This is a genomic window from Vibrio sp. Y10_XG_PY6 (genome assembly GCF_024181795.1).
In the GTDB taxonomy this organism is placed as follows: Bacteria; Pseudomonadota; Gammaproteobacteria; order Enterobacterales; family Vibrionaceae; genus Vibrio; species Vibrio diabolicus.
The window spans coordinates 1,813,218-1,895,784 of sequence record NZ_JAMZAQ010000001.1; the positions used below are offsets into that span (position 1 = coordinate 1,813,218).

Sequence of the window (82,567 nt, forward strand, 5' to 3'; positions counted from 1 at the left end):
TTATTGCCTCAGTCATACATTGACGAACTGCCATATTTCGCCAAACAAGAAGTGTTAGCCAGCCAAGTCATGAGCGAAGAAGAGCAAGATTCAACTTTTGTTCAAAAAGCACAGCTCATCATTGATGCAATGGGCGTTCCTGTCATCGAGAAAGACGAAGACCGAGCTTATTACAGCGTCAAAGAAGACCATATCGTCATTCCGCCAAGAGACAAGTTCAAAAGCGATAAGGCGAGATTTGCGGTCATTCTTCACGAACTGAGCCACAGCACTGGTCATCCAACCAGATTGGACAGAAAGTTAGACAACCCATTTGGCTCTCAAGCCTATGCCAAAGAAGAATTGATCGCTGAAACAGCCACGTTATTTATGTGTCTTGACCAAGGATTAGAAACATTTAATTCACATGCTGCTTATCTTGAAAGCTGGACACAGCAGTTTGCGGATCAAAAGAAAGCGTTGTTATCTGTGTGCAAACAAGCCAAAGAAGCGCAGAACTACATCACTGAACAAGTGCGACTTTACACGCTAAAATTAGAGCAAGAGACACTAAGAATTGATTTAACAGATCAATCTCAATACTCCCTTCAATGCTACATTGCCGAGGAAGCTGAGTTTGATAATCAATTTACACCACTTATTGGAAAGCATATCACTGGTATGCGTGAGATAGAGAACGGTCTGGAACTCGGCACCAATGAAAACTTGCGTTATAAGCTCGACAGCACCGCTTCTAAGCCACTTTCTCGCAAGGTAGATGAATTGATACAGGCAGACAAAAAGAATATCGAAATGGAGCGTTTAAAGACGGAACAGCCAAAGAGACGATTGACGATATAACAAAAAGACCGCATCAAGCGGTCTTTTATGGGCGTAAGTAACTGATAAGATACATATTAATACCTCTATCTTTAAACTCTAATTAAGGCAGCAGTCCATTCAATCCGTCAGTAAGAATACTATTAGCCAAAGATGAGTAGTTCTTGTTCATGACAAATTGCTCTAAATCTTGATATTCATACAGTTCGACATAAAGATAAGAGTCTGGAAGCTGATCTAACGGTCGTAATTTTTTTGCAATATCATCAAACGTCAATCGACTAAGTTCCAGATCAATAAGATTATCCAACGGTGCTAAATAATCATCATCACCTGTCTGTAACCAACTTGTATAAGCATCGCTCCACCCAAGTGCATACCTTCTCATTAATGTTTTTAGGTCGAGCTGCATACAAGCAACAACATTCTGAAAATCTGTCAGATCAGCATCAATACAATAGGTTTGACCATCATCAGCTTTAACCGTATAAACCACCTCATTGTACCAATTCTCAACGAGATCGATAACGACAGGACGTAAACCATCTTCCTTATGTATTTCTACATAGACTTTTTGATCGTGCATGACAAAATCATCAGCATAACCATCCACTCTTTCAAAAAGATTGACCATTTTTTCACAGTCAAAGTTAAATGTTGGTAAGTGGCATAAAGTTACTGACAGCTCTTCTACTGAAATAACCTCAACCTCACCATAATGTTCCAACATTTCAGCATCACCCGATAAGATGTAGATAGGCTGATCCGCTGCATAGCCTATGCACTCATCTGCAATTTGTTCAAACTGTGACTCAACGATATATAGGTTCATTTCGCCCCCTTACAACAAGAGCTGAGAGAAGCCATTACATCACGGTGATAGGTACACAAATCCATGTCATCAACTTCACAGCCATCACTGGTGTTTTGTAACTCATGCTCAACCATTCTTATATGATCAAAAGTTAAAGCGTCATGGAATATCAAACTCTCAATCACCTTCACTCTTGTGTATTTTGGTAGCATAGAGAGCATCAGCGTTTTATGCGTGACACTTAAATCGTTAGCGACACGCTCAACCACCCACGTATCACATTGGCTATGCTCTTCGATTTTGCTCAAATACTTCTTCTCAATAATCGCTTCAGCTTTTTGCTCAATACTTGTCATTAATTCCATACCATCCTCCTATTGTTGTGGAACATAAACTTGTTTAATTTCATAGACTAACTGCCATGTTGAGTAACAGTCATTACACTCAACATCTTGGTTTAGATAATCGCCATGACACTCTGTTTCACCAGCACTGTAATCACTTGAACCGCAGCGCCAGCGACTTGGCTCACTTGTTACATCGACTAACTCATCGAAAGGTAATTTGTTGTAATTACACATCTCTCACCCTCCTATTGGTTTGTTTGTTGTTGGGTAACATAGCCATAAGTCGTTTCAAAAAGCGGCAGATACGCTGCTTCTGAGATCACGCCATTTACCTTTGGCTTGATGAACAGCTCACAAAGTCTGATTAACTGAGATTTATTTTTAAAACCTTGGCGTATCAGGTAAGAGATCAGATTCAACATAGCGTTTGACGCAATATCTGCATCGATAATGTTATCAACATTGATTGCGATTGCTTTCTGAGGGAAACCTACATTCACATTGATATTGTTGTCTTCAAACCCATCAGCTCGCTCCCTTGCATACAGAAGGTTTACCCCTTCAAAATCACACTGCTTGAACGTTGCGGAGTACATAAACGTCTCAACGAACAACGCACCGATAAAATCGCAGTCTTTGATTTCCGTATACTCAAAACTGGCGTTAGACAAATCAGCACCACTAAAATCACAATTCTTAATCACTGAACCGCAGAAGTTCACGCCACGCAGATCTAAATCAGCTAAATCCAAGCGCTCTAAACGCAAACATTCAAAATCTGTTACATTCAGCAAAATCATCGCTACTACGACAGAGCGAGTCACTGGTTTATCGGTCTTGAAGAACAGAGCCGTTTGCTCAAACAGATACTGTGAATCTTCTCTCTTCAATGCCTCTAACTCATGATCTGCCATTGTTGAAATATCAATATTTTCTTTTTTCATAATCAGTCCTCTCGTTATTTATTAGATTAATTTAGGGTGCAAAAAGCCCCACCCAGTGGGCGTAAATATTAAGTTTGTTCTTTATGTTATGGTGAAAACCGACTATCACTGCCAACAAAAGCACAGCGATACTGGTTATCAGCAAGCAATAAGAGGACGGTATGACAACAACTAAGACGTAGTTCCTATTCAGCAGATAGATCTATCCCTGCAATTTGAATGAACAAAGCGAACGATGATCCTTGCGGAAAGAGTGCTTTTTAGATTGTTGAACATGAATCTGCACATTGCAGATAAGCCGTTCTTGCTTAATATTTTGGAGGTAGAAGTGGCGCACCACGACTATCAATTTTGAGAGGAAGAAAAAGTGATTAGCTCTTTCAACGGTGAGAATAGTAACATTAATCAGAATGAAATGTCAATATTTATTTTTAGCAAATGTCAAGGTTTATTTTTGCATTTTTAAAAACAATTTCATAATTTCCTTTTATATCAAATAGATAAAAAGGATTGACGGAGTATTGCTCCAACAATCCCTTTACTTCACGCAGTTAAAATTTTACTCGTAAATCTCTTGCGACTGGTCGATTTGGTGTTTTAGTTTCAGATATTTAGCTGGGTTTTCTTGGTAGTACTTCGCCATTCCATCTAAATGTGGATACTTACCGCTTTCAAGCCCCTCAAGGTAGTCTGTTGGTAAGATAACCGTTTCAGAGAAATCAACTGAGTCTACTTTGACAGCATCCTGATAAGGCAAAATGTTATGTATTTTGTCAGTCATTTTTTCATGAGCAGGGATAAGTCGGTGAACACCGTCTAAAAACTGAATTGAAATCATATGATAACCAAAAGGATTATCTTCAGTATCTCGATACAGCACAGTCATGCTCTTGACTACTTTCTTCAATTCAACATTGAAGCGTTGTCTAATCTCATCATCAGCGTTTTCATCAAGAGTCAAGTCGATCAGCTCTTGCAGCGAATTATCACCATCTGACATAGCGATTTGCTGTTGAAGTTTCATGATTGATGTTTCAATTAGATCAATTTCCTGAACAACTTTTTTCAATTCATTTTCTTTTGCCAGATAATCATCTTGAATTTTTTCAAGTAAAGACGGTATTTTTATACTACTGATGTTCTTAACAATCTGCTCAATATCATCTTCAAGTTCAGATTTTCTAACTTTTAAAGGTATCATTTTTTGTTCAAGCTCTTTAAGTGAACTATCAAGAACTTGATCACTTGCTTGGTTTGAAATGATTTTGTTGATGTTTAAACCTTTGCAGAATTGAAGCAGGTTATGCTCAAACACATCATGCTTAATCACTTTTGCGTTACACAAGCCTTCTCGTGCTAAGTTACAGCGCAAGTATACGTTTCGCCTATCTTTGCTCTTAATGTATGTACTATTGCAATAAGGACAACGTAGAATGCCCTGTGCAAGATTCTTAATGCTTTTATTCGGTTTTGTACCAGAAGTGCGTCTTTCATCCATCATTTTACGAATGTATGCCGCTTGGCTTTCTGTCATTAACGCTGGATAGTAATTCTTTAAAACAGCGACTTCTTTTCTTACACGTTTACCCAAATGCTTTTCTGGATACTTGCCTTGTTCCACATCATCTTCAGTCGGATAGTAAGATTCTGTTAAGAGATAATCACCTTTAACAGTTGAGATCACCGAGTTAAACAAACCGCTATAAGCAGCAGCTCTAAAATGTCGAGTTTTTCGGTTTGCCTTTTTCAACTTAGGCTTTAGATTGCCATTGTCTATCTCATCGTTGAGAAGACGTACAGCCCTTGTCATTCCGTTACCGTCTAACAGCTTTTCAATCAGAAAATCCATCACTTTCTTGTTTTCAGGAATGAAATCGTAACCGCGACCGTCTTTCTTCGCGGTTAGCCAGAACGGACACATAGCAGTAGCATTTTTTGGTCGTTCAAGGCCTTCCCTTTCGTCTTCTGGTAAGGTGAAGTAGTTAAGCAAATCTTCACGCTTCTTTTCCCATGACTTTCTCGAACGGTATTCTTTCATCAGTGATTCAGTGTGCGAACGCTGCAAGCTGATCAAAGCCATGAAGAGATCCATCATCCCATGCGTGGAGTCTATAGATTTTTTAGAATAGATTTTCTTTTCACCGTCAGCCAAAACTACGATGTTTGTATATTCGAGCAATTCAGTGAAAATTTGGGTAGATTTGAAGGGGCCAGTTCGAGTAATCCGATCTAAACTTTCGACAATCAGATAAGTGTTAATTTCACCATCTTCGTTAAACCTTTTCTTGATCTCACCAGACTTAAATTTCTTGATAGTTTGGCTGAACGAGCCAAGTGTTAGGTTTAAGCCACGATATGCGCTTACACCTAAGTCTTTTAACGATATAACTTCATTTAAGTCAACACCATGCTCTTCACAAAACTTCTCTACGAACTTCCTATTGATTTCACTTTGTCGAAATTCTGATAGACCATCAGCTTGCTGTTTGCTCGAATATCGCAGATAAGTAATGATTGTTGGCTTCATAAAATGATTCGCTAACTCGCTGTATTTACATCATTTTACCTTACTGTACAAATAGTTCAACCATCTCCATTGGGCTTGGTGCCGTTGCACCGCCATTGCCATCCATCACTACGGAGTGACCCGACTGAGATTGCCCAAGGAATTTAAAATCTTCTACCCATTTAACTTCTGCTTGCATGATTTACCTCATTTAGCATCGCTCGTTGAAGACATCGTTGCCCTATCAAGCGGTGTATTTCGTGTCAATACTTTAGCTTTCTCGCATAAAAGGGCAACGGAATTTTCAACATTGCTGTAATTTTTTCGCTCGGTTGCCTTTCTCTATACGTAACACTTTTTATTTCAATAACACTTTCTACGAAAAACAACGTTGAGGTAGCTATGAAGAATATATCTAAGTTATTGGTCGGATTCTCTTTCGCACTTCCTGTCTTGTTTCTACTTTTGAGTAAAACAGGCACCGCCGATACGATGGATAAGATGAAGGCTTCAGAGAATGCAGAAATCGCCACACTAGCTGGCGGCTGTTTCTGGTGTACAGAATCGGATTTGGAACAGTTGACTGGCGTAGTCGATGTCGTATCAGGCTATTCTGGTGGTCATGTTGAAAACCCAACTTATCGCCAAGTTTCATCAGGTAAATCCGGTCACATAGAAGTGATCGAAGTTAAGTACGATCCTAAAGTGGTTAGTTACGAGCAAGTGTTGGACTACTTTTTCCGTCATATCGATCCTACTGACGATAAAGGCTCTTTTGTCGACCGTGGCCCACAGTATCGCCCTGCTATTTTCTATCATAACGCTGAGCAAAAGCAGATCGCAGAACAGTTTATAATGGAAATCGACAAGGCGATGATCTATCCAAAACCGTTGAAAACAGAATTGATCGAGTTTGAAAAGTTTTATCCCGCAGAAGAGTATCACCAAGACTACTACAAAAAGAGCAGCTTAAAGTATAAGTATTACCGCTATGCGTCTGGTCGAGATAAATACTTGGATGAAGTATTTGGTGATGATCGTAAAGAGACCCCAAAAACGCTTCGTCAGTTGATCGAAGAAAAAAAGTTGCTATCAAAAGTGAAAGAGTACAGTAAGCCTGCTAAGTCCGAGATCAAATCAAACTTAACGGAGTTGCAATACTACGTAACACAAGAAGAAGGCACCGAACGTCCGTTCGACAACGAATATTGGGACAACAAAGAAGCGGGGATTTACGTTGATATTGTAACTGGTGAGCCGTTGTTTTCTTCTACCGATAAATACAAATCGGGGACGGGTTGGCCAAGTTTCACTAAGCCAATCAACCCAGGTTACATCGTTGAAAAAACCGATTACAAGCTGATTTATCCAAGAACGGAAGTTCGCAGTAAGTTTGGTGATTCTCACCTTGGTCATGTTTTTAAAGACGGTCCGAAGCCAACAGGATTACGCTACTGCATGAACTCTGCGGCAATGAAATTTGTACCTGTAAGTGAAATGAAAACGCAGGGGTATGAAGAGTATCTGTATCTCTTTGATAAATAGTTCGTACTCATTCAACTTCAAGGGCATACGATGGCGAATGCGGAGTACCAGATGAAAGGTTTTAAAACACAATTACCAACCAAAATCTGCTCTGTTTGCCATCGCCCATTTTCTTGGAGAAAGAAATGGGCAAGAAATTGGGACGAAGTCGTTTACTGTTCTGAGCGCTGCCGAAGAAACAAATCAGTCAAAAGTTAGAACCACAAAAACTTTATGTCGCACTGCTAGCCTTATTTTCCAAGGTAACGTGGCTCAGACCAAGCAGCGCTTCACCAAGGTAACAAGGCACCATCATAAGCCCAAAATGCCCCGCTATCCTGCGGGGTTGCTTTGTCAATCAATCCCCATAAGTCTCGCGCGACACGCTCTGGGCTAAACAGCTTTCCTTCAGGTACATTCGCTTGAAAAGGTGCCGACAAAGCCGTATCTGTTGTGCCTGGGTGAAGAGCGAGTACAGTCCCGTGTTTGACCATTCTCCGCCATTCAATCGACATGGTTTTGAGGAACATATTTAACGCGGCTTTCGATGCACGATAGCTGTACCAACCGCCTAAGTGATTATCACTAATACTGCCAACTTTGGCCGAAATGGTCGCAAACTTAGGGTTGGCACTGCGTTTTAACTTGGGCGTGAAGTATTTCGCCAACAGTAAACTCGGCAAAGTATTAACCAAGATGGTTTGCTGAAAAAAGTCTGCGTCGAGCGAGCTAAGATTCTTCTCAGGACCTTTATCTTGGGTGTGCAACATACCAACGCAGTTCACCAACCAATCAACATGTTCAATCTGCTCACTGAGTGCTTTCACCTGCTCGTCCTGCGATACATCCACTTGATGCCAAAATACATTTGGGTGTTGCCAATCTGGTTGGTGATTACGATAAGTGGCATGCACGCGAGCTTGGGGAAAGCGAACTAGCGCTTGTTGAACCATCGCCAATCCAATGCCGCCATTTCCACCAACGATCAGTATGTCCATTACAAGCTCTCCAAGTTTTCCATATAGTGCTCTGCGGTATCTAATATCGCTTGGCGTTGCTGCTCTTCCATATTGTCCCAAGATCGGAAAATCATCCCTATACGTGGATTCGTTGCTAAGCGTTTGTCGTGTTTGTTCATAAAGCGCCAATACAAGCTGTTAAACGGACACGATCCTTCCCCGCTCCTAGCCTTATTGTCGTAGTGGCAACCCTTACAGTAGTCGCTCATTTTGTTGATGTAAGAACCACTCGCCGCGTAAGGTTTGGTGCCAACAATGCCGCCATCCGCAAACAATGCCATGCCACGTGTGTTCGGCATTTCGACCCATTCAATCGCATCAACATAGATACCGAGATACCACTCATCCACTTGGTCTGGGTCGATCTCGGTTAATAAACAAAAGTTACCGGTTACCATCAAGCGCTGAATGTGGTGCGCGTAAGCGTAATCAAGAGACTGGCCAATCGCGTTGCGCATACAGGCCATTTTGGTTTCGCCGTTCCAGAAGAAGTCTGGCAGCTTTCTACTCGCTTCCAGTTCATTCTTTTTCGGGTAATGAGGCATGTTCGCCCAATAAACGCCTCTGATGTACTCTCGCCATCCCAAGATCTGACGAATAAAACCTTCTACTTGAGAAATGTCTATGTCGGCATTGGCATGAAATGCCTTAAGTGAAGCGTCAATCACCTCTCGCGGATTCAGCAGCTTGCTGTTCAGCGAGAACGAAATCCGGCTGTGATACAAGCTCCATTTAGCCTCGTGCTGACCTGTCATGGCGTCTTGAAAACGACCAAACAATGGCAAACAGACCTGACAAAAATGCGCGAGTAAAGACAAGCTTTGAGAGCGATTTACTGGCCAAAGTAAATCACCATTTAATTTACCTATGGTTTGAATGTTGTGCCGACCTAAGCGCTCGACAATATCACTGACGTCATGACTAAACATTAATGGCTTTGGCAGCTGTTCAATGTCTTTTGCTTTAAGTTTATTTCGGTTATTGGCGTCGTAGTTCCACTTTCCACCAATAGGCTTACCGTCTTGCATCAAAATGTTGAAACGCTTACGCATACGGCGATAAAAGTGCTCCATCATGATGTGTTTACCTTGGGGAAACTGCGATTCTATTTCCTCAAACGGTAACAAAAAGTGTTCCGAATCGACGCTGCGCATCACGACCCCATCAAGCTTTAGTTTGGCTAACTGCTCTAGTAAACGGTATTCGTCGGGACGTTGATATTCAAACTTACATGCACCAACTTCACTCACGTAGTGTTGTAAGACTTGCGCAAGATCCTCGAAAGATTGTGTGTCATCCAACGTAAGGTGCAAAACTTGATGCCCTTCTTCCTGCAGCTCGTTGGCAAAATTCGCCATCGCAGAGAAAAAAGCACACACCTTTTGAATGTGATGCGTAACGTAAGTATTTTCTTGTTTTAACTCAGCGACAAGGTAAAGCACCGAATCGTCTACACGTTGAAACCACGAATGCTCGCTATTAAGTTGGTCACCAAGAATGAGCCGAACCGTCTCGTAATGCATTGGTTATCTCCCGCTCTCTTTTTTTGGCGCAATCGGCCAATCCACCATATCGACACTATCAAGATGTACGCCCACGCATCTCCCCTGCCATTTGTCGATAAATGAAAAATCTGGATCATAAGTTTGTGTCTGCTTTTCTAGATTAAACTGACGTGAGCCATGTGGGTCAGCGCCAACACCAGCCAAATACTGCCAGTTGCCCCAATTAGAGCCGACATCGTAATCAATCAACTGAGTTTCAAAATAAGCAGCACCGTAGCGCCAGTCGAGTCCGAGTTCATGAACCAGACAACTCGCGACCAGTTGGCGCCCTCGGTTAGACATATAACCCGTTTTATTAAGCTGATGCATACATGCGTTAACGATTGGAAAAGGTGCCTCGCCTTTCTTCCACTGCTTAAAGCGTTGCGCATAAAAACTGGTCAGTGGTGGCTGGTTGGCGATACCGCCAAATCGAAACAACTTCTGTTGATACTTTCTCGCGTACCAATAAAAGTATTCCCGCCACAACAACTCGAAATAGATCCAATAGGTTGAATCATTTGCTCCGTTCTTCCGCTCATATTGTTTGAGCATGGCATAAATGATTGTAGGAGAGACGCAACCATGAGCTAACCAAGGTGAAAGTTTAGTTGAATACTCCACCCCATCAAGCCCATTGCGCGTCTGTTTATATTCGCTCGCTAAACTTGAAGCAAAATAGCGTCGACAATGTTCAAGACCGCTCAGTTCTCCGCCATCAAATGCTGGTTTCGTGTCAAAGTAATATGTCGTGGCGGTAGGAAAATTCATACCTGAAGGTTCTGGCGGTAAAGCATGAACGCTCTCGTAAGGTTGAGAGAGGTCTAAACCTTCGACCTGCTTTCTAAATTTCGTGAAGGTCGCAGGCAGTTGCCTTAATTCAAATGGCAACTGTTCTTCGCACAACAAAGTGCGGATCGCTTGCTGTTTGATGTTCACATGGGGAGTGCCTTCAATTGCACGCTCTAGAGCCTGTTGCTCATCCGAACCAGCAAACGCATCAGCATAAATATGAGTGATACCGAAATGACTGATGGCATATTTGATCGCTTGATAGGGCGTCAGTTCAACCGTCCATAATCGTTGCCCCAATTTAGCTAAAGATTGATTAAGTTCATTAAGCGATGCCTCGAGAAACTGCAATTTCGCACGCCCTAAAGAGGTCTCCTGCGCAAAATGCTGCAAGTAAGGTGTCACCGAGGGGCGACAATACAAACAAATTAACTCATCCATTTCTGCACAAGCGTCTATCAACAGCGGGTTGTCGTGCAAACGCAGGTCATTAGTGAACCAATACAGTCCTATTTTCTTATCCAAGTCGCACCCTCTTTTTGTAAACTCGTTTTTTGTAAACTCGGAGTCCCGCGTTCTTGTTGCAAATAGCCTAAGCGCTAAGTCTTTTATTCCACTCGTTGTTGTACGGGCAATAGAGCTTTACGATCATTAGGTTACTGACAATCTCACTAAACCAATTGGCTGGTCATCTTAGAGCCCTTAACACCAAAACATCGTTCGCGCATGTTTCATACTAAGATTTTATAAAATTAAAATTTGGCGATATTGATAACGGTCTTAATCACTCATTTTTTATATAAACCATGCAAAAATGATAAAAATTAAAGCGATATTGGTTAATATCCGTTAATCTAAGTCCAATTCCATTTTGCTAGTACCATCGCAGAAATGACCGACGAGTTTAAAAAATCGACCGCTAATTTGAAAAAAGCGGTCCCACTAATGATCAAAAATCATGTTGCTGCCACGCCAGCCAACTATGCGCTTTGGTATACCTACGTTGACAAGACCATTCCTGAACTCAACTTTGAGTTGGATACGGTGTTAGAAAACTACGGTATCTGCCCGCCTGCAACCAATAAACAGCTTTATAACAACTATGTTGCCAGTAAAGCAGAAACTAGCCTTGAAGATCTTAGAACCAATGTAGAAGTTCTGCTGCATGAAGTGTCCAGCTCGATGAGCGATACACTTTCAGATACTTCTTCCTTTTCTGAAATGGTAGACAAAAGTTTTAATAAGCTAGAAAAAGTTGAAGACAACAGCTTAAGTATTGAAGAAGTGATGGTGGTGATTCGTCAACTTGTCGCAGAGTCACACGAAATTCGTCACTCGACAAAGTTTTTGAATAGCCAATTAACTAATGCGAGTGAAGAAATTTCTCGCCTCAAAAATCAGCTGGCTGAAGTACAGCAAGACGCATTATTTGATGGTCTATCCAACCTTTACAACCGTCGAGCTTTTGATAAAGATCTGTCTTCGCTTATCGCATCAAATCAAGCAATGACCTTGATCATGCTTGATATAGACCATTTCAAGTCATTTAACGACAATTACGGCCACCTTTTCGGCGATACAGTACTAAAAGCCATTGCCCGTCGACTACAACAAAGCTGTCGAGATGGAATATGTGCGTATCGTTTTGGTGGTGAAGAGTTCGCTTTAATTGTGCCCAATAAATCTCTGCGAATTGCTCGCCAATATGCAGACACCCTACGCCGCATGATAGAAAAACTGCGCATCAGAGATAAGCGTTCTGGTACACAAGTTCACAGCATTACCGCTTCTTTTGGGGTAGCAGAATATGAGGTGGGTGATACGCCTGAAGCTCTGGTCAATAAAGCCGATAAGCAACTTTATGAGGCAAAACAACTCGGTCGTAACCGCGTGATGCCCATTTAAATCAACTTGTTATGTAAGCTTGGTTAACAGGACCGACTTTTTCGAAATAGAATAAAAACCCCGCACTATTGAGTGCGGGGTCTATTTATCTGGCGCTTCACATCTTAATCGACACTGTAGCAGTAGCTTAGAATATAGTCGTCACCGTTTTTCGCAGTGTATTCTTTATCTTCACTGCATGCCATCGGCTTACCTTTTTTGTCGCCTTTGATTAGGCTGATCCAGTGGCGCATCGCCGTCGGCGCATTGCCCGTTAGTTCAGGATTAAACGTAGTGCGTGTTTCCAGTTGAATGTCATCAATATCCATCAACTCCACACAACCAGTGCCTTTATGACAGCCAAATAGCACTTCTACGTGGTTACCTGAATCGTCTTTAAACAAGATCGATTTTGGATCTTCTTTCTCACCCGTATACGCCACAAAGTGTTTTGGGCTTTTCAGGCCGCTGTGTGTGCCGTCTTTGAAGTAAGCCAATACATGGCGGTAATCAATTACGTAACTTGATACATCTTGGTGCGACCCGTTCTCCAATGGGAACATGCGGTCTAGTAGTTGCTTCGCTTTTACTTGCTTCTCGCTCTGCTGCTCAGCACTTACCGCTTCGACGGCAAATACAGCTTCAGCGATAAATGGGCGTTGTTGTTGTTGCATCTCTTTTTTATCGAAGTTCAGCATATTCATCGTCATATCCTCGCACTTAAAAAAACTCGTCCTAGAGTAAAAACTTAATTCCTTCGTTTAAGTTTCAGGCAATTCTGTGAAGTTGATGGTTAATTTCCTTGCCTGCTTATTATGTAGACTAGCGAAATATTGACTACAATTTCACAACAAAAATTTTACAATGTGAATTTTACAAAATGTCTGTGTCAAAAAGCCTTATCCGTCAGTCCCATTTTCTAGGTACGAAAATTCGCAACCTAAGGAAAAACAACCATTTAACGATGGAGGATTTATCTGCACGCTGTGTAAGGATCAATCCTGAGTACGCACCGTCGGTATCTTACCTTTCGATGATAGAGCGCGGAAAACGCGTTCCGAGTATTGATATGCTCGAAGTAATCGCGGAAGTTTTTCAAAAAGATCCTACGTGGTTTTTAGATGATGAACCGGAATTAGAGGCCATTACCCCCAACAAAGGGAATCGTGGCGGTATCAACGGTATGGCATTGGAGCCAAGCTTTTTGTTCTCCAATGATATTCTCCAAATCGCGATTCCAGAGATGTTGTCTCAAACGGGTATTACTGGACGTCAATTCGCCCACTTGTTGATCCGTGCGCACCAAGAGAACCATCAAAACCATTTTCCTGATTTAGAACGCGCTGCCGAAGAGGTCGGCTTGAAACGCCTGAATCTATCGGTAGAAGATCTGATAGATATTGCGAAAAGCATGGGGTTGGATATTCGCTGGGTAGACCGAGCACCACAGGATGTGATTGATGAACTGGGCGTCAGCGCCAAACAGTTGATTACGTCTTTTATGGAGCCACCTGGTACCATTTATCTCAATAAACGAATGCGTGACTACCCAACCCGATTGAAATATGACTTGGCGGTATACATCGGCCATCGCGTGCTCCATAGCAGTGATGCAATGAATAACGTTTTATCTATTGGGCATCAAAACAACTGGGAGCAAATGGACAGCCCAGTTTCCAACTCTGAGCTCAACTCGCAAGATATCCTACAAGCTTGGCGCGATTTTGAGTCCAGCTTTTTTGCTGGTGCCCTGCTTTGCCCCAAAGTACCATTTCGTCAGTTGCTTGACCGTTCCGGTTACGAAATTGATGTTCACAAAAAGGCCGGCGTTTCTCCTTCCGTTGCGATGCGTCGTATGACCGTGGTTTCTCCGTACCCTCATTGGCACTACTTTGATGCCTATGGTCCGGGCAAGTTGAAAGCGGTATATCGTGGAAATGGCATCCCGCTTCCTTGGGGCAATATGCGCAAAGTGAACGATCCTTGCCAACACTGGGCCGTATTTAGACGTCTAGCCCAACCTTTGAATACCAGTTCAGCGCAAATTTCGATTTTGAATGTGGGCGACGAGCCACGTATTTACTGTTGTGAATCAGTCAACGTATTTGACCCTGCGGGGAACAACCGAGTGTTGTGCGCGGGGATAGATTTAAACCCTGCGATTTCTGCGCAAGGTGGTGATGCGGTTTCTATTGCGGAAGAGCTGAAGTCACTTTGTGTCGCTTCCGGCGGAAGTAGTGTAATTCCTCCCCACATCAAAAAAGACTTAACAACCATCGCTAAGATATTAAACATCAATTGGATAGAACGAGGTATTCAAACCCAAGCTAGGCTAATCTGCTCAAGAGGGGCCGTTTGTCCAAGGCAGCCTAGTTGTTACAGTAAGTGCGGAGAAGCCGATGAGACAGGTGACAACGTGAATATTATTGGTCTCTAGAAAGAAAAAACGCCAATCACAATAATCGTGATTGGCGGTATATACTTGTGAACAATGTGTATTCACTAACAACGTCAGTTGGCTAGGTGACCCTCGGCTTAATAAGGGTCACTCTAGATAAAGCACGATGCGTGCCAACTTTAAAAAGGCCGTTTTTTAATAGATCCAGATGCATATCGTTGCTTTATTGACCATAAATTTCGCAAACTGCATTTGCAAAATGCAACAACATGCAAATATGCCACTTCATGCACTGCTAATAATGACTCTCTCAGCAAAGAGTCTATTGACATGTAAAGTCATATATTCTTATACCCAAATGATGGTGAGATTTCGGATTCTCAACCTTACCACTGCTCCAAAGCCCTGATTGAAACTGGGCTCAGGTTCATCCGCCATGTTTTTGTTGATACATTCTCTCATCGGCTATTTTCATCATTTGCTCTGGAGATGACATGTCCGGATCAAATATCGCGTACCCAATGCTGGTTCTCAGGTAGATGAGCGCTTCATCGTAAATCACGGGCGTCGAACATAAAGCTAACCTGAGCTTTTGTAGCAGAGACTGAACATTTTCTTCCGTCCCAGGGTTATGAACGACAACTAAAAACTCATCCCCTCCCATTCGGGCCACAATATCTGATTTACGCAGAGAGCTTTTCACTCTTTCAGCCGTAGCGACTAAGACCTTGTCGCCTGCGTCATGACCATAGGTATCGTTAATATGTTTAAACCTATCCAGATCTATATTGATTAAGGCGAAGCTGTAACGCTTTTTGTAACGTTTCGCTATTTCAAACTGCTGCTTGTAAAACTTCATAAAATAGCGACGGTTTGGTAAGTGCGTCAGTTCATCATGCAGTGCTCTATCATCCGCAATGGTGTACAAGCGATAAATCGCAATAAGCGCGAGGCTCAGTGCAAAAACAATGGGATAACCGATAAGCCTTGCTAAATAAAGCTGATGCCAAGGAATTTGATGGTCGAGTTTGTCTCCGGAGAAAACCACCATACTCCATCCACCATAAGGAAAATGAACCATTTCTTTCGCGTATGGCTTTTTGGTTTCACTCAGTGCGCCAAAGAAAACGTCACCAAAAGCACCGCCACTGTCGTAACCACGAATCATCAAAGGATAGCGATAAGAGAAATCGATCACGCCAGTTTCTCGCATCAGAGCATCAAAATTAATCACCGCACTGATCACACCCCAATAATCTTGGTTCAACGGTGGATCAAGAAAAACCGGAACCCGCACGATCAAGCCTTTGCCGCCTTGAATCAAGTTGACAGGCCCTGCTATAAATATTTCTTGTATATCCTTAGCTTTTTGCACCTGTACCCACTGCTGTGGCACCGTTCGGTAATCGAGGCCGATTAAACGCTCATTACCTTGGCGTGGAAATATATGACTGATAACATCATTCTTCGCAATGCCAATGATCGTAATATGTTTGCTTTTGCTCAGGATGCGGTGAGCCGCAATGTTCAATTCGTCTTCTTGGTTTTTAGGCAGTAAAGTAATGAGTGTCGCCAAGGTACTGGCTTTATAGATATCCGCCATAAGTACCGCTTCCAAATTGGAACGGAGGGTGGAAAGTTGTTCTTTGGCCTCAACTTGAACTCGCTCTTGGTGAAGCTCTTGCTGATTTCGATGCAACAGCTCAATAACCCCAACGCATAAAGCGAAAAAACTGAGGAAGAACAATGCAAAATAGCATCGCTTTCTGGGTAAATAACGCATTTTCTCCCCACAACTCGTATATCGTTACGAGATTTTTATTTATTGTTAAAATTCTTATTATCACAAGAATAACCAATCCCAATCGGAAAGGTAACAGTGATTAAAATTTTTTATGTTTTAGGTATGAGATGATGCATCAACAAGGCGATTTATTTGGCGGTACTCAGTGGCAAGAAGTAGAAAGGGGTAAACTCTATTACGATCCTTACTTTCTTAGCCATCTAGAAGCGGATCACTACTTTGACCAACTTCTGAAAACACTGCCATGGCATCAAGAGCGCATTACCATGTTCGGCAAGTCAGTACTTCAACCTCGTTTACAAGCGTGGCATGGTGATGCAGCATATACTTACTCTGGCTTGACCATGCAGCCTCACCCTTGGACTCCTGAGTTAACTCAGCTCAAAGTGCGCTGTGAGACGATTGCGGATGTAGCCTTCAACTCTGTACTTGCCAACCTATACCGACACGGCCAAGATTCGATGGGCTGGCACCAAGACAATGAACCAGAGCTAGGTAGAAACCCGGTTATCGCCTCTTTGAATTTAGGTGAAACACGTCGATTTTTGCTCAGAAATTTACATTGTAAAACTGAGATTGAATATGAGCTTTCTCACGGCTCCTTACTGGTTATGGCTGGCGAGCTCCAACATCACTGGAAACACTGTGTACCAAAAACCGCGAAAACCAAAGGTGAACGTATCAATCTGACTTTTCGACAGATTTTTAACTATTGACTCAGCTTTTACATTCTTAATTAATATTGATGGTAGGTTTAGATTCAGGACTTCATAGGGAATGGATTTATGCGTATCAAACCTCTTAGCTTAGCGGTCTTACTATCTTGCTCACTTACCTTTGCTGTTCAGGCATCACAGGAAGAGATACCGCTCCTAAATAATGCTCAATCAGCACAGTTGATTCGTAGTACCTACGAGCAGGAACTGTTCACTTTACCTGCGTTTAAAGAGGGGCACTTTGGCTTACGCATGTACCGCCAGACGTTAGATGAGAAATATCACGCTGCCGTTTGGACCGACATGGCACAAGTAGCTAGCCGATTAAACCGATTTGCTAATGAAGTCGTTGAACCTGAAGACATTATTCTTTATTCATCACAAAGACTGACCGCGTATCAAGAGAAAGAAAGTGAGCGAGGGCAACGACGCTATACCGTCACTAAGCACCATCCTGAATATCTTTATCTTGGCGTGGATTTGCTTGGCGCAATGGCAAGAGCAAACGAATATGGTCTGAAACATAAGAAAGACAAAACGCTGAGAAAAATTATTAGGCGCTACGATTTCTCGCGTTACGTTACGGACAAAGAGATGATAGAAGCATGGGCAGCTCAGCTTGCAAACCAAGTCTACTGGCTTCGTCAGCTAGGCGAGCAAGATGTGGTTGAGGAATTCACTCAAACCTTCCGTAACACCTACCCCGACGATAAAGATAAGATGCTTTCAGCTCAGCAGTATTGGAACAAACTCTATGGGATGACGCACATCATCTTTGCCGATTCACAGTATTATCAGGAGCGAGTAAGCGAAAAGAAACACCAATGGATTTATGATTACTTTCGCAACAACATCGACACTATCCTACTGCGCGCCAAAGAAGACGTGATTGCAGAAGTCGGCATTTCGTTTTTGTTAGCAGGCTTGGATCACGATCCGGTCGTCGAGAAAACCCGCCAAGCTATTCGTCACGCAATCAACGCTGAAAAAGGGATGATTCCATCGGTCGATGGGAGTTTTGATCTCAAGTACGGCGAGCACCGTAATGTGCTAGCCATCATGCTGCTCGATTGGAAAGGGGTACATAAAGCGCCAACTTATCAAGAGCACCCTGACGCTTTTAAATCAATACCCTACGGCTTAATACCTAAGCCTTAGAAATAATAAAACCCGCCATTTAGGCGGGTTTTTTAGTGTGCATCTTCAATCTAAATTAGAGCGAGATGAAAATACCCGCTAAACACGCACTCATCAGGTTAGCGAGTGTGCCAGCAGCAACCGCTTTTAGGCCTAAACTTGCTACATCTTTGCGGCGCTCAGGTGCCATCACGCCGATAGAACCCAGCTGAATAGCAATTGAACCAATGTTTGCAAAGCCACACAACGCAAAAGTGATGATGACTTGAGTATGCTCAGACAGCGTCGCTTTGTGCTGTACAAAATCGATGAACGCAACAAACTCGTTCATCACAACTTTCTGACCAATGTATGAACCCGCAGCAAGAATTTCGTGGCTTGGCACACCAATCAACCACGCTAGAGGTGCAAACAAGTAACCAAAAATCGCTTGTAGCGTCACACCAGAGAAACCAAGTATGTCACCTAAGTTTTCTAGTCCCGTGTTCACCATCGCGATAACACTAACAAAAGCGATAAGCATAGTACCAACAGCAACGGCCACTTTCATACCGCCCATGGCACCGCTTGCTAGCGCATCAATAACGTTGCTTTCTTCTGATTTATCTAGCTCAATATCGTTGTAATCGCTTGGCGTTTGGCGTTCAGGAACAATGATTTTTGCCATCATCAAACTACCTGGAGCTGCCATAAAGCTTGCCGCAATCAAGTATTTTAGGTCGACACCTAAACCGGCATAACCACCAAGCACACTACCCGCCACTGAAGCCATACCACCAGCCATCACAGCAAACAGTTCAGAGCGAGTCATGTTCGAAAGAAATGGACGAATAAGAAGTGGGGACTCGCCTTGAGATAAGAAAATGTTACCTGTTGCAACCAGAGACTCTGCTTTACTCGTACCCAAGAACTTCTGGATAGCGCCGCCAATAAATTGAATCACTTTTTGCATGATGCCCAAGTAGTAAAGGGCGGAGATAAGAGCACTGAAGAAGATGATGATAGGAAGGACACGAATAGCGAAGATAAAGCCAGAAGAAGCGAGGTCACCAAAGAGGAATTTAATCCCCTCATCAGCAAAGCTGAGTAGCCCCGCGACACCATTACTTAAACTCGCCAGCGCCGCCTGACCTAACGGGAAATAAAGCACTAAGGCAGCAAATCCCATTTGTAGCATCAAGGCGCGAGATACGGTTTTCCAATTAATGGAAGAACGGCCCTCAGAAAGTAGGAAAGCACAACCTAGCAGTGCAACAATACCAAATAGACTAAATAGAACACTCATGAGCTGGACCTACTGAACGTTGAAAAAGAAAAAAGAGCCAAAGGAATTGGCAGAAGAAAGGGACAACGCAGCGAGTGATAACTCGCCTTCAGATCCAGAATGTAGACAGAACGAATAGTTCGACATCTTATTTTTACCTTATACAAGCAATTGAACGTAGCTGGTCCGGTCCGTGGGGTCATTCACTGCTGGCGAGCGTATTGCTTGGCCTGCTCCATGTGACGGCTTGTATGGGTAAGGGTCCTGAACAACTAAACCCTAATTCCCGCTTAAACGGGACGCAAGTATAGCCAACAAAAAGAGATATTCATCACATTTATTTACGCAAACGTTCAAGCGTTCAAAATTTAGGCAAAAACGTTCTTTTGTCGTCATACTGTTAATAAAAGTAAGGGCATAAGGACAGACTTTGATGGTAAAAAACGCAAAAGTGACCAATAAATACGCAATCAAACTCGAAAGATCCAAAATTCGTCATTTTGCTCTCGCCAACAGATGGATTTTGGTTATACAATTCGCGGTGCTTCTTTTCGAGGCCTCTGAGTATTCAGAGCATCATGATGCCGAGATGGTGAAATTGGTAGACACGCTAGCATGAGGTGCTAGTGCCTTTGGTGTGAGGGTTCGAGTCCCTCTCTCGGCACCATTATCCTTCTTCCCTAATTTTGTTCGAGTGTAATGCAAAGTTCTAAGCAGGCAAGACAGTCTACAGATGCTAACCAACTTCTGAGTGAGCTTGCGGTTCACGCTTTATTGCACCTTCACTTTAAAATTCACGCGTCCTCACATGGTCTCTCCCTTAAAGAGCGTAACGACTTACTGCAGAAATGGCTGAAGCCAAAACTGAAGAGTAATCGCTATAAGCTGATTAAAAAGCCGTTAAAGTCTTTGACTCAACAGGCAAAAGGCGAGAACGGAAATCTGGAAGCGTTACTCGAACGTTGCGTAGGTGCAGATAAACCAAGTAACCCTCAACCTGATCTAGATAGCTACTTGCTGTTGATTAACGAGATTGAGAAGAAGTTGGGGACTACCGTATTATTATCTCGACCGGAAGACGTCGACTTATCTCACGACCAACACGGCTGTTTGCTGTGTGTGCTTTCTGAGAACTTAAATCAGCACTTCGATGATAATAACGCCCTAATCGCTCCTATTTCGATGCTGTTCCGTGGACCCATGAGTCAACGCTCACTTTTCCTTGGCAGCATTTACGCCAGTGGTACATTCAATTATGAAGTGCAGTACCAGGACGATCAGTTCGTTCGCATCACATTAGAGTTGGCGTAACTGTAACGCGAAGAAACAAATCGAAAAGGCCGCGAAACTCGCGGCCTTTTGTTTTTCTATATTCAAACCTTAACTAATCGATTTCTTTAAACCGAGCAGTAAAGTGGCGCAGCACTGGTGGCTCATACTCGAAAGTGAGCCCTTTTAACTCATGTGCACGATTTTTCAGTTCGATAATCGCATCCGCAATGTAATCCATATGATCGTTTGTATAGACACGACGTGGAATGGTCAAACGCATCAACTCAAGCTCTGACGCTTTTTGTTTACCCGTTTCCGGATCTCGACCAAGCAGCAACGATCCTATCTCTACTGCTCGAATACCCGCCTCCAAGTACAAAGCATTACACAATACCTGCGCAGGGAACTGATCCGCTGGAATGTGTGGCAAAATCTTAGCGGCATCCACAAACACCGCGTGACCTCCCGTTGGGTATTGAATCGGAATACCGCCTTCACGTAAGCGTTCACCTAAGTATTGAACTTGGCTAATTCTATAGTGAAGAAAATCCTCATCCGCGGCTTCATACAAACCGCGAGCGAGCGCTTCCATATCACGCCCAGCCATACCGCCGTATGTTACAAATCCTTCCATGGGTACGCAGCGCGTCTGCACCGCCTGGAACAACTCCTTATGGTCACGAATACAACACATGCCACCAATGTTTACCATCGGGTCTTTCTTAGCTGACATGGTGAGCATATCGCCGTATTGATACATCTCGCGAATGATTTCCAGAATTGTTTTACCTTCGTACCCTTCTTCACGCTGCTTGATAAAGTAGGCGTTCTCACAGTAACGAGCCGAGTCAATCACCACCGGAATATCGTACTTGGTTGCGATTTCGTACACGCTGCGCATGTTTTCCATCGACACAGGCTGACCACCGGAGCTATTACAAGTAATCGTGGTGATAATCGCACAAATGTTATGTGAACCGTGCGCTTCAATTGTTGCCACCAGCTTATCGATATCAAAGTTGCCCTTCCAATCATAAGGCGTAGTGGTGTCGAATGCTTCTTCCGTTACCACGTTAATCGCTTTACCGCCATTGAGCTCGATGTGACCCGCGGTGGTATCAAAATGGTAGTTCGATATAAATACTGGCGTTTCACCACCACGAACCTGACGCATACGCTCAATCAAAGCTGGGAACAAAATTTGCTCGGCACCACGCCCTTGGTGCGCAGGTACGGTGAGCTTGTAACCAAAGAAGTGCTCTACTGCATCACACAGGTTGTAGTAATTTCGGCTACCCGCATAGGATTCATCCCCCATCATGATGCCAGCCCACTGATTATCACTCATGGCACCAGTGCCAGAGTCAGTCAGCAAATCGATATAAACATCATCACTACGAAGAAGAAATGGGTTATAACCCGCTTCTTTTAACGCGACTTCACGGTCTGCCAAAGTGGTCATTTTGATTGGCTCAACCATTTTGATACGGAAAGGTTCTGGAATACGTTTCATTGTTAATTTCCTTATACGCATTGCCCTACGCGCTATCACGTAAGACTAAAAAAACAAATAGATAAAATGCTTTTCAATGCGGTTGCATTGAGGAAATCAACGAGAAGAGATTTTACTAAGAAGAGACAAGCAGTAGTCTAGGTTGTACCAGAACGACAGCACCAAACGGCTATCGAGAATATCCTTTATTCTCATCGTCTTCGTCCTCCTGATAAAAATAAAAAGCCAGAAACCCCATGTTTCTGACCTTTTCAATATAGTGCAGTTTTCAATCAACTTTCAGTGAAGTCACCCTCATTTTAAGAAGGTCTCGCCCTTTTCATTCTGCGTTTGATATTACTTTCTTTGACTAAATAATCGAAAAGTGGCGCGAATAAGTTAGCAAATAGAATCGCTAACATGATGCCTTCTGGATAAGCCGGGTTCAGTACTCGGATAAAAATCGTCATCACGCCGATTAATAGTCCGTATGCCCATTTCCCGTTATTGGTAAAAGCTGCCGAGACAGGGTCTGTCGCCATGAAGAAGGTACCAAACGCAACCCCACCAATCACGAAGTGCCAGTAGAACGGCATGGAGAACATAGGGTTAGAGTCTGAACCGATCGCATTCAATAGTAATGAAGCTCCGATTAAACCGACCAACACGCCCGCAACAATTCTCCACGATGCAATCTTCATAAAGATGAGAACCAAGCCTGTTAGTGCGATCAACAACGTGGAGACTTCACCCATCGAGCCTGGTAAATTACCAACAAAAGCATCTCCCCATGAAATTGGTTGTCCTGTCATATTATTTATCAAAGCACTTTGCCCACCTTCATACCATTGGCTAAGTGGAGTAGCGCCAGAGTAACCATCAGCCGCGACCCACACAGCACCACCGGACATGTTGGCAGGATAGGCAAAGTATAAGAACGCGCGCCCTGCTAAAGCTGGATTTAGGAAGTTTCGTCCAGTACCACCGAAAATCTCCTTCGCCACAACAATACCGAAAGTGATACCTAAAGCAGCTTGCCACAGTGGAATTGTCGGAGGAAGGATCAGCGCAAAGAGTATAGAGCTGACAAAAAAACCTTCGTTCACCTCATGCTTTCGCACAATAGCAAACAGAACTTCCCAGAAACCACCAACGATAAACACCGTCGCATAAACCGGGAGAAAGTAAGTAGCACCAAGCCACATTTTACTTCCCCACCCCGCTTGTGAAACCGCATCTAACGAGCCCCATACCCAACTCAGTTGCCATGAAGAAGCCAGCGCTTGCTGAGCTGAGGCTTGATCCATTCCATACAACAAGGCATCACTCGCTTGCTGGCCTATGTTGTACATACCCCAGAACATGGCAGGGAAGACCGCCAGCCACACCATGATCATAATACGTTTTAAATCGATGCTATCTCGAACGTGAGTCATGCCTTGGTTTACGTTACCAGGCGTGTAAAAAATGGTTTCGACAGCTTCGAACAGTGGGTAGAACTTGTGATACTTCCCACCTGGACCAAACTTAGGTGTCGCTTTCTCAAAGTAATGTTTAAGGCTCATAACGCTCCTCCTTTATCTAAAAGATGGTACGCACATGTGTAAAAAGCGATCGTTTTTTAATCTCTTCGTCTTCCTTCTTCGTATTTCACCTTGTTCGCCACTCTTCTGTCTCCTCTTTAAATCCGGCGAACAGTTTTATTCAACGAAAAAGGGACCGCTCATGGACACACTCGCCATTGACCTAGCCAGATTCCAATTTGCCTTTACTGTCTCTTTCCACATTATTTTTCCAGCTTTTACGATTGGTTTGGCAAGTTATCTCGCTGTATTAGAGGGCTTGTACTTAAAAACGGGCAACAAACAGTACATGCAAATCTATAAGTACTGGCTCAAAATCTTTGCCATCAGTTTTGGTATGGGTGTGGTGAGTGGCATCGTGTTGAGCTATCAATTCGGTACTAACTGGAGCGTGTTTGCCGACAAAACAGGCCCAATCCTAGGCCCGCTAATGGGTTATGAAGTTTTTACTGCGTTTTTCCTCGAAGCGGGCTTTTTAGGCGTGATGCTTTTCGGTATGGATAAGGTAGGTAAGAAGCTTCACTTCGCCGCGACTTGTATTGTTGCATTCGGGACGTTTTTGTCTGCGTTTTGGATACTTTCGGTCAATAGTTGGATGCAAACACCAGCGGGCTATAGTATCAACGAAGCCGGACAGTTTATCCCAGAAGATTGGTGGGCGATTGTCTTCAACCCTTCCTTCCCTTATCGGCTCGTCCATATGTTGCTCGCGGCTTACCTCACTACCGCCTTTGTTGTAGCGGGCGTTGCCGCTTATCACTTACTAAAAGCAAACCATAATCCACTAGCCAGAATTATGTTCTCGATGGCAATGTGGATGGCAGCCATCGTGACGCCAATTCAAATCGTTGCTGGAGACATGCACGGCTTAAACACCCTTGAACATCAACCCGCCAAAGTTGCCGCGATGGAAGGGCACTATGAGTCTCACCAAGGCGCGCCATTGATTCTCTTCGGTATCCCTAACGATGAAGAAAAACGTATGGAATACGCACTGGAAATCCCCAAACTCGGTAGTTTGATTTTAACTCATGACCTCAACGGTGAAGTGAAGGGATTAGATGCTTTTCCAGAGGAGGAACACCCTCCTGTCTCTATCGTTTTCTGGTCTTTCCGAGTAATGGTCGCGCTTGGTTTTGGCATGCTTGTTATTGGTTTGTGGAGCCTATGGCTAAGAAAACGTCGCAAACTTTTTGATTCAAGGGCACTTCAACGTATTTGTGTCCTGTTTGCCCCAGCGGGGTTCATTGCAGTTTTAGCAGGCTGGATAACCACCGAAGTCGGTCGCCAGCCTTACACCGTGTACGGTCTTTTAACCACAGCCAATTCGGCATCGCCTATTGATGCCGCCGCGGTGAGCGTCTCCCTGACGGCGTTCATCGTGGTTTACTTTGTGGTTTTTGGAGCAGGCTTCTTCTATCTACTGCGTTTGATGCGCAAATCTCCAACTCGTTATGAAGAAGGCTTAGACAGCCGACTTCCTGATGGCACGAAAACCGATGCCATCACACATTCTAACCATCTAACCTAGGAGCTAACTCATGGATTACGCATTAATTTGGTACGCTTTGATTGGGCTCGCCGTTCTGATTTATGTCGTGTTAGATGGCTTTGATCTCGGTATTGGTATCCTATTCCTCAGCGCTAATGACGATGAAGAGCGCGACATGATGATGAACAGCATCGCTCCTGTTTGGGATGGTAATGAAACTTGGCTAGTTCTTGGCGGTGGTGGGCTTTTTGCCGTGTTCCCCCTCGCCTACGCGGTCATTATGCCAGCACTCTATGCTCCCCTGATTTTAATGCTGCTCGGGTTAATTCTGCGCGGGGTTTCTTTTGAGTATCGCTTCCGAACACAACGCGGAAAGTTTTTATGGGATAGCGCTTTTTTCATTGGTTCACTCACCGCGGCATTGATGCAAGGCATTATGCTTGGAACCCTGCTCCAAGGTATAGAAGTTAGTGAACGAGCATACGTAGGTGGATGGTTTGATTGGCTTTCGCCATTTAGCGTATTTTGTGGCTTGGCGCTTGTTTGTGCTTATATTCTGCTTGGTTCATGCTGGTTATTAATCAAGCTTCCAGAAGAGCTGATGGGGCGTTACTACGTGGTCGCGCGACGATGGGGGCTAGCAATGGTAGCCTGTATATTCATCGCCAGTTTGTGGCTGCCATTGAGCCAACATATCGTATTTGAACGTTGGTTCTCATTACCAAACTCGCTACTGTTTTTCATTTTACCAATTATTGCAGCGGCACTTATTTGGCAGCTATTCAAAGCCTTACTCGACCACAAAGCCGTCCGAGCCTACGTTCTTGCGATCGGCCTGTTTCTTGTTTCCGCGATGGGTTTCGGTGTCAGTACATTTCCTTACTTGGTTCCATTCGCACTCACTTATCAAGACGTCGCCGCGCCAGATAAAAGTTTGGCATTTTTACTTGCCGGTGCGGTGGTATTACTTCCTCTGATCATAGCCTACACGGCTTATTCGTATTGGGTTTTCCGCGGTAAGATGAAACGTGGAGAGGGATATCACTAATGAAACTAAAACCTATTTTATGGTTCATTGGCATTTGGCTGGCAAGCGTGGTCGCCTTGTTTATCGTCAGTTCGCTGATACGAGCTGCGATATTGTAGGCCAAGAGTCTACTGCACCACATCTGAAGCCATTGAGGTCTATACTCAAGCAAGAGTAAAGCAACGGAGTGTTTTTATGACCTTAAAGCAGATTCTGACAACTTTGATTCCTTTGACAGGTCTACTGTTTTCACCAAATGCATTGGCCGTAGACAAGCAGATGTCATCCGCCATGAAAAGTAAAATGCGGTCTATTTGCTCCACAACAGACGATCAGGGCCATTGGCAAGTTGCTCAAGCTACTCCTGACGCTAGACGCTCACTCAACATGGTGCTTTATCAAATGAATGCCGATGATAAGTTGAAAGCGATTCATGAAGTGAGAACGAAAATGGTCGGCGGAACCCATTATGCATTTGAGTTCGAGTTGCAAGATGGCCAAGTCTGGAATGCGATTGTTTTACACAGCGCTCGTGGCGATTACATGATCGAAAGACACGCCAAGAAAGGTGAACTTTGCCCTAAATAAGGCGAGTCATAAAACCTCGCTTCAAATATAGCAAAGGCGACAGTTACGTCGCCTTTGTTTTATACCGTTTTCGCCTCTATCTTTTCATTCACTTTATCGCAAATGTACTCCCCAATGGGCATTGCCGATGTCGCTGCGGGAGAGGGGGCGTTGCAAACATGCAAGCTTCTTGCGCTCTCTGCAAACAAGAAGTCATGAACCAAAGTGCCATCGGATAACACTGCTTGCGCACGAATACCCGCAGGATATGGTTTGAGATCTTCCACCTTGATGCTTGGGCAGTATTTGTTGACCAACTTGAGATAGCCCGGCTTCCACCAAGAGTTCTTAAACTCATCCAGTCCGGTTTTTAGATGCTTTTGTGTCACTTTCCAGAAACCGGAGAAGCTGAGCATTTGCATGGTATCTTGCAAGCTAAAGTTGACCTTATCGTACCCTTCTCGCTTCCAGCCTTGCACCGCATTTGGACCAACAGTCACACTGCCATCAATCATGCGAGTTAGGTGGACGCCCAAGAATGGCAAATCAGGGTCTGGAATTGGATAAATAAGATGATTCACCACTTGGTCGTGTTTGCTATCTAAGCGGTAGTATTCACCGCGATAAGGGATGATCTGAAAGTCAGTTGGAATACCCATCATCTTAGTCATGCGATCCGCCATCAAGCCGCTGCAAGTAACCAAGAACTTGGTATTAAGCTGCATCGTTTGACCGTCTGAAATGCAGGTCAGTTGAACTTCTTCATCCTTCTCTTCGGCAGCCACCACTTTGGTTCTCAGGCTGATTTGACCGCCGAGCTTTTTAAACTCTTCCGCCATCTGCTCTGTGACCAAACGATAATCGACAATACTGGTGGTTTTGACATAAATCGCACCCAAGCCTGTGATGTTTGGTTCAGCCAGCTTGAGTTGGACTTCATCGAGTAGCTTTACGTCGATGCCGTTGACATGGCAGCGCTCATAGAGGGCATTCATGCGTTCGACTTCTTGCTCGTTGGTCGCAACCAGTAACTTGCCACAGTTCTCCACCGGAATATCGTGCTCGGCGCAGAACGAAATGGTTCGCTCTACTCCACGCTTACAAAAATCCGCCTTTAAGCTGCCCGGTGCGTAGTACACCCCGGCATGAATCACGCCGCTATTGTGTCCGGTTTGGTGCTTGGCAAAACCGGACTCTTTCTCAACCAATAAAATGGATTTGTCTGGGTGACGTTGCTGCAGTTGCCATGCTGTCGACACACCAACGATACCGCCACCAACAATGATGTAGTCATAGACTGATTTCATACGACCTCTTATAAAACCGATAGTTGAGATTGTTGCAATTTGAACTTGCGACCACTGTAAATGAACACCGCGACAAATACCGCGCAGCTTGCCACACGAACCAACATTGGGATGTCGTGCCAAACCAGCAATGTACCCACCACTACCAACAAGAGCCGCGTCAGAATGTTTAGAGGACCTTCCAAGTAGCCTTCAATCGCACCAATCAATGCATAAGTACCGATGATGGCGAAGAAGCCCACGGTAATTACCGACGTTACATCCCAACTGACTAAGCCTGTGTAAGCAATCAACAACGGTACAAGATACAAACCTTTGGCGATTTTCCACGCCATTAAACCGGTGCGCATTGGCGGTGTTTTAGCAATGGTCGCTGCTGCAAAAGCGGTCAAACACACTGGTGGTGTTACGTTACTGTCTTGCGATAGCCAGAAGATGATGAGATGAGCAGCCAGCAGTGCTAAACCTACCGCTTCCATACCCAAACTTTGCTCTAGTAGGGTTTCCATAAAATCCGCAGGTACTAGCGCCACCATTTCTTTCGCCGTTTCCAACGCCATTGGTGCATTAAGCAGTTCCAGCTTTTCTGGCGCTGCCAACATAAAGATCGCTTTTGCTTGCTCTGGCAATTGACCTGACACCATCAATTCAAGCAATTGGTTTTCCGCAATCAACTTGTAAAGCGCAGGGGCAGACAATGTGCCCAATACAATATACGCCGCTGTCACGGGTAAGCCCATACCCAAAACAAGAGAAGCGAGCGCAATCAGAACGATCATGATGAACAAGTCACCATTCGCCCAACCGTCGATCATCAATGAGAAGGTGTTGCCGATGCCTGTTGTACTGATCACGTTGATCACCAAACCAATACCCACCAGCAATACGGCGGTTGTCGCCATGTTTTTCGCACCTTGTGAAAGTGCTTCGATGATCGCTTTTGGTCCCATCTTATGATCTTTCGAGAACCAAGAAGCCACCACTACTGAAATGATCGACAAGCCAGCAGCGTAAGTCGGTGTAAAGCCTTGAACCAACAAAGTAACCAATACCGCCAGCGGGATAAGGTTGTGCCAACCGCTGATCAACACTTTCAGTAGAGATTCATCGCTAGTCGTGATTTTTTGAACGCCGCTGCGTTTGGCTTCAATACGCACAAAGAACGCCACAGACAAGAAATAGATAAGAGCAGGAATGAAAGAAACGGCAATAATATCAACATAAGGAATTTGCGTGTAAGACGCCATGATGAAAGCGCCCGCGCCCATTACTGGTGGCATCAACTGACCACCTGTCGACGCTGCAGCTTCAACCCCCGCCGCAAAGCGTGAAGGGAAACCTGCTTTTTGCATCAAAGGAATACTGATAACACCGGTGGAAACCGTATTTGCCACACTTGAGCCAGATACTGAGCCCATCAAACCGGAGCCAATCACCGCAATAAAACCGGGACCGCCGATGATTTTGCCTGCCGCAGCTCGTGCCACATTGATGATGTAATCACCGATACCAGAACGCACAAGAAACGCACCAAACAGAATGAACATGAATACGAAAGTCCAGCTGATGCGCGAGATAGAGCCAAACATGCCCTCAGAAGAATAGAAGCTGCGGTAGAGCAAGGTCTCCATGCTCAACCCCGGGAAGTGGAAAATACCTGTCGCCCACTTACCCCAAAGCACAACGTAACTCAGACACACCACAATCAGCACTGGAATAAACCAGCCCATGGTGCGTCGAATCAGCTCGATAACAATCAGAATTGCCATGATGGCGAAGACCCAATCGCTGGTCACAAACTTCACGCCACGCTCATACAGCGCGTCTTCGGCATAGGGAATATAGAGCAAACACGCGACCGCCCCCATAGCAATTAACACATCAATACCGAGTGCAATCTTACTCTGCTTGAGAGAGATATGAGCCGGATACCAAAGCGCACAAATCACCGCAAAGCCAGCAAAGTGGGTCGCGGAAATCCATAACTCTGGTAACGTCGATAAGGTGTTAAACCAAATGTGCAAAGCAGACAATACCACGCCAAACACTGTAATTGTGGTGGTTACCCACGGAAAGTCAGTGCGCGTGGGCAGCTCAAACTTCTGCAATTCCTTTTCTATTGAGTCGCTCATCTCATACTCCAAGCTCTGGCGGCTTTTTCCATCTTAGAAATCGGTAGGGATAAAATGCCCCGAGCCAAAACTCGGGGCGAAGTAGGCGTTATTTCGCCATTAGATCTGATGGGATTTCGATGCCCATTTCTTTGTAGTAACGCGCCGCACCCGGGTGAAGAGGCACTGGCAAGCCAGCAATCGCTTTCTCAATCGCCATTGCTTTTGTTGCTTTGTGGATGCCTTGTAGGAAAGGCAAGTTCTCGTAGATCGCTTTGGTTAGCTGGTAAACGTCTTCTTCCGAGATATCTTCACGAACTGCCAAGAAGTTTGGCTGTGCAATGGTGGTGATTGGCTTATCTAGACCCGGATACGTGTTCGCAGGAATTTCGTACTTCGTCCATAGGTTGTAGTTACCGTTCGCCTCTTTGATTTGTTCGTCAGTAAACGAAAGAATCGAAATGTCTTTACCCAACGCAGCAAAAGCTTGAGTAACCGCACCAACAGGTACACCCGCAGGCGTGTTCATGCCGTCAATGGTGCCGTTTTGAAGTGCGCTCGCACTGCCGCCGTAGCCCATGTAAGCAAGATTGAATTTATCAGGGTCTACCTTCAGACCTTTCATGATTTGACGACCCGAGTTCTCAGTACCAGAGTTCTTCTTACCGATAGAGAATTTCTTACCGTCTAGATTGTTCAGATCAGTCACTGTGCCCGTTTTTGCTAAGTTAGAGCGAACAATAAAGTGCTCAACGTTTTGCCACAGCATAGAGACTGAACGCAGTTGTTCTTGACGACCGCTCTTCTCATAAGGACCTTCACCAGACCAAGCCCAAGCACCGTAAAGACCTTGTAGGATCGCGAACTGTGCTTCGTTCTCGTTCAGCAATTTGACGTTTTCACCAGAGCCAGCAGAGCTGATTGCAGAAAGGGAGAAGTGGTGCTTTGGTGCCAATTTCACTTTGCTTAACGTCGCCAGTGCTACGCCCACAGGGTAGTAAGTACCACCTGTCGATGCCGTTGCAAGAATGTAGCTACGATCCTCTGCCGCAGCGTTAGCAGCAATACCAAAAGAAGTTACAGCGACAGCCAAAGCTTTTACCAGCTTGTTCATTTTCATTATTACTCTCCGTGTAGTCGTTTCACGATTGGGGGTTTACATCATGTTAAATCTTTATTAACAACACATTCCCTAGAGCAATTGAAATGCCAACTTTTAACCCTTTGTATTTATTGAACTAAGCGCTGAAAGACATCAAAAATGAGCAAAATTCTGCTGATTTGATAGCAAAGTAATGAGCAAAATCTTGCTCATTGAAGAGAAGAAGGTTGCACGACTAGATCGCAAAAGGTTAATAAAATGTGATCAACACAAAACAAATGCCCGATTGGCTAATAAGCAATATTTTGCCGATGCAATTTTGGATTGAACTGCAACTAATGAGCGTCTTAACAATAAGAAGAAAAAGCGCATCATTCTAAACTGCTCACTTTATCAGCGGAGGTTTATAGCCTAAACGACTACAAATAGCACAAAAATACAGCAAAACAGGCCATGTTACAGAAATGAAAAGTCATTTATTCTAATTTTGAATTTAAAAACCAGTTCGATCCACCAGTTCAGAAACAAACATTGACCGTATCAACTTATTTTCTACTTCGGGGTTGTGCCAATAGCCCTATGTTCGTTAGGGTAACAACACACCAAGGCAAACGTATTCCTTGGTATTTTTTCGTCATTAAGGATCACCCATGTCAGCAACTGCGCAATTACAATTCGCTTTAAAACGCCCATCTGGCGTTGCTGCTGCGATCCTCCTGCTCTCTCTGAAACTGATTCAGAGCTGACAGGCTATATCTAAACTTTCTGTCAGCTTGAGAAGAAGCTGACGGGAACACCACATACTCCTCCCATTCCTTTCAGTTTCTTCCAAGCGAAACATAAGAGGAATAACAATGTTAAGCGCACGCAATATCGCCGCTTTGGGCTTCATGACTTTCGCCATGTACTTAGGCGCAGGTAACCTGATCTTCCCTCCATTTTTGGGTTATCAAGCAGGTGAAAACTTTCTGAGCGGGATGTCTGGCTTCCTCTTAACAGGCGTAGGTCTGCCTGCAATGGCGCTGGTGATGGTCGCTATCGTAAACGGTTCAGACAAATTAACCGCCGCCCTACCTAAACCTTTGGCGACCAGTTTTTGGGTGATGGTATTTATCGTGATTGGCCCTGCATTCGTGATTCCGCGCGCAATTACCGTGGCTTACCAATTCAGCTTTGCGCCAATGTTTGGTGATGCAGCTTTGGTGCCTTTCACTATTGCCTTCTGTGCTATCACCATTCTATTTGCCCTATATCCGGGTAAGTTGGTCGACAACCTAGGCAAGATCTTAACGCCTGCATTGATGGCTATCTTAATCATCATGTCTGTGACTGCTTTGGTTTCTCCTGCAGGCGAGCTAACTGCCGCAACGGGACCATACGTATCTGGTGCATTTGCTGAAGGCTTGACTCAAGGCTACATGACAATGGACGCGCTAGGCTCTATCGGTTTTGGTTGGATTATTTTCCGTGCGATTCGCAGCATGGGTGTGGATTGCCCGAAAGCCACCGCAAAATACACGCTAATCGCAGCTTTGATGTACGCGGTTGCCATGGCATTTGTTTACATCTCATTGGCTTACATTGGTTCGACGAGCTCGTACTTGGGTTCTGAGTTCAGCAATGGTGGCGACATCTTAACGGCATTCACCTTCAGCCACTTCGGCGCATTTGGTTCACTATTACTTGGTGCCGTGATGGTATTGGCGTGTTTGACTACTGCTATCGGCGTAACCACCGCAGGCAGTGAGTTCTACGACAACACTTTCAGCAAAGTGAACTACAAAGGCTGCGTTATCACGACCATGGTATTGGCAGGTTTGATCGCCAACGTAGGTCTGGAGCAACTATTGGCTATCACATTGCCAGCGGTTGTGGCGCTTCACCCAGTAGCAATTGCGTTGATGATCATGGCACCAGTGCGCAACAAGATGTCGCAAATCATGGTCGTCGCGACGGCGTTCACTGCTCTAACGTTTGGTTGTGTTGATGCGCTGCACATCCTAGGTTACATGCCAGATTCCACCGATGAGTGGATGGGTAATTACATGCCTCTGTACAATGACTTTGCTAGCTGGATTATGCCTAGCGTATTTATGATGATTGTTGGTCTGCTGTTTACGACGAAAACCAACCAAACCGAACAATTCGAGCTGGTAAATGAATAGCCGTTTAACATAAGACATCACTCAATAAGTAAGTTAATATGTAGTTCGCTTATTGATATCAGGCAAAGGAGTTGCCTGAACTATGGATTGATGTGGAGCGCTTATGGACAATCAGTATTTAGACATCAGAACGCTCAACTTTATCGTTATTCTGTTCTCTTGCATTTACTCAATCAGTCTACTTTGTTACCAATACACACAGAAAAAAATCAAAGGCTTAAAGACTTTTTCTCTCTCGCTGTTATTTATTGGTTTTGGGCCTTTTTTACTGGGATTTAGAGGCTCCGCACCAGATTGGCTTACCATCGTCATAGCTAATACGCTCATATTAATCGGCTTCTTGCTTACGCTTTACAGCGTAAGCATTTTTCGTCAATTCCCTCTAAAACTGGCCCACTCACTCGCTTTTTTAACGCCCATTTTCAGCGGTTCGTTCTATTATTTCACCTTCCATGACCATTCAATTAAAAGCCGTATCATTTACTTAAGTGTTTATATCTGCATCGTTACGTTTTTTAGTGGGATCGCCATGCTGAAAGGCACCAAGCAAGACCAAAAACTCCCAACCATAGTGATGGCGTGCTCCTTCTTTTGCTTCAGTATTTTTATGGGCTTCAGAGCACTTTGGAGCGCTTTCGCCAATGAAGTGCCAAATTTTATGACCGCAGGTTTTATCCACCAGATGACGTTTTTACTTAGCATCTGTCTGATTGTCGCTATGAGCTTTAGCATGTTGTGGCTAATTAATGGCCGCTTGATACAGTCAATCAATGATCTCTCACATTTAGACGCTCTCACAGGGCTTCATAATCGTCGCGCGATGGAAGAAATTGTTCCAAACCTTGTTAATCAAGCGCACAAACGGAAGCAATCAATAAGCATCATCATGACCGACATGGACGAGTTCAAAGCGATTAATGATCACTACGGCCATACGGTAGGCGATTCCGTCATGGCTACGATTGCCGCTATCTTTAAGAAACACCTCCCAGAGTCAGCTTGCACAGTACGATTTGGTGGTGATGAGTTCATGATTGTTTTACTTGAAAAAGCACACCGAGCCAAAATTGTTGCCGAGCAAATTCGCCTAGCGGTAGAAACAGAAGCCTCACTGCAGTCATTCGAAAATGAGATCACCATGAGCTTTGGAATCAGTGAGTTATCTGAGGGACAATCGCTTCACGAGGTCGTTGCTGAAGCAGACGAAGCGCTGTATAGCTCTAAACATACGGGCAGAAACCAAGTCACCTTGTTTGGAGAGGGGGAAGGCCTAACTTATAAGTTTGTCCCGACTCCCTCGAAAAGCGCATAATCATATTTGTGACGCCCATAGCGGTAAATCAGCTTAAAAATTGCATTAAGTATACTCAGAGCGATTTAAACCAAACTTTTGCATCTTTTGATTCAAAGTTCGACGAGGTAAATCCAATTCCTGCATCACCTCGTTAATGCGTCCGTGATGCCTGACCAATGAATCATGCAGCACCTTACGCTCAAAATTATGTAATTGAATAACCAGAGGAACACCCACTTGCGTCTCCTCCGTGGTTGACGAAGGACGGCTAGAGAGAATTTCCATCACAGATACCGTTTCATCCAAAGCAAAACGCATAGCCACGTTTCGCAGCTCTCGAACATTCCCAGGCCAAGCGTAGGAAAGCACTGCGTTTCTGTCGGCATCACTCAATGGTCGGGTTTCAGGGTTAGTTTGCAAGGTGAAGTGCTCAAACAAAATCAGTGAATCTTCTTCTCGCTCACGTAATGGTGGCAAATAGATCTGCGCCACATTGAGTCGATAATACAAATCTTGACGAAACTCATCATGATCATTGAGATCTTCTTTCGCCGCCGCGATCACTCGTAAATCAACGCCGATCTGCTGATTCCCCCCCACTCTTTCAACGGTATGCTCTTGAAGCGCTCGCAGCACTTTCACCTGCATCGACAACGGCATGCTTTCTATCTCGTCAAAAAACAACGTGCCTTTATCGGCGTATTCCAACTTGCCGATGCGTCGTTTGTTTGCACCAGTGAACGCCCCAGCTTCGTGACCAAACAACTCACTCTCGAAAAGGTGTTCTGGAATCGCACCACAGTTTATCGGCACAAAGTGATGAGGTTTTCTTTGGCTTTCATTATGTAAACTGGTCGCCACCAGCTCTTTACCACAACCTGTTTCGCCGTAAATGATCACGTTAGTATCGATTTTCGCCAATTTCGCAACTTGCTCGCGTAATTGCTGCATCACTCGACTTTGACCAATGAGCACCTCTTCTAAACCACTCACGCTAGCTAGATACTCTTGGCGGTGAAGCGTCGATGTTTGCGCGCGATGGCTCTCGACCGCATCTGTCACACGTTGAGACAAACGCTCCGGCTGGAAAGGTTTTTCAATAAAATCAAACGCGCCGTTTTGTAGCGCATTCACCGCCATATCCACATCACCATGACCAGTAATTAGTATCATTGGTGTTGGAATGTGGTTCGCAATAAGGCTCTCTAAAATCGAAATTCCATCAGTATCTGGCAAACGAACATCACTAACTATCGCATCAAACTCTTGGTTCAGAATGGCGGTTTTGCCTTCCTCCCCCGAGCTAAAAGCTATGACGTCAAACCCCGCCAATTGCAGCCATTGGCTTGTTGCTTGACGAACGATATCATCATCTTCAATTAGGGCGATACGCGGAATGTCGTCAAAAGTCATGAGTTACTGCCTGAACGGTGATAGAAGTCTTTGCTAAAGTTAGCAAAAACCATGCTATAGAAAAGGAGCTAGATCCCACTTCTTAATCACAATTCTTTAACATCCAATCAGTTAAGCGCACTCTTTCACTATCAACTACGATAACTATGTTCAGCCAAACGGAGCTCGTATGCAGCGCACTAAGAATGGGAAAATGTGGCTAACCGCCGTATTGATCAGTGCGCTGGTGATCTTTTTCTACGGTGCTAGCCGAGAGGTGGCCCATCAATGGCTGAGCGTCCAAACTCAACAAGAAGCACAACAGAAACTCCTCGACTACATTGGTGAAGTCCGCCGAGCATTAAAACGTTTCTATCACCTTCCCTATCTCGTCACGAATAACCCAGAAACAATTGCGTTTGTGAAAGGCAATTTAAACTACTATGAGCCACTTCAAGCACAACTGACACAGCTCGATAAAGCCGCGAATACAGAGGGTTGGTTGATACTTTCAACCTCGGGAGAAGTGTTGGTATCGAGTCTGATCGATGAGCGGTTCAGCCGCTCTGACCGCCGTGCGATTGTCGAACAAATACAACGTCAGGGAGAAGGCGTCTCACTGGTGAATAAAACAAAAGGTTCTAGTCCGCTTTACTACCTCTCTGCACCAATTTTTGATGGTTTGGAGATAGCGGGCATCGTTGTTGTTCAAATCAACCTGAGTTTGCTAACGGAGCAGACCATCACCAGCCAAGACATCATCACGCTACAAAATCGCCATCAACGCTTCTTCCTCTCCAGCAGTACAAACTATAACGCCGACTGGTTTAATGAACCGAATAACCAAGTCAAAGTCGAAACTCAAACGCTGTATGACAATACGGTGATTCATTTCTGGACTCTCAATCAGCAGCGCTACTTTGCACACACAGTAAAGCTGGACGACTTAAACTGGTTTGTCAGTTACCTTATTCCGACCAAACCTGTTCAGCAAACGATTAGTGTCATTGGATGGAGCATCGCAGCGCTCCTCCTACTCCTTATCCTGTTGGTGATCATTGGTTTACAGCGTCGACAAAAGCATCTCAATCAGCAGCGTATTCAAGCCTTACTAGAAGAATCGCAACGCCGACTTAAACAGATGATCAATAAAACACATGTTGGTTTGTTGTTGATTGATGAACAAGGTCTATTGTTCGACCTCAACCCAATGGCAAAACGCCTTTTTTGTCTTCCTGAAAGTGTGAATCGTCATACCTTCGCCTGGGAATTATTTGATGCAGGTAATTCAAATTCAACCACACTCACTTTGCTTAGAGATCTGCCAAAGCATAAGGAACTGGCAGAGATTAGCGCTGTAGAAACCATGGCGCGACGCAGTGATGGCAGCGTATTTCCTGTACTATTTTCACTCACTAGCTTCCCATGGCACGGTGAGCAGTATTTTCTTGCTACCGTAATCGACATTAGCAAACGTAAAAAAGCGGAACAATCGCTGCAGCTGATTAACCAAGAGCTCGCTCAAAGGGTGGAAGAGCGAACTCAAGCTTTAAAACAAGCCCAAGAGCAATTGATTGAATCAAGCAAAATGGCAGCATTGGGCAGAATGTCGAGCGCGATTACCCACGAGTTAAACCAACCATTGACTGGCCTGCGTACCCTTTTAACCACCAACGAGTTGCTAGCAGAACGTGAACGTGGACAAACAGACATGATGAAAGCCAATAACAAGTTAATTCAAAAGTTGATTGACCGCATGGCAAGCATGACCAGTCAGCTAAAAACGTTTGCCTACAATAAACCAGAAACACTGCACGAGATATCGCTGACAAACGCTTTAGAAGAGACGCTACGCGTCTATCAATCTCAACTCGCGAAGGTAGATGTTCGGGTACGCATTCCCAACGATTTACCCAATATCATTGGTGAAGAGCAACGCCTACAACAAGTGCTCGGCAACCTAATTTCCAACGCATTAGATGCGATGAAAGAGACCCAAGATCCCCAGTTAATGATTGCCGTTACACCCACTACCGATAATGTTGAGGTCGTGGTAAGTGATAATGGGTGTGGGGTACCTTCAGACCAACTCGATACCATGTTCGAGCCTTTCCAAACCAGTAAAAAAATTGGTGAAGGACTGGGGTTAGGACTTTCCATCACCGCCAACAATATGCGAGATATGCAAGGGAAAATCAGTGCGCAGCTCAACGCTGATAAAGGCATGTCCTTCACCTTAATGTTTGAGCTCGCTCCTCATCGTAGCTAATCCAACGCCATCCACCTCTCCAGCTTTTCTCCACGCAATTAAAGAGCAATAAACCCTGATCAACTTTATAAAGCGAGTTGCCTAACCTACGCTTAACTTGATGAATCGCCACATGCTATTCATCAGCACAATTTTTGGTGGTTGACACCAAGTTTTAGCTCCCACCATCTAATTTATTGATAAGTAATTATTTAAAGTAAGAATGGATGCGTTATGAGAAAACTAACTTTAGCAGCAACAGGGGCGCTTTTTATTTTATCACCTCACGCTTTTGCAGCACCTTACGCAGCAGACGCTCGAAGTCACGGAATGGGAAATACAGGCGTCGTTTCCGCTGACTATTTAACCGCTCCTCTACACAACCCAGCCCTAGGCGCTCTCTATCGAGAAAATGACGATATCGGCCTACTCATTCCTGCTCTCGGCGTCAATATTCACGATGAGGATGAAGCTTTATCAGCCGTTGATGATGTTCAAGACCTTTACGATAGTATTCAGGGCATTCCCACACCTGCGAACGAAGCCGAACTTAATCGACTACTCGATCAATTAGATAAGAGTGCTCCAGTCGTCATTAACGGAGGTCTGAGCCTCGCGATTGCGATTCCGACACGCTACATGTCGGTAAACCTTTTTAGCGCTGGTTATGTGGAGATACTTGCGGCACCCGATATCTCAGATTCAACAAACACCGCAGATCGATACCTCAATTCTGCCGTCGACCTAGCGGCTTTCGGTAGTGCGGAATATGGCGTTGCCTTAGCTCGCGCATACACGATAGGTGGGCAGCAATTCGCATTTGGTATTACGCCCAAATACCAACAACTTAAAACCTATACGCAGCGTACAACACTAGATGACTTTGATATCGAGGATTACGACAAAAGTGAAGTATCAAAGAACACGTTCAATATGGATCTTGGGGTCGCTTGGTATCACAACGCATTTAGAGCTGGTCTCTCGTTAAAAGACGTCTTCGAGCAAGATATAGAAACAAAACTAGGCAACTATACCTACGAACTCACGCCACAAGCGACCCTTGGTATCGGCTATGTCGGGGATTATGTCGCTCTGAGCCTAGACGCCGATCTCACCAAACAAAAGCGCTTTAAAGAGCTCGACGATGACACCCAGTTTATTCGAGTTGGTATCGAGGGGAATGCTTGGGGATGGGCGCAACTCCGCGCTGGTTATGAAGTTGACCTAGAAAATAATCTCGATAACTCGGTGACAGGTGGCATTGGCATCAGTCCTTTTGATGTGATCAGTGTAGACCTAGCAGGGTCTTACGCTGGCGATAACCAGTTTGGCGCGGCGGCGAATTTAGCATTTACGTTTTGAATACGAATGCCAACCTAAATTCACTTAGGTTGGCATTGTTAACAACCATCCTATATCTCAATGTTTATCATTACTGACGTTTGGTGATGAACTGATAAAAACACGATCTCGCTACAAGTATCGAGATGTCTCCTACACTATTCTCAAGCAATAAATCCACAAACATTTCCTAGATATAAAGAGTGAGAAACATGATTAAGTTTCCAGATAATTTCCTTTGGGGTGGTGCCATTGCGGCCAACCAGGTAGAGGGGGCATACAACCTTGGGGGGAAAGGTTTATCAACATCAGATATGTTGCCAAACGGCATTCTAAGCCCGCATCAAACGCGTGAAGAACGAACGCCTGGCATCAAAGATCTTGCGATCGATTTCTACAATCGCTATCCAGAAGATATTGCCCTGTTTAAAGAGATGGGATTCACCTGCCTGCGCTTGTCCATCGCTTGGAGTCGTATTTTTCCTAATGGCGATGAGCTTGAGCCAAACGAAGAAGGACTGGCGTTTTACGACAAAATTTTTGATGAGCTAGCCAAACACGATATGCAACCATTTGTGACGCTTTCTCATTACGAGATGCCTTACGCCTTGGTTGAGAATTATGGTGGTTGGAGCGATCGTCGAGTGATCGAGTTTTTCGAGCGTTACGCTCGCACCGTGCTGGAACGCTACAAAGACAAAGTGAAGCTGTGGCTTACCTTTAACGAAATCAACATGTCACTTCATGCGCCATTTACGGGAGTGGGCTTGCAAGAAGACGCCTGTGAACAAGACATTTATCAAGCGATTCACCACCAGCTAGTCGCAAACGCGAAAGCGGTAAAACTGTGTCAGCAAATCGTACCAAACGGCAAGATTGGTAACATGCTGCTTGGCGCAATCAACTACCCATACACCTGCAACCCTGATGATGTGCTTGCTGCTATGCATGAAAACAATAAGTGGTTGTTCTTCGGTGATGTGCAGACTCGTGGTCAGTACCCAGGCTACATGAAACGTTACTTCCGTGAAAACGGCATTGAAATACAAATGGAAGCTGGCGACTTAGAAGAAATTGCATCGGCCAGTGTCGATTTTATTTCCTTCAGCTACTACGCAAGTGGCTGTGCGAGTGCCGATCCGAAACAGAAAGAAGTGGGTAACATCGTCGATAGCGTACCAAACCCATACCTTGAAAAGAGCCAATGGGGCTGGTTGATCGATCCAAAAGGCCTGCGCGTTTTGCTTAACTTCCTTCACGATCGTTACCAAAAGCCGCTATTTATCGTCGAGAATGGCTTAGGCGCTCGCGATGAATTCGATGAAAACGGGGAAATCCAAGACGATTATCGAATCTCATACCTTAATGATCATTTGGTTCAAGCACACGAAGCGATTCTTGATGGCGTTGAGTTGATGGGCTTCACCAGCTGGGGGCCAATCGACTTGGTGGCTAACTCAACAGCCGAAATGAGCAAGCGTTACGGTTATATTTATGTCGATCGTCATGATGATGGGCAAGGAACGCTAGAGCGTAAACGCAAGAAGAGCTTCTACTGGTATCAAGACGTGATTCGTACTTCAGGCGGTTCATTGAAAAGCTAAGCCTGTTGTCTGGATATAAAGTGCGACTGGGCATTCGCCTAAACAATCAAGCCCTGCATTTGCAGGGCTTGAATTTTAAGGTGTTAATGCATTTAGAGATTAAACTGCAATCTCTCCACCGTCTTCACGTCGAATGACAACCGTCGCAGCTCGTGGACGCACAGAAACACCAGCAGGCGTTTCTTCGGCGGCATCTTCACTGTATGGCCAGTTGCCTGGGTGCTGAATATTCACAAACAATGATTTGTAATCAGGGCTGATAGTAAAGCCTGTCACTTCACAACCATTTGGTCCAACAAAGAAGCGTTTAAGCTCCGCTTGGTTATCCGCACCAATCACTGCTTGGTCACCATTCTCATCTGTTAGCTTAGATGGCACAACGGCCAACATTTGATCATTAGTGTAAGACGTAACTTCATCTGCGCCGTTATCGGTCTGAATCCACAAAATACCACGGCCATCAAACGCTAATCCGTCAGGGCTAGCAAACTGGTTTAGCTCATTCAGGCCAGAACGGTTGGTATCTGCATCACCATTTGCTGGCGAACCAAAGACAAAGATATCCCAAGTAAAGTCTGTAGCTGAAGCCCCTTCATCCCAACGAATAACGTGACCAAACTTATTGTTCAAACGTGGGTTCGCAGGATTGGTTTCATCAGTACGGCGCGTATTATTCGTCAATGTTAAGTAAACCGAGCCTGTAAATGGATCAACCGTACACCACTCTGGGCGATCCATTGGAGTTGCCCCAACGAGGTCAGCCGCGCCTGCCGTATTAATGATAATTTCAGCCAATGAGTTAAAGTGATCCGCTAACGTACCACCAGATTTTGTTACGCTATCAAGCGTCAACGGTAACCAAGTACCTGTGCTGTCTTCATTGAAGCGCGCCACATACAGTGTGCCTTTGTCCATGTACTTGTCACCCATCGCCAAACGGTTATCAGGGTTAGCATCTGCTGGATCCCACGCTGCCGCAGATTCAAATTTGTATAGGTACTCAAAGCGAGAGTCGTGACCAGAGTAGAATACCACTGGTTTGCCTTCTTCAAGCTTACCAAAAGTACAGCCTTCGTGACGGAAACGACCTAGTGCAGTACGCTTCTTCGCACGCGAGTTTTGCGTGTAAGGGTCAATTTCGACGATGTAACCGTGACCATTGGCTTCATTACGGTAATCATCCATTGCACTTGCTCCTGTTGGAGCCACGTTAAAGCGAGAGAACTCATCGAGACGCTCTTCTGCATTTCCTGCAAGTGTTTCCCACAAGTAGCGTGTGCTTTGTTCATCAACACCAATGCGATCTTGTTCTTCTGTACGAGTCCCGGCGTTAACAAAGTAACCTGGCCAGTTCTCTTCACAAGTTAAGTAAGTGCCCCATGGCGTGTAGCCGTTGCCACAGTTGTTTAACGTACCACGTGCTTGGCTGCCATCTGGCGAGAAACGAGTGACGGTTAGTGACGTGTGCGCCACTGGGCCAGATAAGTCCATTGCTGTCGCACCAGTATAACGGCGGTTTAGTGGATCAGTATCGACTAGCTTCCACATGTTATTTTCAAGCTGAATACGAACCACTGACACACCGTGCGCGTTAATCTCTTTACGCACTTCATCTACAATGGTACGTACGCCATTTTCAACCGTCGGACCGTTTGGATGCAGTGCTGATGTATCAATGTACTCGTGGTTAATACATAGCAAGCCATCTGTGGTGCTATCGTTCAATGGGAAAAAATGCATGCCGTCATGGTGCATGCCTAGCGCATTTAACTGATCTGTACTGGTGTTGGTACCATCATTTTGCCATGCGCTGCCTTGTGCATTAAGTGGTGTTCCCCAAGGTACCAATACTTGTGCGGTGTAGCCTTGTGGAATTGAAACGGCGTCAGTGAGTGAGCCAGGGATAGATTCAAAGTTAAGAACGGCTTTAGATACGCCCGAGCCACTGCTTACTGTACTTCCTGAGTCAGACGAATTACAACCAGCCAATCCGAAAGCACCAAATGCGGTCATCGCACTGATGCCTAAACCACCTTTCAGAATGCTGCGTCGAGATAGGCTCGCTTCTAATACTTCTTCAAATGGTTTGTTTTCACTTTGGTTATAACGCGTCGCGTCAAAGGTTTCCTTGCTCATTTTTACTTTCCCGATCTTATAGTTTAATTAATAAATAAGTGATTAGTTGAACGGCAAGAAGTTTGGAGAAGAAAAATGACAAAAGTGCTTAAAACATATGAAACTTGTGTTTCAGCAGTGCAGCAAACTCAGCAGCGTTACCAATTGAGCAATTAAGTTTTGGTCACATAATCACCAACTGTATCGCTTCATTCTGATTTTACTTGGGCTAAAGTGTGATAGAAGGTATAAGGTGTACGAATTCAAATCATCTACGAGAGATAATCATGAAATTAGACAAGATCGATAACAAGAGCCGTCGTATCCGTAAAAAGCTGTTCTTAGGTGAGTTCGCAATCCTAGGTTTCGAGATCAGCTGTGAAACAGACATCAACGACTTCGACCGTTACGATGCATTCGTTGATGACTTTATCGACTACATTGATGGGCTTGGCCTTTGCTTCGGCGGCGGTGGTCTAGAACTGTTTGAAGGCTTCCTATGCTCTACTGACCGTTACGGCAGTGCTACTGAAGAGCAAAAAGCACAAGTTATTGCATGGTTAGAAGCACGTCCAGAAGTGAAAAGCGCAAAAGCTGGCGACTTGGTTGACGCAAACTACCTGTAAGTAGCAGAGTCATACTGACAATAATAAAAAGCTGGTCTCCGGACTGGCTTTTTTACTTTTGGAAGTGTGTGATAGTAAAAGTAGAGTTCTGGGAGGTTGTACGGAGTGAATGTGATTGTTGCGTTTTTTGAGCTGGCAATCAGCGGGAAACGGCGTTCCACTGCCAGCTCGTGCCTTTAGGTATCATTAACTATGATTTTTTAGCTGGTGCGTCTTTCGTGTCTTTCCAGTATTGAATACGCACACGATGTAGCTGAGCTCTTCTAGTCTTTTTCATAGTAAAATCCCTCATCTTATATAAGTAACGCTCCTTATGGAGCTTATTGTCTAAGGTCGAATCCCCTTCAATCTATAAGGGAACCAATTATTTAACCGTGACCAATTTCACAACATAATGATAATTACCGATTTCTTGCAGTCACCTTTGACTAGTAAACGGCGTATTATCTCTCTGACACGGTTAACTTACTCACCAGATATGACAAAAAAATGGCAATCAAGTTCCCTAGATTATCTGTCACTGAATCTTAATAATGATTCCTGAAAAATTTTGCAAGTAAGATATCAATTGCCCATCACTTTCAGCCGAGTAACTCTTTTCGCGTTCGTGATCGCAGTTGTGTGCGACCCAATTAAGGCTGGATTCGCTGCTGATATTGCTGACGGTACTCGCGTGGCGTAAGCCCTTTATACGTTTTGAAGTGACGATTAAACAGGGCTTGGTTTCGATACCCTACTCTCTCAAACACAATTCCAATCGGCAAAGGCGTTGATTGCAGCAAATCTGCGGCATGATTGATCCGCAACTTCATTAGGCGTTGGCTAAACGGCTCTTTAAAGTGCTTTTGAAACAATCTTGTGACCGCACTGTCACTCAGTGATAAATGGTTCGCCAAGTTCGCGAGCGTCACTTTGCTAGCAAAGTGCTGTTCGAGATATGCGTTGACACTTGCCACTCGTTCTCTTTCCTGTAATTCGTGTTCACTCATCGATAAGTAAGAGTGAGTCATCAGTGTTTTCGCCCCTTCATCGTGAGCAATCAAAGACAAAACATGGAGAAATCTCGAGAGTTGCTCCATTGCAGGAAACGTCATGAGCTCATGCAGAAGATCCACAACGTGCTGAGCTGTCCGCTCAGAAAACATCACACCTTTGTTGGCCGCTTTTAAAAGCGGATCAAGCTTTCTAAGCTCTGCGCAATAGAACATCAAATTGGCAATCCACTCACGCTTAAACCAAATCACATGAGTCTCGCACTTGCTTTCGACCAATGTGGAGTGAATTGAATGAGGCACACCAGGCGCTATCAATAGCATTTGGTTGTGAGTCACTTCTAATTCGTGATGACCAATATGCAAACTACCAGTGAAGTGGCGATGGATGACTAATTCAAACACATCATCGTGAAAATGGAGATCGTACTCTTTTTCTGGCTCATCAATGCGACGATAGCGCCAAGAAAAACCTGGTCTTTGTGGTACTTTTTCGATGTGTGCCATTGGCTACTCCACAAAATAGTATTGTTTCACGCTCAAATAATATCAGTATTGCCAGCTTAATCTTCATCACGCCGAAATAGTATTGATATTAAGCGGCATACTATCAACTTTGTGTCGTCACGCTCCTTATTGTTGCCTTGAAAGACAAGATAACTAAGGAGGCTTTCATGAGTCACTTCACTGTCAAGCTACGCCAAGTCCTGCACAAAACACGTGATGAATGGGCAACATTCGCCATCAAAGAAATGGAAATTCCACCTAATACTATCGCCAAATTTTATGGCTACAAATCGAGTTGTGATCTTGAGCAAATTCTTAAACAGGATGAAAACGACGCCAATTCGGACATTTGCTCAACACCTTGTGCGAGATCTCTTACAAGCAATGTAAGCAAAACGACCATCATTGACTAAGACAAAATCGAAAAATTAACATAAGCCATTGAAAATTATCAGTTATATCATTTCAAACAATATTCGCTGCCAAAGTTTTTTTACCTAGCTAATTGAGAGTAATCAGCAAAACATCAATACTGATTGTGTCGACAGGATGTTGGCGGGAACAGGAAAAAAACCTAATGGACTAGGTATCTTCAGGATGAAGATTTGGTAGCTTAGGATGAGTTATCAGCAAGGATGTAGTTAAGCTCTAGGATAGAGTTCGCCCGTCAGGATGATAGGCAAGAATGGACACCGCTAGGAAGGCGATGAACAAGGAACTCGGTTAAAGGACTTAACCACAATCAAGGATAGATGCAGGGAGCACCTATAGTAGCCGGATTGCTGCGAAAAAGAATAAGCCCCGTCTGGGAAACCAGGCGGGGTTTTATTTTGTCTGCTATTTATTATTCGCGAGGCACCCGATTCTCTTGCGTCGATTTATTTCGTGCCGTGCTATCATTTTCTCTACGTCTTTCAGCAAGCTCACAGCAAATCTCACATTATGCTTAATCCTGTTTGGTTACATACATTTAAGACATTGATTGAAGTCGGTCATTTCACACAAACGGCAGAAAAACTTTTTATGACCCAACCTGGTGTCAGCCAACACATCAAAAAGTTAGAGCAAAGTTGTCAGCATGCGCTGATCAAACGTGAAAACAAAAGCTTCGAATTAACAGAGCAAGGTCGGATTGTTTACGCCTACGCGCTGGAGTTAGAAGAAAGAGAGAAAGCGTTGCTCGAAGAACTCAGTTTTGATGATGCATTTTCAGGTCACTGTAAACTGGCCTGTTCTGGCGCAATGGCATTGATGCTGTATGGCCCTCTTTTAGAAAAGCAAAAACAGCACCCAGGCTTATCGCTGCATTTAGAAGCCGCACCCAATCACTCGATTCTCAATGCAATAACGGAAGGAAGCATTGATATTGGTATCGTAACTGATGTTCCTCACAAAGGTTTATTTCACAGTGAAAGAATTGGTAAGGAGCAGTTGTGCTTAGTCCTACCTAATCAATACCGCGAAAAGCAGATAACACCACAACTCTTGCACGACTGTGGTGTCATTGCCCATCCTGATGCCAAGCACTACATGACGCTGTTTTTTGACCAATGCGCGGAACAAGATCTCCAAGAAATTAAGATGAGCGATTTACCATTATCCGGCTACGTGAATCAATTAAGCCAAATTTTACTACCTGTGAGTAAAGGACTCGGCTTCACCGTGCTGCCTCAAAGTGCTGTCGACAATTTCCCACAAAAAGATACCTTGCACATCGCACAACTGAAAAACACCGTGTGTGAAGAGTTATTTTTAGTTCGCAAACGAAGTCGTGTTCTGCCACTGCGCTATCAAACAATTAAAGATGTGTTATTGGACGTCATCACAAACTCAAAACAAACTACAGAATAGCCTAGCGTTTTAAACTCGTCGTAATCCGTTTGCTTAAAAAAGTCCACAGACAACTTCCGGCTTACAACGCTGAGAATGCCCGATGATTCAACAAATTATTTTTGTCGTAACGACGAGTTTTTTTCGTTTTCTTCTCGCGAGAAAAAAACCTAAGGTGCGCACCTCTAACGAAGTGGTTGTCCAACCACACATCTAAATCGTTGAAGTCAGTAGGTAATATCACCTAAATATCACATACCTGCTGCATTCTATACTCTATACTTATATTTTTAATTTGGTACTGACTTACTAAGGAATTGCCATGCGTATTGCTATTCTCTCTCGTAATGAGAATTTATATTCAACCATGCGCCTAAAACAGGCAGGTGAAGAGCGTGGACATCAAGTAGACGTCATCGATACTCTGCACTGTTATATGGACATTACGAGCAACAACCCTAAGATCCGCTATAAGGGTGAAGAATTGCCACAATACGACGCTGTGATTCCTCGCATCGGTGCATCCATCACATTCTACGGTACCGCGGTTGTACGTCAGTTTGAAATGATGGGCACATTTTGTGTCAACGAATCGGTCGCGATCAGTCGCTCTCGTGACAAATTACGCTCGTTGCAACTGTTATCGCGTAAAGGCATCGGCTTGCCGCGCACTGGCTTTGCTCACCACCCTGATAACATTCAGGACGTGATCAAAAATGTTGGTGGCGCACCTCTAGTGATTAAATTACTAGAAGGCACTCAAGGCATCGGTGTTGTGCTTGCTGAAACCAACAAAGCAGCAGAAAGCGTGATCGAAGCATTCATGGGGTTGAAAGCAAACATCATGGTGCAAGAGTTCATCGAAGAAGCTAAAGGCGCAGACATACGTTGCTTTGTTGTCGGTAATAAAGTGATTGCAGCGATGAAGCGCCAAGCGAAAGAAGGCGAGTTCCGCTCTAACTTACATCGCGGCGGCTCTGCACAGTTAGTGCGACTAAGCAAAGAAGAACGCGCTACTGCGATTAACGCGGCAAAAGTCATGGGGTTAAACCTATGCGGTGTAGATATCCTTCAATCTAAAAACGGCCCAGTGGTAATGGAAGTGAATTCTTCACCAGGTCTTGAAGGTATCGAGCTCGCTACAGAAAAAGACGTTGCTGGTATGATTTTCGACTTTATCGAGAAAAACGCAAAACCACACGCAAACCGTACTCGTGGTAAAGGTTGATAATTGTTTGAGTGAGAGCCTGCTTAGTAGGCTCTCGTATTACTCATCGCTAGGATGACACTATGAATCAGAAAATGATCATTGGGAACGCCGAAGCTATTTGCTTACCTGAGTTAGGGATTACTCACCTTGAAGCGCGCATTGATACGGGCGCACAAACCTCTTCATTGCATGTAGATAACATTGATTGTTTTGAAAAAGATGGTCAGTCTTACGTTGCATTCGATCTACACCCAGATGTTTATCATTTAGAACAAGTGGTTCGCTGCACAGCGAAGCTAAAGGCAAACCGTAAAGTGAAATCTTCAAACGGTACCTTTGAGCATCGCTGCGTTATCACCACCATGCTGCGCATGGGTGACAAACAATGGCCAATCGACATTACGTTGACCAACCGTGAAAAAATGACTTACATGATGTTGCTAGGCCGTCAGGGTATGGCAGACAAAGTGCTGGTCGACCCTAGCCAATCTCATTTATTGGCATCTTAACCCCGTAGCTTCAGATGAGTGATCGAACGTTTTTGTTGAGCATCACTCGTCTGGCTTTATCTTCGTCTACTTCCTGCGAAATAGCGCAAACAACAAGCCCTTAGCTTTAACCTTTGTTACGCGCCAATGGGTCATCGGCTTAGTCGGCGCAGTATGCAGAATGTGCTGATACGCTTTTTCATCAAAAGTCACCTCTCCCCCATGCGCCAAAAGCAAACATTGCGGATTCATCTCAAACACACGCTTTAATGATTGGCGATATTGGTTTGGATGAAATATGGGAAACGGCGCAATCAGGTGTTTCTTAACCTGCACCATCAAATCCGCCACATACAATACATCTTGTTCAGAATGATAAACCGACAAATCTCTATCGGTATGTCCCTGCGTTTCTAGCACCTGCCAATCATCAAACCCCGGAATACACTCACCATCGATGAGTTCGATATCGGGCTTTAACTTGCGCGAATACCACAGGTTTTGCTTTGGTTTACGCATCCGGTTCGCCATCCAGCGCGCTAACATCAAATCGGTCAAATGCATTAGCCAACCATCTACACCGCTATACCATTGGCTCTCTCGCTTTGCGGCCAATAGCTTACATCCAGTTAAATCACGCAGTTTGTGTGCGCCACCAGCGTGGTCTGGATGCATGTGAGTTACAACGACCAACTTTAGGTCAGAAAAAGGACGATGGAGTTGATGTTCAATAAAATCTTTAAGGTGAGGAATATCTGCTCGACTTGCACCATCAAGCAACATTAATTTATCGGGATATTCGGCGAGATACATGGTCTGAATGTATCCCTGAATTCTGTGCAGCTGCAAAATATGTCCTTATTTGAGTGAGATTTTTCATGACCGCTTCCTTGCTGGTCAGACCAACTATAACAGCTGAATGGACGCTCTGGTAAACAAATGTTCACATCAGCGCACGACAAGAAATCATAATCGAGATGATAGATTTTAATCATTAGACTCAGCGGCACTTTTATCCGTTAATGCGCGCACACGGAGTTCGTGTCAGGGTATGAGGTTAATGCCTCATGATTTGCTTTTTTGTACTTTTCCTTCTAGTTAATTAAGGACTTAAGTACATTTTTGTGAGAATAGAGTTGGAAAAAGCAACTAAATTAGACCGCATCCGCGCGGACTACAACGTTCACTACTGGAGCCAAGGTTTCTACGGTATTGATGACCAAGGCGAGGTTTACGTATCACCTCGTAGTGATCGTGCACATCAAATCCCTTTCAGTGCCATTGTAAATGAGCTAGAAGCGAAGCAGTTAAATCTGCCTGTATTAGTGCGCTTCCCGCAAATCGTGCACCAACGTGTGCATGGAATTTGCCACGCTTTCAACCAAGCAATTGAAGAATACCAATATCCAAACAAATACCTGTTGGTGTACCCAATTAAAGTAAACCAACAACGTGAAGTGGTGGATGAAATTCTAGCGAGCCAAGCTCAACTAGAAACCAAACAGCTTGGTCTTGAAGCGGGTAGCAAGCCAGAATTGTTAGCAGTACTTGCATTGGCTCAACAAGGCAGCTCCGTGATCGTGTGTAACGGCTATAAAGACCGTGAGTATGTGCGTCTTGCACTGATCGGTGAAAAGCTAGGTCACAAAGTATTCATCGTACTAGAGAAGCTTTCTGAGCTGGATCTGGTGCTAGAAGAAGCGAAAAGCTTGGGCGTAAAACCGCGCCTTGGTTTGCGCATTCGCCTCGCCTCTCAAGGTGCGGGGAAATGGCAAGCAAGTGGCGGTGAAAAATCGAAGTTTGGTTTGTCTGCATCGCAAGTGCTCAGCGTTATTGATCGTCTGAAACGCGAAGGCAACCTAGATGCGATGCAATTGGTTCACTTCCACCTTGGCTCACAGATGGCAAACATCCGTGACGTACGTAATGGTGTGAATGAGTCTGCACGTTTCTACTGCGAACTGCGCGCACTGGGTGCAAACATCGAATACTTCGATGTGGGCGGCGGTTTGGCAGTCGACTACGACGGCACACGCAGCCAATCATCGAACTCGATGAACTACGGCCTTGCAGAGTACGCACGTAATATCGTCAACACAGTGGGCGACGTGTGTCAGCAATACGAACAACCGATGCCAGTGATCATATCTGAATCCGGTCGTTCACTGACAGCGCACCATGCTGTGTTGATTTCTAACGTAATTGGTACAGAAACATACCAACCGGAAGAAGTGCATGAACTTGGCGCAGATGCTCCACTTTTACTACAAAACATGTGGCGAAACTGGGAAAACTTACAAGATGGTACAGACGCTCGCGCGTTAATTGAGATCTACAACGATACCCAAAGTGATTTGGCAGAGGTACACTCTCAATTCGCAACTGGCGTGCTTAACTTGGAGCAACGTGCGTGGGCAGAACAACTGTCACTGCGCATTTACTTCGAACTAAGCCGCAAGATGAGCACTAAAAATCGCTTCCACCGTCCGATTCTGGACGAGTTGAGCGAACGTCTTGCAGATAAGTTCTTCGTGAACTTCTCTCTCTTCCAATCTCTACCAGATGCTTGGGGTATTGATCAGGTGTTCCCTGTTCTACCACTTTCTGGCCTTGGCGATGCGGAAGAGCGTCGTGCGGTAATGTTGGACATCACCTGTGACTCTGATGGCGCGATCGATCACTACGTTGATGGTCAAGGCATCGAGAGCACGCTACCTGTACCAGCTTGGAGCAAAGACAAACCATACCTAATGGGCTTTTTCCTAGTAGGCGCATACCAAGAAATCCTTGGTGACATGCACAACCTATTTGGTGACACCCACAGTGCAGTAGTCAATGTTGATGAACACGGTCAATTTGAGATCAGTTACATCAATGAAGGTGATAGTGTAGAAGACATGATGCGCTACGTTCATATCGACGTGGATGCGATTCGTGACAATTACAAACAATTGGTTTCCCAACGAGTTGAAGCCAATGAACAAGCACAAATCCTAGCAGAACTAGAACAAGGTCTAGCGGGATACACCTATTTAGAGGACTTCTGATATGAATGATTTGTTTACTAAAAACGATTATTCGCTTTACTCCAACTCTATGTCGTTTTTACGTCTACCGTACATTCGTAATCCGGTATCGGCAGACGCAGACGTTGTGGTGCTAGGGGTTCCTCTGGACATGGCTACATCTGGTCGTCCAGGCGCGCGCATGGGTCCAGATGCGATTCGCCGTGCCTCAGTCAACTTGGCATGGGAAGGTAAGAAGTTCCCTTGGGACTTCAACGTATTGGATAAGCTGAAAGTGATCGACGCGGGCGATCTCGTGTTTGACTGTGGTGATGCGGAAGATTTCACTTACCGTCTAGAGGCGGCAACCAGTGAAATTCTAAAAAGCGGTAAAACCATGTTGGGATTGGGCGGTGACCACTTCATCACACTGCCTATCCTGCGTGCCTACGCGAAGCATCATGGTCAAATGGCTCTGATTCACTTTGACGCTCATACGGATACCTACGCAAATGGCAGTTCATACGACCACGGTACAATGTTCTACCATGCGCCGAAAGAAGGTTTGATCTCTGCAAAGAACTCAGTACAAATCGGTATTCGTACTGAATACAAACAGCAAGATCACGGCTTCAATGTGATTAATGCGATGCAAGCGAATGACATGTCGGTGAACGAGATCTTAGAAGAGATTCGTCGCACCGTCGCAGACAAGCCAGTGTATGTTACTTTTGACATCGACTGCTTGGATCCAGCCTTCGCACCAGGAACAGGTACACCCGTTTGTGGTGGCTTGAACTCAGACAAAGCACTGAAGATCATTCGTGGCTTAGCCGGTATGAATATTGTGGGTATGGATGTTGTAGAAGTATCGCCTCCGTACGACCACAGTGATGTTACCGCATTAGCGGGAGCAACCATCGCGCTAGAAATGCTTTACGCATACGCATCTGGCCGCGAATAAACATAATCATTTCTAAGGGAGCTTCGGCTCCCTTTTTGTTCATGGTGCCTTCTCCAGTCTTTTCTTCGTTCGAACCATGTCTTGCTCTGGCTAACCAAAACAATTCTTCTCCCCTCGATTTTAACCATAAAAACCAATGACCTATAAGTAGGTTTACATTCACAACAAATAAGAGATTTAACGTAATTCAACAAAGAAAAGCAGCCTATTTCCGAATGCAAATTAAGATTAGTTTTTCTAATGCATATTATAGATTTTTATCTTGCTCAACTTCACACTTTTCGATTGCTAATTGTACACGCAAAGACTAATATCTCGCGCAAATAGCCCCGTAACACCAAAAGTTTGTTGGCACTCTGCATTAGAGCGCTAAGGGTTTTTACGTCTTAAATTTTTTGGAGAGATACGCAAATGTCTGCTTCGTTTCCATTAGCGAAACTTACCTTTTTAATCGCAATATTGACTGCCGTGGGTCAAATGACCCAAACAATGTACGTGCCTTCAATCGGTCATATGGCGAGTGAGTTTTTGGTGTCTGCGTCATCACTTCAAGCTGTGATGGCTTGTTACCTGATTCCATATGGCTTATCGCAATTCGTGTACGGTACGTTATCGGACCGCTTAGGTCGCAAGCCTATCATCATAGCAGGCCTACTTATCTACATCGTAGGTACATTGGTGGCGCTCTTTGCACACCAATTTGAATGGTTCTTGATTGGTAGTTTCATCCAAGGTTTAGGTATTGGCTGCGGTGGTGCGATGTCACGTACTCTGACTCGCGACTGCTTTGAAGGTTCTGAGCTACACAGAGCAAATAGCTTAATCAGCATGTGTGTGATTTTCTCACCATTGTTGGCTCCCGTACTTGGCGGCTACTTAACCGAAGCGTTTGGCTGGCGCTCTAGCTACCTATTCTTAGCGCTGTTTGGCATTGCAGTGGTGATTACCATGATGACCAGCATGATGGAGACGCTACCAAAAGAGAAACGCAAGTTCGAACCAGTAGCCAAAAGCTACAAACACGTTTTGTCTGACCGCCGCTTCCAAGGCTTTTTGATCTGCCTAGTTGCGACGTTTGCTGGCGTAGGTGTGTTCGAGGCAGCAGCTGGGGTATTGCTAGGTGGTGTATTGGCATTACCAGCAACAACGGTAAGTTTGCTGTTTATCTTACCGATCCCGGGTTACTTGGTGGGTGCCGGCTTATCTAGCTACATCGCGCAGCGTCGCTCTGAGCGTCGTGCTTTAAATGTGGGCTTGGTATCGATTTTTGTTGGCTCTGCTATTGTGCTCATCCCAGGCTTGTTTGGTTTAACCACGGCGTTAACGCTGGTTGGTGGCGCAACCGTGTACTTTTTGGGTGCGGGTATCCTATTCCCAGCCGCAACAACCGGAGCAATTGCGCCATTCCCTTACCACGCGGGGACAGCTGGTGCGACTCTGGGTGGCATGCAGAACTTGGGCGCCGGTATTGCAACCTTGCTTGCATCACTATTTCCAGCGCATAACCAGATGCCACTAGGTGTTTTGATGATGGCAATGTCGGTAATTGCAATGCTTGGGCTCATGTGGGTAAATCGAGCGCACAACCACTCAAACGAAGTGCCGCAAGTCATCTGATCATTATCGACTAACGTTCAAAATCCAAAAGGGACACACTCAACAAGTGTGTCCCTTTTTTCATATCACACTATATCGATTTCCCGATGAGAATGATTTAACTTTCGAATTGATATTTGTTAAAAATAACAGCTGCTTACACAATGTGTTTTCAGCTCCCTTCAAATTGAGTAGCCAACTCGGAAATATTGAGGATTCTCACTTTTTGGCATACCTCATAACAAAGAATGAACAACTGAAAACCACTAACGAAATGAAAGCCCAGCCCTCAGGATGAGGCCACTTGGGTGTATAATAAGGACAAAAACAGATGCGTTTCACTTTAACTACGTTGGCCGTCTCGGTCGCACTTGTCGCCGGATGCAGCAATCAAGGAACTCCCAGCATGACTCAATACTCCCAATCACAGATCGTTGCTCAACAAACTCAAGCTCCGGTTGCGAAAAAAGTCCCTCACGCGATGACTATTCATGGTGATACTCGCGTTGATAACTACTACTGGATGCGTGACGACGAACGTAAAGATCCGGAAATTTTGCAGCACCTAGAGCAAGAAAATCAGTATGCGGAAACCGTTCTCAAGCACACTGAAGCTCTTCAAAATGAGCTATTTGAAGAAATTAAAGGTCGCATAGCAAAAGACGACAACTCCGTTCCTGTGCGTAAAGGCAACTACTTCTACTCAAGTGAAGTGACCGGAGATAACGAATACGAAGTTCACCTTCGAGCTAAAGACTTTGCAGGCAAAGACAAGCAAGTCATTTTAGATGTCAATGAACTTGCAAAAGAACATGAGTTCTTCAGTATTGGCGGCTTGTACGTTAGTCCGAATGAAAACTTACTAGCGTATGGCGAAGATACATTAAGCCGCCGCGTTTACACTCTTAAGATCAAAGACCTGAAAACGGGCAATTACCTACAAGATGAAATCGAAGGCGCCTCAAGCGCGATTGCATGGCAGAACGATAACAACGCCTTTTACTACATCAAAAAAGATCCACAGACCTTGCTGGGCTACCAAGTGTATCGTCATGTTTTAGGCACGCCACAAAGCAGTGATGAGTTGATTTTTGAAGAAACCGACAGCGCCTATTACACCTCACTAAGCAAAAGCAAAGATGGCGAAGATATTTATATCTGGCATTCCAGTACAGAAACCAGCGGCGTCTCCATCATCGATGCGAACAACCCTAAAGCAAAGGCGAAGCCTTTTTATCCTCGTGAAAATGGCATTGAATACAGCATTTCTAAGCTAGGCGATTGGTATTACATTTATACCAACTATCAAGCCGTGAACTTCCGTTTGATGAAAGTTAAGCAAGAAGAGATGCACGATCGCTCTAAGTGGCAAGACGTGATTGCCGCAGACGACAACACTCAACTTGTCGACTTCGAGCTATTCGATGATCACCTCGTCTATGAGCAGCGCTCTAACGGCCTAGCAAGCGTCACTGTACGTCAGCTCTCAACAGGAAAAGAATTCCCCCTCACATTTAATGACGATGCGTTTGCAGCCTATTTGACAAGTAACCTAGAGCTGGATAACGAGAAAGTTCGTATTTATTACAGCAGTTTAACCACTCCAGGAACCTACTACGATTTCGATCTAAAAACGGGCGAGTCAGAAATCATGAAGCAAACACCTGTACTTGGTGATTTTAATCCTGACAATTACCAATCAGAACGCATTATGATTACAGCCCGTGACGGTAAAGAAGTACCCGTTTCTTTGGTGTATCGTAAAGACTTATTTAAGAAGGATGGTACGAATCCACTCTACCAATATGGTTATGGATCTTATGGCGCAACCATTGAGCCAACTTTCCGCTCGACACGTTTGAGTCTATTAGACCGCGGCTTTGTTTACGCCATCGCTCACATTCGCGGTTCTGAAATGCTTGGCCGTCCTTGGTATGAGGATGGTAAAAAACTCACCAAGCAAAACACATTCAACGACTTTATTGATGTAACTAAAGGTTTGGTTGAACAAGGCTACGGCGCGAAAGATAAAGTCTTCGCTGTTGGTGGCTCTGCAGGTGGTCTCTTAATGGGGGCAGTCATCAACCAAGCACCAGAATTGTATCGCGGTATCGGTGCACATGTTCCGTTTGTGGACGTGGTAACCACCATGCTCGATGAATCAATTCCATTGACCACCAATGAATATGATGAATGGGGTAACCCAAATAACAAAACATACTATGACTATATGTTGAGTTACTCGCCTTACGACAACATCAAGGCGCAAAACTACCCAAACATGTTGGTAACGACTGGCTTGCACGACTCTCAAGTACAGTACTTTGAACCAATGAAGTGGGTCGCCAAACTTCGTGAAATGAAGACAGACGATAACGTCTTGTTGTTCAAAACCGATATGGAAGCCGGACACGGCGGCGCATCTGGTCGATTTAAACGCTTAAAAGAAGATGCGCTAGAGTATGCGTTCTTCCTCGATTTACTCGATAAAAAATAATCGTTTCAATTGAACTGCATCTCTAACAACAAAAATGCCCGCAACTTGCGGGCATTTTTTATAGACGCGCTCTCTAAACAGAGAGTTGGGGTACCTAAGCACATCATTACCAGTGTCTCTTATAGCCAACGGAAAGCAGAAAGAAAAACGCCTACTCACAACGAGTAGGCGTTAACACAATAAATGTGTTTAGGCAGTAGAAACTGGCCTATTTATTAGAAGTAGTAACGAGCACCTAGAGTCCAGTAGTCGTTCTCTTCATTGTTGTAGTCGTTACCTAGGTCAAACTGGTAACCAGCGAAAGTAACGAATGCAGGAGTTACTGCGTACTCTGCTTGTAGCGCAGTTTCGCTTGAAACTGTCTTGTTGTCTTTGTCGTCTTCTACACCTTCGTAGTTAACGCTGAACGTCCAATTGTTGACTCCGTACGCCAGTAGGCCCTCAAGCTGAGTAGTTTCTTCACGCATTTGGTAGAAGTACTCGTTCATGCCGTATACAACAGCTGCGTACAGGCCAGAGCCATACTCACCGTAATTTACAGAAATAAGGTGTGATTCAGCAGTTTTAGTACCTAGACCAGAATTCTCAACATCACCGCCGCTGTATACATAGCCAAGACCGAAGCCCGCGACAGAGCCGCTTAATGCGATTTGACCACGTTGGTCATACTTGCTGCCTTTAGAGACGTATTCTGGAAGACCTGTGTTAGGGTTTTGTTGTAATGATAGGCCTCTATCATCATTTTCACCTTGCCAACCAAGACCTAGGTTGAAAGCAAAACCTTCGCCAAACTCAAAGCTTTTACGGTAGCTGATCATTTTTTCAGCACGACCAGTACCTAGATTGTTGTGATTGTCGTACAAAAAGTCGTTCGCGAACGCGATTGGTAGATCCGCAACGCCAGCGACATCGTAGTACGGAGACCACTGTGTACCTCCCACTAAACGGCCAAACTGCTGGTGGGTCGCGCCGATATAGCCCAAACGAGTTGAAAACGACTGGCTACCACCATTTAGGTAGTTAAGTGCCCATTCGCCTTTAGCATCGATAGTAATACCGTTGCCAATGTCTTTCTTACCCGCAACGTTAATACGTGGAGATACTTGGTGAACTTTTACTTCTTCTTCGAAATACTCACCCACGCCAACTGAAACGTGACCGCCGATCGATAAAGATGTACCATCGCTGTTGTAAACTTCTGCTGCGAAGGCCTGTGAACCACATGCTAGTGCCGCCACTGCAACGGCTAGAGTTTTCATTTTCATTGTTAACATCCGTATAGTTGTTTGTACCGGTTCGCTTAGAAACAGATTAAATCCGAATCAATCGCAACGAACACATAACAAAGTAGTAATGAAATAGAAATGAAACAAACACTTTCTTATGCAACCAGTGGTATCAATGCTCACATTTTGAACTTAGTCACAAAAAAATAGGGAACTTTTCATTCCCCATCATAAAATCTGTGGCTTTTTACGTGTCACATCTCCCAACGTGCGAGTGGCTTCTCAGTTTTGATACCCTTACTGCCCCAGCGGTCAATAACATCAATTTGCAGTATACGACTCGGTTTAATAAGCGATGTCAAGGTTTTCGACGGTCGTTTATCCGTCACTAACCATAGCGTTTTATCTTGTTCAAACTGAGCTTTTAAAGATAATTTGTCTTCTTCTGTCCACTCGAGTTCTGGCTTAAATTCGCGCCCAACCACAAACAATTGGTTGCCAGAGGCAAAGTCCTCTAGTGACTCACTCATCAGTACCACTGAATCGATGCCTTTATCGAAGATCTCTGCCTGTTGTTGGTTGATCAGTTCACGCACATTGAGCATAAAAGCCTGTTGATTCGTTTGAATCGCCTTTTGGTGTTCAGGATATACACGTTGTAGATCCTCTCCAACAATGCCCGCCATTCGGATTAAGTTTGTAGGGTTCAGCCACGCGTACTTCGATGTTGACCCGTTTTCCAATGTCAGTACTGCAACTCCTTGAGCTCTAGGAGAAATGGCCTGCGATGCATCGATTTCAATCAAGTGAATGTTGCCCTGTCGAGCGTAAACATAAGTCGGGTCTTGTTTCCAAATCGCACCAAGAGTAATAGCAACCGTCGCGGCTTGACCCGCTTGCTTAACTTGCTCTGTACCTTTATTTGCGAACCAGTTCTCAAGACGCTCAACGCCGTAACGCTTTGGAGGCAGATACTGAGTCTCTATCCCTGTACCTTTCATGAGTTGCTCAGACAACATGTACGTGACGGGAGTGCTGGTTAAAATGTCTTTGGCGCTTGCCAACGATGGAAGTGTCGTCGCTATAACCAAACCAAAAGTTATCGCTAATTTTTTTATCTTCATGTTCATTACTTTATAAAAAGGGTTACGCTTTTTGGATAATTCGGTAAACCGTTGCTGTTAGGAAAAAGGCCGCAGAAACAATGATGATGGATGCGCCTGATGGCACTGGTAGCTCAAGCTCCATCGGCAGTATGGTTCCGACTAAACACGCAATGGTTGCCAATAAAGAAGAAAGGAGAACGAAACTGCCCATGCGTTTAGTCAATAACCTAGCCGTTGCACCAGGAATCAGTAGCAATGCACCAACCAATACCGCGCCAATAATCTTTACCGCGGCGATGGTGACCAAGGTGATCATCATGACAAATAAGTAATCATAAAAGCTGGTATTAAAGCCGCGTACACGTGCAATATCCGGGCTGATACAAGTCAGCAAAATGCGGTTAAACGTAGGAATAAGAAGCAGGAATATGATCAAACAACTGATCGCTAAAATAAGGATATCGTTGTCCGTCACAGTCAAGATCGATCCGAACAACACGTTCTCCAACATGTGAATGTTGATCTTACGAGCGACGTACATTAACAGCGCAGCACCAACCGCTAACGCTAGTGCAAGAAAAACCCCAACCAGTGTATCGTAAGGTACATTGGTACGATTACGAACAAAGTGAAGCAACAGCGCAAAAATCATACAAAAGCTAAACAAGCCGATGATCGGATTCTCTGGCGGCTCACCGAGCAACACACCAATCGCGATTCCGGTAAGCGCAGCGTGCCCAACCGCTTCAGAGAAAAAAGCCAGTCGCTTGGCGATGACTAATGTCCCAAGACCACCAAGTAATGGTCCTAATATCAACGCAGCCACAATTGCGTTCACCATGAAGGCATAAGAAAAGCTATCGCTTAACCATCCAGCTTCAACGCCGCTAACCGCTAACTCTCGTAACCAATTCATTATGCAGCCTCCACTTTTGCTGTGTAGTGCTTGAATAATGTTTCTATACGATCAGGACTTAACACATCTGAGTGGTGCCCTGACGCCACAATTTGACGATTTACGACATGGACCTGCGCGTCTAAACGGCGCACTGCGGTCACGTCATGGTGTACTGCCAGTACCGTTTTGCCTTCTCCAACGACTTCATGAATCAAACCTTCAAGATACCGAACACCTTGCTCGTCCATACCAGTTGTAGGTTCATCTAAAACCAATAAATTGGGCTCATCCAGTAAAGCTTGCGCAAACAAAACACGCTGTTGCTCACCGCCAGAGAGTTGCCCCATACGACGATCGCAACGCGTTGCCATGCCCACGCGATCCAGCTGGGCCAGGGCATGTTGAGTTTGTTTAGTTTTACGTCGCCAAAATAGAGGGATACGGGTTTGATTAAGCAGCACAAAATCCATCACGGTTAACGGGAGGCTTGCCTCGAACATCGCCTTTTGTGGTACATATCCTATCTTACCCGATGCAGCTGATTGCTCTGGCCAATTGAGTGCAATGTTTCCCGAAAATGGTGTTAGCCCAAGTATCGAACGAAGCAAAGAGGTTTTCCCACCACCATTCGGCCCCATGATAACGTGGCATTTAGCGCTCTCGAATTCAGCGCTGATGTTCTGCAAAATAATATTGTCGGCGTATTTCAGGCCCACGTTACTTAAGGAAACGGAAGGTCCAGTCATTACGCCTTTTCCCCTGCTCGCTTGCTCGCAACAAACTTCATTGCCTCAATGAGCGTTTCCACGTTATCTCGCATCTCAAGTTCAACTTTATCAGCCTCATACTCACCGTGAGTCATGTGAGAAAAGCGATAAAGCTGCACCCCAGTCGCCTCTTCGATGGTATCAACAAAACGGTTCGGCATATTGAGCTCATAAAACAGCACATCAATGCCCGATTCACGAATTTTCTCAATCGTTTCCTGCAACTGACTGGCACTTGGTTCAACACCATGAGCAGGCTCAATGACAGCTGCGACGTCAACACCAAACTCCTGAAGGATATAGCCGTAAGCATTATGGGTTGTCGCCACCTTCATACCAGCCGTGTCCAACTCTCCAAGAGACAACATTGCATCACGCTTCATCAGGCGGAAAGTTTTCGCGTATTTACGAGCATTTTGGCGATAAAAAGTAGCGTTGTCTGGGTCCAGTTTACTTAGCTCACTCGCGATGGTGTAAACCTTTTGAATAGTGGTCGATAGACCAACAAAGGTGTGAGGGTTCACTGCACCTTGACCAACTGACTGCCCCATCGCCGGTAACAGAGGCACTTCTTTGTTTGCTTCGATAACCACGAGATCATCACGCTGAGAGGCTTTGATCACTTTCAGTGCAAAATCGTCATGACCAATACCATTGATCACTATCGCATCCATTTCATTCAAACGCTTAAGATCATTGGGTTGCGGTAAATAGTTATGAGGGTTAAAACCAGCATCGACCAGAGGAATGATGTTCGCCTTGTCATCAACAACAGCTTTGACATAGCTGTAATAAGGTTGAAGCGTAATACCAATACTGAGTTTATCGGCAGCAAAGCCAGTAGAAGACACCGTCAATAACACGGTGGCTGTAAGAATACGACGTAAAAGAGAGCGTTTGAGCATAGTACTTATCAATTATGTTGTCTTAATGGGCGTGAGAATGGGAAGAAGATAAATCTGACAGAACGATTTGTTGCCAGCCATGCTGGCGGCGTTTTGCTAGATCGCTTAGTACCTCCGCATTTAACGATCGGCTAGAATCACTAAACCAAATATCAGCTTGAGAGCCACGGCTATCCAGAAGCATAGAGGCAGAACCTTGGGCATTTGTCTTCATGCCAATGTAGACTCCGTCATCGATTCGTTTCCACTGATGAGACCCTTTGCGCTTCCAATTTTGGTCTTTTACGAATGGAGCAACCCAAAGCGCCTCCATGTCAGAGACCTCAGGCCAAGTTCCAGTTTCTAGCTGCAAATCACGAATCTCTTCATGAGCAAGCTTAAGTTCAGCGATCAAACCCAACTCGTTTTGATGTAAGTCCGTGATTAAAACTTGATGAGCCTGTATGTCTGGCTTTTCAGTCGCGACCTGATGGTAGGGCATAAGTATGGCTGCAGAACCGAGAATCACTGCTATAGTCAGTGCGACCCACTTTCCTTCTCGGTTACCATCATCAGGGCGAACTTTCTGTACACTCATTTCTCTTTCAGCTCAACGATATCCACTTCCACCGGGCTTTCATGTCCGGCATCAAATACCAAATAGAAATCTGTTTCAGGGTGAGTAAATTCTGCGATGGAACGCTTATCTGTTTTTTCTTTGGCGATCAGATTGTCGTCGTAATCGTACATTTCGACATCGTAGTCGACCGCTGTCGATCCATCCGAGTAGCCCGCTTCACAAATCACTTTATCTTGCGCCAAGTGACAACTCATCAGAGGGAAATGTGCAGCAGCGTGAAAAGAAGCAAATCCAGAAAAAAGCAAAGCAGCTTTGAGAAGAGAAGTGTTATTCATGATGATTCCAAAATGGCCCAGCGATTGCTGAGCCTAATTCGATTAGTTAAGTTGAGTTTCAAACGTAAGGTGAACATTGGCACTCGCTTTATCCGCCAATGGATTATCTTTTAATTCACCTTTGTAGTTCGCTTTCATTAAGTAGCGCCCTGCGACCTCTGGCGTGAAGATCACTTTGCCATCTTTATCACTCACCACATCGATTTGTTCTTGATGGTTTCGATACATGGTGCCTTCACGTGTGATCTCCGCTGTGACGCCCTCTTGTGGCTCACCATTGAAGAAAAACTGGAAAGTGACTGGTTCACCTTCAATGATGTCCGATGGATGCGTGATCGGTTTCATCTCCAGCATTTTGCCTTCAATCTCCAACGCTTTGTCCGTTGGCATACCAACCGTAATGTAGCTTTCTGCTCGGGTGTAGCTTAGTTGAGTAACCACATCACGTGCTTGCTCGGGAAGCACATCACCACGCTCAGCTTTGTTTGCTCGCGCCCACTTCACCGTATCACGACGACCCGCTTTGTATTGGGTGTAGTAACTCGGCTGATTATTGATCGCGACTTTGTGCGTACCTTCTTCCGTAAAAAAGAAATCAAACATAGAACGACGTTTGCCACGAACAACAAAGTTAGGACGCTCAGAACGGCCATCCGGCATCACCACGAATGCTTGGTCACTACCCGCAGGCTTGTCAAAAACAAACGTTCCGTGAGAAGCAGTAACATCAAATGTCAGCCAGTCACCGCCTTCTTTTGAAACCGTAAAGTGAGAAGGCAGAACCCAACGTGGATGCGCTTGTGCGGTGGTTGTTGCAGCCAATCCCATTGCCATTACACTCGCCAATGCCACTGCTTTGATTTTGGTTTTCATTGTTGTGTCCTTTAATCACTTAACTTGATAATTGACGGTGATGACACCCGTCTCTTGTGTTGGTTTAAGCTCATAGCGCACGTCACTGTCCGCTAGCGTTATTTTTTGACGTAAGTAGTTACGCCCACCGTGTTCACGAACGACTTCGACGTACAATGTGTAATTTCCCTGCTCCAAACGCTTTCCTGCATCATTGGTTCCATCCCAGACAAAGCGGTATTGACCAGCAGGACGTGTTGCTGACGTCACCGCATCAACAAGTTCACGATCATAACGACCCGCTTTTCTCCACCAGCTGCGCAGGTCTTTTAGCCATTCGTCTTTTCCTACCCATAGCTGAATGGTTTTAACCGGTTTACGCTGGTCGTTTTCAACCCAAACCGCCACATAAGGGCGTGCGTACATTGAAGTGTCTATCTTTGGAAGTTCGAATTCGAAATCGATCTTCGCGTTATCTGGTAGAGGAGCCGCAGAAAGAGAGAAAGGAGCAAAAGCCGCGATCAAAGCGGCTTTACAAAAGTGATTGCGGCGGAAAAATCTTCTTGTGTTCAACATAAGTGTTCTCTAAAAAAGCTGTTATGGAACAGCAACAAAATAAATCACGAGCGACAGTAACGTACCAAAGCTCATCCATTGCATTGACGCTCTAAGCGTCTTCTTCTTAGGCAGTAACAAGCACACGCCTGTAAGAACAAAAAACACCATCAAAAGCGCAGTGACGTCGATAAACCACTTCCAAATCCCACCACTGTTGCGTCCTTTATGTAGATCGTTCAGCAGCGCAACAATACCGTAGTGCGTCGTTTCAACCTCTGCCGCACCGGTGGTCATATCAATAAAGACCGTAGCGTTATAACCTGGGCCTTTAAAATCCATAGACAGCTCTCCGAGTAACAACTCACCTTGCTCAACTTCGGTATACACATCTAGTGCGGAGGGAGTGCCGCGAAGCTCGGTTTCTTTAGTCAAGAAAGCCACCAGCCCTTCACGATTAGGTTGAAAGGTATCTGAATGTGAGAATAGAACTGAGTGTGGAACCGTAAGAGTATGTTGTTGAATGATAGGTTCACGGCGTTCAAATAATTCGGGGCGATTGAGGGTAATACCAGTTATTGCAAAAAACAGCGTAACTAAGAGAAGAGCCATCGAAATATAGATATGTAGGCGGCGAGCCCAAGTTTGAACACCTTTGCTTTTAAGCAGCATAGAAACAATCATCACCAATAAATGTGGGGCATAATTTAGGTGATAATCATTCGTATTGGCATTTAATTTACATTGTTTACTTTTTCAATTCAGCTTGGCTGGCGCATGTTGTAACTATTTGCGCCAATATGAGTGACCAATTGCCTACCCTCTAGATAATAACCCTATTGATTTTAATGACTCAAAATTTAATGATATTTCCAATACTAAAAAGTGGGATAGACTCCACCAAAATGCGCCTTTATGTATATTTAATGAAAAGCTTAAAAGCTATCGATAAGCTAGATTAAAAAGGTAAGTTAAGAAGTTAGTGTAGGGTTAGATAGAGAAGATTTTCTGATGCTAGCCAAACGCTATGGTGCAGTTCAGAAGGAAAAATATGAACAAGAATGTTGTAATAATTCTCTTATCACTTTTCTCAAGTGTCACTTTCGCAAGTGAAAAGTTTGAAGCCAGTTTGTTTAACAACGTAAGCCAATCTATCGATAATTATGGTGCGAAAATAAAGCAGTGCGAATCTATGGCAGACCAGAATACACCTGACAAACAAACTCTAGAGTATTCAAAGAAGCACATAGAAGCATTTACTCCTGTTCTGCCGTTTTTAAGCGAGAAAGCTTTTGAGGCTTGTGTATTAAAAGAGAAGCAAGAACTAGCGTATTATCTATTAATAGCAAAAAATAACGCTTCAAGAACTTCAACATTAAAGCTTGTAGAATCGACTGAAAGCCTTACTTTTCATATCGAACCTACATCGAGAGAAAAGTTTGAAACACTGAGCAAAGTACATCAAGAATATATAGAGAAAAGCCCCTTTTTCTCCCGACCATTTGATGCGTTAGCCTTTTATGAAAAGCTCATACAATAAATAGCCTTTATGACTTTAGACAAAAAAAATACCCGAGACTGAGCTCGGGTATTTAATAAAAATGTTCGCTATGAGTTCTGCGTCGATTCTACTTTGCGTAGCTGTGATAGATACTTAACCCAACTTTTTGCCTGATTCGACGGTTTAATCTCATTCGCTCTTTTGGCATTAGCGAGCGCATCGTCAAACCGCTTAAGTTTGTAGTAAGCGCGAGTTTTGATAAGTGCAACATCCGCTTTACGACCGCTGACCTTATCGAGCGCGGCAAGGGCATCTTTATAGTGGCCTTCTTGCACCAACAACTGAGAATAGTTCCAGTAATACTGTCGGTCTAACTGAGCAGCAACACGCCAACTATCGATAGACTCTTCCCACTCTTTTGCCATTTGCCAATACGTCGCTTGCTGAGCTTTCAGTTTACTATTCGAGTTTACATCCTCTAGCTCGTTCATCACCAACGCAGCTCTCTCAGGAATACCTCGTTTCGCGTACAATTGTGCCAGCAGCTTTAAGTCATCTTGGCTAAGTTGTAACCCTTTCAGTTTGGCCAACGCCAAAGAATCCAGAGCACGTTTGTTGTTATCAACACGCAGGTAAAGAGCAACAAGCTGACGCCACCATTCAATTCGCTCAGGTTCAATCGCGATCAAGCGTTTGATGGTCGAGATTGCCGGCTTCCACTTTTTCAGTTCTAGCTCAGCAGAAAGCTTTATCGACAATGCGCCAAGCTTGTCTGGCTGACCAAACTTCTCATAACGAGCCATTGCTGAAAGCACTTTCTGCCACTGACTCAGTTGATAATGAGATTGGGAAATACGCAGCCATAGCTCATGCGCTTTTTGACCTTTAGGAATGTTTTTGCTCAAGGCATAGTAATGAGGTAACGCCTTAGAAAAGCGTTGCTCGTTCAGCAGTATATCTGCCAACATTTTTCGGGTTTGCCATGCTTGCTCATCTTGTAGCAAACCACTATTGACTGCCAACTCAAGTTGCTTAATTGCTGCTTGAGTTTGTTCATTCTGCCAGTAAAAAATACCCAACATTCGAGCGACATAAGCTTGGTCATATCCACGAGAAAGCTCCATAGCTTCAAGAGATGAAATCGCTTCTTTTAGTTTCTCCTCTTGAGCCAAGTTGTGTGCTCGTTGAACTCTCGCGGCAGTGTATTGGCTTAACTCACTGGCAATGGTTGAAAGTGCACTCAGGCTTAATACCGTACCGATTAAGAATTTTTTCATCATTTGGCTAACTTGAACTCCACTTTAGCGGTTTGTCCATACTGCTCAATTGACACACCATCCTCAACTTTTGGCTGATACTTCCATTTTTTAAGCGCACGGATTGCTTCCCTTTCGAACATACGCTGTGGCTCAGCCTCGATCACTTCAATATCTTTTGGTCGTCCTGTTGCATCGATCGTGAAACGCATAATGACATAGCCTTCAACTCTACGTTTCAGCGCCTTACTTGGATAGCGAGGATCAACACGATACAACGGCAGTGCTTGTTGGTTGCCCATTGTTCCCTTCAAGTTTGGCGCGCTGATCGCGATACCTTCAAGAGCAGTGTTCAAACCTAAAGCACTGACTGGCGTCATCTGGCTCATTGGCTCCATTTGAGTGTCAGCTTGAGACAGATCCATTGGCTCCGGCGCTTGGGGTGGTTCTGGTTGCTCCGGCACTGAACGCTGACGACGCTGCACGTCTGCTTCATTCTCTACCATCACCATATCAAAACGAACGGCTTCTGAAGCTTCTGGCGCACGCTGGTTGCCTTTATCAACCATCCACGCCATAAAGCTAAACAAGCTCACAGAAATTAACAATGATGCTGGTAGTGCAAGTAACAGCCTGCCCATTAAGGTTTCTCCGCCGCCAATGCGATGTTTTTCACGCCCGCCGCTTTTGCAGCGTCCATCACTTTCACGACAGTGCCATTGTAAGCATGCTCGTCAGCTTGGATAACTAACGAAGCATCAGGCTGATCAAGTAACAAGTGCTCAATAGAGGCCTCAACACGCTCAATATCAACCACTCGTTTGTCGATGTACACGTCATTTGCTGCCGTTACCGCGATAAAAATGCCCGCATCTTTTTGGCTTACCACATTAGAAGCCTGAGGGCGATTCACTTCTACACCGGACTCACGTACAAACGAACTGGTCACAATGAAGAAGATCAACATGATGAAGACGATATCAAGCATCGACGTTAAATCGACTTGAGCTTCATCTTGTTGGTTAGGTCTGCGTCCGAGTCTCACTTTTGACTCCTTAAAGATTGTTCTAACTGGATAGCTTTTCGTTCACACACTTTGCTAAGGCGAGCATGAATAAACATGCCCGCAAGCGCTGCTACCATACCCGCCATGGTTGGCAGCGTAGCAAGTGAGATACCAGAAGCCATCAATTTCGGATTGCTGCTGCCTTGCGATGCCATTACGTCAAACACCGTAATCATGCCTGTCACCGTCCCTAACAACCCTAGCATTGGGCAAACCGCCACAAGTAGCTTAATAGTCGATAGGTTTTGGCGCAGTTCGACTTGCGCTTTTGCAATCCATCCTTCACGGATTTGATGCGCGTACCAAGAGTGGTGCTCTGATCTTGCTTGCCACTGCTCACAAAGCTGTTTTTTTACCCCAGGGAAAACCGTTGTGAGATAAATAACTCGCTCCATAACCAACAGCCAGCACACCGCCACGACGGCGGCCAGCCACCATAGGATTTGACCACCTTGCTGCATAAAGCTCATTAAGGTTGTGGCCCAATCCTCACTGATCAAACCCAATGTGTTGAGTAGGATCTGCTCCATTACGCTGCGTTCTCCGCTAAGGTGTTAGAGTGACTTTTGTTGCTCGGCATATCACGCTCAGCTTGTTCTGCAACTAAACCGATACCTTGCTTTTCTAAGATACTGCGAATATTTTCTGCTTGAGAGCTCAATACGTTGTGCGCCAATAACAATGGCATGGCTGAAACAAGGCCAAGTACAGTAGTTACAAGCGCCATCGAAATACCACCCGCCATTACTTTCGGATCACCATTACCAAATTGAGTGATGACTTGGAAGGTTTCGATCATACCCGTTACCGTGCCCAGTAGACCAAGCATAGGGGCCAGCGCAGCAAGAAGCTTCAGCATCGACAACCCTTTTTCTAGGTGGGTTTGCTCATCAACAACGGCTTCCAAAAGACGTAGCTCTAACGCTTCTACGCTGCGATGCTTATCTTTCTGATACACCGCAAGCACACGACCCAAAGGGTTGTCTCCTGGCTGTGCTGGAGTTTTCAGTTGCTTCATGATTTTCTGGCGCGAAATCATCAGAGATGCACCACGTACGAGAGCAATCAATAGACCGATAGCTAATAAACCAAGGATGATTTTACCGACAACGCCGCCTGCATTTAGGCGATCAGCCAAAGTCGGTGAGTTTGCGAGCTGCTCAAGGAGAATGCCGCGTGACGGGTCAATGACAAGCGCATCAATGTCACCAGAGGAAATAGTATTCGCTGTTGGACCGCTTTCAGGCTGACGAAGATAGTTTACCGCATCTCCGCGTTGACCATTCCACTTAACGTAGCCAGTGTCATCCAGCAGCGCCATAGAACCAAGACGAACACCATTAACCGTTTGTTCACGACCTTCGCCATTTAGCAGTGTGAAAGAGACGTTTGCCATCTCACCACTTGCTTTGATTTGTTCTTCCATGCTGCGCCACATCGCCTGAAGTTGGGTCAACGTTGGCAGTGATTTAGCTGCAACAATAGCATCGATATCTTTCTGATATGAGTTTGCATCAACACCCGTTACTGAGCTCTTGAGCTCTGACTCTAGCTCTTTTGCGTTCTGGCGAACGACGCCAAATAGCTCACCTAAGCTCCCGGTTTCTAGACGTAGCTTTTCTTCTAGCTGCGCCAGTTCCGCTTCGTTTTCACCGAAAGTAACACTTAATGAGTCCGCTTCTGCTTGAAGAGCCGCTCGCTCTGCGGCCAATTTATTCTTTATAGCCTGTAGCTCTTGCTCTGTTTTCTTAAAACCTGATTCACGCGCGACATTGTGCGATTGCTGTTGACGATTTTCTTGCTGCGCCTTTTGTAACAACGCATCACTAGCAAAAGTTGTATGAGGCATTAATGCGGATGTCGAGATTAGTGCAACTGATAACCATTTTTTCATCATTTATTTGCCCTCCGCAGCGGTTAACGACACTGGCAGAGTTAACATACTCGGCGCGATCTGTTTATTCGCCATAGCGAACGCTTTATCTAGCTCTGATTTTTGCTCAGAACCCACTTGTTGCCATGCTTGTTGTTGCTGTGACCAGCTCCAGAATGTCTCACCAGATAAGCTACGTGCTACCAAAGACAAACGCCCTAAATAGAGAATGTCCGCCTCCACAGCTTCATTGTCACCCAGGTTAATCTTGCCTTGGTAAACGCCAAGCTTGGTGCCGTAATCCATTTCAATTTGGTACGCTTCTAAAATACGACGAAACTTCTCTGCATCCGCAACGTCTGCACGCGTCATCATGGAATCCAGCTTTGCAATTCGCTCCTCACGTTGCGCTTTGCGTATAGGCTTGTCGTTAGCGACGAGCACTTTTAAGCCCTCAAGCATGTGATACATCAAAGGCACGACACCTTGACGAGTTTGAGCAATCTGCTCAATTTGCTCGTTCAAGCTATCAACTTCTTGATTTTGGCTCTCAACAAGGCTTGCAAGATGATCGCGATAAATCTTCAAGTTACCGACTTCCTCTTGCAGCTGCTCAATTTCAGCTTCTAGAGTAAGTGATTTTTCTGCGCTTGCATCAATACGTTTTTGGCTTACCGCCGACGACTGGTTTGTTTTACTCTGCACAGCTTGTGCATCGTTTAAGTTCGCCGCGTGAGCGGGAATCAAAACCGATGATATCAACAGAGCGATACTTGATTTCATTAGATTCATACGAGTTATATTTCTGTGTTCCAAAAACGACCAAAGGGGAAGACTACCCTTCCCCTTTAATAATCAAATTGTTATCAGTACTTGAACTGGATTGTTGCCATGTAGTTGCGGTCTTCTCCAACCACAACCCCACTCGCACCTTTTTGCTCGCTATTCGTGCTACCGCCACCTGCGAAGTAGTCGGTATCGAATAAGTTCTCGACATTGAATCGAGCAATGATATCCAAGTTTTCATCGTACTTATGTTTGTATGACACGCCCATATCAACGCGAGCGTAGCCATCTTTCTTGAAGGTGTTCTTTGCATCACCGTAGCGATCACCTTCATAAATCAAACCGAGGTTTAGGTTCGTATTGTCCTGAACCTTGTAGCTAGACCATAGACTTGCCGAGAACTCTGGCACATCTGCGGGGCGGTTACCCTCGAATTTTTTATCCGCTTTCGTCAACTCTGCATCCAAATACATTGCAGAAGCCGTTAGCGACAACTCTGGGGTCACAAAACCTTGAGCCATTAACTCAGCACCTTTGTGAACTTGCTCACCACCTTGCGTTTTCTTGTGTAGGAGATTACCGCCCGCGTCTTTGCCGCTTTCAACATCCAGCGAGATGTTCTCTAATGTGATATCAAACACTGCACCGGATACAAATAAGCGCTGATCGAACAGTTCCCACTTAGTTCCGATCTCGTAAGAGATACCACGTTCTGCGTCTAGCTTCTCGCCATCGTTCACGTAAGTTTTGCCACGACCACTGCTGACTTCACCTTGCGGCATAAAGCTTTCAGAGTACTGAACGTAAACCGAGCCATTTGTCGCTGGGTGGAAAATCACACCAAACTTAGGAGAAACTTGATTCTCTGTCAGGTCATCATCACGCTTTTCATCATAACGAACCCCTGCAAGTACTTGCCAAGACTCGTTGATAGTCATCATGTTTTGCGCGTAGATACCCCAAGTATCGTACTCAGTTGTTGGTGATTTCTTCGAACTACGATAGCCAGGCTTAGGCACCGTTTCTCCTGGCGCAATACTCGCCTCATTATGAAATGCCATAAAGCGATCATAACTGTAATCTAAGTAGTTAGCGCCCACTAACAACGTGTTTTCCGTACCGAACAAAGTAAAGTCCGTCGTCACATCTATATATGCAGTATCAAATACCCAATTATCTTTGCGTTCGTTACCAGAATGGTCGATCTTAGTATCTTGGTCATAAGTATCGAAACCTGGGTAAGACTCTACATCAAAACGCTTAAAGTCTTGACGGTTGTAACCCGCTTTTACGTTTACATTGTCAGTCACTTGAGCATTAATATCGATACCGTAGTTTTCTACTTCGTTGTCAATCTTTGACCACTGGGCATCCCAGATGTGCTTGTCACCGCGAACCGCTTTACCATCCACAATGTAAGCACCAGAATCCACACTACCATCGTCTTTCGTGCGATCGTAATGCGCTGACACCATAAAGTTGTCGGTGATGTCGTACTCAACCACTAGGCCCGCAACCGTACGATCCGTTTCTGGCTCGGTACCATCGCCGTAGCTGCGCCAAGAGCCGTAGCTTTCTTTGGCAAAAATTGCGCGCGCGCGCAGTGTCTCTGCATCATTTAGCGCGCCACTCACATCAAGCACCGTGCGTGAGTGATCATTCGAACCTAGATCTTGACTCAAACTAGCTTGTGTTTGAGTTGTTGGTTTTTTCGAAACCATGTTTACCAAGCCACCCGGTTCAGATTTACCGTATAGCAAGCCTGATGGACCTTTAAGCACTTCAACACGCTCTAAAAGCTCAATTGGCTGACGGTAGTGTGACCAGTGTTGACGGCCATCACGAAGAAAACCGTCTGAACTGCTAAGCTCAAAACCACGTAGAGAGAAACGTTCGCGGTTACGGCTTGTACCACCCGCGCTAACACTTGCATCGTTACGTAGCACTTCACCAAGTGTACTTGCACGCTGCTCATCAATTACCGTTTCATCGATAACCGCTACTTGTCCTGGCGTTTCCAGCTGCGTCATTTCCATGCGCATTGCTGTACTGTTTGTATCCGCCTTGTAGCCGAACTCTCGACCTTCTACAACTACATGTTCGTCTGTTTGAACGTCCGCCACTGCAGGTGTTGCTAACACCGCACCGATCACTAGCGCCAAATGGCTCTTAGTAAACATATCCTTTCACTCCGATTATTATTTTTCGGGTCACATGCTTGTTGAATGCGATTCCCTCTTAATTATTTCGCGGGTGAATATAAGTGATAAGTATTACCATTTGCATTAAATTTACATTCTTTGCATTTGCAAACTTTTGTAAAGTACTCTCTGATGACGAGCCCCAATAACGTGATCAACATCACGGTTAATAAGACTTAACCATACTTACTGCTTGAACACCAAAGTAACACTCAGACCTCCTTGTTCACGATTTTTCGCCGTAACGGATCCACCCATAATGCGCATGGATTCTTTGACAATCGCGAGACCTAAGCCATAACCGCCAAGTTTCTTATCTCTTGATGCATCTAAGCGAGTAAACGGGTCAAAAATATCGACCAACTTGTTCTCTGGAATACCTGGCCCATTGTCGGATACAGACATGGAAATCAATTGCTGCCCATCTTTGACATGATTAGCCAGAGAAACTTCTATCTGAGATGCTTGCCCTGAATATTTGATGGCATTTCCAACAAGGTTATTCAAACAACGAATGATGAGCGTTTCTTCGCAAAAAGCTTTGGCGCATGTTGCTTCTGAACGGAATGACAATGTTTGTTCTGGTTTTAAATCGATTTTGCACCGCTCTACTTGCGGTGCGAGCAACACCTCTAAATCACGGCGTTTCGCACCTTTGTCGAAACGCGCATTTTCCAAGCGACTGAACTCCAAGATATCGCTTATCAAATGGTTTAGCTCTTTAGCTTCGTCTTCTAGCCTGGTCACCAAGCTTTGCTCGTTCTCCCCAACTCGCTTCCGCAAAAGGTGTAGAACTAAATTCTGTCTTGCTAACGGCGTTCGGAGCTCGTGGGAGACATCTCTTATAAGCAATCGCTGCTTTTCGGCAAGAGAATGAATTTGCTGTGTCATGTGGTCGAAGTCTTGCGCCAGCTCGTTAAACTCGCGCGTATTCGATTTTAACTCTTTCACCACACTGACATTAAAGTCACCGCTAGATAGCTTTTTGCTTGCTTCTCTTAAGCGATCAAGCGGCTGTTGTAAGTTGCGTGCCATTAGCAATGAGAACAACGCCAAAATAACTACCGCAATCACCACTTTGAGAATAGAGAAATATAAAATGAAGTCATGTGCGGGATGCAGTCGATGTGGCAGTTGAATTACCAAGCTATTATCTTTTACCAAAGGGATATTGATAATCGGGCGATTTACCTTTCCCTCAAGTTGATCATCAATACTTCTTTTAAATTGAAGCTTGAACTCGAAGTGTGGATGCATTAAACGGTGAGTGACGGGTTGCTGGTGCTCATTCAGCACAAACAGATAAAAGTTTTGCGCGTTCGCCCAGTCAGCAAGTTCATCCATGTCTCCGTGCTCAATCAGCACATTGGCTTGATGTGCAAGATCGAGCATTTCTTCTCGCACACTGTCCGGCACTTTTAGCATGGCTTTCACGAGAGCTTGCTCCGCCATTGCTTGTACGACCAAAATACTTATCACAATTGCAGTCATATAACTAAACAACTTAAACGCTAAGCTGTCTTTACGTTTCGCGATAAAAGGTGGGCACGTGAGCTTCATTAATTGTTTACAGCCTCTAGGTAGCTGTAACCTTTGCCACGGAAGGTTTTGATATGTTGCTTAGAGAGCCCTGCTTCTACTAGCTTGCGACGTATATTACTGATGTGCATATCAAGATTGCGGTCAAAAGGGCTTAGCTCTTTCTTTAATACTTCGGTTTGGAGTTCCGCTTTTGAAATCACCACACCTTGGTTTTTGACTAGATAGCTCAGCAACTCGGCTTCCGTGCTTGTGAGTGGTAAGCTATTGAGCTGATCACTGATCGTTTGAACGGTACTGCACATCGCCTGACGTTGGCGCTCTAAACCAACACGACGAAGAATCGCTTTGATGCGCATCAGAAGCTCAGCAACATTAAAAGGCTTTCCTATGTACTGATCGGCTCCCGCTTGGTAGCCATCAAGCATCGAGTTTTCATCATTAAGAGCAGTAAGCATTAGAATAGGTGTCGCGAAGCGTTGACAGATTCTACGGGCAACTTGCATGCCGTTAAGATTTGGTAACATGACATCAAGCAGTACAAGATCTACCGGCGTTTTTTCCATATATTGCAAAGCACTTTCACCGCAATGTACAGAAGAGACAATATAGCCCTCCTCTTGCAAAACTGCTTCTAATAGCTCACACAAAGGAACGTCATCATCCACTATCAAAACTCGAGACATTACCACTCACCATTCAAATAAAAATGGTTCGCATTCTATTACTCATTTACAAATTAAACAACTACACATCCTAGGGCTTTAGTACAAATAGCTCTATAGCAGTAGACCGGAGTGCTAAGCTAACTAGCACCTGATAATGAGGGTAGATCAGGGCGTTAGCTTCGTCTGCTTAGCGACATTTTCCACGATGTGTTTTAAATGGGTGCTGATCGTTTTTAATGTGACAAGCTCCTCTTCAGTGAAGGGATGCATCAGAACTGAATTTGCTCCGCTTTTTCCAATAACCGTAGGTAGGCTGAGAACAACATCATGCAAACCATATTGCCCCGACATCATCGTACCGACGGGCAACACCGATCGTTCGTTAATCGTCACAGCTTGAATGATTCGAAAGACACTGGCGGCAATGCCATGAACGGTGTTCTGCTTACGCCGAAAGATTTCGTATCCCGCCTGTTTCACCGCCTCAAGAAGTGCGTGCGGATCAATTCTCTCAATGTTATGGGTATCGCAGTAGTAGTCGGCCGGTTGCCCAGCGATAGAAATTAAGCTCTTAGGAGTAAAGCAATGGCTACCATGCTCTCCTAATACATAACCAAACACGTTCTTCGGGTCTAGGTCTACACGGCCAGCAACAATACTCATTAAACGAGCGGTATCAACTACACAGCCACTGCTAATAACTTTACTCGGCTCAAAACCGGTGTTGGTGACAATAAAGTGCGCCACGATATCGCATGGGTTTGACACAACAATCAACACCGCATTTGGCGCTACGCGTTCTATTTGACGCGCAATATCAACTCCAATTTGAGCATTAACCTCAGCAATATCTAAACGAGTTTGTCCTTGTTTAATCTGCGTACCAGCGGTGATAACAACAAGCGAGGCTTCGAGTAAATCTAAGTAATCATCCGACGGCATAATGCGTGTGTTTTTTGAAAAAGTCAGTGCCATCGTGTGACGAAAATCAAACACTTCACCCTCGGCACGTTCTAAATTTTTATCAAGTAGAACAAGCTCGCTAAAACCACCCAGAGTGAGTAAGTAATTACATACTCCCACACCAACAGCACCTGCACCAATAACACCGATCTTCATATTTCTCTCTCCCGATAACCATGATGCACTCGCAACTACCTTGCTCTTTAAAAATGAGCGGCAGGAGAATAAAAGTCCAACTTTGGTTCATGATTCGACAGGAGTGCTTCCAACGACCTACCTTGACGAATGGGCGATGTAGCTTTTATTAAGACGATCTTACAACATGCACCTTGAGGTATATCTTCAAAGCAAAAAGCGAGTACAATCGGCTCATCACAAAGCAGAAGATGAAGAACATGGAAACATTAGTAATTGGTCATCGTGGTGTTGCTGGCTCATACCCAGAAAATACAAAAGTGAGCGTTCAGGCCGCCATTGACCTCGGATTAAATTGGGTTGAAGTTGATGTACAACCGACCAAAGATAATGTTTTAGTGGTTTGCCATGATCACACCATAAATCGATGCAGTAATGGACAAGGGCGTGTCGATGAACTGAATCTGGAAGAGTTAAAGGCGTTGGATTTTGGTAGCTGGTTCAGCGCAGATTTTTCAGGTGAGAAAATCATGACATTAGATGAGCTGCTCACTTTAGCTACTGAGCATAAACTTAACTTGAATATTGAAGTTAAGGTAGATCGCCACCCAGCAGAAGAAGTGGCACAAGCTCTCGCCAACGTACTAGCAAAAAGTCCCATGCCGCAAGAGAAGATACTACTCTCCAGTTTTAGTCATGATGTCATTAGAGCGCTGCATAAATACTGCAATGAGTATCGATTAGGTGTATTGAGTGAATTCTTAACGAGAAAAGATAAACGCCTTTTGGAAGAAGTTAACGCCTATAGCTGCAACCTAAACATTAACTGGGTTCGCTCGCGCCAAATAAACAAACTCCAGCAGGCGGGTTACAAAGTGATGTGTTATACAGTGAACAATCCAAACAAACTGAAGTACCTACCTCAGTTAGACGGTATATTCAGTGATCATCCACAACGCTTTATGCCATAGCACATACCACCTTGAGCTTCAGAGGCACCATTTCGTTACCACTCAATCTGAATTGGTGTCCCCATCTCTACAAGCTGGATAAATTCATCCATCTCTTCATTGGTAATCGCAATACACCCATTGGTCCAATCAAAGCTTTGGATATAAATCGGCAACTGACTCTCACCGTTTTTTAAACCATGAATTTTGATATTCCCTCCTGGGGACACACCTCGTCGCTTCGCTTCCAACGTATCAATCGCATCAGGGTAGCTAATATGCACAGAACGATAAAAAGCCGAGTCTTCTATAACGTAATCTAAGGTGTATTCGCCCTCAGGTGTACGATTGTCTCCCTCTTCTTGTTTATGCCCTTTAGGGCTCGCCCCTAAAGCAATGCGGTATTCTTTTAGTATTGTGCCTTGTTCCATTAAATACATTCGACGCTTTGACTTGTCGACTTTAACAAGATCTACAGCTGCATGGACGCCAGAAGCCAACACACAACACAAGAGCATAGAGCACCATTTCACTGACATTGCCGGAACGCCTAACCTAACTAAAGTGAACAAGAAAAGAGCGATTATGCTAGTCAGTTAGCGCCCGTAAAGCAAACAGTATCTAGGATAGACCCTGTATTACCCCAGGAGCTAATGGAATGAACGCACAAGTGCAGAATCGTAAGATAATACTCATTGAAAGGCGTAATCGTTATCGTTGTTTGATATGGCAAAAGTTAAAGAGAAGATTTCTCTATTCATTCCGCCTAAGTTGCATTACTTTATAAGTATATTTATTTATAAAGTCCGCACTTTTTGAGAGGGAACCATGATTAATATTGCTTTTTTTAGTGCAAAATCCTACGACGAGGCCTCTTTTAATAAAATTAAAAATAACCGAGATTTTGAATTCCACTATCACGACTTCCGGCTAACCGAAAAAACCGCCAAAATGGCACATGGTTGCGATGTCGTGTGTGCTTTCGTCAATGATGACCTTTCAGCTCCCGTTCTTAAACAGCTTTCTCTGGGCGGAACTAAGCTTATTGCCATGCGCTGCGCGGGTTTTGATAAAGTGGATCAACAAGCTGCTAAAGAACTTGGCTTACAAGTAGTTCGAGTTCCAGCTTACTCACCAGAGGCGGTGGCAGAGCACACAGTCGGTTTGATGATGTGCCTAAATCGTCGCCTTCACAAAGCCTACCAACGCACACGTGACGCCAACTTCTCGCTAGAGGGCCTAGTTGGCTTTAACTTTTACGGGAAAACCGTTGGTGTCATTGGTACAGGTAAGATTGGTATCGCGACGATGCGTATCTTCAAAGGGCTTGGCATGGAGCTGCTTTGCTATGACCCTTACGAAAATCCATTAGCACTAGAAATGGGAGCGCGTTACTGTTCGCTTGAAGAAATCTACGCTAATGCGGATATTATCTCTCTCCATTGTCCAATGAGTGAAGAAAACTATCACCTATTGAACGAAAAAGCCTTCGCGCAAATGAAAGATGGTGTGATGATCATTAACACTAGTCGAGGCGAGTTGCTGGATTCACTAGCGGCGATAGAAGCCTTGAAACAAGGTAAGATTGGCGCGCTTGGTCTAGACGTGTATGACAATGAAAAAGACTTGTTCTTCCAAGATAAATCTAACGATGTCATCGTAGACGATGTTTTCCGTCGCTTATCGGCTTGTCATAACGTGCTGTTTACTGGCCACCAAGCATTCTTAACTCACGAAGCACTTAATAATATTGCCTCAGTTACGCTCGATAACGTCGAAGCCTTTTTCTCTGGTAACGTATCGGGCAATGAACTGATTAACTAAAGCCAGACAATCGAGAAGTATAGTAGAGCGTGTGATCTCAGCTATGCTATACTTCTCGACTATTTAAAATTTGAGCCAAATTACCATGAGCATAAAAACTGATATTCAAAAGCTGCACAACCGTTTAGATACATGCCAACGTAAACTTGATGCGGCACGTTCTCGTGGTGATCACGAAATGATTACAAAGTTCACGGATGAAGTAGAACAGCTAACCAAAAAGCTTAACCAGTTAAAGCATAAGCAAAACTATGAGCTGAACAAAGAACGTAAAAGCTTACTTGATATGCCATTCTCTCGTGAAATCACCAAAGCAGAACAAGCGGACATCGGCAAACTGAAAAAACGCGTACGCGGCTTAGTAATCGTTCACCCACTAACAAAAGTTGGTAAAGAGCTTCGCCTCGATGTCATGACAGGCTTTGCGCCAAAAGAGTTTTAAACTCATATTAATACTCGTTGAGCCTAAGCATTTGCTTGGGCTTTTTATTTTGTACTGCTTCATTAAATGTCATCGAAATATCAACCCATAAGCTCCTAAAAAGGCCAGCGACAAAAGCCACGGACCTATTTTCAACCAATACCGTCTGCATTACATCTCAACGCTACGACAGTTGCTGCAACTTGTGCTCCACAACGGGGTCATTCGGAACTAACTGCTGAGCCACTTCCAAAAGTTGTACTGCATCTTGCGGATTGTCATGCTCATGCTTCATCGCAATATCAACAAGTGGCTGAATATCGATTTGCGCTTGATGCTCCTTCACATGTTCTTTCTTTTCTTCAATTAGCACATTATGAGCGGTACTCAGTAGGCTCAAACGATGTTGTGAACTCGCATTCGCCTTGTTAAGACACTGATAGTAATCTTCTTTTAATCGCAGCGTTTTAGTCTGATGACGAAACTGCGCTATATCTATCTTCTGATAACGTATAAAGTCTACAGCCACTTGCTTATAAAAACCGAATTTATTCAAATACGTCGCGTGTGTACCATGTCCCATACCGAAGACTCTCAAGTGAGTGAGCTCTGGGTAGCGTTTGGCGTGAAGACGGTCGATTTCATTGGTTGGATCATAAATGATGTAACCTTTTGCATCTCCAAGGTCGAGGTCGTGGTACTTTCCTTCCCAATCAAATTGTTGGGCAAGTTCAGTACTTGGCCTGTCATCCCATGGCACTAGCACTTTGTTTTTTGTACTGACCGGGTGAAACATCAATACTTGATCCAACTTTAATAGATTGGAAAAAGCGCCAATAGCAAAACCACCGCGGCTAAGGCCATAACCTAAACGGCATTCAAAAGGCTCAAGTAATGTCGATAACTGCTCTAGAAAGAAAATCAAATTACGGCTGCGAAACCAGTTACTTTTCCCAAGGTGCTGAAAAGAAATAATATTTACTTTTTGTTTCTGGGCTAATCGATAGCCCCAAGGCGCAAAGTCTGAGTGTAAGTCCTGTACTTGTAGATTCGTACCAGCAGGGGAAAAGGTGAACAACAGCGGTTTATTTCGGTCGACAAACTCATACTTAACAAACACATCATCAAGTAAGTCCTCCCCGGACATCGGTAGCCTGGTTTGCTGTTCTTCACGAGAAAGAGCCAGCCATTCATCCAACCAGTACAGTAACTTCATTAATCCTCCATCTAAATTGCGCCTAGCAATTGTGTTAAAAATCTAGTTTTTAGTGTGTGATCATCTCCCCCTGGTTACAGGGGACTCTGATATCAGTCCTCTTTTAAAACAAAGCGTGAATTTGCTTATTAAATTGGTCAATATCTATGGTTTGATGACGAACAAACTCCTTCGCCACCAGATTAAAAAATTCTAATTTATCTAATTGTGTGGATTGAGTGCCGTGCCCCATACCGACGACTTTTAAATGAGTTAGCTCTGGGTAACGTTCAGCATGAAGACGATCAATACGATTGGATGGGTCATAAATAATATAACCTTTGGCATTGCCCAAATCTCGATCATGGTAGCCGCTTTCCCAAGCAAACTGCTGAGCAAGCTCAGTGCTGGGCCGATCATCCCAAGGCACTAAAGCTTTATTTTTTGTGCTCACAGGATAAAACAACAAAAGATGTTCTAATTTCAGCAAGTTAGCGAACGCGCCAATTGCAAAGCCACCTCGACTTTGCCCATAACCCAAACGACATTGGAAGGGATGAAGCAACTCAGACAGCTGCTCCAGAAAGAAAATCAAATTCCGACTACGGAACCAATTACTTTGTCCTAAATGTTGAAAGGCAATAATGTTTACTTTTTGTTGTATTCCGAGCTCGTAGCCCCAAGGAGAAAAATTCGGAGTTAAATCTTGTACCTGCACATCAGTGCCGGAAGGAGAAAATGTGAACAACAATGGCTTGTTAAGATCGACGAGTTCATACTTCACAAATACATCATCAAGTAAATCGTAGCCAGAGATAGGTAAAGCCATCTCTTGTTCTTGTTGAGTAAGCGCTTGCCATTCATCTAACCAGTAAAGTAGCTTCATTTTTTCTCCAAGTGCATCCGCAGTATTTAGACTGAAACTCTATCAAAATGCTTTTAAGCATCCCACGTTGAGACTTAACAAAGCTCTACTTAAAGCCTAAATGACCTATGAAGATGTCTTCGATTGCAGATATTACTGCGTAAACTAAACCCAAAGTGAGTACGCTAAAGAACTTAGAGAAAGGGCCGGAGAAAAGCCAATTAGAAGTTTTCGATAACAGCTGTTAAAAAACAGCAGATACAAAAAAACCGCTGTAAGAACAGCGGTTTTTTAAAGGTGGCGGAGAGATAGGGATTTGAACCCTAGATACGCTATTAACGTATGCCGGTTTTCAAGACCGGTGCTTTCAACCACTCAGCCATCTCTCCACAAATTGTCACTAAAACTTAGTCTTATACTATCAATGCTAATTTTTAGTTTTGCCTTCAGTTATCTTAATTAAAAAGAAAACTTGAAAGCGATGTTTAAAGCCTGGCGATGTCCTACTCTCACATGGGGAAGCCCCACACTACCATCGGCGCTATTTCGTTTCACTTCTGAGTTCGGCATGGAAGTCAGGTGGGTCCAAAACGCTATGGTCGCCAAGCAAATTCTTTAATTCGGAAAGCTGTTTCTTAATTCTCGTTCTTACACATTCAATGTTCTTTCATTGAGTCCATCAAAACCCCTTGGGTGTTGTATGGTTAAGCCTCACGGGCAATTAGTACAGGTTAGCTCAACGCCTCACAACGCTTACACACCCTGCCTATCAACGTCGTAGT

73 protein-coding genes, 2 tRNA genes, 2 rRNA genes and 1 pseudogene (1 of these 78 running past the window's edge) are annotated in these 82,567 nt (G+C 44.6%); 31 read left to right on the forward strand and 47 right to left on the reverse strand.

Annotation, left to right across the window (positions count from 1 at the left end; translation table 11 throughout):
* Positions 1-840, forward strand: the 3' portion of a protein-coding gene (locus NL644_RS07885; protein ID WP_253658265.1) for a zincin-like metallopeptidase domain-containing protein. Its footprint begins 543 nt before the window's first position; 840 of the gene's 1,383 nt are visible here — the last part of the coding sequence; the start codon falls outside the window, past its left edge; its stop codon occupies positions 838-840.
* Between the two features lie 82 nt (positions 841-922).
* On the opposite strand, the gene NL644_RS07890 is transcribed toward NL644_RS07885, so the two are convergent.
* The 6 genes and pseudogenes from NL644_RS07890 to NL644_RS07915 form a co-directional block, all read right to left on the reverse strand.
* Positions 923-1,651 carry a hypothetical protein gene (locus tag NL644_RS07890; protein WP_253658266.1) on the reverse strand — a complete coding sequence of 243 codons (729 nt, stop codon included), beginning with the start codon at positions 1,649-1,651 and terminating at the stop codon, positions 923-925.
* Entirely contained in the window at positions 1,648-1,998 is a 351-nt protein-coding gene (locus NL644_RS07895) for a hypothetical protein (RefSeq protein WP_253658267.1), read from the reverse strand. The genes NL644_RS07890 and NL644_RS07895 overlap by 4 nt, the downstream gene beginning before the upstream one ends.
* 9 nt (positions 1,999-2,007) lie before the next feature.
* Complete coding sequence (locus NL644_RS07900) at positions 2,008-2,214, reverse strand: hypothetical protein (RefSeq protein ID WP_253658268.1); 207 nt, start codon at positions 2,212-2,214, stop codon at positions 2,008-2,010.
* Positions 2,215-2,225: 11 nt separating this feature from the next.
* Positions 2,226-2,924 carry a pentapeptide repeat-containing protein gene (locus tag NL644_RS07905; protein ID WP_253658269.1) on the reverse strand — a complete coding sequence of 233 codons (699 nt, stop codon included), beginning with the start codon at positions 2,922-2,924 and terminating at the stop codon, positions 2,226-2,228.
* Between the two features lie 559 nt (positions 2,925-3,483).
* Positions 3,484-5,451 (reverse strand): recombinase family protein, encoded by a 1,968-nt coding sequence (locus NL644_RS07910; protein ID WP_253658270.1) that lies wholly within the window; start codon positions 5,449-5,451, stop codon positions 3,484-3,486.
* A gap of 58 nt (positions 5,452-5,509) precedes the next feature.
* A pseudogene (locus tag NL644_RS07915) lies at positions 5,510-5,629 on the reverse strand (osmotically inducible protein OsmC); the annotation flags it as partial.
* Positions 5,630-5,832: 203 nt separating this feature from the next.
* On the opposite strand from NL644_RS07915, the gene msrB reads away from it, so the two are divergent.
* Together msrB and NL644_RS07925 are read left to right on the forward strand one after the other, a co-directional pair.
* Positions 5,833-6,975: a peptide-methionine (R)-S-oxide reductase MsrB gene (gene msrB / locus NL644_RS07920; protein WP_047007986.1), complete on the forward strand. Its 1,143-nt coding sequence runs from the start codon at positions 5,833-5,835 to the stop codon at positions 6,973-6,975.
* Between the two features lie 51 nt (positions 6,976-7,026).
* Complete coding sequence (locus tag NL644_RS07925; protein ID WP_074189751.1) at positions 7,027-7,173, forward strand: DUF2256 domain-containing protein; 147 nt, start codon at positions 7,027-7,029, stop codon at positions 7,171-7,173.
* A 71-nt stretch (positions 7,174-7,244) separates the two neighbouring features.
* Here the strand turns inward: NL644_RS07925 and NL644_RS07930 are convergent, their stop codons facing one another.
* The 3 genes from NL644_RS07930 to NL644_RS07940 are packed head-to-tail and all read right to left on the reverse strand — an operon-like array spanning position 7,245 to position 10,834.
* Complete coding sequence (locus NL644_RS07930) at positions 7,245-7,952, reverse strand: SDR family oxidoreductase (RefSeq protein ID WP_161444970.1); 708 nt, start codon at positions 7,950-7,952, stop codon at positions 7,245-7,247.
* The gene (locus tag NL644_RS07935) at positions 7,952-9,496 is read right to left on the reverse strand and encodes a cryptochrome/photolyase family protein (protein ID WP_253658271.1); all 1,545 of its coding nucleotides are present in this window, start codon (positions 9,494-9,496) and stop codon (positions 7,952-7,954) included. The genes NL644_RS07930 and NL644_RS07935 overlap by 1 nt, the downstream gene beginning before the upstream one ends.
* 3 nt (positions 9,497-9,499) lie before the next feature.
* Complete coding sequence (locus NL644_RS07940) at positions 9,500-10,834, reverse strand: DASH family cryptochrome (RefSeq protein ID WP_253658272.1); 1,335 nt, start codon at positions 10,832-10,834, stop codon at positions 9,500-9,502.
* A 366-nt stretch (positions 10,835-11,200) separates the two neighbouring features.
* Between NL644_RS07940 and NL644_RS07945 the strand changes: the two genes are divergently transcribed.
* A complete protein-coding gene (locus NL644_RS07945) occupies positions 11,201-12,214 on the forward strand; it encodes a GGDEF domain-containing protein (protein WP_005393654.1) in 1,014 nt (337 codons plus the stop codon).
* A 104-nt stretch (positions 12,215-12,318) separates the two neighbouring features.
* Here NL644_RS07945 and NL644_RS07950 read toward each other — a convergent pair whose 3' ends face one another.
* Positions 12,319-12,897, reverse strand: a complete 579-nt coding sequence (locus NL644_RS07950) for a malate synthase (protein ID WP_005393653.1) — start codon at positions 12,895-12,897, stop codon at positions 12,319-12,321.
* A gap of 176 nt (positions 12,898-13,073) precedes the next feature.
* Here NL644_RS07950 and NL644_RS07955 point away from each other — a divergent pair, with 176 nt between their 5' ends.
* Positions 13,074-14,630 carry a DUF3612 domain-containing protein gene (locus NL644_RS07955; protein WP_253658273.1) on the forward strand — a complete coding sequence of 519 codons (1,557 nt, stop codon included), beginning with the start codon at positions 13,074-13,076 and terminating at the stop codon, positions 14,628-14,630.
* A 388-nt stretch (positions 14,631-15,018) separates the two neighbouring features.
* Here the strand turns inward: NL644_RS07955 and NL644_RS07960 are convergent, their stop codons facing one another.
* Positions 15,019-16,374, reverse strand: coding sequence for a diguanylate cyclase (locus NL644_RS07960; RefSeq protein WP_253658274.1), 1,356 nt, complete (start codon positions 16,372-16,374; stop codon positions 15,019-15,021).
* Between the two features lie 131 nt (positions 16,375-16,505).
* Between NL644_RS07960 and NL644_RS07965 the strand changes: the two genes are divergently transcribed.
* Both NL644_RS07965 and NL644_RS07970 read left to right on the forward strand, forming a co-directional pair.
* On the forward strand, positions 16,506-17,111 hold the full coding sequence (locus NL644_RS07965; RefSeq protein ID WP_253658309.1) for an alpha-ketoglutarate-dependent dioxygenase AlkB: 606 nt from the start codon (positions 16,506-16,508) through the stop codon (positions 17,109-17,111).
* A gap of 69 nt (positions 17,112-17,180) precedes the next feature.
* The gene (locus NL644_RS07970) at positions 17,181-18,269 is read left to right on the forward strand and encodes a DUF3541 domain-containing protein (RefSeq protein WP_253658275.1); all 1,089 of its coding nucleotides are present in this window, start codon (positions 17,181-17,183) and stop codon (positions 18,267-18,269) included.
* Positions 18,270-18,324: 55 nt separating this feature from the next.
* Here NL644_RS07970 and NL644_RS07975 read toward each other — a convergent pair whose 3' ends face one another.
* Positions 18,325-19,533, reverse strand: a complete 1,209-nt coding sequence (locus NL644_RS07975) for a NupC/NupG family nucleoside CNT transporter (protein ID WP_005393641.1) — start codon at positions 19,531-19,533, stop codon at positions 18,325-18,327.
* A 562-nt stretch (positions 19,534-20,095) separates the two neighbouring features.
* On the opposite strand from NL644_RS07975, the gene NL644_RS07980 reads away from it, so the two are divergent.
* Both NL644_RS07980 and NL644_RS07985 read left to right on the forward strand, forming a co-directional pair.
* Positions 20,096-20,179, forward strand: a tRNA-Leu gene (locus NL644_RS07980).
* Between the two features lie 32 nt (positions 20,180-20,211).
* Entirely contained in the window at positions 20,212-20,823 is a 612-nt protein-coding gene (locus tag NL644_RS07985; RefSeq protein ID WP_005374167.1) for a DUF2913 family protein, read from the forward strand.
* Positions 20,824-20,896: 73 nt separating this feature from the next.
* Here the strand turns inward: NL644_RS07985 and NL644_RS07990 are convergent, their stop codons facing one another.
* Both NL644_RS07990 and NL644_RS07995 read right to left on the reverse strand, forming a co-directional pair.
* Positions 20,897-22,297, reverse strand: a complete 1,401-nt coding sequence (locus NL644_RS07990; RefSeq protein WP_253658276.1) for a tryptophanase — start codon at positions 22,295-22,297, stop codon at positions 20,897-20,899.
* Positions 22,298-22,596: 299 nt separating this feature from the next.
* Positions 22,597-23,841 carry an NADH:ubiquinone reductase (Na(+)-transporting) subunit B gene (locus NL644_RS07995; RefSeq protein ID WP_253658277.1) on the reverse strand — a complete coding sequence of 415 codons (1,245 nt, stop codon included), beginning with the start codon at positions 23,839-23,841 and terminating at the stop codon, positions 22,597-22,599.
* Between the two features lie 160 nt (positions 23,842-24,001).
* On the opposite strand from NL644_RS07995, the gene NL644_RS08000 reads away from it, so the two are divergent.
* The 4 genes from NL644_RS08000 (at position 24,002) to NL644_RS08010 (ending at position 26,966) form a co-directional block, all read left to right on the forward strand.
* Positions 24,002-25,390: a cytochrome ubiquinol oxidase subunit I gene (locus tag NL644_RS08000; RefSeq protein ID WP_017635517.1), complete on the forward strand. Its 1,389-nt coding sequence runs from the start codon at positions 24,002-24,004 to the stop codon at positions 25,388-25,390.
* A 10-nt stretch (positions 25,391-25,400) separates the two neighbouring features.
* Positions 25,401-26,399 carry a cytochrome d ubiquinol oxidase subunit II gene (cydB, locus tag NL644_RS08005; RefSeq protein WP_253658278.1) on the forward strand — a complete coding sequence of 333 codons (999 nt, stop codon included), beginning with the start codon at positions 25,401-25,403 and terminating at the stop codon, positions 26,397-26,399.
* Positions 26,399-26,497, forward strand: coding sequence for a DUF2474 family protein (locus NL644_RS23095; protein ID WP_080955913.1), 99 nt, complete (start codon positions 26,399-26,401; stop codon positions 26,495-26,497). The genes cydB and NL644_RS23095 overlap by 1 nt, the downstream gene beginning before the upstream one ends.
* 76 nt (positions 26,498-26,573) lie before the next feature.
* Entirely contained in the window at positions 26,574-26,966 is a 393-nt protein-coding gene (locus NL644_RS08010) for a cystatin (RefSeq protein ID WP_253658279.1), read from the forward strand.
* Positions 26,967-27,025: 59 nt separating this feature from the next.
* Here NL644_RS08010 and lhgO read toward each other — a convergent pair whose 3' ends face one another.
* From lhgO to NL644_RS08025, 3 genes are all read right to left on the reverse strand, one after another.
* The gene (gene lhgO / locus NL644_RS08015) at positions 27,026-28,252 is read right to left on the reverse strand and encodes an L-2-hydroxyglutarate oxidase (protein ID WP_164665364.1); all 1,227 of its coding nucleotides are present in this window, start codon (positions 28,250-28,252) and stop codon (positions 27,026-27,028) included.
* A gap of 8 nt (positions 28,253-28,260) precedes the next feature.
* Positions 28,261-30,384, reverse strand: a complete 2,124-nt coding sequence (locus NL644_RS08020; protein ID WP_253658280.1) for a TRAP transporter permease — start codon at positions 30,382-30,384, stop codon at positions 28,261-28,263.
* 88 nt (positions 30,385-30,472) lie between these two features.
* On the reverse strand, positions 30,473-31,483 hold the full coding sequence (locus tag NL644_RS08025; protein WP_253658281.1) for a TAXI family TRAP transporter solute-binding subunit: 1,011 nt from the start codon (positions 31,481-31,483) through the stop codon (positions 30,473-30,475).
* Between the two features lie 836 nt (positions 31,484-32,319).
* Here NL644_RS08025 and brnQ point away from each other — a divergent pair.
* Together brnQ and NL644_RS08035 are read left to right on the forward strand one after the other, a co-directional pair.
* Positions 32,320-33,630: a branched-chain amino acid transport system II carrier protein gene (gene brnQ / locus NL644_RS08030; RefSeq protein WP_104970290.1), complete on the forward strand. Its 1,311-nt coding sequence runs from the start codon at positions 32,320-32,322 to the stop codon at positions 33,628-33,630.
* A 103-nt stretch (positions 33,631-33,733) separates the two neighbouring features.
* Positions 33,734-34,942, forward strand: a complete 1,209-nt coding sequence (locus NL644_RS08035) for a diguanylate cyclase (RefSeq protein ID WP_253658282.1) — start codon at positions 33,734-33,736, stop codon at positions 34,940-34,942.
* A 45-nt stretch (positions 34,943-34,987) separates the two neighbouring features.
* On the opposite strand, the gene NL644_RS08040 is transcribed toward NL644_RS08035, so the two are convergent.
* Positions 34,988-36,337: a sigma-54 dependent transcriptional regulator gene (locus tag NL644_RS08040; protein ID WP_253658283.1), complete on the reverse strand. Its 1,350-nt coding sequence runs from the start codon at positions 36,335-36,337 to the stop codon at positions 34,988-34,990.
* A 169-nt stretch (positions 36,338-36,506) separates the two neighbouring features.
* On the opposite strand from NL644_RS08040, the gene NL644_RS08045 reads away from it, so the two are divergent.
* The 3 genes from NL644_RS08045 to NL644_RS08055 all read left to right on the forward strand — a co-directional run bounded on the left by NL644_RS08045 (position 36,507) and on the right by NL644_RS08055 (position 41,509).
* Positions 36,507-38,585 carry an ATP-binding protein gene (locus NL644_RS08045; RefSeq protein WP_253658284.1) on the forward strand — a complete coding sequence of 693 codons (2,079 nt, stop codon included), beginning with the start codon at positions 36,507-36,509 and terminating at the stop codon, positions 38,583-38,585.
* Between the two features lie 213 nt (positions 38,586-38,798).
* Positions 38,799-39,926 (forward strand): conjugal transfer protein TraF, encoded by a 1,128-nt coding sequence (locus NL644_RS08050; protein WP_006741246.1) that lies wholly within the window; start codon positions 38,799-38,801, stop codon positions 39,924-39,926.
* A 191-nt stretch (positions 39,927-40,117) separates the two neighbouring features.
* Positions 40,118-41,509: a glycoside hydrolase family 1 protein gene (locus tag NL644_RS08055; protein WP_253658285.1), complete on the forward strand. Its 1,392-nt coding sequence runs from the start codon at positions 40,118-40,120 to the stop codon at positions 41,507-41,509.
* Positions 41,510-41,608: 99 nt separating this feature from the next.
* On the opposite strand, the gene NL644_RS08060 is transcribed toward NL644_RS08055, so the two are convergent.
* The gene (locus tag NL644_RS08060) at positions 41,609-43,645 is read right to left on the reverse strand and encodes a PhoX family phosphatase (protein ID WP_253658286.1); all 2,037 of its coding nucleotides are present in this window, start codon (positions 43,643-43,645) and stop codon (positions 41,609-41,611) included.
* A 266-nt stretch (positions 43,646-43,911) separates the two neighbouring features.
* Between NL644_RS08060 and NL644_RS08065 the strand changes: the two genes are divergently transcribed.
* Positions 43,912-44,250, forward strand: coding sequence for a YggL family protein (locus tag NL644_RS08065; RefSeq protein WP_005393599.1), 339 nt, complete (start codon positions 43,912-43,914; stop codon positions 44,248-44,250).
* Positions 44,251-44,882: 632 nt separating this feature from the next.
* Here NL644_RS08065 and NL644_RS08070 read toward each other — a convergent pair.
* Positions 44,883-45,749, reverse strand: coding sequence for a helix-turn-helix domain-containing protein (locus tag NL644_RS08070; RefSeq protein WP_046873893.1), 867 nt, complete (start codon positions 45,747-45,749; stop codon positions 44,883-44,885).
* Positions 45,750-45,916: 167 nt separating this feature from the next.
* On the opposite strand from NL644_RS08070, the gene NL644_RS08075 reads away from it, so the two are divergent.
* The 4 genes from NL644_RS08075 (at position 45,917) to NL644_RS08090 (ending at position 49,298) form a co-directional block, all read left to right on the forward strand.
* Positions 45,917-46,162, forward strand: a complete 246-nt coding sequence (locus NL644_RS08075) for a hypothetical protein (RefSeq protein ID WP_114323498.1) — start codon at positions 45,917-45,919, stop codon at positions 46,160-46,162.
* Positions 46,163-46,691: 529 nt separating this feature from the next.
* Positions 46,692-47,600 (forward strand): LysR family transcriptional regulator, encoded by a 909-nt coding sequence (locus NL644_RS08080; RefSeq protein ID WP_005393588.1) that lies wholly within the window; start codon positions 46,692-46,694, stop codon positions 47,598-47,600.
* 301 nt (positions 47,601-47,901) lie between these two features.
* Positions 47,902-48,807: a 30S ribosomal protein S6--L-glutamate ligase gene (gene rimK, locus NL644_RS08085; RefSeq protein WP_005393586.1), complete on the forward strand. Its 906-nt coding sequence runs from the start codon at positions 47,902-47,904 to the stop codon at positions 48,805-48,807.
* 62 nt (positions 48,808-48,869) lie between these two features.
* The gene (locus tag NL644_RS08090; protein ID WP_005393584.1) at positions 48,870-49,298 is read left to right on the forward strand and encodes a RimK/LysX family protein; all 429 of its coding nucleotides are present in this window, start codon (positions 48,870-48,872) and stop codon (positions 49,296-49,298) included.
* Between the two features lie 66 nt (positions 49,299-49,364).
* On the opposite strand, the gene NL644_RS08095 is transcribed toward NL644_RS08090, so the two are convergent.
* On the reverse strand, positions 49,365-50,090 hold the full coding sequence (locus tag NL644_RS08095; RefSeq protein ID WP_161445958.1) for an MBL fold metallo-hydrolase: 726 nt from the start codon (positions 50,088-50,090) through the stop codon (positions 49,365-49,367).
* A gap of 323 nt (positions 50,091-50,413) precedes the next feature.
* Between NL644_RS08095 and speA the strand changes: the two genes are divergently transcribed.
* From speA to NL644_RS08115, 4 genes are all read left to right on the forward strand, one after another.
* Entirely contained in the window at positions 50,414-52,324 is a 1,911-nt protein-coding gene (speA, locus tag NL644_RS08100; protein WP_253658287.1) for an arginine decarboxylase, read from the forward strand.
* 1 nt (position 52,325) lies between these two features.
* A complete protein-coding gene (gene speB, locus NL644_RS08105) occupies positions 52,326-53,246 on the forward strand; it encodes an agmatinase (protein ID WP_006741236.1) in 921 nt (306 codons plus the stop codon).
* Positions 53,247-53,657: 411 nt separating this feature from the next.
* Complete coding sequence (emrD, locus tag NL644_RS08110) at positions 53,658-54,863, forward strand: multidrug efflux MFS transporter EmrD (RefSeq protein WP_253658288.1); 1,206 nt, start codon at positions 53,658-53,660, stop codon at positions 54,861-54,863.
* A 310-nt stretch (positions 54,864-55,173) separates the two neighbouring features.
* Complete coding sequence (locus NL644_RS08115) at positions 55,174-57,339, forward strand: S9 family peptidase (protein ID WP_253658289.1); 2,166 nt, start codon at positions 55,174-55,176, stop codon at positions 57,337-57,339.
* A 215-nt stretch (positions 57,340-57,554) separates the two neighbouring features.
* Here the strand turns inward: NL644_RS08115 and NL644_RS08120 are convergent, their stop codons facing one another.
* From NL644_RS08120 to NL644_RS08165, 10 genes are all read right to left on the reverse strand, one after another.
* Positions 57,555-58,604 (reverse strand): porin, encoded by a 1,050-nt coding sequence (locus NL644_RS08120; protein ID WP_253658290.1) that lies wholly within the window; start codon positions 58,602-58,604, stop codon positions 57,555-57,557.
* A 215-nt stretch (positions 58,605-58,819) separates the two neighbouring features.
* The gene (locus tag NL644_RS08125; protein ID WP_046873900.1) at positions 58,820-59,689 is read right to left on the reverse strand and encodes a zinc ABC transporter substrate-binding protein; all 870 of its coding nucleotides are present in this window, start codon (positions 59,687-59,689) and stop codon (positions 58,820-58,822) included.
* Between the two features lie 22 nt (positions 59,690-59,711).
* On the reverse strand, positions 59,712-60,587 hold the full coding sequence (locus tag NL644_RS08130) for a metal ABC transporter permease (RefSeq protein WP_114323504.1): 876 nt from the start codon (positions 60,585-60,587) through the stop codon (positions 59,712-59,714).
* Positions 60,587-61,315, reverse strand: coding sequence for a metal ABC transporter ATP-binding protein (locus NL644_RS08135; protein WP_053807975.1), 729 nt, complete (start codon positions 61,313-61,315; stop codon positions 60,587-60,589). The genes NL644_RS08130 and NL644_RS08135 overlap by 1 nt, the downstream gene beginning before the upstream one ends.
* Positions 61,315-62,241, reverse strand: coding sequence for a zinc ABC transporter substrate-binding protein (locus NL644_RS08140; RefSeq protein ID WP_114323506.1), 927 nt, complete (start codon positions 62,239-62,241; stop codon positions 61,315-61,317). Before NL644_RS08140 ends, NL644_RS08135 begins: the two co-directional genes overlap by 1 nt.
* Before the next feature lie 22 nt (positions 62,242-62,263).
* Complete coding sequence (locus tag NL644_RS08145) at positions 62,264-62,818, reverse strand: DUF6162 family protein (protein ID WP_114323507.1); 555 nt, start codon at positions 62,816-62,818, stop codon at positions 62,264-62,266.
* On the reverse strand, positions 62,815-63,135 hold the full coding sequence (locus NL644_RS08150; RefSeq protein ID WP_046873904.1) for a hypothetical protein: 321 nt from the start codon (positions 63,133-63,135) through the stop codon (positions 62,815-62,817). Before NL644_RS08150 ends, NL644_RS08145 begins: the two co-directional genes overlap by 4 nt.
* A 42-nt stretch (positions 63,136-63,177) precedes the next feature.
* The gene (locus NL644_RS08155; protein ID WP_114323508.1) at positions 63,178-64,008 is read right to left on the reverse strand and encodes a DUF4198 domain-containing protein; all 831 of its coding nucleotides are present in this window, start codon (positions 64,006-64,008) and stop codon (positions 63,178-63,180) included.
* Positions 64,009-64,023: 15 nt separating this feature from the next.
* Positions 64,024-64,563: a DUF2271 domain-containing protein gene (locus NL644_RS08160; RefSeq protein ID WP_114323509.1), complete on the reverse strand. Its 540-nt coding sequence runs from the start codon at positions 64,561-64,563 to the stop codon at positions 64,024-64,026.
* Positions 64,564-64,584: 21 nt separating this feature from the next.
* Positions 64,585-65,214, reverse strand: a complete 630-nt coding sequence (locus NL644_RS08165; protein ID WP_114323525.1) for a PepSY-associated TM helix domain-containing protein — start codon at positions 65,212-65,214, stop codon at positions 64,585-64,587.
* A gap of 379 nt (positions 65,215-65,593) precedes the next feature.
* Between NL644_RS08165 and NL644_RS08170 the strand changes: the two genes are divergently transcribed.
* The gene (locus tag NL644_RS08170) at positions 65,594-66,082 is read left to right on the forward strand and encodes a hypothetical protein (protein WP_006741222.1); all 489 of its coding nucleotides are present in this window, start codon (positions 65,594-65,596) and stop codon (positions 66,080-66,082) included.
* 68 nt (positions 66,083-66,150) lie between these two features.
* On the opposite strand, the gene NL644_RS08175 is transcribed toward NL644_RS08170, so the two are convergent.
* The 10 genes from NL644_RS08175 to NL644_RS08220 all read right to left on the reverse strand — a co-directional run bounded on the left by NL644_RS08175 (position 66,151) and on the right by NL644_RS08220 (position 76,551).
* Entirely contained in the window at positions 66,151-67,323 is a 1,173-nt protein-coding gene (locus tag NL644_RS08175) for a hypothetical protein (RefSeq protein WP_104973339.1), read from the reverse strand.
* Positions 67,320-67,940, reverse strand: coding sequence for an energy transducer TonB (locus tag NL644_RS08180; RefSeq protein WP_006741220.1), 621 nt, complete (start codon positions 67,938-67,940; stop codon positions 67,320-67,322). The genes NL644_RS08175 and NL644_RS08180 overlap by 4 nt, the downstream gene beginning before the upstream one ends.
* Complete coding sequence (locus NL644_RS08185) at positions 67,940-68,344, reverse strand: biopolymer transporter ExbD (protein ID WP_005374257.1); 405 nt, start codon at positions 68,342-68,344, stop codon at positions 67,940-67,942. Before NL644_RS08185 ends, NL644_RS08180 begins: the two co-directional genes overlap by 1 nt.
* Positions 68,341-68,895, reverse strand: a complete 555-nt coding sequence (locus NL644_RS08190; RefSeq protein ID WP_114323510.1) for a MotA/TolQ/ExbB proton channel family protein — start codon at positions 68,893-68,895, stop codon at positions 68,341-68,343. Before NL644_RS08190 ends, NL644_RS08185 begins: the two co-directional genes overlap by 4 nt.
* A complete protein-coding gene (locus tag NL644_RS08195) occupies positions 68,895-70,262 on the reverse strand; it encodes a MotA/TolQ/ExbB proton channel family protein (protein WP_005393538.1) in 1,368 nt (455 codons plus the stop codon). The genes NL644_RS08190 and NL644_RS08195 overlap by 1 nt, the downstream gene beginning before the upstream one ends.
* On the reverse strand, positions 70,263-71,030 hold the full coding sequence (locus NL644_RS08200; protein ID WP_053807981.1) for a DUF3450 domain-containing protein: 768 nt from the start codon (positions 71,028-71,030) through the stop codon (positions 70,263-70,265).
* Between the two features lie 74 nt (positions 71,031-71,104).
* Positions 71,105-73,204: a TonB-dependent siderophore receptor gene (locus NL644_RS08205; protein WP_114323511.1), complete on the reverse strand. Its 2,100-nt coding sequence runs from the start codon at positions 73,202-73,204 to the stop codon at positions 71,105-71,107.
* Positions 73,205-73,411: 207 nt separating this feature from the next.
* Entirely contained in the window at positions 73,412-74,785 is a 1,374-nt protein-coding gene (locus tag NL644_RS08210) for a sensor histidine kinase (RefSeq protein ID WP_114323512.1), read from the reverse strand.
* Positions 74,785-75,450, reverse strand: coding sequence for a response regulator transcription factor (locus tag NL644_RS08215; RefSeq protein ID WP_046873911.1), 666 nt, complete (start codon positions 75,448-75,450; stop codon positions 74,785-74,787). Before NL644_RS08215 ends, NL644_RS08210 begins: the two co-directional genes overlap by 1 nt.
* A 147-nt stretch (positions 75,451-75,597) precedes the next feature.
* A complete protein-coding gene (locus NL644_RS08220) occupies positions 75,598-76,551 on the reverse strand; it encodes an L-lactate dehydrogenase (RefSeq protein ID WP_114323513.1) in 954 nt (317 codons plus the stop codon).
* A gap of 239 nt (positions 76,552-76,790) precedes the next feature.
* On the opposite strand from NL644_RS08220, the gene NL644_RS08225 reads away from it, so the two are divergent.
* A complete protein-coding gene (locus NL644_RS08225) occupies positions 76,791-77,501 on the forward strand; it encodes a glycerophosphodiester phosphodiesterase family protein (protein ID WP_114323526.1) in 711 nt (236 codons plus the stop codon).
* 35 nt (positions 77,502-77,536) lie between these two features.
* On the opposite strand, the gene NL644_RS08230 is transcribed toward NL644_RS08225, so the two are convergent.
* The gene (locus NL644_RS08230) at positions 77,537-78,019 is read right to left on the reverse strand and encodes a murein L,D-transpeptidase family protein (RefSeq protein ID WP_114323514.1); all 483 of its coding nucleotides are present in this window, start codon (positions 78,017-78,019) and stop codon (positions 77,537-77,539) included.
* A gap of 289 nt (positions 78,020-78,308) precedes the next feature.
* Here NL644_RS08230 and NL644_RS08235 point away from each other — a divergent pair, with 289 nt between their 5' ends.
* Positions 78,309-79,304 (forward strand): 2-hydroxyacid dehydrogenase, encoded by a 996-nt coding sequence (locus NL644_RS08235; protein WP_006741210.1) that lies wholly within the window; start codon positions 78,309-78,311, stop codon positions 79,302-79,304.
* An 85-nt stretch (positions 79,305-79,389) separates the two neighbouring features.
* Positions 79,390-79,746, forward strand: coding sequence for a YibL family ribosome-associated protein (locus tag NL644_RS08240; RefSeq protein WP_005374274.1), 357 nt, complete (start codon positions 79,390-79,392; stop codon positions 79,744-79,746).
* Between the two features lie 163 nt (positions 79,747-79,909).
* Here NL644_RS08240 and NL644_RS08245 read toward each other — a convergent pair whose 3' ends face one another.
* The 5 genes from NL644_RS08245 to NL644_RS08265 form a co-directional block, all read right to left on the reverse strand.
* Positions 79,910-80,941 carry a cytosolic protein gene (locus NL644_RS08245; RefSeq protein ID WP_074189713.1) on the reverse strand — a complete coding sequence of 344 codons (1,032 nt, stop codon included), beginning with the start codon at positions 80,939-80,941 and terminating at the stop codon, positions 79,910-79,912.
* A gap of 103 nt (positions 80,942-81,044) precedes the next feature.
* Positions 81,045-81,806 carry a hypothetical protein gene (locus NL644_RS08250; protein WP_006741208.1) on the reverse strand — a complete coding sequence of 254 codons (762 nt, stop codon included), beginning with the start codon at positions 81,804-81,806 and terminating at the stop codon, positions 81,045-81,047.
* Positions 81,807-82,083: 277 nt separating this feature from the next.
* A tRNA-Ser gene (locus NL644_RS08255) sits at positions 82,084-82,174 on the reverse strand.
* A gap of 101 nt (positions 82,175-82,275) precedes the next feature.
* Positions 82,276-82,392: ribosomal RNA gene (rrf, locus tag NL644_RS08260) — 5S ribosomal RNA — on the reverse strand.
* Between the two features lie 93 nt (positions 82,393-82,485).
* Positions 82,486-82,567, reverse strand: a 23S ribosomal RNA gene (locus tag NL644_RS08265); the annotation flags it as partial.

Coding starts and splice junctions, on each gene's coding strand:
- lhgO (WP_164665364.1), bottom strand. CDS start 28,252: ATGAAATCAGTCTATGACTACATCATTGTTGGTGGCGGTATCGTTGGT.
- NL644_RS08000 (WP_017635517.1), top strand. CDS start 24,002: ATGGACACACTCGCCATTGACCTAGCCAGATTCCAATTTGCCTTTACT.
- NL644_RS08050 (WP_006741246.1), top strand. CDS start 38,799: ATGAGAAAACTAACTTTAGCAGCAACAGGGGCGCTTTTTATTTTATCA.
- NL644_RS08025 (WP_253658281.1), bottom strand. CDS start 31,483: ATGAAAATGAACAAGCTGGTAAAAGCTTTGGCTGTCGCTGTAACTTCT.
- NL644_RS07995 (WP_253658277.1), bottom strand. CDS start 23,841: ATGAGCCTTAAACATTACTTTGAGAAAGCGACACCTAAGTTTGGTCCA.
- NL644_RS08210 (WP_114323512.1), bottom strand. CDS start 74,785: ATGAAGCTCACGTGCCCACCTTTTATCGCGAAACGTAAAGACAGCTTA.
- NL644_RS08175 (WP_104973339.1), bottom strand. CDS start 67,323: ATGATGAAAAAATTCTTAATCGGTACGGTATTAAGCCTGAGTGCACTT.
- rimK (WP_005393586.1), top strand. CDS start 47,902: ATGCGTATTGCTATTCTCTCTCGTAATGAGAATTTATATTCAACCATG.
- msrB (WP_047007986.1), top strand. CDS start 5,833: ATGAAGAATATATCTAAGTTATTGGTCGGATTCTCTTTCGCACTTCCT.
- NL644_RS07935 (WP_253658271.1), bottom strand. CDS start 9,496: ATGCATTACGAGACGGTTCGGCTCATTCTTGGTGACCAACTTAATAGC.
- NL644_RS08090 (WP_005393584.1), top strand. CDS start 48,870: ATGAATCAGAAAATGATCATTGGGAACGCCGAAGCTATTTGCTTACCT.
- NL644_RS08060 (WP_253658286.1), bottom strand. CDS start 43,645: ATGAGCAAGGAAACCTTTGACGCGACGCGTTATAACCAAAGTGAAAAC.
- NL644_RS08170 (WP_006741222.1), top strand. CDS start 65,594: ATGAACAAGAATGTTGTAATAATTCTCTTATCACTTTTCTCAAGTGTC.
- NL644_RS07945 (WP_005393654.1), top strand. CDS start 11,201: ATGACCGACGAGTTTAAAAAATCGACCGCTAATTTGAAAAAAGCGGTC.
- NL644_RS07955 (WP_253658273.1), top strand. CDS start 13,074: ATGTCTGTGTCAAAAAGCCTTATCCGTCAGTCCCATTTTCTAGGTACG.
- NL644_RS07965 (WP_253658309.1), top strand. CDS start 16,506: ATGCATCAACAAGGCGATTTATTTGGCGGTACTCAGTGGCAAGAAGTA.
- NL644_RS07930 (WP_161444970.1), bottom strand. CDS start 7,952: ATGGACATACTGATCGTTGGTGGAAATGGCGGCATTGGATTGGCGATG.
- NL644_RS08020 (WP_253658280.1), bottom strand. CDS start 30,384: ATGAGCGACTCAATAGAAAAGGAATTGCAGAAGTTTGAGCTGCCCACG.
- NL644_RS07970 (WP_253658275.1), top strand. CDS start 17,181: ATGCGTATCAAACCTCTTAGCTTAGCGGTCTTACTATCTTGCTCACTT.
- NL644_RS08065 (WP_005393599.1), top strand. CDS start 43,912: ATGAAATTAGACAAGATCGATAACAAGAGCCGTCGTATCCGTAAAAAG.
- NL644_RS08230 (WP_114323514.1), bottom strand. CDS start 78,019: ATGTCAGTGAAATGGTGCTCTATGCTCTTGTGTTGTGTGTTGGCTTCT.
- NL644_RS07910 (WP_253658270.1), bottom strand. CDS start 5,451: ATGAAGCCAACAATCATTACTTATCTGCGATATTCGAGCAAACAGCAA.
- NL644_RS08165 (WP_114323525.1), bottom strand. CDS start 65,214: ATGCTGCTTAAAAGCAAAGGTGTTCAAACTTGGGCTCGCCGCCTACAT.
- NL644_RS08035 (WP_253658282.1), top strand. CDS start 33,734: ATGGACAATCAGTATTTAGACATCAGAACGCTCAACTTTATCGTTATT.
- NL644_RS08155 (WP_114323508.1), bottom strand. CDS start 64,008: ATGAAAACCAAAATCAAAGCAGTGGCATTGGCGAGTGTAATGGCAATG.
- NL644_RS23095 (WP_080955913.1), top strand. CDS start 26,399: ATGAAACTAAAACCTATTTTATGGTTCATTGGCATTTGGCTGGCAAGC.
- NL644_RS08245 (WP_074189713.1), bottom strand. CDS start 80,941: ATGAAGTTACTGTACTGGTTGGATGAATGGCTGGCTCTTTCTCGTGAA.
- cydB (WP_253658278.1), top strand. CDS start 25,401: ATGGATTACGCATTAATTTGGTACGCTTTGATTGGGCTCGCCGTTCTG.
- NL644_RS07895 (WP_253658267.1), bottom strand. CDS start 1,998: ATGGAATTAATGACAAGTATTGAGCAAAAAGCTGAAGCGATTATTGAG.
- NL644_RS07925 (WP_074189751.1), top strand. CDS start 7,027: ATGAAAGGTTTTAAAACACAATTACCAACCAAAATCTGCTCTGTTTGC.
- NL644_RS07960 (WP_253658274.1), bottom strand. CDS start 16,374: ATGCGTTATTTACCCAGAAAGCGATGCTATTTTGCATTGTTCTTCCTC.
- NL644_RS07900 (WP_253658268.1), bottom strand. CDS start 2,214: ATGTGTAATTACAACAAATTACCTTTCGATGAGTTAGTCGATGTAACA.
- NL644_RS08095 (WP_161445958.1), bottom strand. CDS start 50,090: ATGTATCTCGCCGAATATCCCGATAAATTAATGTTGCTTGATGGTGCA.
- NL644_RS08190 (WP_114323510.1), bottom strand. CDS start 68,895: ATGGAGCAGATCCTACTCAACACATTGGGTTTGATCAGTGAGGATTGG.
- NL644_RS07950 (WP_005393653.1), bottom strand. CDS start 12,897: ATGAATATGCTGAACTTCGATAAAAAAGAGATGCAACAACAACAACGC.
- NL644_RS08040 (WP_253658283.1), bottom strand. CDS start 36,337: ATGACTTTTGACGACATTCCGCGTATCGCCCTAATTGAAGATGATGAT.
- NL644_RS08150 (WP_046873904.1), bottom strand. CDS start 63,135: ATGAATAACACTTCTCTTCTCAAAGCTGCTTTGCTTTTTTCTGGATTT.
- NL644_RS08205 (WP_114323511.1), bottom strand. CDS start 73,204: ATGTTTACTAAGAGCCATTTGGCGCTAGTGATCGGTGCGGTGTTAGCA.
- brnQ (WP_104970290.1), top strand. CDS start 32,320: ATGTTAAGCGCACGCAATATCGCCGCTTTGGGCTTCATGACTTTCGCC.
- NL644_RS07905 (WP_253658269.1), bottom strand. CDS start 2,924: ATGAAAAAAGAAAATATTGATATTTCAACAATGGCAGATCATGAGTTA.
- NL644_RS08225 (WP_114323526.1), top strand. CDS start 76,791: ATGGAAACATTAGTAATTGGTCATCGTGGTGTTGCTGGCTCATACCCA.
- NL644_RS07975 (WP_005393641.1), bottom strand. CDS start 19,533: ATGAGTGTTCTATTTAGTCTATTTGGTATTGTTGCACTGCTAGGTTGT.
- NL644_RS08195 (WP_005393538.1), bottom strand. CDS start 70,262: ATGATGAAAAAATGGTTATCAGTTGCACTAATCTCGACATCCGCATTA.
- NL644_RS08135 (WP_053807975.1), bottom strand. CDS start 61,315: ATGACTGGACCTTCCGTTTCCTTAAGTAACGTGGGCCTGAAATACGCC.
- NL644_RS08240 (WP_005374274.1), top strand. CDS start 79,390: ATGAGCATAAAAACTGATATTCAAAAGCTGCACAACCGTTTAGATACA.
- NL644_RS08120 (WP_253658290.1), bottom strand. CDS start 58,604: ATGAAAATGAAAACTCTAGCCGTTGCAGTGGCGGCACTAGCATGTGGT.
- NL644_RS08045 (WP_253658284.1), top strand. CDS start 36,507: ATGCAGCGCACTAAGAATGGGAAAATGTGGCTAACCGCCGTATTGATC.
- NL644_RS08220 (WP_114323513.1), bottom strand. CDS start 76,551: ATGAAGATCGGTGTTATTGGTGCAGGTGCTGTTGGTGTGGGAGTATGT.
- NL644_RS08070 (WP_046873893.1), bottom strand. CDS start 45,749: ATGGCACACATCGAAAAAGTACCACAAAGACCAGGTTTTTCTTGGCGC.
- NL644_RS08250 (WP_006741208.1), bottom strand. CDS start 81,806: ATGAAGCTACTTTACTGGTTAGATGAATGGCAAGCGCTTACTCAACAA.
- NL644_RS08130 (WP_114323504.1), bottom strand. CDS start 60,587: ATGAATTGGTTACGAGAGTTAGCGGTTAGCGGCGTTGAAGCTGGATGG.
- NL644_RS08125 (WP_046873900.1), bottom strand. CDS start 59,689: ATGAAGATAAAAAAATTAGCGATAACTTTTGGTTTGGTTATAGCGACG.
- NL644_RS08010 (WP_253658279.1), top strand. CDS start 26,574: ATGACCTTAAAGCAGATTCTGACAACTTTGATTCCTTTGACAGGTCTA.
- NL644_RS08140 (WP_114323506.1), bottom strand. CDS start 62,241: ATGCTCAAACGCTCTCTTTTACGTCGTATTCTTACAGCCACCGTGTTA.
- NL644_RS07985 (WP_005374167.1), top strand. CDS start 20,212: ATGCAAAGTTCTAAGCAGGCAAGACAGTCTACAGATGCTAACCAACTT.
- emrD (WP_253658288.1), top strand. CDS start 53,658: ATGTCTGCTTCGTTTCCATTAGCGAAACTTACCTTTTTAATCGCAATA.
- speB (WP_006741236.1), top strand. CDS start 52,326: ATGAATGATTTGTTTACTAAAAACGATTATTCGCTTTACTCCAACTCT.
- NL644_RS08055 (WP_253658285.1), top strand. CDS start 40,118: ATGATTAAGTTTCCAGATAATTTCCTTTGGGGTGGTGCCATTGCGGCC.
- NL644_RS07990 (WP_253658276.1), bottom strand. CDS start 22,297: ATGAAACGTATTCCAGAACCTTTCCGTATCAAAATGGTTGAGCCAATC.
- NL644_RS08235 (WP_006741210.1), top strand. CDS start 78,309: ATGATTAATATTGCTTTTTTTAGTGCAAAATCCTACGACGAGGCCTCT.
- NL644_RS08160 (WP_114323509.1), bottom strand. CDS start 64,563: ATGTTGAACACAAGAAGATTTTTCCGCCGCAATCACTTTTGTAAAGCC.
- NL644_RS08115 (WP_253658289.1), top strand. CDS start 55,174: ATGCGTTTCACTTTAACTACGTTGGCCGTCTCGGTCGCACTTGTCGCC.
- NL644_RS08200 (WP_053807981.1), bottom strand. CDS start 71,030: ATGAATCTAATGAAATCAAGTATCGCTCTGTTGATATCATCGGTTTTG.
- NL644_RS08145 (WP_114323507.1), bottom strand. CDS start 62,818: ATGAGTGTACAGAAAGTTCGCCCTGATGATGGTAACCGAGAAGGAAAG.
- NL644_RS07890 (WP_253658266.1), bottom strand. CDS start 1,651: ATGAACCTATATATCGTTGAGTCACAGTTTGAACAAATTGCAGATGAG.
- NL644_RS08075 (WP_114323498.1), top strand. CDS start 45,917: ATGAGTCACTTCACTGTCAAGCTACGCCAAGTCCTGCACAAAACACGT.
- NL644_RS08080 (WP_005393588.1), top strand. CDS start 46,692: ATGCTTAATCCTGTTTGGTTACATACATTTAAGACATTGATTGAAGTC.
- NL644_RS08215 (WP_046873911.1), bottom strand. CDS start 75,450: ATGTCTCGAGTTTTGATAGTGGATGATGACGTTCCTTTGTGTGAGCTA.
- NL644_RS08180 (WP_006741220.1), bottom strand. CDS start 67,940: ATGGGCAGGCTGTTACTTGCACTACCAGCATCATTGTTAATTTCTGTG.